The organism is Pseudomonas sp. IT-P44 (genome assembly GCF_949768225.1).
GTDB lineage: Bacteria > Pseudomonadota > Gammaproteobacteria > Pseudomonadales > Pseudomonadaceae > Aquipseudomonas > Aquipseudomonas migulae.
Genome location: NZ_CATKQM010000079.1, coordinates 112,516 through 226,334 on the forward strand (window position 1 = coordinate 112,516; position 113,819 = coordinate 226,334).

General features: G+C 59.6%; 102 protein-coding genes, 4 tRNA genes and 1 riboswitch (1 of these 107 running past the window's edge). Of the genes, 65 read left to right on the forward strand and 41 right to left on the reverse strand.

The features are described 5' to 3' along the window. The 5 genes from ACM6IO_RS27270 to argR all read left to right on the forward strand — a co-directional run. Positions 1–189 carry the end of an ABC transporter permease gene (locus ACM6IO_RS27270; RefSeq protein ID WP_007951063.1) on the forward strand. It extends 501 nt beyond the left edge of the window, so only the last 189 of its 690 coding nucleotides appear in the window; its start codon lies off the left edge, out of view; the stop codon is at positions 187–189. Continuing rightward, positions 186–884: an ABC transporter permease gene (locus ACM6IO_RS27275; protein ID WP_008034884.1), complete on the forward strand. Its 699-nt coding sequence runs from the start codon at positions 186–188 to the stop codon at positions 882–884. The genes ACM6IO_RS27270 and ACM6IO_RS27275 overlap by 4 nt, the downstream gene beginning before the upstream one ends. 1 nt (position 885) lies before the next feature. Next, entirely contained in the window at positions 886–1,998 is a 1,113-nt protein-coding gene (locus tag ACM6IO_RS27280) for a M14 family metallopeptidase (RefSeq protein WP_192227962.1), read from the forward strand. Positions 1,999–2,025: 27 nt separating this feature from the next. Then, complete coding sequence (locus tag ACM6IO_RS27285; RefSeq protein ID WP_008034888.1) at positions 2,026–2,790, forward strand: ABC transporter ATP-binding protein; 765 nt, start codon at positions 2,026–2,028, stop codon at positions 2,788–2,790. Between the two features lie 241 nt (positions 2,791–3,031). Beyond that, positions 3,032–4,012: a transcriptional regulator ArgR gene (gene argR / locus ACM6IO_RS27290; RefSeq protein ID WP_008033121.1), complete on the forward strand. Its 981-nt coding sequence runs from the start codon at positions 3,032–3,034 to the stop codon at positions 4,010–4,012. 1 nt (position 4,013) lies between these two features. Here argR and ACM6IO_RS27295 read toward each other — a convergent pair whose 3' ends face one another. After that, the gene (locus ACM6IO_RS27295) at positions 4,014–8,729 is read right to left on the reverse strand and encodes a dermonecrotic toxin domain-containing protein (RefSeq protein WP_414912585.1); all 4,716 of its coding nucleotides are present in this window, start codon (positions 8,727–8,729) and stop codon (positions 4,014–4,016) included. A gap of 287 nt (positions 8,730–9,016) precedes the next feature. On the opposite strand from ACM6IO_RS27295, the gene ACM6IO_RS27300 reads away from it, so the two are divergent. The 7 genes from ACM6IO_RS27300 (at position 9,017) to astE (ending at position 16,858) form a co-directional block, all read left to right on the forward strand. Beyond that, a complete protein-coding gene (locus ACM6IO_RS27300; RefSeq protein ID WP_008033117.1) occupies positions 9,017–10,237 on the forward strand; it encodes an aspartate aminotransferase family protein in 1,221 nt (406 codons plus the stop codon). A 195-nt stretch (positions 10,238–10,432) separates the two neighbouring features. Continuing rightward, positions 10,433–11,452, forward strand: a complete 1,020-nt coding sequence (gene aruF / locus ACM6IO_RS27305; protein WP_008033116.1) for an arginine/ornithine succinyltransferase subunit alpha — start codon at positions 10,433–10,435, stop codon at positions 11,450–11,452. Between the two features lie 71 nt (positions 11,453–11,523). Further along, positions 11,524–12,549 carry an arginine N-succinyltransferase gene (gene astA, locus ACM6IO_RS27310; protein WP_207285408.1) on the forward strand — a complete coding sequence of 342 codons (1,026 nt, stop codon included), beginning with the start codon at positions 11,524–11,526 and terminating at the stop codon, positions 12,547–12,549. Next, complete coding sequence (gene astD / locus ACM6IO_RS27315) at positions 12,546–14,015, forward strand: succinylglutamate-semialdehyde dehydrogenase (protein ID WP_192227969.1); 1,470 nt, start codon at positions 12,546–12,548, stop codon at positions 14,013–14,015. The genes astA and astD overlap by 4 nt, the downstream gene beginning before the upstream one ends. A gap of 165 nt (positions 14,016–14,180) precedes the next feature. Next, complete coding sequence (gene astB, locus ACM6IO_RS27320) at positions 14,181–15,527, forward strand: N-succinylarginine dihydrolase (RefSeq protein WP_008033110.1); 1,347 nt, start codon at positions 14,181–14,183, stop codon at positions 15,525–15,527. A 20-nt stretch (positions 15,528–15,547) separates the two neighbouring features. Next, complete coding sequence (locus ACM6IO_RS27325; RefSeq protein ID WP_008033108.1) at positions 15,548–15,835, forward strand: hypothetical protein; 288 nt, start codon at positions 15,548–15,550, stop codon at positions 15,833–15,835. 12 nt (positions 15,836–15,847) lie between these two features. Then, positions 15,848–16,858, forward strand: coding sequence for a succinylglutamate desuccinylase (gene astE, locus ACM6IO_RS27330; RefSeq protein WP_414912586.1), 1,011 nt, complete (start codon positions 15,848–15,850; stop codon positions 16,856–16,858). Between the two features lie 121 nt (positions 16,859–16,979). Here the strand turns inward: astE and ACM6IO_RS27335 are convergent, their stop codons facing one another. After that, positions 16,980–17,489, reverse strand: a complete 510-nt coding sequence (locus ACM6IO_RS27335) for a 6,7-dimethyl-8-ribityllumazine synthase (protein WP_192227960.1) — start codon at positions 17,487–17,489, stop codon at positions 16,980–16,982. Between the two features lie 102 nt (positions 17,490–17,591). Continuing rightward, positions 17,592–17,763, reverse strand: a riboswitch (FMN riboswitch). Between the two features lie 197 nt (positions 17,764–17,960). Here ACM6IO_RS27335 and ltaE point away from each other — a divergent pair. The 7 genes from ltaE (at position 17,961) to ACM6IO_RS27370 (ending at position 23,926) form a co-directional block, all read left to right on the forward strand. Beyond that, positions 17,961–18,965 (forward strand): low-specificity L-threonine aldolase, encoded by a 1,005-nt coding sequence (gene ltaE, locus ACM6IO_RS27340; RefSeq protein ID WP_008038459.1) that lies wholly within the window; start codon positions 17,961–17,963, stop codon positions 18,963–18,965. A gap of 146 nt (positions 18,966–19,111) precedes the next feature. After that, a complete protein-coding gene (gene alaS / locus ACM6IO_RS27345) occupies positions 19,112–21,730 on the forward strand; it encodes an alanine--tRNA ligase (RefSeq protein WP_008038457.1) in 2,619 nt (872 codons plus the stop codon). Positions 21,731–21,821: 91 nt separating this feature from the next. Beyond that, positions 21,822–23,063: an aspartate kinase gene (locus ACM6IO_RS27350; RefSeq protein WP_008033100.1), complete on the forward strand. Its 1,242-nt coding sequence runs from the start codon at positions 21,822–21,824 to the stop codon at positions 23,061–23,063. Between the two features lie 187 nt (positions 23,064–23,250). Continuing rightward, complete coding sequence (gene csrA / locus ACM6IO_RS27355; RefSeq protein ID WP_002554426.1) at positions 23,251–23,439, forward strand: carbon storage regulator CsrA; 189 nt, start codon at positions 23,251–23,253, stop codon at positions 23,437–23,439. Between the two features lie 62 nt (positions 23,440–23,501). Then, positions 23,502–23,592 (forward strand) — tRNA-Ser (locus tag ACM6IO_RS27360). A 108-nt stretch (positions 23,593–23,700) separates the two neighbouring features. Continuing rightward, a tRNA-Arg gene (locus ACM6IO_RS27365) sits at positions 23,701–23,777 on the forward strand. Between the two features lie 72 nt (positions 23,778–23,849). After that, a tRNA-Arg gene (locus ACM6IO_RS27370) sits at positions 23,850–23,926 on the forward strand. 19 nt (positions 23,927–23,945) lie between these two features. Here the strand turns inward: ACM6IO_RS27370 and ACM6IO_RS27375 are convergent. Then, entirely contained in the window at positions 23,946–24,464 is a 519-nt protein-coding gene (locus ACM6IO_RS27375) for a cell envelope protein SmpA (protein ID WP_414912587.1), read from the reverse strand. Positions 24,465–24,784: 320 nt separating this feature from the next. Between ACM6IO_RS27375 and mgtE the strand changes: the two genes are divergently transcribed. Further along, positions 24,785–26,227, forward strand: a complete 1,443-nt coding sequence (gene mgtE / locus ACM6IO_RS27380) for a magnesium transporter (RefSeq protein ID WP_008033095.1) — start codon at positions 24,785–24,787, stop codon at positions 26,225–26,227. 193 nt (positions 26,228–26,420) lie between these two features. Here the strand turns inward: mgtE and ACM6IO_RS27385 are convergent, their stop codons facing one another. After that, positions 26,421–26,747, reverse strand: a complete 327-nt coding sequence (locus ACM6IO_RS27385; protein ID WP_003178899.1) for an Arc family DNA-binding protein — start codon at positions 26,745–26,747, stop codon at positions 26,421–26,423. A gap of 388 nt (positions 26,748–27,135) precedes the next feature. Between ACM6IO_RS27385 and phnN the strand changes: the two genes are divergently transcribed. Beyond that, positions 27,136–27,708, forward strand: a complete 573-nt coding sequence (phnN, locus tag ACM6IO_RS27390; protein WP_223481542.1) for a phosphonate metabolism protein/1,5-bisphosphokinase (PRPP-forming) PhnN — start codon at positions 27,136–27,138, stop codon at positions 27,706–27,708. Here phnN and ACM6IO_RS27395 read toward each other — a convergent pair. After that, positions 27,683–27,862, reverse strand: coding sequence for a PA3371 family protein (locus ACM6IO_RS27395; protein ID WP_223481541.1), 180 nt, complete (start codon positions 27,860–27,862; stop codon positions 27,683–27,685). The two genes, phnN and ACM6IO_RS27395, sit on opposite strands and share 26 nt — an antisense overlap. Positions 27,863–27,883: 21 nt before the next feature. Then, positions 27,884–28,117, reverse strand: coding sequence for a hypothetical protein (locus ACM6IO_RS27400; RefSeq protein WP_008038450.1), 234 nt, complete (start codon positions 28,115–28,117; stop codon positions 27,884–27,886). A gap of 292 nt (positions 28,118–28,409) precedes the next feature. Here ACM6IO_RS27400 and ACM6IO_RS27405 point away from each other — a divergent pair. After that, positions 28,410–28,486: transfer RNA gene (locus ACM6IO_RS27405), tRNA-Arg, on the forward strand. A gap of 165 nt (positions 28,487–28,651) precedes the next feature. Then, positions 28,652–29,395, forward strand: coding sequence for a hypothetical protein (locus tag ACM6IO_RS27410; RefSeq protein ID WP_414912588.1), 744 nt, complete (start codon positions 28,652–28,654; stop codon positions 29,393–29,395). Here ACM6IO_RS27410 and ACM6IO_RS27415 read toward each other — a convergent pair. From ACM6IO_RS27415 to ACM6IO_RS27425, 3 genes are all read right to left on the reverse strand, one after another. Continuing rightward, positions 29,367–29,990, reverse strand: a complete 624-nt coding sequence (locus ACM6IO_RS27415) for a recombinase family protein (protein ID WP_414912589.1) — start codon at positions 29,988–29,990, stop codon at positions 29,367–29,369. The two genes, ACM6IO_RS27410 and ACM6IO_RS27415, sit on opposite strands and share 29 nt — an antisense overlap. Before the next feature lie 309 nt (positions 29,991–30,299). Beyond that, complete coding sequence (locus ACM6IO_RS27420; RefSeq protein WP_414912590.1) at positions 30,300–30,893, reverse strand: hypothetical protein; 594 nt, start codon at positions 30,891–30,893, stop codon at positions 30,300–30,302. Between the two features lie 420 nt (positions 30,894–31,313). Next, on the reverse strand, positions 31,314–31,559 hold the full coding sequence (locus ACM6IO_RS27425) for a hypothetical protein (protein WP_414912591.1): 246 nt from the start codon (positions 31,557–31,559) through the stop codon (positions 31,314–31,316). 399 nt (positions 31,560–31,958) lie between these two features. Here ACM6IO_RS27425 and ACM6IO_RS27430 point away from each other — a divergent pair, with 399 nt between their 5' ends. Then, the gene (locus tag ACM6IO_RS27430) at positions 31,959–32,942 is read left to right on the forward strand and encodes a GTP pyrophosphokinase (RefSeq protein ID WP_414912592.1); all 984 of its coding nucleotides are present in this window, start codon (positions 31,959–31,961) and stop codon (positions 32,940–32,942) included. Between the two features lie 61 nt (positions 32,943–33,003). On the opposite strand, the gene ACM6IO_RS27435 is transcribed toward ACM6IO_RS27430, so the two are convergent. From ACM6IO_RS27435 to ACM6IO_RS27445, 3 genes are all read right to left on the reverse strand, one after another. Then, positions 33,004–33,666: a DUF4145 domain-containing protein gene (locus ACM6IO_RS27435; protein ID WP_414912593.1), complete on the reverse strand. Its 663-nt coding sequence runs from the start codon at positions 33,664–33,666 to the stop codon at positions 33,004–33,006. Between the two features lie 84 nt (positions 33,667–33,750). Next, positions 33,751–34,020 (reverse strand): DUF6953 family protein, encoded by a 270-nt coding sequence (locus tag ACM6IO_RS27440; protein WP_414912594.1) that lies wholly within the window; start codon positions 34,018–34,020, stop codon positions 33,751–33,753. Next, positions 34,017–34,394 carry a YodC family protein gene (locus ACM6IO_RS27445; protein WP_414912595.1) on the reverse strand — a complete coding sequence of 126 codons (378 nt, stop codon included), beginning with the start codon at positions 34,392–34,394 and terminating at the stop codon, positions 34,017–34,019. Before ACM6IO_RS27445 ends, ACM6IO_RS27440 begins: the two co-directional genes overlap by 4 nt. Positions 34,395–34,715: 321 nt before the next feature. Here ACM6IO_RS27445 and ACM6IO_RS27450 point away from each other — a divergent pair, with 321 nt between their 5' ends. Next, complete coding sequence (locus ACM6IO_RS27450) at positions 34,716–35,255, forward strand: hypothetical protein (protein WP_223538607.1); 540 nt, start codon at positions 34,716–34,718, stop codon at positions 35,253–35,255. Between the two features lie 7 nt (positions 35,256–35,262). Here the strand turns inward: ACM6IO_RS27450 and ACM6IO_RS27455 are convergent, their stop codons facing one another. After that, positions 35,263–39,396 carry a CheR family methyltransferase gene (locus ACM6IO_RS27455; RefSeq protein WP_414912596.1) on the reverse strand — a complete coding sequence of 1,378 codons (4,134 nt, stop codon included), beginning with the start codon at positions 39,394–39,396 and terminating at the stop codon, positions 35,263–35,265. A gap of 243 nt (positions 39,397–39,639) precedes the next feature. Between ACM6IO_RS27455 and ACM6IO_RS27460 the strand changes: the two genes are divergently transcribed. The 4 genes from ACM6IO_RS27460 (at position 39,640) to ACM6IO_RS27475 (ending at position 44,943) form a co-directional block, all read left to right on the forward strand. Further along, positions 39,640–41,244 (forward strand): tetratricopeptide repeat-containing response regulator, encoded by a 1,605-nt coding sequence (locus ACM6IO_RS27460; protein WP_207285402.1) that lies wholly within the window; start codon positions 39,640–39,642, stop codon positions 41,242–41,244. Next, on the forward strand, positions 41,241–41,933 hold the full coding sequence (locus tag ACM6IO_RS27465; RefSeq protein ID WP_008038447.1) for a sensor histidine kinase: 693 nt from the start codon (positions 41,241–41,243) through the stop codon (positions 41,931–41,933). The genes ACM6IO_RS27460 and ACM6IO_RS27465 overlap by 4 nt, the downstream gene beginning before the upstream one ends. A 328-nt stretch (positions 41,934–42,261) precedes the next feature. Continuing rightward, complete coding sequence (locus ACM6IO_RS27470; protein WP_414912611.1) at positions 42,262–43,503, forward strand: glutamine synthetase family protein; 1,242 nt, start codon at positions 42,262–42,264, stop codon at positions 43,501–43,503. Between the two features lie 69 nt (positions 43,504–43,572). Continuing rightward, positions 43,573–44,943 carry an MFS transporter gene (locus ACM6IO_RS27475; protein ID WP_414912597.1) on the forward strand — a complete coding sequence of 457 codons (1,371 nt, stop codon included), beginning with the start codon at positions 43,573–43,575 and terminating at the stop codon, positions 44,941–44,943. Between the two features lie 64 nt (positions 44,944–45,007). On the opposite strand, the gene ACM6IO_RS27480 is transcribed toward ACM6IO_RS27475, so the two are convergent. From ACM6IO_RS27480 to flgA, 4 genes are all read right to left on the reverse strand, one after another. Beyond that, complete coding sequence (locus ACM6IO_RS27480; protein ID WP_008038444.1) at positions 45,008–45,754, reverse strand: flagellar brake protein; 747 nt, start codon at positions 45,752–45,754, stop codon at positions 45,008–45,010. 92 nt (positions 45,755–45,846) lie between these two features. Further along, a complete protein-coding gene (locus ACM6IO_RS27485) occupies positions 45,847–46,314 on the reverse strand; it encodes a flagella synthesis protein FlgN (protein ID WP_008038443.1) in 468 nt (155 codons plus the stop codon). Between the two features lie 48 nt (positions 46,315–46,362). After that, a complete protein-coding gene (flgM, locus tag ACM6IO_RS27490; protein ID WP_008033053.1) occupies positions 46,363–46,689 on the reverse strand; it encodes a flagellar biosynthesis anti-sigma factor FlgM in 327 nt (108 codons plus the stop codon). Positions 46,690–46,856: 167 nt separating this feature from the next. Beyond that, the gene (flgA, locus tag ACM6IO_RS27495; RefSeq protein WP_192227952.1) at positions 46,857–47,618 is read right to left on the reverse strand and encodes a flagellar basal body P-ring formation chaperone FlgA; all 762 of its coding nucleotides are present in this window, start codon (positions 47,616–47,618) and stop codon (positions 46,857–46,859) included. Between the two features lie 81 nt (positions 47,619–47,699). Here flgA and ACM6IO_RS27500 point away from each other — a divergent pair, with 81 nt between their 5' ends. The 6 genes from ACM6IO_RS27500 to flgE all read left to right on the forward strand — a co-directional run bounded on the left by ACM6IO_RS27500 (position 47,700) and on the right by flgE (position 53,733). Further along, positions 47,700–48,632 carry a chemotaxis protein CheV gene (locus ACM6IO_RS27500; protein WP_192227951.1) on the forward strand — a complete coding sequence of 311 codons (933 nt, stop codon included), beginning with the start codon at positions 47,700–47,702 and terminating at the stop codon, positions 48,630–48,632. 46 nt (positions 48,633–48,678) lie between these two features. Beyond that, positions 48,679–49,506 (forward strand): protein-glutamate O-methyltransferase CheR, encoded by an 828-nt coding sequence (cheR, locus tag ACM6IO_RS27505; protein ID WP_192227950.1) that lies wholly within the window; start codon positions 48,679–48,681, stop codon positions 49,504–49,506. A 1,283-nt stretch (positions 49,507–50,789) separates the two neighbouring features. Continuing rightward, positions 50,790–51,197, forward strand: a complete 408-nt coding sequence (gene flgB / locus ACM6IO_RS27510) for a flagellar basal body rod protein FlgB (RefSeq protein ID WP_008041767.1) — start codon at positions 50,790–50,792, stop codon at positions 51,195–51,197. Between the two features lie 3 nt (positions 51,198–51,200). Beyond that, entirely contained in the window at positions 51,201–51,644 is a 444-nt protein-coding gene (flgC, locus tag ACM6IO_RS27515; protein ID WP_007937507.1) for a flagellar basal body rod protein FlgC, read from the forward strand. A 15-nt stretch (positions 51,645–51,659) separates the two neighbouring features. Next, a complete protein-coding gene (gene flgD, locus ACM6IO_RS27520) occupies positions 51,660–52,382 on the forward strand; it encodes a flagellar hook assembly protein FlgD (RefSeq protein WP_223436517.1) in 723 nt (240 codons plus the stop codon). A 31-nt stretch (positions 52,383–52,413) separates the two neighbouring features. Further along, positions 52,414–53,733, forward strand: a complete 1,320-nt coding sequence (flgE, locus tag ACM6IO_RS27525) for a flagellar hook protein FlgE (RefSeq protein WP_192227949.1) — start codon at positions 52,414–52,416, stop codon at positions 53,731–53,733. A 266-nt stretch (positions 53,734–53,999) separates the two neighbouring features. Here flgE and ACM6IO_RS27530 read toward each other — a convergent pair whose 3' ends face one another. Next, positions 54,000–56,894 (reverse strand): ribonucleoside-diphosphate reductase subunit alpha, encoded by a 2,895-nt coding sequence (locus ACM6IO_RS27530; RefSeq protein WP_008029373.1) that lies wholly within the window; start codon positions 56,892–56,894, stop codon positions 54,000–54,002. 737 nt (positions 56,895–57,631) lie between these two features. Between ACM6IO_RS27530 and ACM6IO_RS27535 the strand changes: the two genes are divergently transcribed. Next, positions 57,632–58,354 carry a response regulator gene (locus ACM6IO_RS27535; protein WP_008041764.1) on the forward strand — a complete coding sequence of 241 codons (723 nt, stop codon included), beginning with the start codon at positions 57,632–57,634 and terminating at the stop codon, positions 58,352–58,354. Next, complete coding sequence (locus ACM6IO_RS27540; protein WP_008041763.1) at positions 58,351–59,961, forward strand: ATP-binding protein; 1,611 nt, start codon at positions 58,351–58,353, stop codon at positions 59,959–59,961. Before ACM6IO_RS27535 ends, ACM6IO_RS27540 begins: the two co-directional genes overlap by 4 nt. Before the next feature lie 143 nt (positions 59,962–60,104). Here ACM6IO_RS27540 and ACM6IO_RS27545 read toward each other — a convergent pair whose 3' ends face one another. Then, positions 60,105–60,830, reverse strand: a complete 726-nt coding sequence (locus tag ACM6IO_RS27545; RefSeq protein WP_223481750.1) for a 4'-phosphopantetheinyl transferase family protein — start codon at positions 60,828–60,830, stop codon at positions 60,105–60,107. A gap of 153 nt (positions 60,831–60,983) precedes the next feature. Further along, positions 60,984–61,775, reverse strand: coding sequence for a dienelactone hydrolase family protein (locus ACM6IO_RS27550; protein WP_192227948.1), 792 nt, complete (start codon positions 61,773–61,775; stop codon positions 60,984–60,986). A gap of 144 nt (positions 61,776–61,919) precedes the next feature. Here ACM6IO_RS27550 and ACM6IO_RS27555 point away from each other — a divergent pair, with 144 nt between their 5' ends. Genes ACM6IO_RS27555 through ACM6IO_RS27565 form a run of 3 tightly spaced genes read left to right on the forward strand, consistent with a single transcriptional unit; the run spans position 61,920 to position 64,294 of the window. Continuing rightward, entirely contained in the window at positions 61,920–62,225 is a 306-nt protein-coding gene (locus tag ACM6IO_RS27555) for a hypothetical protein (RefSeq protein WP_008029361.1), read from the forward strand. A 48-nt stretch (positions 62,226–62,273) separates the two neighbouring features. Further along, positions 62,274–62,951: a response regulator gene (locus tag ACM6IO_RS27560; RefSeq protein WP_008029360.1), complete on the forward strand. Its 678-nt coding sequence runs from the start codon at positions 62,274–62,276 to the stop codon at positions 62,949–62,951. After that, a complete protein-coding gene (locus ACM6IO_RS27565) occupies positions 62,948–64,294 on the forward strand; it encodes an ATP-binding protein (protein ID WP_223450351.1) in 1,347 nt (448 codons plus the stop codon). The genes ACM6IO_RS27560 and ACM6IO_RS27565 overlap by 4 nt, the downstream gene beginning before the upstream one ends. 134 nt (positions 64,295–64,428) lie before the next feature. On the opposite strand, the gene ACM6IO_RS27570 is transcribed toward ACM6IO_RS27565, so the two are convergent. Then, positions 64,429–65,427 (reverse strand): AraC family transcriptional regulator, encoded by a 999-nt coding sequence (locus ACM6IO_RS27570; RefSeq protein WP_414912598.1) that lies wholly within the window; start codon positions 65,425–65,427, stop codon positions 64,429–64,431. 338 nt (positions 65,428–65,765) lie between these two features. Between ACM6IO_RS27570 and ACM6IO_RS27575 the strand changes: the two genes are divergently transcribed. Beyond that, entirely contained in the window at positions 65,766–67,100 is a 1,335-nt protein-coding gene (locus ACM6IO_RS27575) for a dicarboxylate/amino acid:cation symporter (RefSeq protein WP_008029353.1), read from the forward strand. 145 nt (positions 67,101–67,245) lie between these two features. Continuing rightward, the gene (locus tag ACM6IO_RS27580; protein WP_414912599.1) at positions 67,246–68,427 is read left to right on the forward strand and encodes a CaiB/BaiF CoA transferase family protein; all 1,182 of its coding nucleotides are present in this window, start codon (positions 67,246–67,248) and stop codon (positions 68,425–68,427) included. A 112-nt stretch (positions 68,428–68,539) separates the two neighbouring features. Here ACM6IO_RS27580 and ACM6IO_RS27585 read toward each other — a convergent pair whose 3' ends face one another. Beyond that, a complete protein-coding gene (locus tag ACM6IO_RS27585) occupies positions 68,540–69,034 on the reverse strand; it encodes a SprT family zinc-dependent metalloprotease (RefSeq protein WP_008029350.1) in 495 nt (164 codons plus the stop codon). A 149-nt stretch (positions 69,035–69,183) separates the two neighbouring features. Then, positions 69,184–69,786: a Yip1 family protein gene (locus ACM6IO_RS27590; protein ID WP_008029348.1), complete on the reverse strand. Its 603-nt coding sequence runs from the start codon at positions 69,784–69,786 to the stop codon at positions 69,184–69,186. A 377-nt stretch (positions 69,787–70,163) separates the two neighbouring features. Between ACM6IO_RS27590 and ttcA the strand changes: the two genes are divergently transcribed. Then, positions 70,164–70,988, forward strand: a complete 825-nt coding sequence (gene ttcA, locus ACM6IO_RS27595; RefSeq protein WP_008029346.1) for a tRNA 2-thiocytidine(32) synthetase TtcA — start codon at positions 70,164–70,166, stop codon at positions 70,986–70,988. Positions 70,989–71,111: 123 nt separating this feature from the next. Next, complete coding sequence (locus ACM6IO_RS27600; RefSeq protein ID WP_008029344.1) at positions 71,112–71,786, forward strand: DNA-3-methyladenine glycosylase I; 675 nt, start codon at positions 71,112–71,114, stop codon at positions 71,784–71,786. Positions 71,787–71,875: 89 nt separating this feature from the next. On the opposite strand, the gene ACM6IO_RS27605 is transcribed toward ACM6IO_RS27600, so the two are convergent. From ACM6IO_RS27605 to arsC, 3 genes are read right to left on the reverse strand one after another with little or no spacing between them, the layout of a single operon-like run. Further along, positions 71,876–72,301, reverse strand: coding sequence for a DUF2069 domain-containing protein (locus tag ACM6IO_RS27605; protein ID WP_414912600.1), 426 nt, complete (start codon positions 72,299–72,301; stop codon positions 71,876–71,878). A 1-nt stretch (position 72,302) separates the two neighbouring features. After that, entirely contained in the window at positions 72,303–72,899 is a 597-nt protein-coding gene (wrbA, locus tag ACM6IO_RS27610; protein ID WP_008011647.1) for an NAD(P)H:quinone oxidoreductase, read from the reverse strand. After that, positions 72,896–73,249 (reverse strand): arsenate reductase (glutaredoxin), encoded by a 354-nt coding sequence (arsC, locus tag ACM6IO_RS27615; protein WP_008029340.1) that lies wholly within the window; start codon positions 73,247–73,249, stop codon positions 72,896–72,898. Before arsC ends, wrbA begins: the two co-directional genes overlap by 4 nt. Positions 73,250–73,363: 114 nt before the next feature. On the opposite strand from arsC, the gene ACM6IO_RS27620 reads away from it, so the two are divergent. Next, entirely contained in the window at positions 73,364–73,831 is a 468-nt protein-coding gene (locus ACM6IO_RS27620) for a TlpA disulfide reductase family protein (RefSeq protein ID WP_414912601.1), read from the forward strand. A gap of 175 nt (positions 73,832–74,006) precedes the next feature. Here the strand turns inward: ACM6IO_RS27620 and ACM6IO_RS27625 are convergent, their stop codons facing one another. Together ACM6IO_RS27625 and ACM6IO_RS27630 are read right to left on the reverse strand one after the other, a co-directional pair. Continuing rightward, positions 74,007–74,411, reverse strand: coding sequence for an META domain-containing protein (locus tag ACM6IO_RS27625; RefSeq protein ID WP_192227941.1), 405 nt, complete (start codon positions 74,409–74,411; stop codon positions 74,007–74,009). Then, positions 74,411–74,845 carry a hypothetical protein gene (locus tag ACM6IO_RS27630; protein ID WP_008029332.1) on the reverse strand — a complete coding sequence of 145 codons (435 nt, stop codon included), beginning with the start codon at positions 74,843–74,845 and terminating at the stop codon, positions 74,411–74,413. The genes ACM6IO_RS27625 and ACM6IO_RS27630 overlap by 1 nt, the downstream gene beginning before the upstream one ends. Before the next feature lie 134 nt (positions 74,846–74,979). On the opposite strand from ACM6IO_RS27630, the gene ACM6IO_RS27635 reads away from it, so the two are divergent. Then, positions 74,980–75,360 carry a hypothetical protein gene (locus ACM6IO_RS27635; RefSeq protein ID WP_192227940.1) on the forward strand — a complete coding sequence of 127 codons (381 nt, stop codon included), beginning with the start codon at positions 74,980–74,982 and terminating at the stop codon, positions 75,358–75,360. A 5-nt stretch (positions 75,361–75,365) separates the two neighbouring features. Here the strand turns inward: ACM6IO_RS27635 and ACM6IO_RS27640 are convergent, their stop codons facing one another. Both ACM6IO_RS27640 and ACM6IO_RS27645 read right to left on the reverse strand, forming a co-directional pair. Then, entirely contained in the window at positions 75,366–76,355 is a 990-nt protein-coding gene (locus ACM6IO_RS27640; protein WP_192227939.1) for a 2-hydroxyacid dehydrogenase, read from the reverse strand. Between the two features lie 201 nt (positions 76,356–76,556). Beyond that, positions 76,557–79,310, reverse strand: a complete 2,754-nt coding sequence (locus ACM6IO_RS27645; RefSeq protein WP_008029326.1) for a response regulator — start codon at positions 79,308–79,310, stop codon at positions 76,557–76,559. 214 nt (positions 79,311–79,524) lie between these two features. Between ACM6IO_RS27645 and ACM6IO_RS27650 the strand changes: the two genes are divergently transcribed. From ACM6IO_RS27650 to ACM6IO_RS27680, 7 genes are all read left to right on the forward strand, one after another. Beyond that, on the forward strand, positions 79,525–80,247 hold the full coding sequence (locus ACM6IO_RS27650; RefSeq protein ID WP_008041637.1) for a response regulator transcription factor: 723 nt from the start codon (positions 79,525–79,527) through the stop codon (positions 80,245–80,247). Beyond that, on the forward strand, positions 80,234–81,640 hold the full coding sequence (locus tag ACM6IO_RS27655; RefSeq protein ID WP_192227938.1) for a sensor histidine kinase: 1,407 nt from the start codon (positions 80,234–80,236) through the stop codon (positions 81,638–81,640). The genes ACM6IO_RS27650 and ACM6IO_RS27655 overlap by 14 nt, the downstream gene beginning before the upstream one ends. A gap of 398 nt (positions 81,641–82,038) precedes the next feature. After that, positions 82,039–82,941, forward strand: coding sequence for a cysteine synthase CysM (gene cysM / locus ACM6IO_RS27660; RefSeq protein ID WP_207286454.1), 903 nt, complete (start codon positions 82,039–82,041; stop codon positions 82,939–82,941). Continuing rightward, a complete protein-coding gene (gene rlmD, locus ACM6IO_RS27665; RefSeq protein WP_008029319.1) occupies positions 82,941–84,293 on the forward strand; it encodes a 23S rRNA (uracil(1939)-C(5))-methyltransferase RlmD in 1,353 nt (450 codons plus the stop codon). Before cysM ends, rlmD begins: the two co-directional genes overlap by 1 nt. 122 nt (positions 84,294–84,415) lie before the next feature. Then, positions 84,416–86,659 carry a GTP diphosphokinase gene (gene relA, locus ACM6IO_RS27670; protein WP_008029318.1) on the forward strand — a complete coding sequence of 748 codons (2,244 nt, stop codon included), beginning with the start codon at positions 84,416–84,418 and terminating at the stop codon, positions 86,657–86,659. Positions 86,660–86,783: 124 nt separating this feature from the next. Beyond that, complete coding sequence (mazG, locus tag ACM6IO_RS27675; RefSeq protein WP_032828758.1) at positions 86,784–87,617, forward strand: nucleoside triphosphate pyrophosphohydrolase; 834 nt, start codon at positions 86,784–86,786, stop codon at positions 87,615–87,617. Between the two features lie 28 nt (positions 87,618–87,645). Beyond that, positions 87,646–88,188, forward strand: a complete 543-nt coding sequence (locus ACM6IO_RS27680; RefSeq protein ID WP_008041629.1) for a DUF2058 domain-containing protein — start codon at positions 87,646–87,648, stop codon at positions 88,186–88,188. A 70-nt stretch (positions 88,189–88,258) separates the two neighbouring features. On the opposite strand, the gene ACM6IO_RS27685 is transcribed toward ACM6IO_RS27680, so the two are convergent. The 6 genes from ACM6IO_RS27685 to ACM6IO_RS27710 all read right to left on the reverse strand — a co-directional run bounded on the left by ACM6IO_RS27685 (position 88,259) and on the right by ACM6IO_RS27710 (position 95,792). After that, positions 88,259–88,447, reverse strand: a complete 189-nt coding sequence (locus ACM6IO_RS27685) for a hypothetical protein (protein ID WP_192420389.1) — start codon at positions 88,445–88,447, stop codon at positions 88,259–88,261. A 395-nt stretch (positions 88,448–88,842) separates the two neighbouring features. Beyond that, positions 88,843–90,063, reverse strand: coding sequence for a beta-ketoacyl-ACP synthase I (gene fabB / locus ACM6IO_RS27690; RefSeq protein ID WP_008029314.1), 1,221 nt, complete (start codon positions 90,061–90,063; stop codon positions 88,843–88,845). A gap of 11 nt (positions 90,064–90,074) precedes the next feature. Then, positions 90,075–90,590, reverse strand: coding sequence for a 3-hydroxyacyl-[acyl-carrier-protein] dehydratase FabA (gene fabA, locus ACM6IO_RS27695; RefSeq protein WP_003179264.1), 516 nt, complete (start codon positions 90,588–90,590; stop codon positions 90,075–90,077). Positions 90,591–90,837: 247 nt separating this feature from the next. After that, positions 90,838–92,739 (reverse strand): ATP-binding protein, encoded by a 1,902-nt coding sequence (locus ACM6IO_RS27700; RefSeq protein ID WP_192227935.1) that lies wholly within the window; start codon positions 92,737–92,739, stop codon positions 90,838–90,840. Beyond that, positions 92,736–93,668, reverse strand: a complete 933-nt coding sequence (locus ACM6IO_RS27705; protein WP_192227934.1) for an ABC transporter substrate-binding protein — start codon at positions 93,666–93,668, stop codon at positions 92,736–92,738. Before ACM6IO_RS27705 ends, ACM6IO_RS27700 begins: the two co-directional genes overlap by 4 nt. Next, entirely contained in the window at positions 93,669–95,792 is a 2,124-nt protein-coding gene (locus tag ACM6IO_RS27710; RefSeq protein ID WP_192227933.1) for a TonB-dependent receptor plug domain-containing protein, read from the reverse strand. Positions 95,793–95,988: 196 nt separating this feature from the next. Between ACM6IO_RS27710 and ACM6IO_RS27715 the strand changes: the two genes are divergently transcribed. From ACM6IO_RS27715 to ACM6IO_RS27735, 5 genes are all read left to right on the forward strand, one after another. Next, the gene (locus ACM6IO_RS27715; protein WP_192227932.1) at positions 95,989–97,014 is read left to right on the forward strand and encodes an NAD(P)H-dependent glycerol-3-phosphate dehydrogenase; all 1,026 of its coding nucleotides are present in this window, start codon (positions 95,989–95,991) and stop codon (positions 97,012–97,014) included. Between the two features lie 33 nt (positions 97,015–97,047). Continuing rightward, positions 97,048–97,395 carry a DUF4389 domain-containing protein gene (locus ACM6IO_RS27720; RefSeq protein WP_008029309.1) on the forward strand — a complete coding sequence of 116 codons (348 nt, stop codon included), beginning with the start codon at positions 97,048–97,050 and terminating at the stop codon, positions 97,393–97,395. Further along, the gene (gene sixA, locus ACM6IO_RS27725) at positions 97,392–97,844 is read left to right on the forward strand and encodes a phosphohistidine phosphatase SixA (RefSeq protein WP_414912602.1); all 453 of its coding nucleotides are present in this window, start codon (positions 97,392–97,394) and stop codon (positions 97,842–97,844) included. The genes ACM6IO_RS27720 and sixA overlap by 4 nt, the downstream gene beginning before the upstream one ends. A gap of 190 nt (positions 97,845–98,034) precedes the next feature. Then, positions 98,035–99,702 (forward strand): AMP-binding protein, encoded by a 1,668-nt coding sequence (locus ACM6IO_RS27730; protein ID WP_192227930.1) that lies wholly within the window; start codon positions 98,035–98,037, stop codon positions 99,700–99,702. Between the two features lie 32 nt (positions 99,703–99,734). Beyond that, on the forward strand, positions 99,735–100,178 hold the full coding sequence (locus tag ACM6IO_RS27735) for a hotdog fold thioesterase (RefSeq protein ID WP_414912603.1): 444 nt from the start codon (positions 99,735–99,737) through the stop codon (positions 100,176–100,178). A gap of 51 nt (positions 100,179–100,229) precedes the next feature. On the opposite strand, the gene ACM6IO_RS27740 is transcribed toward ACM6IO_RS27735, so the two are convergent. Further along, a complete protein-coding gene (locus ACM6IO_RS27740) occupies positions 100,230–103,172 on the reverse strand; it encodes an RHS repeat-associated core domain-containing protein (RefSeq protein WP_414912604.1) in 2,943 nt (980 codons plus the stop codon). Between the two features lie 206 nt (positions 103,173–103,378). On the opposite strand from ACM6IO_RS27740, the gene ACM6IO_RS27745 reads away from it, so the two are divergent. From ACM6IO_RS27745 to ACM6IO_RS27765, 5 genes are all read left to right on the forward strand, one after another. Then, positions 103,379–104,185, forward strand: coding sequence for an alpha/beta fold hydrolase (locus ACM6IO_RS27745; RefSeq protein ID WP_008029305.1), 807 nt, complete (start codon positions 103,379–103,381; stop codon positions 104,183–104,185). After that, on the forward strand, positions 104,182–105,036 hold the full coding sequence (locus ACM6IO_RS27750; protein ID WP_008029303.1) for an alpha/beta hydrolase: 855 nt from the start codon (positions 104,182–104,184) through the stop codon (positions 105,034–105,036). Before ACM6IO_RS27745 ends, ACM6IO_RS27750 begins: the two co-directional genes overlap by 4 nt. 50 nt (positions 105,037–105,086) lie before the next feature. Next, the gene (locus ACM6IO_RS27755) at positions 105,087–105,746 is read left to right on the forward strand and encodes a glutathione S-transferase family protein (RefSeq protein WP_008029301.1); all 660 of its coding nucleotides are present in this window, start codon (positions 105,087–105,089) and stop codon (positions 105,744–105,746) included. An 8-nt stretch (positions 105,747–105,754) separates the two neighbouring features. After that, positions 105,755–106,561: a DUF4892 domain-containing protein gene (locus ACM6IO_RS27760; RefSeq protein ID WP_192227927.1), complete on the forward strand. Its 807-nt coding sequence runs from the start codon at positions 105,755–105,757 to the stop codon at positions 106,559–106,561. 71 nt (positions 106,562–106,632) lie between these two features. Further along, positions 106,633–107,688 (forward strand): AI-2E family transporter, encoded by a 1,056-nt coding sequence (locus tag ACM6IO_RS27765; protein ID WP_008029297.1) that lies wholly within the window; start codon positions 106,633–106,635, stop codon positions 107,686–107,688. 126 nt (positions 107,689–107,814) lie between these two features. On the opposite strand, the gene xopAW is transcribed toward ACM6IO_RS27765, so the two are convergent. The 3 genes from xopAW to ACM6IO_RS27780 form a co-directional block, all read right to left on the reverse strand. Then, the gene (gene xopAW, locus ACM6IO_RS27770) at positions 107,815–108,663 is read right to left on the reverse strand and encodes a XopAW family type III secretion system calcium-binding effector (RefSeq protein ID WP_192227926.1); all 849 of its coding nucleotides are present in this window, start codon (positions 108,661–108,663) and stop codon (positions 107,815–107,817) included. A gap of 136 nt (positions 108,664–108,799) precedes the next feature. Continuing rightward, positions 108,800–109,849, reverse strand: a complete 1,050-nt coding sequence (locus tag ACM6IO_RS27775) for a sensor histidine kinase (protein ID WP_008041589.1) — start codon at positions 109,847–109,849, stop codon at positions 108,800–108,802. Continuing rightward, positions 109,849–110,607 carry a response regulator gene (locus tag ACM6IO_RS27780; protein ID WP_223450370.1) on the reverse strand — a complete coding sequence of 253 codons (759 nt, stop codon included), beginning with the start codon at positions 110,605–110,607 and terminating at the stop codon, positions 109,849–109,851. Before ACM6IO_RS27780 ends, ACM6IO_RS27775 begins: the two co-directional genes overlap by 1 nt. A gap of 293 nt (positions 110,608–110,900) precedes the next feature. Here ACM6IO_RS27780 and pyrF point away from each other — a divergent pair, with 293 nt between their 5' ends. Beyond that, entirely contained in the window at positions 110,901–111,599 is a 699-nt protein-coding gene (gene pyrF / locus ACM6IO_RS27785) for an orotidine-5'-phosphate decarboxylase (RefSeq protein ID WP_414912605.1), read from the forward strand. A gap of 113 nt (positions 111,600–111,712) precedes the next feature. Here the strand turns inward: pyrF and ACM6IO_RS27790 are convergent, their stop codons facing one another. After that, positions 111,713–112,717: an NADP-dependent oxidoreductase gene (locus tag ACM6IO_RS27790; RefSeq protein WP_192227925.1), complete on the reverse strand. Its 1,005-nt coding sequence runs from the start codon at positions 112,715–112,717 to the stop codon at positions 111,713–111,715. A gap of 236 nt (positions 112,718–112,953) precedes the next feature. On the opposite strand from ACM6IO_RS27790, the gene ACM6IO_RS27795 reads away from it, so the two are divergent. Beyond that, on the forward strand, positions 112,954–113,715 hold the full coding sequence (locus ACM6IO_RS27795; protein WP_008041586.1) for an SDR family oxidoreductase: 762 nt from the start codon (positions 112,954–112,956) through the stop codon (positions 113,713–113,715). Positions 113,716–113,819: the final 104 nt, after the last annotated feature.

Here is a 113,819-nt window from a genome sequence, read left to right on the forward strand (position 1 = left end):
CTGATTTCGGTGGTGGGTCTGCAAGACATGATGTTCAAGGCCAAGCAGGCGGCAGATGCCACCCGCGAGCCTTTCACCTTCTTCCTCGCAGTGGCCGCGATGTACCTGGTGATCACCAGTGTCTCGTTGCTGGCATTGCGTCACCTTGAGAAGCGCTACTCGGTAGGCGTAAGGGCGGCTGATCTATGATCTTCGACTACAACGTCATTTGGGAGGCCCTGCCGCTGTACCTCGGCGGCCTGGTGACCACCCTCAAATTGCTCGCGCTGTCGCTGTTTTTCGGTCTGCTGGCGGCCTTGCCGCTGGGGCTGATGCGGGTCTCGAAGAACGCGGCCGTCAACATGACTGCCTGGCTCTTCACCTACGTGATCCGCGGCACGCCGATGCTGGTGCAGCTGTTTTTGATCTACTACGGTCTGGCGCAATTCCAGGCGGTGCGGGAAAGCTTTCTGTGGCCGTGGCTGTCCAGCGCGACGTTCTGTGCGTGCCTGGCCTTCGCGATCAACACCAGCGCCTACACCGCGGAAATCATCGCCGGCAGCCTGCGCGCTACGCCGAACGGTGAGATCGAAGCGGCCAAGGCCATGGGCATGTCGCGCTTCAAGATGTACAAGCGGATTCTGTTGCCATCGGCCCTGCGCCGGGCGCTGCCGCAATACAGCAACGAAGTGATCATGATGCTGCAGACCACCAGTCTGGCGTCCATCGTGACCCTGATCGACATCACCGGTGCCGCGCGCACGGTCAACGCTCAGTTCTACTTGCCGTTCGAAGCGTACATCACCGCGGGTGTGTTCTACCTGTGCCTGACCTTCATTCTGGTGAAGCTGTTCAAACTGGCCGAGCGCCGCTGGCTGGGCTACCTGGCCCCGCGGAAGCACTGATATGGAACGCATCGATCATCCATTGCCGTGGAGCCACCTGGGCAGCGAACGCCAGATTTCGGTGTTCCGCTTCGGTAGCGGCGAGCGCAAGGCCTACATCCAGGCCAGCCTCCACGCCGATGAATTGCCGGGCATGCGCACGGCCTGGGAGCTGAAAAAGCGCCTGACCGAACTCGAAGCCCAAGGCTTGCTCAACGGTGTGGTCGAACTGGTGCCGGTAGCCAACCCGCTGGGCCTCGGTCAGCTGTTGCAAGGCAGTCATCAAGGGCGTTTCGAAGCGGGCAGCGGCAAGAACTTCAACCGCGATTTCGTCGAGCTGAGCGCGCCAGTGGCCGCCCAACTCGAAGGCCATCTGGGTGACGATCCGCACGCCAACATCCGCTTGATCCGTCAGGCCATGAGCGATCACCTGGCGGCATTGCCGGAGGCGAGCAGCCAGTTGCAAGGCATGCAGCGCGTGTTGCTCAGCCATGCCTGCACTGCCGATGTGGTGCTCGATTTGCACTGCGATGCCGAAGCCGCGCTGCACATGTACGCGTTGCCGCAACACTGGCCGCAGTGGCGTTCGCTCGCCGCGCACCTGAATGTGAAAGTGGGCCTGCTGGCGGAAGATTCCGGCGGCAGTTCCTTCGACGAAGCCTGCTCGCTGCCATGGTTGCGTTTGTCCCGTCAGTTCCCGGATGCGCAGATTCCACTGGCGTGCCTGGCGACTACTATTGAATTAGGGGGGCAGGCCGATACCGCTCGCGCTGACGCCGAGGCTTACGCTGAAGGCATTCTCGCGTTCCTCGCCGAGCAAGGCTTGATCAGCGGCGAATGGCCGAAACCTGCGCAGGACGCGTGTGAAGGCATGCCGTTCGAAGGCACCGAATTGCTGTTCGCGCCGCATCCGGGCGTGATCAGTTTTCTGCGTAAACCCGGTGAGTGGATCGAAGCCGGCGACGAGATTTTTGAAGTGATCGATCCGTTATCGGATCGGGTCAGCACGGTGTGTGCTGGTACGTCCGGGGTGCTGTTTGCCATTGAACGGCTGCGTTATGCCCAACCCGGTTTCTGGCTGGCCAAGGTGGCGGGGCGCGAAGCGCTGCGTCACGGGCGCTTGCTCAACGACTGACTGACTGTTTTTGTGAGAACCGACCGCATGTACAAACTTGAAGTCCAAGACCTGCATAAACGCTATGGCAGTCACGAAGTGCTCAAGGGCGTGTCCCTGAAAGCGGCGGCTGGCGATGTGATCAGCATCATCGGCTCCAGTGGCTCCGGCAAAAGTACCTTCCTGCGCTGCATCAACCTGCTGGAGCAGCCGCACGCGGGCAAGATCCTGCTCAACAACGAAGAGCTGAAACTGGTTGCCAACAAGGACGGCGCGCTGAAAGCCGCTGACCCGAAACAGCTGCAACGCATGCGTTCGCGTCTGTCGATGGTGTTCCAGCACTTCAACCTGTGGTCGCACATGACCGCGATGGAAAACATCATGGAAGCGCCGGTCCACGTGCTCGGCATGTCCAAGGCCGAAGCCCGCGAGAAAGCCGAGCACTACCTGAACAAGGTCGGCGTGGCGCATCGTAAAGACGCTTACCCTGGCCACATGTCCGGTGGCGAGCAGCAGCGCGTGGCGATTGCCCGTGCGCTGGCGATGGAACCTGAGGTGATGCTGTTCGACGAACCGACCTCGGCCCTCGACCCGGAACTGGTTGGCGACGTGCTGAAGGTGATGCAGGCCCTGGCCCAGGAAGGCCGGACCATGGTGGTGGTGACCCACGAAATGGGCTTCGCCCGTGAAGTGTCGAACCAGCTGGTGTTCCTGCACAAAGGTGTCGTCGAAGAAAGCGGCAACCCGCGTGAAGTGCTGGTCAATCCACAGTCCGAACGTCTGCAACAATTCCTCTCGGGCAGCCTGAAATAATCAAGACTGCCGTTGTGCACCGGGATAGTGCATGCTTCGCAATTTAGAGGCCGGCCCCGATTTGTAGGAGCCGGCTTGCTGGCGATCGCGGTGGGTCAGTTTAAGTATCTGGCACAGACATACCGCCATCGCCAGCAAGCCGGCTCCTACAGGGGATGGTTACCGGTTTTGAGATTTGCGTTCATTTACGGGCTAGCATTGGCCCATGCCTTCATCACTGTTTCGTTTCGGATTGCCCGCCATGACTGCCCATCGAATTGGTTTCCTGATTTGGCCCAGCACTAAAGCACTGACGCTTGCGCTGGCTGAGGAGGCCTTGCGTGTTGCCCAGCGTGTGCATCCGGACGTGGTCTACGAACTGTCGTTCCTGCAGGCCGAACCGTCGACCGAAGGCGCCTGGCAATTGCCGGGTGAACCCTGGGCCGGCAAGCTCGAAAACCTGCAGAAATTGTTCCTGCTCGCCGATGAGCCGCCGACCACCCTCGCGCCGGCGCTCAGCAGTGCGCTGAAACAACTGGTGCGTGCCGGTTGCGTGATCGGTGGTTTGTCCGCCGGTGTTTATCCGTTGGCTCAACTCGGTTTGCTCGACGGTTATCGTGCTGCCGTGCACTGGCGCTGGCAGGACGATTTCGCTGAGCGTTTCCCGAAAGTCATCGCCACCAGCCATCTGTTCGACTGGGATCGCGATCGCCTGACGGCGTGTGGTGGCCTGTCGGTACTCGACTTGTTGCTGGCAGTGCTGGCCCGTGATCACGGCGCCGAACTCGCTGGCGCCGTATCCGAAGAACTGGTGGTCGAGCGCATCCGCGAAGGCGGCGAGCGCCAACGCATTCCGTTGCAGAACCGCCTCGGTTCCAGCCATCCGAAGCTCACCCAGGCGGTGTTGCTGATGGAAGCCAACATCGAAGAGCCGCTGACCACCGACGAAATCGCCCAGCACGTGTGCGTGTCACGTCGGCAGTTGGAGCGGATCTTCAAGCAATACCTCAACCGCGTGCCGAGCCAGTACTACCTGGAACTGCGCCTGAACAAGGCCCGGCAGATGTTGATGCAAACCAGCAAGTCGATCATCCAGATCGGCCTGTCGTGCGGCTTCTCCTCGGGGCCACATTTCTCCAGCGCCTACCGCAACTTCTTCGGCGCCACGCCGCGGGAAGATCGCAACCAGCGGCGTAGCAGCAGTCCGTTCGAGTTGTCGTCAGTGCCGTCCGAGCGCGGCTGATCTATTCGTCGATCTCGGAACCCTCAGAGGTGGATACGTTCATTTCACCTCGATTGATCACTTCTTCCACGCCAAAGTCGGCACGTGTGCGTTCGAAGTAACTGATCAGCCGCAACAGGCTTTCCTCCGTAAACGGATTGCCCCTCAGCGTAATGTTCTCCGCCACTTCCACGGGCAACTCCAACAGGTCGCTGGGTACGTTGGTGATTGCGTTGCCGCTCAAGTCTGCCCAGTCCAGTTCCGCCAGTTGTAGCAGGCCATCGGGTATCTCAGTGATGCCGGTGTCGTTGAGCAGAATGGTCGCCAGGTCCGGCATCTGACTCAGGTCGGGTGTCAGCCCCAAGGGGTTGAGGCCCAGATCGAGGTATTCGAGCTGTTCCATTCCCGCCAATGCGCCGACCGACTGCACGGACAGGCCGACGCGGCAGCTGGGAATCGACAGTGACCTGAGTCGCCCCATCTTGAACACCGCATCGGGAATGTCACCGAGGTTGCAGTCGCGCAGCCTCAGGCTTCTCAGGTTCGGGAAGGATTCCAGAAAACGCCCGATGCGCGTCACGCCATCGACACTGTGCAGCTCCAGCGCCGAGACATGGCTGAAGTCAGCGCTGAGGGTCGGCAGTTCCCCGGTGATGACCGGGCGGATGGAGAGTTCATACGACGGCTCAAGCGACTCATTGAAATCATCCAGCTCGGCGTCATGCCGCCAGCAGCGTTCCAGTGCCTCTTTGAATTCATCGCGATTGGCGTGTTCGACAAACTGTTGCATGTCACTGAAGGGGTCTCCCGTCAGTGGGTGGCGCGGCGGTAGATCGGCTGTCCATGTCGTCAGATCGTTGCTCAATTGGGCCAGCTCTGCTTCCAGGTGGGTCAGCTCTGTTCGGCCCTCTTCCAGTGTGCCGGGCAGTTCGTAGACGAAATCGCTGGCCTGCTCGACTTCCATGTTCGGGTAGAGCGCCCTGGCTCGTTCGATATCCGCCTCGGGGGCATAGACGCCCAGATCGTATGAGGTTTCGAGGTAGTGCAGCTTGACGAGTTGCCGAGCGCTGTCGACGAGCGGGTTGTCCGACAGGTGCACGCCGCGCTTGTCGTAGACCACGCTGTCGAACAACCCGGAAGGCAGCTCGGTGATCCGGTTATTGATCAGCATGAGCGTATCGAGTCTGGGGTGCGTGATAGCGCTGACGGGGATTTCAGTCAGACCGGTTGCGCTCAGGTCCAGGTGCACGAGTTCGGTAAATGCGCCGACATCGGGAGCCACGTCAATCGGATTACGGAACAGGTCCAGCATCACCAGTTTGTTCAATGAGGACAGTTTCGACCACGCGTCGGCATCAATCCTGATCGCGCATTCGTTCAGCACCAATGTGTCGAGGTTGGTCATCCGTGGGATGGCGTCGGGCAGGGTGGTCAGGGAGAAGCGCCGCAAGTCGAGGCGACGAAGGTCGCTGAAATTTTGCAGGAAACCGTGAACACCTTGCTCCGCGTGACTGCCTTCGAGTGCGACCAGCGATACGTGACTGAAGTCCGCCGTCAGTACCGGCAACGCACCCAGAATCGGCTCGGCGAATCGCAGCACATAGCGGTCATTGTGCTCTGTCGATTCGAGATCCCGTTGTGTTTGCCGACGCCAGCTCTGCTGGATTTCCTGAGCCAGCAACCGGCGGTTGTGCTGCTGGGCCTGTTGTTCCAGCTCGCTCAATGGCTGTCTGGTTTCGGGGTGGACGGTGGGGGATTCCTTTATCCAGGTATCCAGGTCTTCATGCAGCCGTTCGAGTTCATTGCTCAGGCGCGAAAGCTCCACGCGAGCGCCATCGGGGTGGCGTTGCAGGCGGGCGACGACGGCGCGTAGTTCATCCTGGGGCAGGCCTGGATACACCTCGCGAACCCTGTCATTCAGTGTGGGGGTGGGGCGACCTATTCGGTTGTAACCCTCCGATCCGCCGGGCAGGCGCATGGTCGCCGGGTCATAGAAGGGTTTTCGGTTGGGATGCTTCACCAGTAGCGTGCGCAACGCGGGTTTGTTCTGCGCATGCTCGGCAATGCGTTGTTTGAGTAGCTGACCGTCTTCGGCAGAAAGACCCAATGCCGTGCGCTCAGCGTCGGGCAGTGCCTTCAGGAGGGCCTGATAAAAGTCGCCCGGCAGAGACGTGTTTTCATGGGCCCGATACGTGTGGTCCTCGGCGTATATCAGTGTCTTGAGGATGGGGGCGTCGGGCTGACCGATGCTGTCGCGCAACGCCCCCTCGTGGGAAAACTCCCTGACTTCGATGCGCAGGCGAGCAGGCCAGCCGGGCAGTGATTCAAGGCTATGCAGGGCCAGGCGATGGGTGTCCGCCGTTTCCATGCCCTGCAGATAAAACCCCTCATAGGCTCTGGCGACACGCACCGCGTCCATGGCTTTCAGCGCTACATCCTTGAGGCGCTGGGGCAAGTGGCCGTTGTGCATTTGCTTCAGTTCGGTACCGCTTGCGTTGCTCACCAATTCTTGCGCGATGTCCGTGGGCAGTCCCGGTACTTCGCCTTGCAGTAGCAGAACGTGGCGATCAGCAGTTTTTTCGAGTTCGCGGTAGCGAGACTGGAACAGCGATCTGCGCTGGTTCAGCGCCTGATAGCGGTCGGGGTGGTCACTGCCGGTCTGCTCGACCAGTGCCTGAATGTCACGGTCGATCCTGAAGCGCTTGATCGTGTCGGTCAGCAGCGAAGGTGGGCGCTGATTCTCGACATGGATCTCGCGCAACACGTTGTCGTGAAAACCGCTGATCTGCAGGAGTTGCTCACGCTCGGCAGTATTGAACGACTCGACGCTCTGGCCGAGGCGGCGCAGCACGGTTTCCCTGTCCCACGTCAGCGGTCGCTCCAGTGTGGTCTGCCAGGCACCATGGCTGTTGTGTCGCAGAGCCGGCTGATAGGCGTCGGCCCGGCGCGGGTGTTGAATCTGAAAGCGGCCAGTCTTGCTGTCCGGTTTTACCGAGTAGAGTTTGCCTTCAACGCGCGCCAGTGTTTTGCCCTCATGCTGATACAAACCGAGAGGGTCGGGGCTGGCAGCGTCCGGCAGATCAACGGACTGTTCGTAAGGCGCGAGATCCGGTTTCCAGTATCGGGGTTTGCCTGTGGCTGTCTTGATGGGTTTGAGCGGGGAAATCAGCGTCACCGCCTCGCGAGACATGAGGCCGTTGAACGCCCCGGCCGCCATGACACCGCCCACCGCGAACGTTCCGAGTTCAACTACCGTTTCGGCGATCGTCATCAAGTGTCCGAACGCTTCGGTTTTCAGGCCTTCGGCCCAGTCGATGATGCCTTCGAACGTGTCGTCGAGCACTTGGTAGGCCATGTAGGCGAGCATCAATTCGCCCAGAAACGGAACAAAGGGCAGGGCCACGAACGACGCCACTTCAAGGATCTTTTTGGCGACATTGCTGAAGGCGTCCCACGCCGCCCATCGCGCTGCTCGGTCGGCGCTGGCGGTAGAAACCGCAAGGGTGCGTGCGTCATTGAGCAGCTTGTTCAATTGCTGCTGGTAGAGGTGAGTCCACAGATCGTTTCTGATCGGGTTCACCGAGAATTGCAGGTTGGGCTTGTCGATGGGGGTGTCGCGCCAGCTCGGCAGCGGATCGCCGCGCTGGTGTTCATGCCAGGTCACGGCGTGGAGGCGACTGTTGAGGTCGGCGAAAAAGTGGCCTCGTTCCTGATGATCGATGAACCGGCTGAAGAACGCCTGGTAAGCAGGCGAGCGCAGTTTGCGGGTCAGCTCGGTCATGAACGCCAGGGTGTCGGGGTACTGTTTGAGCGGGTGTTCCGGGTCGTCGGGGATGTAGGCGATGATTCGCGAGCGTTGGGAGGTGAGTTCAAGTCTCGGCGCGAAAATGACGATGCCGGTCAGCAATGAAGACATCAGGCTCAGGTCGTGACAGTGCAGTCGCCAGTTGTCCAGCCCCACGTTTTCGCGGCCCTCGATCATGTCGAGAATCGATTGCCAGGCATCCAGCGGCAGATCGCCACGGACCTGGGCCAGGTGCAGGGCTGATAGCAGGGCGGCCTTGTGCGTCTTGATCACGCTCGACTTCAACACGGCAGCGGCTACCGGGTTGGTAAACCCCAGGTTTTCCTTGAGGTGGGCCTCGTATCGACCGCCGATATCCAGCTCCCTGCACAACCGGGTGAAGTGCTGAATGGAGAGTTGGCGCTTGATCGCCGGCAATGTATCGAATTGTCCGGTGGACGAGGGTTCGGTGATGAACGTCGAGGCAGATTCGTAAGCCTGCGCTTCGGTTTCCGAATCCTGAAAGTTGTGCAGGGCGGCGTCGAGCAGCGAGACCGTCCAGGTGCGCGCGGCACCGGTCTTGATCGGGAACCACGGAACGGTCTGCGGAATGTGCAGGCGCAGGAAGGTCGTCTTGACGTCCAGTTCCAGGCCGTACCGGGTTTTCAATGCGTCACGCAGAAGCGGTTCGGCAAAGTCCCGGGCGTTCTGCAGTTTATCCAGCATGGATTCCAGGTGGTTACGCTGGGCCAGATAGTGCGTGCTGGCCGCTTTCAATGATTGGTGCTGCTGGCGGGTTGCCTGGGCGTGCCATTCAGGGAGGTCCAGCCGCGCGCTTTTCAGCGCAGTGCGCGTAGCGGGCGATGCTGTTAATAGCCAGTCGGGCAGATTGTGGAACGCATGCTGGAAATGCGCGTCTGGCTGAGCCGTAAGCTCGGGGTCATGCTGAATCATGGCGCTAGTCCGTTAGCGTTTGGATGGAACCCAAGGAAAACAAACGATGAAGCACGGTGTGCGGTACATATTTACCGCACCGTTCGACAAGCCTGCCTATAACCTGTGCCGCCGGTTTAAACTGCGCCTTTGCGACGCTATATGTCGCATTGCCGTAAACCCGGCTGAAACCGGGGTTTGCGCTATAAGAAGTTGTCGCTTGGCGGCAAGGCCGGGCTGAAAACTGTCCTTACAATCCCCCCATCGCTCGCCAGTTTCCGGCGAGTGTTCCTCTTCAGGAGACTCCGATGTCCGTTGAGCACGCTGCGGTAGAACGCGCCGATTTCGACCAGGTAATGGTTCCCAACTATGCGCCTGCCGCCTTCATTCCTGTGCGTGGCGCCGGTTCCCGCGTATGGGACCAGTCTGGCCGCGAGCTGATCGACTTCGCCGGCGGGATTGCCGTTAACGTATTGGGCCATGCGCACCCGGCGCTGGTCGGTGCCTTGACCGAGCAGGCGAACAAGCTGTGGCACGTGTCCAACGTGTTCACCAACGAGCCTGCCCTGCGTCTGGCGCACAAGCTGATCGACGCAACCTTTGCCGAGCGTGCGTTCTTCTGCAACTCCGGCGCCGAAGCCAACGAGGCCGCTTTCAAGCTGGCCCGTCGTGTCGGCCATGATCGGTTTGGCAGCGAGAAGTACGAAATCATCGCCGCTCTCAACAGCTTCCACGGCCGTACCCTGTTCACCGTGAACGTCGGTGGCCAGTCGAAGTATTCCGACGGTTTCGGTCCGAAAATCACCGGCATCACCCATGTGCCGTACAACGATCTGGCCGCGCTGAAAGCCGCCATTTCCGACAAGACCTGCGCTGTGGTCCTGGAGCCGATCCAGGGCGAGAGCGGTGTTATCCCGGCCGAACTCGAATACCTGCAAGGCGCCCGTGACCTGTGCACCGCGCACAACGCGCTGCTGATTTTCGACGAAGTGCAGACCGGCATGGGCCGTACTGGCCATCTGTTTGCCTACCAGCATTACGGCGTGATCCCGGACATCCTGACCAGCGCGAAGAGCCTGGGCGGCGGTTTCCCGATCGCAGCCATGCTGACCACCGAAGACCTGGCCAAACACCTGGTCGTCGGCACCCACGGCACTACCTACGGCGGTAACCCGCTGGCGTGCGCCGTCGCCGAAGCGGTGATCGACGTGATCAACACCCCTGAAGTGCTGGCCGGCGTCAACGCCAAGCACGACAAGTTCAAGGCTCGCCTGGAGCAGATCGGCGAGAAATACGGCCTGTTCACCAAGGTTCGTGGCATGGGCCTGTTGATCGGTTGCGTGCTGAGCGAGGCCTGGAAAGGCAAGGCGAAGGACATTTTCAACGCCGCCGAGCGCGAAGGCCTGATGGTCCTGCAAGCCGGCCCGGACGTGGTGCGTTTTGCGCCAAGCCTGGTGGTTGAAGACGCCGATATCGATGCCGGCCTGGATCGTTTCGAGCGCGCTGCAGCAAAACTGACGCAAGCCTGATAGACCCTTCGACGCCTGATGATTTCAGGCGTCGAACCCAATTTTGATGCCGGCCCCGCTTTTCTGTAGGAGCGAAGCTTGCTCGCGAAGGTGTGTCAGTCGACATCACTGTGACTGACACACCTTCGCGAGCAAGCTTCGCTCCTACAAGGGCCGGCTTATTTTCCTCAAAGAGTATGAGAAAGGAGTGACACCATGCTGGTGATGCGCCCCGCGCAAATGGCTGATCTGGGCGAGGTACAGCGTCTGGCTGCGGACAGCCCGATTGGTGTCACTTCCTTGCCGGATGACGTTGAACGCCTGAGCGACAAGATCGCCGCGAGCGAAGCCTCGTTCGCTGCCGAAGTCAGCTTCAACGGTGAAGAGAGCTATTTCTTCGTCCTCGAAGACACGGCCACCGGCAAACTGGCCGGTTGCTCGGCCATCGTTGCCTCGGCCGGTTATTCCGAGCCGTTCTACAGCTTCCGCAATGAAACCTTCGTGCACGCTTCCCGCGAGCTGAAGATTCATAACAAGATTCACGTGCTCTCCCAGTGCCACGACCTGACCGGCAACAGCTTGCTGACCAGTTTCTACGTGCAGCGCGAGTTGGTGGGTTCGCCGTGGGCCGAGCTCAACTCCCGTGGCCGTTTGCTGTTCGTGGCCAGCCATCCGGAGCGCTTTGCCGATTCCGTGGTGACCGAGATCGTCGGTTACAGCGATGAAAATGGCGACTCGCCGTTCTGGGACGCAATCGGTCGCAACTTCTTCGACCTCAACTACGCCGAAGCCGAGCGTCTGTGCGGTCTGAAGAGCCGCACGTTCCTCGCCGAGCTGATGCCGCATTACCCGATCTACGTGCCGTTGCTGCCGGACTCCGCGCAAGAAGCGATGGGCCAGGTGCACCCACGGGCGCAGATCACTTTCGACATCCTGATGCGCGAAGGCTTCGAGACCGATCACTACATCGACATTTTCGACGGCGGCCCGACGTTGCATGCGCGTGTTTCGGGGATCCGTTCGATCGCCCAGAGCCGTGTCGTGCCGGTGAAAATCGGCGAGCCGGTCAAAGGCGCCGGTCGTCAGTACCTGGTGGCCAATGCGCAGTTGCAGGATTACCGCGCCGTGTTGCTCGAGCTCGATTACGCGCCGGGCAAGCCCGTGACCCTGGATCTGGAAGCGGCCGAAGCCCTGGGCGTCGGTGAAGGTGCAAGCGTGCGCCTGGTGGCGGTTTAACGCCTGCTTTTCAACCTAGAAAGCAGCAAGTGTTTCGCGGGTGGCGCAAGCGGCCCGTTTGAGGAGATAGCATGATCGTTCGTCCCGTACGCAGCAGCGATTTACCCGCTCTGATCGACCTGGCCCGTAGCACCGGCACCGGCCTGACCACCTTGCCGGCCAACGAAGAGCGTCTGGCCCATCGGGTCGGCTGGGCCGAGAAGACCTTTCGCGGCGAGGCCGGGCGCGGCGATGCGGACTATCTGTTCGTCCTCGAAGACGACAACGGTCGTGTGGTGGGCATTTCCGCCATTGCCGGCGCCGTCGGCCTGCGTGAGCCCTGGTACAACTTCCGGGTCGGCCTGACGGTCAGCGCTTCGCAAGAGCTGAACATCTACCGCGAAATCCCGACGTTGTTTCTGGCCAACGACCTGACCGGCAACTCGGAATTGTGCTCGTTGTTCCTGCACGCCGATTTCCGCACCGGCCTCAACGGCCGCATGCTGTCCAAGGCGCGAATGCTGTTCATCGCCGAGTTCCCGCAACTGTTCGGCAACAAGATCATTGCCGAAATGCGCGGTGTCTCCGACGAAGCAGGGCGTTCGCCGTTCTGGGAAAGCCTGGGTCGACACTTCTTCAAGATGGAATTCAGCCAGGCCGATTACCTGACCGGCGTGGGCAACAAGGCGTTCATCGCCGAACTGATGCCGAAGTTCCCGCTGTACACCTGCTTCCTGTCGCCGGATGCGCGTAACGTGATCGGTCAGGTTCACCCGGACACCGAGCCGGCGCTGGCCATGCTTAAGAGCGAAGGTTTCAGCTACCAGGGCTACGTCGACATTTTCGACGCCGGCCCGGCCATCGAATGCGAAACCGGCAAGATCCGCGCCGTGCGAGACAGTCAGGCGCTGGTGTTGGCCGTTGGCACGCCGGGTGACGACGCCACGCCATTCATCATTCACAACCGCAAGCGCGAAGACTGCCGGATCACTGCCGCTCCCGCACGTCTTGCCGCCGGTACGCTGGTAGTCGATCCGCTGACCGCCAAACGTCTTCAACTCAACGCCGGCGATCAAGTGCGCGCCGTTCCGTTGTCTGCTGCTCGGGAGTCGAAATAATGAATTCGCTATACATCGCAGGTGAATGGCTGGCCGGTCAGGGTGAAGCCTTCCAGTCGCTGAACCCGGTGACCCAGCAAGTGCTGTGGGCCGGCGAGGGCGCTACCGCCGCTCAGGTTGAGTCCGCCGTGCAAGCCGCGCGTCAGGCGTTTCCGGGTTGGGCTCGCCGTACTTTGGAAGAACGTATCTCGGTGCTGGAAGCCTTTGCTGGCGCGCTGAAAAACAACGCTGACGAACTGGCGCGTTGCATCGGTGAAGAAACCGGTAAACCGCTGTGGGAAGCGGCGACTGAAGTGACCAGCATGGTCAACAAGATTGCGATTTCGGTGCAGAGCTACCGCGAACGCACCGGCGAGAAGAGCGGCCCGCTGGGCGACGCCACCGCCGTGTTGCGCCACAAGCCACACGGCGTGGTCGCGGTGTTCGGTCCTTACAACTTCCCGGGTCACTTGCCCAACGGTCACATCGTGCCGGCGCTGCTGGCCGGTAACAGCGTGCTGTTCAAGCCGAGTGAGCTGACCCCGAAAGTCGCCGAACTGACGGTCAAGTGCTGGATCGAAGCCGGCCTGCCAGCCGGCGTGTTGAACCTGCTGCAAGGCGCTCGCGAAACCGGTATCGCCCTGGCGGCGAACCCGGGCATCGACGGTCTGTTCTTCACCGGTTCGAGCCGTACCGGCAATCACCTGCACCAGCAGTTTGCCGGTCGTCCGGACAAGATCCTCGCGCTGGAGATGGGGGGTAATAACCCGTTGGTGGTCGATGAGGTCGCTGATCTGGATGCAGCGGTGTACACCATCATTCAGTCCGCTTTCATTTCTGCCGGTCAACGTTGCACCTGTGCCCGCCGCTTGCTGGTGCCGCAGGGCGCCTGGGGCGACACGTTGCTGGCGCGTCTGGTGGCGGTCAGCTCGACGATTGAAGTCGGTGCGTTCGATCAGCAGCCCGCGCCGTTCATGGGCTCGGTGATTTCCCTTGGCGCTGCGAAAGCGCTGATGGATGCGCAGGAACATCTGCTGGCCAATGGCGCCGTGGCGTTGCTGGAAATGACTCAGCCTGAGGCACAAGCCGCGTTGCTGACCCCAGGTATTCTGGACGTGACCGCCGTTGCCGATCGTCCTGACGAAGAGCTGTTCGGCCCGTTGCTGCAAGTGATCCGCTACGCTGATTTTGAAGCGGCGATCGCTGAAGCCAACGACACCGACTATGGCCTGGCGGCCGGTTTGCTGTCGGATTCCGAAGCGCGTTATCAGCAGTTCTGGCTGGAAAGCCGTGCCGGTATCGTCAACTGGAACAAACAGCTGACCGGTGCTGCGAGCAGCGCACCGTTCGGCGGCGTCGGCGCCTCGGGCAACCACCGCGCCAGCGCCTACTACGCGGCAGATTACTGCGCGTACCCGGTGGCCTCGCTGGAAACGCCGAGCCTGACGTTGCCAGCGGCCCTCACGCCTGGCGTGAAGATGGCGTAACGGCCATTCGCGGGCAAGCCTCGCTCCTACAGGATTTGTGTCGTACATAAAATGTATGAACACCACCGAACCTGTAGGAGCGAGGCTTGCCCGCGAAGGCCGCGCCTCGGTCTCAAAGAATAGTTACTGAAGCCTATAAAAACAGATTCTCGTGGAGCCTCGCTGATGAAATCCTATGAAGTCAATTTTGACGGTCTAGTGGGGCCGACCCATAACTACGGCGGCCTGTCCTACGGCAACGTCGCGTCCCAGAGCAACAGCCAGCAGTCTTCGAACCCGAAGGAAGCCGCGCTGCAAGGCCTGGCGAAAATGAAAGCGCTGATGGAAATGGGCTTTCAACAAGGCGTTCTGGCCCCGCAAGAGCGTCCTGATGTCGCCGCCCTGCGTCGCCTGGGCTTCAGCGGCACCGACGCGCAAGTGATCGAGCAGGCGGCAAAAGACGCGATGCCGTTGCTGGTCGCCAGTTGTTCGGCGTCGAGCATGTGGGTGGCCAACGCCGCCACGGTCAGCCCGAGTGCCGACACCGCCGACGGTCGCGTGCATTTCACCGCCGCCAACCTCAACTGCAAATACCACCGCAGCATCGAGCACCCGACCACCAGCCGTGTACTGGGTGCAATGTTCGCTGATCAGAAGCACTTCGCTCACCACGCGGCGTTGCCGGCCGTGGCGCAATTCGGTGACGAAGGCGCAGCGAACCACACGCGTTTCTGCCGTGAATACGGTGAGGCCGGCGTCGAGTTCTTTGTGTTCGGTCGCAGCGCGTTCGATAACCGCTACCCGGCACCGCAGAAGTACCCGGCGCGCCAGACCCTCGAAGCCTCGCAAGCTGTCGCTCGTCTGCACGGCTTGAGCGATGACGGCGTGGTCTACGCCCAGCAGAATCCTGCGGTGATCGATCAGGGCGTGTTCCACAACGACGTGATCGCGGTGGGTAACGGCGAAGTGCTGTTCTATCACGAGGACGCGTTCCTCGACACCGAGCAGATGCTGGCCGAGCTGCAAAGCAAACTGGCCAAGGTCGGCGGCAAATTCCAGTCGGTGTGCGTACCCCGTTCGGCGGTTACCGTGGAAGACGCGGTGCGTTCCTACCTGTTCAACAGCCAGTTGCTGTCGCGTCCTGACGGCTCGATGCTGTTGATCGTGCCGGAAGAGTGCCGTGGCAACGAGCGCGTCTGGCAGTACCTGCAAAGCCTGACCAGTTCTGGCGGCCTGATCCGCGAAGTCAAAGTCTTCGATCTGAAGCAAAGCATGCAGAACGGCGGTGGCCCGGCGTGCCTGCGTTTACGCGTGGCACTGAATGAAACCGAACTGGCGGCCGTCAACCCAGGGGTTATCATGACGGCACCGTTGTACGGCACGCTGACCGAATGGGTCGAAAAGCACTACCGCGACCGCATGGCCGAAACCGACCTTGCGGACCCGCAATTGCTGCTTGAGTGCCGGACGGCACTGGATGAACTGACGCAAATCCTTAAACTGGGCGCGGTTTATCCATTCCAGATCAATTGAACGTCGAGAGCGTAAAACACATGAGCGATACCCTGCAGCTGATCCTTGAAGACACCGACGGCACGCAACTGGAAACTTCCTGCACCCGCGTCGCTGTCATTTGGCAAGGCAAAGAGCTGTGGATTCAGCACGATGGCCGCGGCCAATTGCTGATCGGCGTGGACGTCGAAGAAGGTGACGCTGAATACGCCAACCTGCTGCTGCGCCCATTGGCGACTAATCTGGTAAGTCTGCAACTGGAAATGGAACCGGCTGAAGTCGGCGACGAAGACCACGTGCACGGCCCGGATTGCGCCCACGACCACTAAGGAAACCGCTCTATGCTCGCCCTCGGCAAACTGCTTGAACTGACCCTCGCCGGCCGCGAACCGGCGGAGAAGACTCAACTGACTGTCGAAGGCGTGCGCATGCGCTGGTTGAGCGAAGGTGCGCTGGAAGTCCGGCCACCTGAGGCTCGCGACAATGGCCTGGACCTGCTGCTGTCAGCCGGGATCCATGGCAACGAAACAGCGCCGATCGAGTTGCTCGATCGTCTGTTGCATGACATCGCTCGCGGCGACTTGAAGCCGCGCGCACGTATTCTGTTCCTGTTCGGCAACCCGGAAGCGATTCGCAAGGGCGAGCGCTTTATTGAGCAGGACGTCAATCGGCTGTTCAACGGCCGTCACGAACAAACCAGCGGCTCCGAAGCCCTGCGCGCCTGTGAACTGGAGCGGCTGGCGGCCAGTTTCTTCAGCCTGCCGGATCGCGATCGTCTGCATTACGACCTGCACACCGCGATTCGTGGCTCGAAAATCGAGCAGTTTGCGTTGTATCCGTGGAAAGAAGATCGCCAGCATTCCCGTCAGGAACTGGCTCGCCTGCGCGCCGCCGGCATGGAAGCGGTGTTGCTGCAAAACAAGCCGTCCATCGTTTTCAGTTCCTACACCTACGACAAGCTGGGAGCCGAGTCTTTCACCCTGGAATTGGGCAAGGCGCGGCCGTTCGGGCAAAACGACGGGGTCAACGTCTCCCTGCTGGAAACCCGCCTTAAACAGATCATCGAAGGCACCGAGCCGGAAGTGACCGAAGAGGCGCTGAATGGGTTGCAGTTGTTCAGCGTGGCACGGGAAATCATCAAGCACAGCGATAGCTTCCGCTTGAACCTGCCGGCGGACATCGAGAATTTTTCGGAACTGGAAGTGGGTTATCTGCTGGCCGAAGACATCGCCCAGACGCGCTGGATCATCGAAGAAGAGGGCGCCCGGATCATCTTCCCGAACCCCAAGGTCAAGAACGGCCTGCGCGCCGGCATCCTGATCGTGCCGACCACCGACGAAAACCTTGCCTGACTGACGACGCTGACTCTGTAGGAGCGAGGCTTGCCCGCGAAAGCGATTCCAGATTCAGCGATGATGTTGAATGTTAAATCGCTTTCGCGGGCAAGCCTCGCTCCTACAGGGGGAGCGGTGTTTAGACGGCTACTGCACGTGGCTCGCTGCGACGCAACGCCCGAATCTTGCTCAGCGTATCCGCACACGTCTTCGCCGCTTCCTGGCCTTTGTGCACGAAATGCTCGAAGAAGAACTTCTGATGCTCTTCACCGGCATGGAAGTGGTGCGGGGTCAGGGACACCGAGAACACCGGCACTTCGGTTTCCAATTGAACCTGCATCAGGCCGCTGACCACAGACTGGGCGACGAATTCGTGACGGTAGATCCCGCCGTCCACCACCAGGGCTGCCGCGACAATACCGGCATAACGGCCGGTCTTGGCCAGCAACTTGGCGTGCAGGGGCATTTCAAAGGCGCCGCCGACTTCGAAGAAGTCGATGTCGGATTCGTGATAACCCTGAGCAATCATTTCTGCGACGAAGCCCTTACGGCTCTGATCGACGATTTCCTTGTGCCAGCAGGCCTGGATGAACGCTACGCGCTCGCCCTGATGGTGTTTGCTTTTGCTGTCGATTGCGGTGGGTTGCATGTTCTGACTCCTGTTTATGTATAAAACAGGGCATATGAATCGAATGGGATTTAAGGGTACGCACGCTCGCACGAATGCCTGCGGACGGCCCTTTGGCGCCAATCCCGTTCTCTCTTCATCCGGACTATGACCGTCGGCCCCGGGATCACACCGGGTCTGCTGACCTTGCCGTCAAACACCGCCGAAGCCGTGCCTGTCGCCAAGCGCTCGCGGGCTATGCGCATTGCGCGCAATTACCGCCGGTGGGGAGTTGCACCCCGCCCTGAGAACGTTTTGCCGACAGATTGTCTGGCGGCGCAGCGTTTTTAACACATATTTCTCAGCCGTGCATTGCTGCTATCTGATGATTGCTATCGACTTTTTCGCTCACTTGCTGCGTCTTTTCCTCGCCCAAGGGTTGATTATTCGTCGACATGACCGCAGTAACTCCATTCCGAAAGGGATTTTCCCCTGCTTACCGAGGCCAGATTCATGAGCGTTATCGATCTTCGCAGCGACACCGTCACTCAGCCGACTCCAGGGATGCTCGACGCGATGGCCAACGCGGCCACCGGTGACGACGTCTACGGTGAAGATCCGACGGTCAATCGTCTGGAAGCCGAGTTGGCGAAACGCCTGGGCTTTGCCGCGGCGCTGTTCGTGCCGACCGGCACCATGAGCAACCTGCTGGGCCTGATGGCGCACTGCGAGCGCGGTGATGAATACATCGTTGGCCAACAGGCGCACACGTATAAGTACGAAGGTGGCGGCGCGGCGGTGCTCGGGTCGATCCAGCCGCAACCGCTGGAAGTGCAGGCCGACGGCTCGCTGGACCTGGCTCAGGTGGCAGCGGCGATAAAACCGGACGATTTCCATTTCGCCCGCACCCGCTTGCTGGCGCTGGAAAACACCATGCAGGGCAAGGTGCTGCCGCTGGAGTATCTGGCCCGGGCGCGCAGTTTCACTCGCGAACACGGGTTGCAACTGCACCTCGACGGCGCTCGCCTGTACAACGCGGCAGTCAAACTGGGTGTCGATGCCCGGGAAATCACCCAGCACTTCGATTCGGTGTCAGTCTGCCTGTCCAAGGGGCTGGGCGCGCCGATTGGTTCGGTGTTGTGCGGCTCGGTCGAGTTGATCGGCAAGGCGCGCCGTCTGCGCAAGATGGTTGGCGGCGGCATGCGTCAGGCCGGGATTCTGGCGGCGGCGGGGTTGTACGCACTGGATAACAATGTCCAGCGTCTGGCGGACGATCATGCCAACGCGCAATTCCTCGCGGACGGACTGCGAAAAGCCGGTTACGAAGTCGAACCGGTGCAAACCAACATGGTTTATGTGCAGATGGGCGACAAGGCTGAGGCGATCAAGGCGTTTGCCGCTGAGCGCGGGATCAAACTCAGCGCCGCCGGTCGTCTTAGAATGGTCACGCACATGGACGTGAGCCGTGCGCAAATCGAGCAAGTCATCGCGACATTCGTCGAGTTTTCGCGCAACTGACAGCGTTAGCCGTCCAATTGACCGTTTCTATCGTATAAACACGCTGTACCCCGCGCGCTGGGCCGATATAATGCGGCCCTTTGCCGTCGCTTCGTCTGTTGACGTTTCGCACAGGCCTTTGGCCGCAGCCTCCGTGGAAGAACCTAATGAAAAGCGCAGAAATCCGTGAAGCCTTCCTTCGCTTCTTCGAAGAGCAAGGCCACACTCGTGTAGCCTCCAGCTCTTTGATTCCGGGCAACGACCCAACCCTGCTGTTCACTAACGCGGGGATGAACCAGTTCAAGGACTGTTTCCTGGGCCAGGAAAAACGTGCGTACACCCGTGCGACCAGCAGCCAGAAATGCGTGCGTGCCGGTGGCAAGAACAGTGACCTGGAAAACGTCGGTTATACCGCTCGTCACCACACCTTCTTCGAAATGCTGGGTAACTTCAGCTTCGGTGACTATTTCAAGCACGACGCAATCACCTACGCCTGGACCTTCCTGACCGGCGTCCTGAAGCTGCCCAAGGAAAAACTCTGGGTAACGGTCTACGCCTCGGATGACGAAGCCTATGACATCTGGACCCAGCAGATCGGTGTGCCGGTCGAGCGCATGATCCGCATCGGCGACAACAAAGGCGCGCCTTACGCCTCCGACAACTTCTGGACCATGGGCGATACCGGCCCGTGCGGTCCTTGCACCGAGATTTTCTACGATCACGGCGCCGACATCTGGGGCGGCCCACCGGGCTCGCCGGAAGAAGACGGCGACCGTTACATCGAGATCTGGAACAACGTGTTCATGCAGTTCAACCGCACCGCCGATGGCGTGTTGCATCCGCTGCCAGCACCGTCGGTCGACACCGGCATGGGCCTGGAGCGGATCAGTGCGGTGATGCAGCACGTTCATTCCAACTATGAAATCGACCTGTTCAAGAACCTGCTGAGCGCATCGGCCAAGGCCATTGGCTGCACCAATGACGATCAGTCTTCGCTGAAGGTTGTGTCCGACCATATCCGTTCGTGCGGTTTCCTGATTGCCGACGGCGTGCTGCCGTCCAACGAAGGTCGTGGCTACGTGCTGCGCCGGATCATTCGACGTGCGTGCCGTCACGGTAACAAGCTGGGCGCGACCGGCAGCTTCTTCTACAAGATCGTCGCGGCGCTGGTTGCCGAGATGGGTGAAGCCTTCCCGGAACTGCAGAAGCAACAGGCCAACATCGAGCGCGTGCTCAAGGCCGAAGAAGAGCAGTTCTCCAAGACCCTGGAGCACGGCCTGAAAATTCTCGAGCAGGATCTGCTGGAACTCAAAGGCACCGTGGTGCCGGGCGACGTAGTGTTCAAACTCTACGACACCTACGGTTTCCCGATGGACCTGACCGCGGACATCGCTCGCGAGCGCAACCTGACCGTCGACGAAGCCGGCTTCGAACGCGAAATGGAAGCCCAGCGCGTCCGTGCCCGTTCCGCCAGTTCGTTCGGTCTGGACTACAACACGCTGGTCAAGGTTGACGTCGCCACCGAATTCACCGGCTACAAGGCCACCAGTGGTTCGGCGAAAATTGTCGCTATCTATAAAGAAGGCAAGTCCGTCGACGTCTTGAGTGAAGGCGAAGAGGGCGTGATCGTTCTCGATCAGACCCCGTTCTACGCTGAATCCGGCGGTCAGGTTGGCGACTGCGGTTACCTGCAATCGAACATCGGCCGTTTCGACGTGCGCGACACCACCAAGACCGGTGGCGCGTTCCTGCACCACGGTGTGCAGGCATTGGGCAGCCTGACTATCGGTTCGCCGGTCGAGACCCACGTCGAAGCCGACGTGCGCCACGCGACATCGCTGAACCACTCGGCCACTCACTTGCTGCACGCGGCATTGCGTCAGGTGCTGGGCGATCACGTTCAGCAGAAAGGTTCGTTGGTCGACAGTCAGCGCCTGCGCTTTGACTTCAGCCACTTCGAAGCCATCAAGCCTGAGCAACTGAAGGCGCTGGAAGACATCGTCAACGCCGAGATTCGCAAGAACACGGCTGTTGAAACCGAAGAAACCGATATCGAAACCGCCAAGCAAAAAGGCGCCATGGCGCTGTTTGGCGAGAAATATGGCGACAACGTGCGCGTACTGAGCATGGGCGGCGATTTCTCCGTCGAGCTGTGCGGCGGGATCCACGCCAACCGTACCGGCGACATCGGCCTGCTGAAAATCATCAGCGAAGGCGGTGTGGCTTCCGGTGTGCGTCGTATCGAAGCGGTCACCGGCGCTGCAGCGCTGGCATACTTGAACGCTGCCGAAGAACAACTCAAGGAAGCGGCCAACCTGGTCAAGGGCAGCCGCGACAACCTGATCGACAAGCTGTCGGCTGTGCTGGAGCGCAACCGTCTGCTGGAGAAGCAACTCGAGCAGTTGCAGGCCAAGGCTGCCAGCGCGGCGGGCGACGATCTGTCGGCTTCCGCCCTGGACGTCAAAGGCGTGAAAGTACTGGCCGTGCGTCTGGACGGTCAGGACGGCAAGGCGCTGCTGGCGCTGGTCGATCAACTGAAAAACAAACTCGGCCGCGCAGTGATCCTGCTCGGCAGTGTCCATGAGGAAAAGGTCGTTCTGGTTGCAGGCGTAACCAAAGACCTGACTGGCCAACTCAAAGCCGGTGATTTGATGAAGCAAGCCGCTGCGGCAGTGGGCGGGAAGGGCGGTGGTCGTCCAGACATGGCGCAGGGCGGTGGTACTGACGCTGGCGCACTGGATGCGGCATTGGCCCTGACTGTTCCATTTGTAGAGCAGGGTTTATAAGGCAGTGTGTCCGGCCCACAGTCTAGTGGTGGGCCGGAACGCTGTTTGAGTGATTATTTGGGCGCCCTTCATGGGCAGAGGCGGCTTTGAAATGGCTTTGATCGTACAGAAATTTGGAGGCACCTCGGTCGGCACTGTCGAGAGAATCGAGCAGGTCGCCGACAAGGTTAAGAAATTCCGCGATGCCGGCGATGACCTGGTGGTTGTGCTGTCTGCAATGAGCGGCGAAACCAACCGTCTGATCGATCTGGCCAAGCAAATCAGTGGCGACGGCCAGCCGGTTCCGCGTGAGCTGGATGTGATCGTCTCCACCGGTGAGCAGGTGACGATTGCCCTGTTGGCCATGGCGCTGATCAAGCGCGGCGTGCCAGCGGTGTCCTACACCGGCAACCAGGTACGGATTCTGACGGATAGCGCGCACAATAAAGCGCGTATCTTGCAGATTGATGACCAGAAGATTCGCGGTGATCTGAAAGCAGGTCGTGTGGTGGTTGTCGCCGGTTTCCAGGGCGTCGACGAGCACGGCAACATCACCACCCTAGGTCGTGGCGGTTCCGACACCACCGGCGTGGCGCTGGCGGCAGCCTTGAAGGCTGACGAATGCCAGATCTACACCGACGTCGACGGCGTCTACACCACCGACCCGCGTGTGGTGTCCGTGGCCCAGCGCCTGGACAAGATTACCTTCGAAGAGATGCTGGAAATGGCCAGCCTCGGTTCCAAGGTGTTGCAGATCCGTGCGGTGGAATTCGCCGGCAAGTACAACGTTCCGCTGCGCGTACTGCACAGCTTCAAGGAGGGTCCGGGCACCCTCATTACTATTGATGAAGAGGAAACCATGGAACAGCCGATCATTTCCGGCATCGCTTTCAACCGCGATGAAGCCAAGCTGACCATCCGTGGCGTGCCAGACACCCCGGGCGTTGCATTCAAGATTCTCGGCCCGATCAGCGCCGCGAACATCGAAGTCGACATGATCGTGCAGAACGTTGCGCACGATAACACCACCGACTTCACCTTCACCGTACACCGCAACGACTTCCAGGCCGCGCAAACCGTGCTGGAAAACACCGCTCGCGAGATCGGTGCCCGTGAAGTCGTTGGCGACATCAAGATCGCCAAGGTCTCGATCGTCGGTGTCGGCATGCGCTCCCACGCAGGTGTGGCCAGCCGCATGTTCGAATCCCTGGCGAAAGAAAGCATCAACATCCAGATGATCTCGACTTCGGAAATCAAGGTTTCCGTGGTGATCGAAGAGAAGTACCTGGAACTGGCCGTGCGCGCCCTGCACACGGCTTTCGAACTGGACGCGCCGGCCCGAACGGGCGAGTGATGCGTTTGCCGAAGGGCGCGGTCTGACCGCGCCCTTTTGTTTTTTTGAATGGTGCGGCCCGAAGCTGTTCTTTTGCCCGCGCTGGTCAATACTCAGGCATGTAGGGCTGCGATCTTTCAGGTTGTAGGTCGAGTGCCTTTTTTTTGCAGACTGTTGTCCCTGAAATGAAATGCGTGAGGAGAAAGGTATGCTGATTCTGACTCGTCGGTGCGCAGAAAGCCTGATTATTGGTGATGGAGAAATCACCGTGACCGTGCTCGGCGTTAAAGGAAATCAAGTGCGTATCGGTGTCAACGCCCCGAAAGAGGTTGCGGTCCACCGTGAGGAAATTTACCTGCGTATAAAGAAAGAGAAGGACGAAGAACCAAGCCATTAATTTTTATCGTTTTTTATGTTTGCAAACGGGGAAGAAGCTGGTTAATATACGCCCCGTGTTGCGGAGAGCTGGCCGAGTGGCCGAAGGCGCTCCCCTGCTAAGGGAGTACACCTCAAAAGGGTGTCGGGGGTTCGAATCCCCCGTTCTCCGCCATTATTTGCGTAGTACGTTGTAATCTGGCTTCTTCGGTAAGTTGTTGAAATTACTAGAAAAAAGCGCTTTACAAAAAGATTCGACGGCCTATAATGCGCGGCAACAAATGCACTCGTAGCTCAGCTGGATAGAGTACTCGGCTACGAACCGAGCGGTCACAGGTTCGAATCCTGTCGAGTGCACCATTTAAGAGTTGTTTGCAGTGATGTGAGCTACTCTGTTTCAACCAGTTGTGATCTGGTCTAAAAACACAAATTGCACTCGTAGCTCAGCTGGATAGAGTACTCGGCTACGAACCGAGCGGTCACAGGTTCGAATCCTGTCGAGTGCACCAAACAACAAAAAGCCCGCGTTTAACGCGGGCTTTTTGCCGTCTGGGATTTGGCTTTTCCTCTGGTACAACCTCTCTCATCGAATTCGACGTGTGCGCTACGACCTCGCTTGGTGTCGTATCGGTAGCTCGTGGCCGAATTCCGAATACTGATCTTGTCTGGCTTGCCGAGGGCGCTTTCGACGTCTTGCCGGGTCATGCCGGCGACAATCCGTTGATTGATGATTGCTTCCCTGCGTTCCCTGGCATCGATCTGGTTTCCACAGTTGTCTTCTGTCTGGCCGACGACCGTTGGCTCCCTCCTTTTGATATTCATACGTGATGTTTCACGAAAGTCCGCTTCCGGCATCAGCGACACCGTGCTGCCGGGGGTAAACGTGCGCACTTCCTGGAGCGAAAGGCTTTCCCCGGTCGTACAACTCAGCGTGGTGAAGGTGATGCGGCCGTTTGCTGCCTCGCAGCGGTGAACGGTTGAGGCAAGTGCCACGGGCGGCAGGCAGAGCAGGGCGATCAGCAGAAAATAACAGGCATTCAATGGCATCAAACGTCCTCCATGACGGTCTGACTCAAGGGTAGCCGCTACATTTTTCAGCGCTGGTGTGTTTTCTTTTCAGAATGAGTCGTCGCATTTTCACGGATCAGGACGGCGCTCAGGTTTGTCTCGCAAGCGCTTGTTTCAGCCGCGATTTTTTAACATTTAAAACCGTTGGGCGGTGTATCATTGCGCCCGTCAGCCCCGCCGGGGCTTGTGGAATACCTCCATGGACTTACCCAGTAGTAATTCAGTAAACCGCTTTTCCAATCATGAATTGACTGATTGATCCTTCCGGCGTGCCCCGCTGCTGGGAGTGGAGTTCGCCTATGTCCGAAGTTGAAGTAAAGAAAACGCAAGAAAGCCTGCAGGACCGCCTCGCTCAAGTGATTGAGCTGTTGCAGCGTCAGCGGGTGGTCGAAGACCTGACTCATCGCCAGGAAGGTCCGCATCACGACCGGGTTGAAAACCTGGTTCACCGGCAAAACCTCGTCGAGCTGCAACGCAAGCTCGATGACCTGCACTCCGCCGACGTTGCCTACATCCTTGAAGCCTTGCCGCTGGACGATCGTCTGACGCTCTGGCAATTGGTCAAGGCTGACCGCGACGGCGACATCCTGCTCGAAGTGTCCGACTCGGTACGTGAAACCCTGATCGCCGACATGGACGATCATGAGCTCCTGGCGGCGGCCAAGGACATGGATGCCGACGAACTGGCTGACCTGGCCTCCGAGCTGCCGCGAGACGTCGTCCACGAGCTGATGGAAACCCTCGACGGTCAACAGCGTGAGCGCGTCCGCTCCGCATTGTCCTATGACGAGGAGCAGGTCGGTGCGTTGATGGACTTCGAGATGGTGACGATCCGTGAGGACGTCAGTCTCGAGGTGGTTTTGCGCTACCTGCGTCGGCTCAAGGAGCTACCGGGTCACACCGACAAACTGTTCGTGGTCGATTACGACGGCGTGCTCAAGGGCGTGCTGCCGATCAAGCGTTTGCTGGTCAACGACCCGGAAAAACAGGTTTCGGAAGTGATGGCTAGCGACCCGGTGAGTTTTCACCCGGACGAAGACGCCTACGATGCCGCACAAGCGTTCGAACGTTACGACTTGATCTCGGCCCCGGTGGTCGACAAGAACGGCAAGCTGATCGGCCGTCTGACCATCGATGAAATGGTCGACCTGATTCGTGAAGAGAGCGAAAACGAAGTTCTCAACATGGCGGGTCTGCGTGAAGAGGAAGATATTTTCGCGTCAGTCTGGAAATCCCTGCGCAACCGCTGGGCCTGGCTGGCAATCAACCTGATTACCGCCTTTATTGCCTCTCGCGTGATCGGATTGTTCGAAGGTTCGATCGAGAAACTGGTGGCGCTCGCGGCCTTGATGCCGATCGTGGCGGGCATCGGTGGCAACTCGGGTAACCAGACCATCACCATGATCGTTCGCGCCATGGCGCTGGACCAGGTGAGTACCGGCAATACCTCGCGTCTGATGCGCAAGGAGCTGGCCGTCGGTTTGATCAACGGTTTGGTGTGGGGTGGGGTGATTGGTGCGGTGGCCTACCTGCTTTACGGCAGTTGGTCCCTTGGTGTGGTGATGACCGCTGCCATGACGCTCAACCTGTTGCTCGCGGCGTTGATGGGGGTGTTGATCCCCATGACCCTGGCGAAGATGGGGCGCGATCCGGCGATGGGCGCCAGCGTGATGATTACGGCCATGACCGACAGTGGTGGTTTCTTCATCTTCCTCGGGCTGGCCACTATTTTCCTGCTTTGATTACCCTCTGCCTGCAGCCCGCAAATCGACTCGTAGGAGCCAGGCTTGCCGGCGAAGGCGATCTCAGGGCCGCCTTCGCCGGCAAGCCTGGCTCCTACAAAAGCAATTAGCCCGCCAATCGGCGGGTTTTTTTGTGCCTGAATTTCAGGCAAAAAAAAGCCAGCGATTAAGCTGGCTTGAGTGTTCGGATGAATCAGGAGGCGTCTGCGGCCATTTCGGCGTCGTGGGCAATCAGCGAAACGAGTGCGTTCTGCTGACGGTGGGAGAGTTGGCGGAAGCGCTGCAGCAGTTCGCGTTCGTGCAGTGACAGCTCCGGGCTGTCCAGTCGCATGCTCAACTCTTCACCCAGTGCGCCTTCCTGAATGAGACTCTGCTCAAGGCGCGCAATGATTTCGGAGTTCATGCTGCGATGATGATTGCGAGCCACCTCGGCAATGCGTTCACGCATTCCGTCTGGCAGACGTACGACGAACTTGTCAGCCGTACGGCTGGAATAAATTGCCTGTTTCAATGGGCGCATATATTTAACCGGTTAGTTCAGGGGAGCGGTTCTCGGGATTGGCCGCGCGATGTCTGATAGGACAAGGACTCTGGCCAAATGTTCAACCTGAATTGATAGAGGCTCGCATCATGCCTCAAAGAAGCCAGATCATTGGCGTCAATTCTGTGACAAATATTGAACTGGATAAAGGCGTTATGCCAGCACCAATTATCAGAAATGCGGACTGGTTTGAAAAGACTACCCACATCCGTATCGCTGGCCGCGTCCTATTGCACGACAGCAGATGTCCTGGGACGCCTGAAGGTGCATGCTGTGCGGATTTCGATCACGATTCCTTACTTCGTACAGAATAGTGGCAATTGGCCGATTTACTAGTGGCAACCACGACATGGGGGGCTAATTCAGGATGGATGGCAGACTGATTTACCTGATGGGGCCTTCCGGATCCGGCAAGGACAGTCTCATCGAGGCTGCTCGCGAGCCTTTGCAGGCAATCAACTGCGAAGTGGTGCGTCGGGTCATTACGCGTTCAGCTGAATCCGTGGGCGAGGATGCCATCGGTGTTTCCCGTGAAGAGTTCGCGCGCCGCAAAGAAAAGGGCGACTTTGCGCTGTGCTGGCATGCCAATGGCCTGGATTACGGTATTCCCGTCGTGATCGATCAATGGCTCAAGGAGGGCAGGGATGTCCTGATCAACGGCTCCCGCGGGCACTTGGCCCAGGCGCTGCGCCGCTATCCGGCGCTGGTGCCGATTCTGTTGACGGTCAAGGAGGATGTGCTGCGAGAGCGCTTGCTGCGGCGGGGGCGTGAAAGTCTGGCGGAGATTGAGGCGAGATTGCGCAGAAATGAACTGTTCACGGCTGACGCCTCAGTCGGTGAGACGCTAATCCACCGACTCGACAATTCAGGCGAACTATCGGACACAGTGGCCGGCCTGTTGAAGCTGCTACAAGTCAGCGCAACACCGGATCAAACTTGATCTTGCGGCCAGCGACCAGCGCCAGTACGAACAACGCACTGAAAATGCCGCAGGCAATCAACGGCAGGGTGATGATTGCGTCCTCTACCAGTGATAAATGAAGAATGCCGCTGAGCAGGGCGAGGACGAAAAATCCTGCGGCTGATTTGGACATGCTGTGCTCCTGATGGGTTGTTCAAAATACCAGGCGTTCTGAAGACTGCGCTGGCAGCAGGACATTTTCCTGACTCACTTCTTGACCGACAAAACCCTGCTGATTACCCAACACCGCCAATTGAGGTGCCTTCTGTACCTGGAGGTAATGAGGCATTCGTTGGGCAACCGGCTCGGCACCGCTCTGCGGGGCAAAATGAAAACCCAAAAAAATCGCCAGAGCGATCGCGTTCGAGAGTAAAAGGGCGCGGTTCATGAGGGCTGACCTCCGTTGTTCTTTGAGAACAGCTGAAGCAGCCGACGTGCCAAGAGTCTAACGGCTATTAAATCCTTTAAAAACAAAGAATTAAGATAATCGTGCAAGGTGGTCTCATTGCAATTTGCAATGATGGCTTTTTGCGGTGATGCAATTTGCACGGTCAACAAATCCCGTGCTGTAGAGGGGCATCTGCCTACACTTAAAAAGCCTACGGACGACATGACAAAATCAGACCCGCCCGTTAACATGCACGCCGTCCATCGCATCGCATTTCTCGCGGGCGACTTGTGTCTCAGTAGCTCAATTGGATAGAGCATCCCCCTCCTAAGGGGAAGGTTGGCAGTTCGAACCTGCCCTGGGACACCATATAATTCAATGCCTGCGGCCGAAACGTGCTTTTGCTGAAAACTTCCGTGACAGCAGGGTGGCAGCAGCAGGCAAAAAAGAGAGCCCCGCACAGCACTACCTGGCGGGGCTTTTTTGTGTTCCATCTCATAGCCTAGGGACTAAGTGCCCGATAAGGACCTGTTTATGGAGTTAAGGGATTACGCGGTCATCGCAGCTGCAGTAGCAGGCGTAGCAGGTCTGGCGCTTTCATTGATAACCCTACTGATGAAGGGCGAAGAAAATCGCCGCACCATTAGGTCGCAACTAACAGACGTGCTCGCGCGCCTGAATGTGGTAAATGCCGAATCTAGGAAATATAGAATCGAGACCGCTGAAACCGGCTTAAACCCTGAAAAAAGGGCTATGTTTAGCTTTTACAATGACCAAAGGGCGTTTTTGGTCGGCCAGGCTAGGTATCTTATGGATCAGCTTCCTGATCACGTTTCGGATTCCGAGTTCGGGCTTGTAGCAAAGGCATTGGGAAATATCGGCGATCACGAGCTAGCTTGCCATTACTGGGAGATGTGTCTTGAGCGTTCGCCTAGTGACCACGTCAGAGGGATGCACAGTCGTGGATTTGGGGGGTATTTGTTCGGCGAAGGTTACCCCGAATTGGGGCGATTTCGCTTTCAGAACGGTGTTGCTTTGATTGCTGGTACCAGCGATCAAAGACGCTTTCATCGTGTGGAAACCTATCTTCGCTGGGCGGCAGCAGAACGATTTGCAGGTTTTTTCTCTGAGGCAAAAGAAGTATTAGATAAGGCAATGGCTGAAGCCTCTGTTATCCGATCGCAAAGCGTGCAGAACCGTTGTGCTCAAACAATTCGAGAATACGGAGAAGAACCACCGCAACTGGAGGTTAGGGCGTCAAATCAAGCAATGTCTTAATTCGAAGTACCGTAGTGGTCGAACAGTCGGCGTGTCTAGCTGTAGCACGAATACCCAGTCCTGCGACCAGGAGCTCCCGTACCCGCTTATGCAGATCCGCGTCAGCTGGGCGGCCTTGGTACTTGCCAGCAGCTTTAGCTTTCTCGATGCCCTGGGCCTGGCGTTCGCGGCGCTGCTCGTAATCCTTGCGCGCAATCGCGGCCATCATTTCCACCAGCATTGAGTTGATTGCCCCCAGCATCCGGCCGGTGAACTCGTCGCCCTTGGTGTCCTGCATTCCTTGGTGACTGGTCGGCAGATCGAGCGCGACGATGCGCAAGCCCTTGGAGTCGATAGCGGCCTTGAGCTTCTGCCAGTCCTCCACCGGCAAGCGGGAGAGCCGGTCTATCGACTCCACCAGCAACACGTCATCCTTGCGCGCATCTTTGAGCAGGCGCAGCAGCTCGGGTCGGTCCGCCGTGGCGCCGCTGGCATTCTCCAGGTACACGCTCGCAATCACCTTGTTGTGGTCAGTGGCGAATTGCTCGAGCGATGCTCGGGCGCGGCCGGCGTCCTGCTCTTCGGTTGATGCTCTGAAGTATGCGCGGATTAACATGATGTGCGTCCCGTATCAGCTAAGATGTATCACTAATACTGTTACACTTTGAGTGTTACTTATCAAGCGGAAAGGGCAAATAACCGCAGATTTGCGTGTATCAGCTCAGGCATATCCAAGGTGCTACACGTAACCGGATTAAACGGGACTGAAAAAATTGATTTACGGGGGATCGAGGAGGGTTTGTTTGTTGCAGTAATTAGAATGAACTTAAAGTGATACAAAAAGCCCTCACTTTGTGAGGGCTCTGTTTATGGTCTATTACGAGGTTGAGGCGCTGGAGGTGGTGGAGGCGTCCGGCGCGGTTTTTCATCGCGAACGAAGCGCATCGGCGGTGGCGGAGGTGGTGGCGGCTTTTGGGTCATCGATCAATTGCTCCTGGTGATGAATATAGAACGGAAAGAACGACAGCACTGCTAAAACAAGCGCTAAAGTCACGTAGTTTGCAAGCGATCTCAAATATTCCCCTCGTTTGTCATTGTTCTCCGTGTTTACGGTTGCGCCCTCGATATAGTAATTCAGGACGAGACTTTTGAAGTGCTTGTCGGCCTCTTCCTTGCTGTCCCAATATTTCTCGAAATCATCACTAAAGCTTCGCCTGTGCGTCTCAAGGTCTACAAGGGTAGGCAGGCCTCTGTCCGAATCACGAAGCGTCCAGGTCGCCCGGAAATACATCACTCCAATTACCAAGGTCCCACACGCGCAAAGGTAAAAAAACCAGAAAAACACGCTGGCACTGCCGTCGGCCGTGGTGGGTGCCTTGTTAAGCATGTAGGACAGGAAGGTCACAATGGCGACAAGCATCGCGAGAGGCATGGTCAGCCTGGCATACAGCTTTTCTTTACGGTCGAGCTCTTGAAAGTAGATTTTTTCATAAAGCGTGAACCTTTCTTTCTCATCCATGGCATAGGCTCATTCTTGGGTTAATTCGGGACTCAGGCAGAGGGTGGCAACTAGATTTCAATACTGCAAGTCTTCCGCACGAATAGTCATTTCAGCAACATCTTGGGCCTGGCCTCCCATTCTGGTAGGGCAGGTGTTGCGACACGTTTTGCGAATTTTGAAAACGTGTCGCGTACTGAGGGCTGGTTTCTGATCTTGCGGGGGCAGGTTTACACCGTCGGTGGAGACCTTGCCTAAAATGCATGATCCCCCACTGGGGAAATACCTCGCATTCGAGGGCTTTCGAACCACAGAGAAATCACCGGCAGTTCGCACTCAGAGCAAAGTGAGAAAATCCCACATCGGTATGAACGGCTCAAATGTGACCAGGGATCACAATTAAGTAAGCACACCTGCTCCTACCTGCTGTCAAGCACCTGGTTAAGCTTCAGAAAAACCTTTAGCGGTAAGTTTGAACGATTCCCCATTAGGCAGGACCTCTACCCATCCTTGCTGAGCAGCAAATATCATTCCAGGCTTGAAGTCGGCAGCCTCAAGGCCGCGCGAATGCCATACTGCGGTGAAATTGTTGACCCGCAAGACGTGGTCTGGACGATGATTAAAATGATGAACGAATATCGTGAGAATCTCGCGAGCCGTTTCTTCGGGGGTGGGCATAGTGGCCATTCATAACTCCTTGATTGCGCTGGTGGCGTCCTCGGCGAGGGCGTGCTAATTGGCGCTATCGATAATGCCATTCTTAAACCAATCTCAAAAGGCCAGCAGAGCCTTCCTCATTCGATTTCTTCAGGCTTTGCAGAGAGAACATACTCAAGGGATAGAAATGCTTACTCACTGGATTTTCGTAATGTTCATCGGCGGCCAACCGGTCTTAACGGAGCAGAAGGCTTCCGAGGCTGATTGAAATCGGACGCTGGTGCGCGCTGTAAAGCTGGCCCGGGCCCAGGGTAAGTACGCTATCGGCACATGTTATTTTCGCGTAACGGCAGATACCTGATGTATGCAAGAAAGTTTAATTTAATGGCGGTCTCTCGCCTTGGATAAAATCATTAAATGGAATGGCTTATGACAGATGTTATTCAGGATTATCGAAACCTTAAGCCGAGCTTGGAGCGGCTTAGAAGTGATATTCAGGGTGCGCTGGAGGGTTTTTTAAGAGGTGGTGATATTTCAGTTTTTTCAGTTGAGTCGAGGTTGAAAGAGGAAGGCTCTATTTCCAATAAGCTCGAAAGAAAACAAAGTATTGCGTCTCTTGCTGATATGGATGATCTGTGTGGTGTGAGGGTGATTTGTTACTATCAGGATGATGTGCAGGCGATTTGTAAGATCATTGAGAAGGAGTTTGCTGTAGTCGAGAGAGAGGATAAGAGGGATTCTTTGGAAGATAATGAGTTTGGTTATACATCTGTTCATTATATTGTTCAATTGAAAACCGAGTGGCTTTCGCACCCCAAGTCTCGAGGCCTAGGGGACCTCAAGGCGGAAATTCAGGTTAGAACCATGCTCATGCATACATGGGCAGCGATTAGTCACAAATTACTTTACAAGCGTGAGGCTGACGTGCCATCTCAGTTTAAGCGCCAGCTCAACAGGCTTAGTGCGCTGATTGAGTTGGCAGATGAACAATTTGATGCAATGAAAAATAGTAAGCAGGATTTTGTGAAAAGCTTATCGTTTTCAAGCGAGAGACTTAAGTTTTCTGCTGAGCTTAGTTCTGATAGTCTTTTGGCGGTTCGTCAACGCTACTTTAGTGATCGAAAGATAGAGGATGGTGAAATGCCTCTATTGCTAGATGATGTTCGAATAGCTGGTTTTGATCTTAATCAGTTGGTCGGTAGTATAGAAAGATGTCTGCCGATATTGGGTGACTTAGAGGCGGAAGAAGCTGAGTTTTTTGAATATTCTCTCCCTATGTGGTCTTTTGCTGGGGTTATAAGAACTGTTCTTGATCTTACTAGTGATGATTACTTTGATACCAGGGGCGGGGCTTACGAGGAAGACGACTCAATAACCCATAGATATCGTCAGCTTTTGCAGTCGAGAGATTGAGTGTAGTAAGAAGTTTAATCCAATACCCTCAAGTTTAGGGTATTGGCCCGCCACGTGGTGATCATTGAAGGATCGTAGCGAGGAAACGCTCAACGTCATCGATCATCCCTTTTACGTCTCCAGGGTTGAATTTTTCTACTTCGCCATGGGCTGCGGCATTGCGGATGCCTGCCATCGCTGTGATGCGTTTTTGCTGGATTGAGTTGTAAGCCCCCGCTTTCGCCAAGTCGGCATTCATCTTGTCGAGCTTCCCATGGTCGATACCACGATCGGTGCAGAGGTTGCGAATAGTGGTTTCCAGCACCACCCCGGCAATCACCGCGGCTGCCGATGTATATCCCGCGGAAAGCAGCTCGCCGGCCTGTTCGAGTTCGCTCCCGAACACTTCTGCCTGAACCAGGTTACGAACAGTGTTGAGATAACCACCCTCGAAGTCCTCCTTTACTGCAAGAAATACCGCCCTGAGCTGTTTCAGAATTTCGTAGTTGGTTGCGAAGCCGGGTGCTCTCTCAGCTGCGATGAAACTGACCAGTTGCTGCGACGATTCCCCGCACGTATTGATAAGCAGCGTTTTTGCTTTGACTTTCCAGTTGAGCAGCGCATTTTGGTCGACGTATATCGAGGCTGCCCCTGTCATTGGGCTGGCTGCAGTTGTCTTGGACGCCGCGATTGCCTCCAATTGCTCCGCAAGTTCAGAGAATCGCTTTTCGAACAACTTCGTCATTTCGAATTCCTTTTTCTAGTCGTTTGTCTCGACGCGCTGTCAGTGGAAACAGACCGCCGATAGCTGGCGGCCTGTCGTGTCACATCAACCTCTAGCGTCACGCCCAGGCTCATCCTCTGCGACCCGAAACCGCCAGTAACGATCAGGCTTAACCCACACCACGTTGTCTGGCGTCAGCTTGCGGAATGCAGCGAGGACACTCTTTCCTAGAACCTGGTTTCCGTCTGCGTTCTCGGTCAAGAGCTCTTCATGTCCAGATTTGACGAGCCGGTCTACTACATCGTCTTGGTAGATGCATTCGTCACGCTCGATTTCCGAGAGCATCCATTGTGCGACTGCCTCGGCGTCCATCATTTGGCCTCAGGAACTATGCGTTCCAATGACTCAGGGGGAAACCGACCACTTTCGAGCTTCTTCCCCGCAAACCATTGGCACCTGTAGATGGTGGGTCGGATTTCCTTAAGCTGAACGGTCATATTTGGACCGCCTGACTTCAGTTTGACGATTTCACCAACCTCAAACTCGATTTCTTCCGCCATAGCTCTCAACCCTCGTAAGCAGGGGACATCCCTGTGCTTCCAATATTGGGGCTGGCCATTTGCTTTCAAGTGACATTGGAAATATGGAACCGCAACCAGATAATTAGCCAGACCAGTGTCATGCACCCGGTAGGCTTTAGCCTCCGTGGGTAGGCCGTTGATGAGCTTTTGAGTGATCTTCGCTTTCAAGCAATCCAGCTCCGTGACAGCACCGTGGCAGCAAAAATAGCTATACGGGGCCGTTTTCACTGACGCAACCGGACGATAAGCCTTGTAATTGCTGGCCTGTCTCAAGCCTGGCTGTCTCTAAATCGACCCTCCTAAGGGGAAGGTTGGCAGTTCGAACCTGCCCTGGGACACCATCAATTTCCAGCCCTGTGGCTGTCAAAAAAGCCCCGCCAGGATCTCGTATCCGGCGGGGCTTTTTCGTGTGCGATCACCTGACGACCAACATTTGATAGACGCTCATTGCTGTGCCTTACTCCAAGGACCACACAGGGAGCGAAATCGATGCGACGCAGGGGCGCCCAATTCTGGTTGTGGACCAACACGCGATTGCCTCTGCACACCCACGAAGAAGTGCTGGGCAGCGGCGTGCAAATCGAGGTGCATGCGCGGATCAGTGTTGAAGGGGTTACCCAGATTTTTGTAGGTGTCTACGGCGCTGATGGCTGGCCGATTCGCGAGGAGCATCATGACCTCAAGGCGGGTGAGCATTACTGCGCCGCATTGAAGTGGGGTACCCAGCGGGCGAGGGAGATTGTGGCGGACACTCAGGAGTTCGTCGCGCCGCACCGGGTGCAATTGACGTTGAGTCCGGTGATTACCGATGAGTCGGTCGTCGCGTTGCGCCGGATGGAGATGACCGAGCGTGAACGCTTGAAGCTCAGGTCTGCCGATGCCTGGTCAGAGTACCTGGACGCCAAGGAGGCCATGCTCGTCTTGATGCGCTCCACCAAGGTTGACCCTATGGTCTGGGCCGATCACAAGGAGCGGCTCAGGCAGGCGATCGATCGGCGCGCCTGCGTGCAGCGCGACTATCTGAACTGAGCGCGCTTCAGCGCTGGTTGCGCAGCGTCTCGATGGTCTGGATCAGGTCATCGTAGGACACCGGTTTGCCAACATGCTGGTCAAAGCCCGACTGTCGTGATTTCTGAATGTCGCTGTGCGCCCCGTAGCCGGTCAGGGCGATGGCCGGTACATCCTTCGCGAGCGGCAATTCACGCAGTGCGCTCATCAACTCGTGACCGTTCATGACTGGCATGCCGAGGTCGGAAATGATCAGGTCGAATCGAGTGCTTTTTGCCGCGTCCAGCGCCGCCACCGGGCGGTCAAAGGCAATCACTTGCGCATCTTCCATCTCCAGCAGCATTTTCAGGGTTTCCAGCACGTCCGCGGAATCGTCCACCAACAGAATCGTCAGTCCGCTCAGTCTGCCGCAGCTCTCTTCGGTCTGGGCAGCGGCTTGCGCTTCGCCGGCGGTTTTGGCCAATGGCAGATAGACGGTGAACGTGCAGCCTGTGCCTACACCGGCAGAACTCACCTCGACTGCACCGCGTTGCGCCTCGGTCAACTGACGGACCAGCGACAAACCAATCCCGAGCCCTTCACGGTTATGGGTGGCATGTTGTTTTTCAGCCTGGCCGAACAGGTCGAACACGTGATCGAGGTTTTCCGGGGCAATGCCGACGCCATTGTCTTTGATGTCGAGCCGCGCCATGTCCCCGGCCTGGCTAGCGATCAATTGCACACGCCCCTTGGCCGGGGTGAATTTCAGTGCGTTGTTCACCAGGTTCCAGATGATTTGCTCCAGCCGTGTCGGATCGGCCTGGACCATCAATGCATCGGACGGCACCAGCAGTTCGACGGTGACGTCATGCTGGTCATTGAGCACGACAGTGTGGACATCGCGCAGCACACTGGCGAGGTCGACGGCGACCGTTTGCAGCTTGAGCTTGCCGGTGCGGACCCGGGCCACATCCAGCAGATCGTCGATGATCCGTGCCTGGCTGGTGACCGCGTCGCAGATGGTGTTCACCGCCCTGGCCGCCGGCGCCAGTGACTTGGTCACCGGCAAGCGCCGCAGCAATTCTGCGTTGAGCTGGATCAGGTTCAGCGGGTGCTTGAGCTCGTGGGACATGACTGCAAAGAACTCGTCCTTGAGGTTATTGGTGTTACGAGTCTCGGCCAGCTCCTGACTCTGTTCTTCGTGCTGGCGTTTATGGCCGGTCAGGTCGCGGGCAATTTTCACGTAGCCCTGCAGGTTATCGCCGCTGAGCAGAGTCACTTCGCCGCTGCAAAAGAAGCGGCTGCCATCCTTGCGCAAATGCCAGCGTTCATCGTCGCTGCGGCCGTGGTTGCGCACCGTCAGCAGCTCGTTTTCCGGCACGCCCGCCGCGCGGTCCTCCGCAGAGAAAATGAAATCATAGTAGGCGCCCTCGGCCTCGGCCTTGCTGTAGCCGAAGATCAACTCCGCGCCTTTGTTCCAAGTGGTGATCACCCCTTGTTCATCGAGCGTGATGATCGCGTAGTCGCGGGTGCTTTCAGCGACCAGGCGCATGCGCTCCTCGCCCAGGCGCAACTCTTCTTCGGCCGCCCGACGCTTGGTGATGTCGATGAAGGTCAGCACGGTGCCGTCGATGTGGTCTTCGCTGGAGCGGTAGGGCAGCAGGCGGGCGATGTACCAGCGGTTGTCGGTGCTGCTGACTTCACGCTCGATCATGTTCAGCGATTCGAACACCAGCGCCGCATCACCGGCCAGGTTGTCGTAATGCAGGCGATGGGTGATGTCGAGCAGGGAGCGCCCGGTGTCCACCGGCAGCATGCTGAAAATGTCGGTGGCACGCGGGGTGAACCACTTGATGCGCATGCTGCGGTCGACAAATACCGTGGCGATGTCGGTGGAGGCGATCAGGTTGGTCAGGTAGTCGTTGATCTTGTCGGTTTCTTCGACCTTGGTTTTCAGCTCGAAATTGACCGTCAGCAACTCTTCGTTGATGGATTGCAGCTCTTCTTTACTGGTCTCCAGCTCTTCGGTGGCCGAGCGCAGTTCTTCGTTGATCGCCTGCATTTCTTCGTTGGAGGCCTTGAGCTCTTCGCTGGAGACTTCCGATTGTTCGATGGTGTCCTGCAAATGCAGCTTGGTGCGTTGCAGTTCGCGTTCGAGGTTGGACAGCACTTGGTTTTCGTTCTGCAGCACGGTGGTCGCCGCCAGTTCTGAAGGATCGACTTCGACCTCCTCGAAAATCACCAGCACGTACTCGCTGTCCGAGCCTTCATCCTTGTAGGGATGAGCGACCAGGTCGATCAGATAACGCCGCTCATCACGCTTGATCGACACCTCGCGGGATTTGACCGACAGACTGCTCTGCTGAACCTGGAACAACGTGGTGCGCAGTTCCAGGCGCAGCTCTGGAAGGATCAACGTCAGTAAATTGCGCGACATCTCACCACCGACGTGCCGCAGGAAACGCCCGGCACTTTCACTCATGTGCAGAATGTCGGCGTTGGCGTCGACGATCACGCTCGGTGGCGCCGACTGTTCGAGGGCGCGTTGATGGATGTCGGCGAAAGAGGTTTTGCGCTGCACACCGCTGTGCGTCGGCTGCTGGGAAATGTTGGTCCGCACGTAGCCTCCACGCGGCATGGTCGGCGTGCGACGGCTGTTGGCCGTACCGGTCTTGGCGCGGAAGATCCGGTTGCGTTTGTCCACCGGGGCGAACAGTTCGTGGCACGCGTCCGCGCTCTCGGAGGAGCCGAGAAACAGGAACCCGCCGGGGCGCAGGGCAAAGTGGAACATTTGCAGGATTTCACGCTGCACTTCGCGATCGAGATAGATCAGCAGGTTGCGGCACACGATCAGGTCGATCTGCGAGAACGGCGGATCGGACAGCAGGCTGTGTTTGGCGAACAGGACTTTTTCGCGGATTTCCTTGCGAATCCGGTAATGGTCATCTTCCTTGAGGAAGTAATGCCGCAGTCGCGTGGGCGGCACGTCGGTGACGATGGCTTGCGGGTACAGCCCGGCCCGGCCGACGCTGATGGCGCGCTCGTCAATGTCAGTGGCAAACAGTTGCAGCGATGCCGCACTGGCGTCCAGTTGCAACTGATCGCTGAGCAACATCGCCAGGCTGTAGGCTTCTTCGCCGGTGGAACAACCCGCGGACCAGACGCGAATTTCTTCTTTCTCGGGTTGCGCTGACACGGCGGCACTGACCAGTTGCGGCACGACATCGCGCTCCAGCGCTTCGAAGGCCTCGCGATCGCGGAAGAAGTTGGTCACACCGATCAGCATGTCGCCGAGCAGGGCCTTGGTTTCTTCGGGATTGTTTTGCAGGTAATGGAAATAGGACGCCAGATCTGGTTGAGACGTGACCTGCATCCGCCGTTCGATCCGGCGCAACACGGTGGCGCGTTTGTAGTGTTTGAAATCATGGCCGGTGCCGGTACGCAACTGGATCAGAATGTCGTGCAGCATTTGCTCCGCCACCAGCGCTTCGCGTTCGGAGATGGCGACAATGGTCTGCGGTTCGGGGTCGTTGGCAATGGGCAAGCTGATTTCCTGAGAGTTACGCCACAGCTCCAGCAGTTTTTGCGGCATTTCAACGACCGGCAGAACCAGGTCAACCATGCGGGTATCGATGGCGGCGCGGGGCATGCCGTCGAACTCGGCGTCTTCCGGTGCCTGCGCCAGCGTGACGCCGCCCTGTTCCTTGATGCGCGAAAGACCGACGGCACCGTCGGAGCCGGTGCCCGACAGCACCAGGCAGAACGCTCGTTCCCGATGGACATCGGCCAGGTCGCGGAAGAACAGATCGATCGAAGCGTGCCGGGATTCCCGGGTATCGCTGGTACTGACCTCAAGAACACCATCGTTCATCGACAGGCGTTGCGCCGGTGAAATGACGTACACATGGTTTTTTTCGATGGACACCGTTTCGGTGACCTGCAGAACCGGCATCGCGGTCGATTCCTGGACGATCCTGTCGGCAATGCTTTGGTGATCGGGGGAGAGGTGAAGAATGATCACGAACGCCATGCCGTTGTCCTGCGGCATGTTTTCGAAGAACAGCTTGATGGCTTGCAGCCCACCTGCCGACGCGCCAATTCCCACCACCGGAAAATCCAGGGTACTGGGGATCAGGGTCTTTCGCTCATTGGAATTCGCTGAGCGATTGGGAGTGGTGGTCATAACTTTTGCCTGTGCCGACGACGGGAGCGTCTGGGTCTGAAAGAGGGGTAGCAGACGCGTTGCAATAAATCAGGATAATCCCGTTTTTCAATAACGCCTTCAAATATTTAGCCCGCATTCGCGGCCCTTTTAAATTTGGACTCCAGCGGCGCAAATGCATTCCAATTCTTCAAGTGAATGGCCCTGCTGGCCGATAACCCGGACAGTCATGATCTTCTTCTTAAAATTGCCTGGAAATCTTCGATGCTGTCGTATCACCAAAAGCGTTTTTTGATCGTCGATGATTTCTCGGATTTCCGCAGTTCCGTCAGGTCCATGCTGCGTGAGCTGGGCGTCAAGGACGTGGACACCGCCGACACCGGCGAGCAGGCGCTGCGCATGTGTTCGCAGAAGTCCTACGATTTCATCCTCCAGGATTTCCACCTCGGCGATGGCAAGAAGAACGGTCAGCAGGTTCTCGAAGACCTGATGGTCGAGAAGCTGATCAGCCACGAATCCGTGTTTGTCATGGTCACCGCCGAGACCAGCCAGGCGATGGTGCTCAGCGCCCTGGAACACGAGCCCGATGCTTACCTGACCAAACCGTTCAACCGTTCCGGCCTGGCTCAGCGCCTGGAGCGTCTGGAGCAGCGCAAGACCTTGCTCAAGCCGATCCTGCAGGCGCTCGATCGCGGTAAACCGGTTGAAGTGCTCAATGCCTGCATCGCCTTGTGCAAGCAGGACATCCGCTACTCGCCGCTGTGTTTGCGCTACCGCGCCGATGCCTTGCGCGACTTGAATCAGAACGAAGCGCTGGAGCGACTCTACGACAGCATCATTGCCGACCGGCCTTTGCCGTGGGCGTTTGCCGGGCTGGGCCAGTTGCTGTTCAAGCGGGGTCAGGTCAGCCAGGCCAAGGGCGTCTACGAAAAAGCGTTGAAAGTGTTCCCGATGATGCCTGCGCTCTATGACGGCATGGCCGATGTGCTGGTCGCCGAGGGCGACACCAAGGCTGCGCAACAGGTGTTGGAGGAGGCGATTCGTTTGTCGCCACTGGCCGTACGCCGGCAAGCGCTGCTGGGTAAGCTGGCGATGACCAACGAAGATTTCGATACCGCGTCCAAAGCTTACCGTCAGGCCGTCAGCCAAGGTGCCCAGTCACGTTTCAAGGACGCCGAAAGCAACCTCGGCCTAGCCCATGCGTTGATCAGCAAGGGCAGCGAAAAAGGCCTGGACACCCGGACCCGGCTGGAAATCAACACCACGCTGAGTGCCGTGGCCAAGGAAAACCCTTCCGACCCGGGCCTGCAGATTCGTGCGCGGCTGATGAAGGCCACCAGCCTGTTGCTCAACGACGCCGAAACCGCGGAAAAGCTCACCGAGCAAGCGATGTTGCGCCTCGATGGCATGGAGCAATTCATGAGTGCCGAAGCCGCGCTGCTGGTGGCCAAGCAGCTGCAAATGCTTGGGCAGGCTGACGCCGGCAAGTCGATGCTGAAAAACTGCGCAGAAATCTACGGTGACGATCCGACGGTGATGCAGGGTATCGCCAAGCTGACCGACGACCCGAGCATCCTCAACTCCGGCAACGATGCGGCGGAACTCAACCGTCAAGGCGTGCGGGTGTACAAGACCGGCAACCTGGTGGAGGCGCGGGCGGTGTTCCGCAAAGCCCTGGCGTTGCAACCGAAGAACATCAGTATTGCGTTGAACATGGCGCAATCGCTGCTGCATGGCACCGACACCAGCGCGCCATCGGCGGAGCTTGAAGAATGTCGCGCCTGCCTGAAAACGGTCGGCCTGATGCCCGACACCGATGCGCGATATGCGCGTTATCAGAAACTGAAAATCAAGGCGTTCAGCGGATGAACCAAGACAACCCGGCACTGGATTTCTCCACGGTGATTGCTTCCACCGTGCACGACATGAAGAACTCTCTGGCGATGCTGATGCAGGCCCACAGCCAATGGCTGGCGCGCTTGCCCGATCCGGAGCGGCACACCCCGGAGCAGGGCGTGATCGAGTTCGAGTTCGCCCACCTCAACGGCATGCTGGTGCAGTTGTTGGGGCTGTACAAACTCGGGGTCAACCAGATGCCGTTGCAGCCGGCTTACCACGAACTGGATGACTTCATCGAAGCGCAACTGGCCTGTCATCAGGACGTGTTCGCCAGTCGCGGCATCATGGCGACCTATGAAGTGGACCCGCTGAGCCCGCTGGGTTTCTTCGACCGTGAGCTGATTGCGTCGGTGCTGGCCAACAGCATCAACAACGCCATCCGTTACGCTCGTCACGCATTGTTGATCACGGTGAGCGACGAGGCCGGGCAACTGGTGTTGACCATCAACGACGATGGCGAGGGTTATCCGGCCGAGATGATCGAGCGTCAGGCCGATTACGTGCAGGGCATCAACCACAGCAGCGGCAGCACCGGCCTGGGCCTGTATTTCGCCGGACGGATTGCCGCGTTGCATCAGCGCAACGGCATCGGTGGGCGCACAGAAATCAGCAACGGCGGCCCGTTGGGCGGTGGAGTGTTCAGCCTCTATCTCCCCTGAAAACACCGCATCCCCCTGTAGGAGCGAGGCTTGCCCGCGAAGGCGATGTGTCAGTTAATTCAAGTATTGGCTGGTACAACGCCTTCGCGGGCAAGCCTCGCTCCTACAGGGAGCGAGCGTGATCCGTGAGGGTGTATTTGCAAGTCGCTGCTTGATATTCCGAACACGCGGAGCCTATTTTGTACGGTCGCCGTTCGCGGCTTGCACAACTACAAAGGATTGCGTCATGACAACCGGTGGCCAGCGCTCACTCGCGCAGCGATTGACGGGCATTGATGAGATTGAATGTGTTACGCCGGATTTGAACGGCGTGCCCCGTGGCAAGGTCATGACGGCCGAAGGCTTTCACGAGGGGCGGCGTTTGCAGATGGCGCGGGGTGTGCTGCTGCAATGCATCATGGGCGGATATCCGCCAGCGCGTTTTTACGGCAGCGATGACGGCGACCTGGCGCTGGTGCCCGACCCTGCGCAGACCCATCGCTTGCCCTGGAGCAAACAGCCGCGTGCCTTGGCCATTTGCGATGCGGACGAACTGACCGGCGAAAGCTCCCCTCTGTCGACTCGTGGTCAGCTCAAAGCAGTTATCGCCCGTTACGCGGCCCTTGGGCTGGCGCCGGTGGTGGCCACCGAGCTTGAGTTTTTCGTCTTCGCGCCCAACACCGACCCGACGCAACCGTTCCAGCCGCCGGTGGGCCTGGACGGGCGGCGCGAGGACGGTCATTCGGCGTTCAGTGTCAGTTCCAATAACGGCTTGCGGCCGTTTTTCAGTGAAGTCTATGAGTGCATGGCGGCCCTCGGTTTGCCGCGCGATACGTTCATGCACGAGATGGGCGTCAGTCAGTTCGAGATCAACCTGCTGCACGGTGATCCCTTGTTGCTGGCCGACCAGACATTGCTGTTCAAGCATCTGCTTAAAGAAGTCGCGCTCAAGCATGGGCTGACGGTGGTCTGCATGGCCAAGCCACTGGCGCATACGCCGGGCAGCTCGATGCATATTCACCAGAGCATCGTCGAGATCGCCACCGGGCGTAACGTCTTCAGTGACGAGGCCGGCGAGCCGACGGCGACCTTCCGTCACTTCATCGGTGGCCAGCAGGCCGGCATGGCGGATTTCACGGCATTATTTGCACCGAACGTTAACTCCTATCAGCGCTTGTGCCATCCGTTCGCATCACCGAATAATGCCTGCTGGTCCCACGACAATCGGGCGGCCGGTTTGCGCATCCCGGCCAGCTCGCCGGTGGCGCGTCGGGTGGAAAATCGCCTGCCGGGGGCTGATGCCAACCCGTATCTGGCGATTGCAGCGAGCCTGGCGGCAGGGTTGTATGGCATTGAAAACAGGTTGGAGCCGAGTGAAGCGATCCAGGGCGAATTCGAGGTGCCGGATAATCTTTCGTTGCCGTGTACCTTGCATGCCGCGCTCGAGCGTCTGAAACGTAGCCAATTGGCGAAGGAACTGTTCGGCAAGGAGTTCATCGAAGGCTACGTCGCTTCGAAGACCATGGAGTTGACCAGCTTCTTTGATGAAATTACGCCCTGGGAGCGCCGTGTTTTAGCCGCCCAGGCCTGACGAACCTTCGTCTTCGGGCTATCTTTCGGATAGCCCGTTTCTTACCGCAAGGAGCCGCTCGGAACGCCGATGCGCCAAATCTGGAAACCCTTTCGAGCGCTGTATTTCGCCTCGCTGATGATGTTGATCGGCTCTGGCTTGCTGAGTACTTACCTGGGCTTGCGCCTGGCGGCCGACCATGTCGACAGCCTGTGGGTCGGTGCGTTGATGGCGGCCAACTATTTCGGCCTCGTGCTGGGGGGCAAGATCGGTCACCGGTTGATTGCCCGGGTCGGGCATATCCGGGCTTATTCGGCCTGCGCCGGGATTGTCGGCGCGGCGGTGCTGGGCCATGGTCTGGTGGACTGGCTGCCGGCATGGATATTCCTGCGGGTCATCGTCGGTCTCGGCATGATGTGCCAGTACATGGTCATCGAAAGCTGGCTCAATGAGCAGGCCGAAGCCTCGCAGCGCGGCACGGTGTTCAGCGGTTACATGATCGCTTCTTATCTTGGCCTGGTGCTGGGGCAGCTGATTCTGGTCATGCACCCGGGCCTCGGTCTGGAGCTTCTGATGCTGGTCGCCCTGTGCTTTGCCCTGTGCCTGGTGCCGGTGGCCCTGACGCGGCGGATTCACCCGGCGCCGCTGCATCCGGCGCCGATGGAGCCGCGCTTCTTTATCAAGCGCGTGCCGCAGTCGTTGAGTACGGTGCTGGGGGCGGGGCTGATCATCGGCTCGTTCTACGGTCTGGCGCCGTTGTATGCCTCGCAGCAAGGGTTGTCCACGGAGCAGGTCGGTCTGTTCATGGGTAGCTGCATTTTTGCCGGCCTGTTGGTGCAGTGGCCGTTGGGCTGGTTGTCCGACCGTTATGACCGGGCGCTGTTGATCCGCTGTTTTGCGCTGGTACTGGCCCTCGCCGCGTTGCCGCTGGCGATCATGAAGCAGGTGCCGCTGGAGGTGTTGTTCATCACCGGTTTTATCTGCTCGCTGGTGAAATTTTGCCTGTACCCGCTGGCGGTCGCGTTTTCCAATGACCACGTCGAGGCTGATCGGCGGGTGTCACTGACGGCGATGTTGCTGGTGACCTACGGTGTCGGCGCGAGTATCGGGCCGTTGGTCGCCGGGGTACTGATGAAGATGTTTGGCAGCCAGATGCTCTACGCCTTTTTCAGTTTCTTTGCGTTGGTGCTGGTGTGGCGGATCCGCCCGAAAGCGGTGACCAACCTGCATCAGGTGGACGACGCGCCGCTGCATCACGTCGCCATGCCGGACAGCATGTCGAGTTCGCCGCTGGTGGCTTGCCTTGATCCACGGGTCGATGAGCAAGTGGTGCAGGACCAGATGCAGAGCCCGGCCAATCCTGATCCGGCTCCTGAGTCGGAGGTCGAGACACCCACCACTCCACCTCCGGAGGACCCTGACACAGGTCGTGAGCAAAGCTTCACCGAGGCCAGGCCTTAAACCCGGGCATAAAAAAAACGGGCAGTCACCGCAAGGGACTGCCCGTTTTTTATGGGTGCTTGAATTACAGGTCGTCTTTGTCGAAACGTCGTGCTTCGCGCTGAAGCTGGTAGACGAAACGCTCGACCTGACGCTGCACCAGGCCGCTCATGTTGTGAAAGCGGATGCCGGCGAAGGTGGTGGAGATTCTTTCTTCGAAGTGCAGGTAACGCAGTTCGACCGGTGCCGTCATTTTGCCAAAGGGCAGGGCGGCGGCGAAGCGGTCGTAGACCTGACCCAATTGCAGGCTGCCGGTGATGTCGCCTTCAAAGCGCAACTTGCAGCCGGTGGCGGAGATGTCCAACAGCTTGCCGCTGATCGGCGCCTTGAGCTTTTCACCGTCCAGATCGACGTTGACCAGTTGGGCCAGTTTCAAGGCCGCGCGGAAGGCATTGCGACGCTGGTGATAAACCACTTCATCCGGCAGCGGGCCACGATAGCAGCGGCTGTCACCGGACTCGTCGATGGTCAGTTGACCGTTGCTTTCCCAGGCAATGCGCACGCCTTCGTGAAAGCCTTCGACCTTGAACGGTTCGCCGGCCAGCATGAAGCGCTCACCGTCACGCGGGATCATTTCGTCGAGCGCGATGGTCCCGCGCTCGCGGTCCACGTCCACCAGATAGCTCTGGAAGCGCTGGGTGCGCTCATGGAACGTGATGATCAGCGGGTCATGGCTTTCTTGCAGTTGGCGCAGGTTGCCGGAGATTTCCAACGGTGTGGTAAGCACCTTGGGTGGCTGCGGGGCATCTTCCGCGGTTAAGGCATTGGACACGGTTCATCAATCTCCAGACAAAATATGACTACGGCTGGCCAGTATATTGCCAGCATGTTGCGAGTCTTGATAGGGCGCGGTCATTTGCGGGCTCAAGCCTGACTGAGCGGGCGCGGCTTCGCAAGCTTGGCGGTTGATCCGCGGGCGTCATAAAGCGCTGGCGGTTCACCGCCGGTCAGGATTTTCAGCTGATTGGCCGTGGCGGCCTGCTGGACCAGGATGGACTGGCCATTATTGGCGTTCGCCGCCTGGCATTGAGCCAGTAGATCGGTCAGCACATCGCTCTGGGCCAGCAACTGCTCGCCAATGCTCGAATGGCTGGCGAGTTGCTCCAGGCCGTTGCGATTGGTCGGCAGGTTGAGGCTGGCGAGGATTTCGCTGCGCTTGCGGCCATGCTGTTCAAGCAGAATGATCAATGCCTGTTTCTGCGCCAGAATCTCTTCGAGCAGTGGCATGTCCCGACCGTGCAAGGCGAGGGACTCGGTTTGCAGTAACTCAAGCAAGTGTTGCGCTGGAGCAAAGTCGTCGGTGATCAGTTGCAGTAAATTAGTGTCTTGCATGGCTGGCCTTGGGTTTTAAGCGTCCAAAAGCCTGGCGCGGGCCGTAGCCTAGCGCTGGGCTTCGAAGTTGAGCAGTTTGCTGGCTACACGGCTGCTGTCGACTTTATAGCTGCCATCGGCAATCGCTGCTTTCAACTCGGCCACACGGGCGTTGTCGACGGCAGGCTGATCGCGCAGCTTGTCAGTGACCTGTTGCAACTGTTGAGCCTCATTGCTGAGGTGTACCGATTCCCCGCTTTTGATGGCAGTGGCCTGTTCGGCCGGGGTATTCAGCGGCGCGGATTTGCCGGCATCGGCAGTTTCCTTGGCAACGCTGGTACGTGTACTGCCCGTAAGTGGCGAGGAGCTGTTCAAACGGCTGAAATCGATGACCATGGTAAAAAACCTCTGAGTATTTGGACGCTTGCCATGTTTTCGGCTCTCCCTGTGAAAACTTTAGACCCATTTATCAAATGGGCCCGCATGCGCCAGCACTTCTCCTGCATGCGGCACAGTTTAGGGAACAGCCTCGGGCAACGCCACATCTTCACGAACAGAGAATCCTACATGGACACTTCCACCTGACCTGGCGCGGTAACCTGCGCCTTGATGACCCGTTTGGAATTGAGGTTTTTCACCCGTATCTGCTCGGCCATGCCACCGTTGGACAGGGCCTCGCCGGGCATTCGCACGCTGAGCGTACCACTGCGGGCGGTAATCACCACCTGATCGCCTTTGGTAATGACTTCCGCCTGTTCGAGATGAACCAGGGTAATCACCTGGTCGGTGACCATTGGTCGGGTAAGTCGCTGGCCGATCGCCTGGTCTACGGATGTGAAGTAGCCCTGGCCGATCAGGCTGATGTCACGCTCGCGCAGCGTCACGTCATCGGGCTCGACAATCCCTGCGCGACGCAGGGGTCGGGTGACGGTCACAACGTCGCGAAACAGGCGGACTTGAGCGGGTACGAAGACTGTCCAGGGTGATGCCCCCTCGCAGCGAACCTTGACCGTGACCCGGCCCAGCGGCTTGGCCGGACTCTCGAGGCTGGCTGTCAATTCCTTGTCGCACATGGGCATGCGCAGTCGCTGGTCGAGCTGGTTGACCTGGATTTCGTAGCGACCTTCCGTTTGACTGGTAGCCAGATAGTCTTCTACGGTGAATTCAAGAAAGCCCTGGGTGACGCCGATAAGCATGTCAGGCAAGGTAACTGCGTCAGCAAAGGCAGGGCTGCCAGCGTTGAACAGGCAAACGGCCGACACTGCACAGAGCAATCTGCGGATAGGTGATGTCAGGCGTCGGAAAAATGTCGGTTCTGTGTTCATAAAAGTTAAAAAGCAAGCGCCGTGCCGTTTAGTGATGAATGTGCGTCGCAACACACTTAGCGTTGGTGTAGGAGTCTGGGCATGGCTGGTGTAATGGATTCGGTAAACCAGCGCACGCAACTGGTAGGGCAGAATCGCCTGGAGCTGTTGTTGTTCCGTCTCGACGGCCAGCAGCTGTACGGGATCAACGTGTTCAAGGTTCGCGAGGTGCTGCAATGCCCCAAGCTGACCCTGATGCCCAAGTCCAGTCCTGTCGTGTGCGGTGTGGCAAATATCCGGGGGGCGACCATTCCGATCCTTGATCTGGCAATGGCGACCGGTTCCGGGGCGCTTAAAGATCAAAGCAATCCTTTCGTGATCATCACGGAGTACAACACCAAGACCCAGGGTTTCCTGGTGCGCTCGGTGGAACGCATCGTCAACATGAACTGGGAGGAGATTCATCCGCCTCCCAAGGGCACCGGACGCGATCATTACCTGACGGCTGTGACTCGGGTCGACAATCAGTTAGTCGAAATCATCGACGTCGAGAAGATCCTGGCGGAAGTGGCGCCGACACCGGAAGCGATTTCCGTCGGCGTGGTCGATGTCGAGACCCAGCACAAGGCGCTGTCGCTGCGGGTGCTGACGGTCGATGACTCGTCGGTGGCGCGCAAGCAGGTCACGCGTTGCCTGCAAACGGTCGGTGTCGAAGTGGTGGCGTTGAACGACGGACGGCAAGCGCTGGAATACCTGCGCAAACTGGCCGATGAGGGTAAGAAGCCGGAAGAAGAGTTCCTGATGATGATCTCCGACATCGAGATGCCGGAGATGGACGGGTACACCCTGACGGCCGAGATCCGCAACGACCCTCGCATGCAAAAGCTTCATATCATCCTGCATACTTCGTTGTCGGGTGTGTTCAATCAGGCGATGGTCAAGAAAGTCGGTGCCGATGACTTCCTGGCCAAATTCCGTCCTGATGACCTGGCATCCCGGGTAGTTGACCGGATCAAAGCAGCAGACATCAGCTAGGGGCCTTTTGCCCCTGGTGATTAACACGATTTAAGAGGCGGCATCTTTGTCTACGGGTAATTTGGATTTCGAACAGTTCCGGGTCTTCCTGGAAAAAGCCTGTGGCATTTTGCTCGGTGAAAACAAGCAGTACCTGGTCTCGAGCCGTCTCAACAAACTGATGGAACAGCAAGGCATCAAGTCCCTGGGTGAGCTGGTTCAGCGCATCCAGACCCAGCCGCGCAGCGGTTTGCGCGAGTTGGTGGTCGATGCCATGACGACCAACGAAACCCTGTGGTTTCGTGACACCTATCCGTTTGAAGTCTTGAAGAACAAGGTACTGCCCGAAGCGATCAAGGCGGCTCCGGGGCAACGCTTGCGAATCTGGTCGGCGGCCTGCTCGTCGGGTCAGGAACCGTATTCGCTGTCGATGTCGATCGACGAGTTCGAGCGGGTCAATATGGGCCAGTTGAAGATGGGTGTGCAGATCGTTGCCACTGACCTGTCCGGCACCATGCTGACCAACTGCAAGACTGGCGAGTACGACAGCCTGGCCATCGGCCGCGGGTTGTCGCCCGAGCGTCTTCAGCGTTATTTCGACCCGAAAGGGCCGGGACGCTGGGCCATCAAGGCGCCGATCAAGAGTCGGGTGGAGTTTCGCTCGTTCAACCTGCTGGACAGCTACGCGAGCCTTGGCAAGTTCGACATCGTGTTCTGCCGCAACGTGCTGATCTACTTCTCCGCCGAGGTGAAGAAAGACATCCTGTTGCGCATCCACAGCACGTTGAAGCCTGGCGGTTATCTGTTCCTTGGCGCGTCCGAAGCGCTGAACGGTTTGCCGGATCATTACCAGATGGTCCAGTGCAGCCCGGGGATCATTTACCAGGCTAAGTGATGGGTTGGTGGTAGTTTGAAAAACGGGAGTCCTTGGGGGCTCCCGTTTTTTTTGTCTGCTGTGTTTGTGTGTATATCCGTTTTGGGGGTGACGGCGGCTATTGGTTTCGCCCTTACGGCGAGTCACTTGGAAGAGCCCCAAGTAACCAAGGGCTCTTGCCCCTTTCGTTCGGTGCCTCGCTAATGCTCGGCATGCCCTCGCTCCGGTCCTGCTCCGTGGGCCCGCCGCCATCGGCCATCCATGGCCGGGGGCGGCTAACCCGGCATCCATGCCGGGTTGCCCACTGCGCAGAACCTGCGCTCGGCCTCTCGAGGGGGCGCTCAGATCAAAAGCGGAAGGCGAGCTAACGCTCGGCCTGATGAGTGGTGAGAATCAAAAGCACACGCGATTCCCTGTAGGAGCCGGCTTGCCGGCGAAAAACGCCCAGACACCGCGTTGATTCAGACAGCCCGCGTCATCGTTGACGCCCATCGCCGGCAAGCCAGCTCCTACAATTTTGAATCGTGTGAACCCAATCCCTTGTAGGAGCCGGCTTGCTGGCGAAAAGCGTCTGGACAACGCGTTCATTCAGACAGCCCGCGTTATCGTTGGCGCCCATCGCCAGCAAGCTGGCTCCTACAAATTTGAATCGTGTGAACCCAATCCCCTGTAGGAGCCGGCTTGCTGGCGATAGCGGTGGATCAGTCGACGCATGTATTGGCTGGACGGACGCCATCGCCAGCAAGCCGGCTCCTACAGGGGATTGGTGTACATGTTCGGAATGAGTGAATGCAGTAGAGAAGAACAACGCGGACAACTGCAGAGCCAGGTCGGCTTTCAGGCCGCCTCGGCGGCTGTGGCGGTAGTCGCCCCCTCGAGAGGCCGAGTGGAGGTTCTGCGTAGTGGGCAACCCGGCATGGATGCCGGGTTAGCCGCCCCCGGCCATGGATGGCCGATGGCGGCGGGCCCACGGAGCAGGACCGGAGCGAGGGGACCCTGAGCCTTGGCGAAGGGCCGAACGAAAGGGGCAAGAGCCCTTTGGTTACTTTGGGGCTTTTCCAAAGTGACTCGCCGTAAGGGCGAAACCAATAGCCGCCGTTACCGCAAAAACGGATACACACACAACCCGGGCCAAAACCGAAAGCGGCAGAAAAGCGGCAGACGGCGGAAACCCGTTGCCGCTTTTCTGGCATTGCCGCTTCGCCCCCTGCCCGCAAAGCCCCGGTTTACGGGCTTTTTTGAATTGGCACGCCGATTGCTATATCCATCGTACGAAAAATCAGGTCACCCGAAGGTTTCCCGACATGAGCATCAGCTTCGATAAAGCGCTCGGTATCCACGAACAAGCCCTGGGCTTCCGCGCCCAGCGTGCCGAAGTCCTGGCCAACAACATCGCCAACGCCGACACCCCGAACTACAAGGCTCGGGATCTGGACTTCTCGAAAGTGCTCGCCGAGCAGAACGAGAAAACCAAGAGCGGCACATTCGCCTTGAACATGACCAACAACCGTCATATCGAAGCCGAAGGCATGGGCAATGGCGACGAGTCGCTGCTGTATCGCACGCCGATGCAACCGTCGATTGACCAGAACACCGTGGACGCCCAGCTGGAACAGTCGAACTACGCGGAAAACGCGATCAACTTCCAGGCCAGCTTCACCTTGCTCAACAGCAAATTCAAAGGGCTGATGTCAGCCATTCGCGGAGAGTAAGTCATGTCTCTATCCAGTGTTTTCAACATTGCCGGTAGCGGCATGAGCGCGCAAACCACGCGCTTGAACACCGTGGCCTCGAACATCGCCAACGCCGAGACCGTCTCGTCGAGCATCGACCAGACCTATCGCGCACGTCATCCAGTGTTCGCCACCATGTTCCAGGGCGGGCAGAGCGGCGGCAGCGATTCGTTGTTCCAGAACCAGGACGCGGCCGGTCAGGGCGTGCAAGTGCTGGGCGTGGTCGAAGACCAGAGCAATCTGGAAGCGCGCTATGAGCCGAACCACCCGGCGGCCGACGCCAAGGGCTACGTCTACTACCCGAACGTCAACGTGGTTGAAGAAATGGCCGACATGATTTCCGCGAGCCGTTCGTTCCAGACCAACGCCGAAATGATGAACACCGCCAAAACCATGATGCAGAAGGTCCTGACCCTCGGTCAGTGATAAGGGGCGACTCAGATGAGTGTTACCGATACCACTAGCGGCATTAGCCTCAAAGACATCCTGGCCAACTCTTCGATCAAGACCAACACCAGCGCCGACGGCCTGGCGTCCGCCACAAACAGCGCCACCGGCAAAAAGGCCCTGGGCAAGGACGCGTTCCTGCAGTTGCTGGTGACACAGCTGAAGAACCAGAACCCGCTGGAGCCGCAGGACAACGGCGAGTTCGTTGCCCAGTTGGCGCAGTTCAGCAGCCTGGAAGGCATCACCACGCTCAACACCACCGTGAGTGGCCTGGCCAGCAATTACAACTCGTCCCAGGCCCTGCAGGCTTCGTCGCTGGTCGGGCGTTCGGTCATCGCGCCGAGCGAGAAGGCCGTGGTCGATACCTCCAAGAGCTTCAACGGGACCATCGCGGTTCCGGCCTCGGTGGACCCGGTGAAAGTGAAGATTACCGACGCCGATGGCAAGGTCATCCGCACCATCGACCTGGGCAGCCAAAAAGCCGGCAGCGCCAGTTTCATCTGGGACGGCAAGAACGATGCAGGCGAAGTGGCCAAGGCGGGTACGTACACCTTCGGCGCCACCGCAACTTACGACGGCAAGGCGACTTCGCTGGTGACGTACCTGCCGGCGACTGTCAGCAGCGTGACCATCAGCCAGACCGGTGGTGAGTTGATGCTCAATCTCGCCGGTGGGGGCAGCATCGCCCTGTCCAAAGTACAAACAATTGGTATGTAGAGCCGACTAACACGGCACAAAGGAGTGGAATATGTCTTTCAATATCGGCCTTAGCGGTCTCTATGCAGCCAACAAACAACTGGACGTGACCGGCAACAACATCGCCAACGTCGCGACCACCGGTTTCAAATCGTCCCGTGCGGAATTCTCGGACGTTTACTCGGCCACCAAGCTGGGTTCCGGTAGCAAAACCATTGGTAACGGCGTGCGCCTGGCCAACGTTTCCCAGCAGTTCACCCAGGGCGACGTCAACAACACCGGCAACGTGCTGGACATGGGCATCAACGGTTCCGGCTTCTTCGTGCTGAACGACAACGGCTCGCTGTCCTACACCCGTGCCGGTACGTTCAAGGTCGACAAGGACGGTTACGTCACCAACACCGACGGCACTTCGCGTCTGCAAGGTTACGGCGTGGACGCCAACGGCAAGATCATCAACGGCGTGTTGACCGACCTGCGTATCGATACTTCGAACCTGGCGCCAAAAAACACCTCCACGGTGTCGTCGACGATCAACCTGAACTCCACCGCACCGGTTATCGATCAGGTTGCCACCCCGTTTGATTCGACCAAAGAAGCCACCTTCACCAAACAGTTCAGTACCCCGATTTATGACACTCAGGGTAACAAGCACGTCATGGACCAATACATGGTCAAGACCGGGGCGAACACCTGGAAAACCTACACCCTGATTGATGGTCGCAACCCGAATGGCACCGACCCTAGTCCTACCGCGGTTCCGTTGAACCTGCCGGTCGCTTCGACCATGGTGTTCGATACCTCGGGCAATCTGGTTTCGGTTACCACTCCGGCCGTTCCGGCGCCGATCGTGAGCCCTGACCTGAGGGTCACCGGCTGGATTCCCGGTGACGTGAAAAATGGCGTGTGGACAGCGAACGGCGCTACTTCCGGCGTCGTTACGGTCTCCATGGCCAAAACCTCGCAATACAATGCTGACACCGCACGTTCGATTCCTACGCAGAACGGCTACGCCACCGGCCAGATCACCAACCTGACCATCGATGGTAGCGGTATCATGCTGGCCAACTTTAGCAACAGCCAGACCAAGGCCATCGGCCAGATCTCGCTCGCCAGCTTCACCAACGAGCAAGGTCTACAGCCAGTAGGCGGCACCAGCTGGAAAGAAACCTACGCGTCGGGTATCCCGGGCTACGATGCGCCGAACACCGGCACCTTGGGCGAGATCCACTCCAACTCCCTGGAAGAGTCCAACGTCAACCTGACCAGCGAACTGGTCGACCTGATCAAGGCGCAGAGCAACTACCAGGCGAACGCCAAGACCATCTCGACTCAAAGCACCATCATGCAGACCATCATTCAGATGACCTGATGCTGGATAGCGCTGCATAAAAAGCCCCTCGTAAGAGGGGTTTTTTTATGGCTGGGATTTTGTGTTGTCAGGGAGGGCCTCTTCGCGGGCAAGCCTCGCTCCTACAAAGCTCTTTGTCGTTCACAAAACCTTGTAGGAGCGAGGCTTGCCCGCGAAGGCGTCACACCAGTCACCACATTTCCATGGGCAAAAGAAAACCCCCGACCAATCCAGAGGACTGATCGGGGGTTGTCGGGTAAGCGCCTTTCAGCGCCTACCGGCTCAGCTTATTGGCAAGCTTCGCAATCCGGCTCGTCGATGGCGCAAGCCTTCGGCACTGGAGCAGGACCGGCAGGAGCTGCCAGGACCGAATCTTCACCATGGTTGCCGCCGCTGGAAACAGCGTTCAGCTTGCCGGTGTTGATGGTCGACTTCTCGGTGCTGGTCGCGGCCAGGGCACGGAGGTAGTAAGTGGTTTTCAGACCACGGTACCAGGCCATGCGGTAGGTCACGTCCAGCTTCTTGCCCGAGGCGCCAGCGATGTACAGGTTCAGCGACTGAGCCTGGTCGATCCACTTCTGACGACGGCTTGCCGCGTCGACGATCCACTTGGTGTCCACTTCGAAGGCAGTCGCGTAGAGCTCTTTGAGTTCTTGCGGGATGCGCTCGATCTGCTGCACCGAACCGTCGTAGTACTTCAGGTCGTTGATCATGACCGAGTCCCACAGACCGCGAGCCTTCAGGTCGCGAACCAGGTACGGGTTGATCACGGTGAATTCGCCCGACAGGTTCGATTTCACGTAGAGGTTCTGGTAGGTCGGTTCGATCGACTGCGAGACGCCAGTGATGTTGGCGATGGTCGCGGTCGGTGCGATGGCCATGATGTTGGAGTTACGAATGCCTTTCTGTACACGGGCGCGAACCGGTGCCCAGTCCAGGGATTCGTTCAGGTCAACGTCGATGTACTTCTGGCCGCGCTGCTCGATCAGGATCTGTTGCGAATCCAGCGGCAGGATGCCTTTGGACCACAGCGAACCCTGGAACGTCTCGTACGCGCCGCGCTCGTCGGCCAGGTCGCAGGACGCCTGGATCGCGTAGTAGCTGACCGCTTCCATCGACTTGTCGGCGAACTCGACGGCAGCGTCGGAACCGTAAGGAATGTGCTGCAGGTACAAAGCGTCCTGGAAGCCCATGATGCCCAGGCCGACCGGACGGTGCTTGAAGTTGGAGTTCTTCGCTTGTGGCACCGAGTAGTAGTTGATGTCGATAACGTTATCGAGCATGCGAACAGCGGTGTTCACGGTGCGTTCCAGCTTGGCGGTGTCCAGCTTGCCGTTGACGATGTGGTTCGGCAGGTTGATCGAGCCCAGGTTGCAAACGGCGATCTCGTCCTTGTTGGTGTTCAAGGTGATCTCGGTGCACAGGTTCGAGCTGTGGACCACGCCAACGTGCTGCTGCGGGCTGCGCAGGTTGCACGGGTCTTTGAAGGTCAGCCATGGGTGGCCGGTTTCAAACAGCATGGACAGCATTTTGCGCCACAGGTCTTTGGCCTGGATGGTCTTGAACAGCTTGACCTTGCCCGGGTACTCGGTCAGGGCTTCGTAGTACTCGTAACGCTCTTCGAAAGCCTTGCCGGTCAGGTCGTGCAGGTCCGGTACTTCGGACGGCGAGAACAGGGTCCACTTGCCGTCATCGAAGACGCGCTTCATGAACAGGTCAGGGATCCAGTTGGCGGTGTTCATGTCGTGGGTACGACGACGATCATCACCGGTGTTCTTGCGGAGTTCGATGAACTCCTCGATGTCCATGTGCCAGGTTTCCAGGTAGGCACAGACAGCGCCTTTGCGCTTGCCACCCTGGTTAACGGCAACGGCGGTGTCGTTGACGACTTTCAGGAACGGAACCACGCCCTGGGATTTGCCGTTGGTGCCCTTGATGTACGAACCGAGTGCACGAACCGGGGTCCAGTCGTTGCCCAGGCCGCCGGCGAATTTCGACAACATGGCGTTGTCGTGGATCGCGTGGTAGATGCCCGACAGGTCATCCGGCACGGTGGTCAGGTAGCAGCTGGACAGCTGTGGACGCAGGGTACCGGCGTTGAACAGGGTCGGAGTCGACGACATGTAGTCGAAGGACGACAACAGGTTGTAGAACTCGATCGCACGATCTTCTTTCTGCTTCTCTTCGATCGCCAGGCCCATGGCCACGCGCATGAAGAAGATTTGCGGCAGTTCGAAGCGGATACCGTCCTTGTGGATGAAGTAACGGTCGTACAGGGTTTGCAGGCCCAGGTAGGTGAACTGCTGATCGCGCTCGTGGTTGATCGCCTTGCCGAGTTTTTCCAGGTCGAAGGTGGCCAGGACCGGGTTCAGCAATTCGAATTCGATACCCTTGGCGATGTACGCAGGCAATGCCTTGGCGTACAGGTCGACCATCTCGTGGTGGGTCGCGCTTTCGGCAACGTTCAGGAAGCTCAGGCCTTCGGCACGCAGGGTGTCCATCAGCAGGCGGGCGGTCACGAACGAGTAGTTCGGCTCACGCTCGACCAGGGTACGAGCGGTCATCACCAGAGCGGTGTTGACGTCGGTCAGGGCCACGCCGTCGTACAGGTTTTTCAGGGTTTCGCGCTGGATCAGGTCGCCGTCGACTTCTTCCAGGCCTTCGCACGCTTCGGTGACGATGGTGTTCAGGCGACCCATGTCCAGCGGTGCAAAAGTGCCGTCGGCGCGGGTGATGCGGATCGACGGGTGAGCGTTGACCGCTTCTTCTGCCGGAGCGTGGGCAGCGCGTTGTTTCGAACGACCGTCGCGGTAGATCACGTAGTCGCGAGCCACTTTCTGCTCACCGGCACGCATCAGGGCCAGTTCGACCTGGTCCTGGATTTCTTCGATGTGGATGGTGCCGCCCGATGGCATGCGACGCTTGAAGGTCGCGGTGACCTGTTCGGTCAGGCGGGCCACGGTGTCATGGATTCGCGACGAAGCGGCAGCGGTGCCGCCTTCAACTGCGAGAAACGCTTTGGTGATCGCGACGGTGATCTTGTCGTCGGTGTAAGGAACGACAGTGCCGTTACGCTTGATCACGCGCAGTTGGCCAGGCGCGGTGGCGGACAGATCCGAAGTCGAATCAGCGGCCTGCGGCAAAGTGCCCTGCGGGTTCTCGCGAGTTGTGTCGGTTTGCATGGGGGGTTGTCTCCACATTCTCTATGTTTGTTTGGGCACCATCACGGTGCCCACCGTTCCGTCCTGAAGCACTACAACCGGCTGGGCCGGGCATACCAACTTCGGGACAGATCAGGAAGGGGGCTGTTGGGGCGCCGCTTCCATGCCGAAGTCTTTGGTCCCAGGCCTTGAGCCTGACACCAGGATCCTTTTGGGTGACAGTAATCGACTGCAACACCCGTACCGTTAACGCCGTTTCCGGCTCAAAAACAGTAGCCATCCGCACGCGCGGTTTGGTCTTTCGAAAATACGTTTGGTTCAACCGGAAAGAGGCAATAAAAGCGCTTGAAATCGGTGTCCGGTTTGTGTTTGGTTTTTGGCGTAAAACCCTACATGTAGGGTTTTTTTTGCGCCGGGGTACAAGATAATGCGTTTCGGAGGGTGTTGCAACGTACTACCTGTGGATAAACCTGTGCGTAAATTGTGTGTGAAAGGTGGAACGAGCGTGTAGGCCGCGACCTAGCTGGAGCGGACTGTTTTTCACTGATTTTCAGCGATTGAAAACAGTCATTCGGATTTTTAAGGGCGCGAACCCTATCACAAAAAACCGGGTTGTCCGAACGCATTTGCCGGCTTGTGTTCTCGGCGGGCGACGTTTATACAATCGGCCGATGGTTACGCATTCTTATCCTCCCCAATCATTACAAAAAGACGGGCGGATCCTTCCTTATTAGTGTTGTTGGCAAGCAGAGGTCACCGTGGAGCAAGAAGCCTGGCAGGTATTGATAGTGGAAGACGACCAGCGTCTGGCCGAACTGACCCGCGAATACCTGGAGGCCAATGGCCTGCGTGTGTCGATCGAAGGCAACGGCGCCCTGGCGGCCGCGCGCATCATCAAGGAAAAACCGGACCTGGTGATCCTCGACCTGATGCTGCCGGGCGAAGACGGCCTGAGTATTTGCCGCAAGGTCCGCGACAAGTACGACGGGCCGATCCTGATGCTCACCGCGCGTACCGACGACACCGATCAGATCCTCGGCCTCGACCTGGGCGCCGACGACTACGTCTGCAAACCGGTTCGCCCACGCCTGCTGCTGGCCCGCATCCAGGCCTTGTTGCGGCGCAGTGAAGCGCCTGAACCCGTTCCGGAAAAACAACGGCGCCTGCAATTCGGCCCGCTGGTGGTGGACAACGCCTTGCGTGAAGCCTGGCTGCATGACAACGGCATCGAGCTGACCAGCGCCGAGTTCGACCTGCTGTGGCTGTTGGTGGCCAATGCCGGGCGCATCCTCTCTCGTGAAGAGATTTTCACCGCACTGCGTGGCATCGGCTATGACGGCCAGGACCGCTCGATCGACGTGCGCATTTCGCGCATCCGGCCGAAGATCGGCGATGACCCGGATCATCCGCGCCTGATCAAGACCATCCGCAGCAAAGGCTACCTGTTCGTGCCGGAAGCCTGCGTAGACCCGTCGCTGTGAACTCGATCTTCCTGCGCATCTACGGCGGCATGTGCGCGGCGCTGATTCTGGTGGCGGTGCTCGGCGTGCTGGCCCTGCACATGCTCAACCAGGTGCGCAGCGAGCAATACCGCGAGCGCCTGGCCCATGGCACGTTCTCGCTGATGGCCGACAACCTGCAACCGATGAACGAAACCCAGCGTCACCGCGCCTTGCTGGTGTGGGAACGCCTGCTCGGGATTCCGTTGGCGCTGAAGACCTTCGCCCAGACCGACCTCGACCTGACTCAGCGCACCCGCGTGCTGCGCGGTCAGGCGCTGGTGGAGCAGACCGGTCCGCATGCAGCGAAGGTCTATCGACTGATCAGCGACAAGGAGCAGTTGGTGCTCACGGGGGAGGTGCAGCAGATCAGCGAGCAACTGGCCCGCGCAACTATTTACCTGCTCGCCGATGAGCTGGTGCGCGTGCCGGTGGCCGAGCAGCCCAAGCGCCTGGCGCAGTTGAAAGAAGACAAGGGGTTTGGTTTCGACTTGCGGCTGGTCACGGTCGGTGAAGCGGATATGGACGAAGACCAGAGCCGTCGGGTGGCCGAAGGCGATACGGTAATGGCGCTGGGCAAGGGCGGCGATTCGATCCGGGTGTTTGCCGGCATGGTCGGCACGCCGTGGGTGCTGGAAATCGGTCCGCTGTATCAGATGAATCCTTACCCGCCGGAGTGGCTGGTGCTGATCGCGGCGCTGGGCTTGAGCCTGATCGGGTTGATCGTCTACCTCTTGGTGCGGCAACTGGAGCGTCGTTTGCGCGGGCTCGAAGCGGCCGCCACGCGCATCGCCAAAGGCAGCCTGGAAACCCGCGTGCCGGCGCGCGGCGCCGACTCGGTGGGACGCCTGGCCTCGGCGTTCAACGGCATGGCCGAGCACTTGCAGCAGTTGCTGGCGATCCAGCGTGAACTGGTACGCGCCGTGTCCCACGAATTGCGCACGCCCGTGGCGCGGCTGCGTTTCGGCCTGGAGATGATCGGCTCGGCCACCACGCCGCAGGCGCTGGAAAAGTACCGCGAGGGCATGGATCACGACATTGAAGACCTTGATCGGTTGGTGGACGAGATGCTCACTTACGCGCGACTGGAACAGGGTTCGCCCGCGCTGAACTTCCAGCGGATCGACCTGGATGCGTTGGTCAATCAAGTGATCGAAGAATTGGCGCCCTTGCGCGCCGACGTCACGGTGCAGCGCGGTTTGTGCCTCTCGGCCGCCGATTGCGACGATGCCTGGGTCGAGGCCGAACCCCGTTACCTGCACCGGGCGATCCAGAACCTGGTGAGCAACGCCATGCGCCATGCCTCATCGCGGGTGACCGTCAGCTATCAGGTCGGGCAGCAGCGTTGTCGGGTGGACATCGAGGACGACGGGCCGGGTGTGCCGGAATCCGCGTGGGAGAAAATTTTTACGCCGTTCCTGCGTCTCGATGACAGCCGAACCCGTGCTTCGGGCGGGCATGGATTAGGGCTGTCGATCGTGCGGCGGATCATCCACTGGCATGACGGGCGAGCGTTGATCAGCAAGAGCAAGAGCTTGGGCGGGGCGTGTTTCAGCTTGAGCTGGCCGCGCAATCAGGAGAAGCGTTGAGATTTTTGTTGTCCCGGAAATCGCCTTCGCGGGCAAGTCGGGATGCCGCACCACTCGCTCCTACAGGGAATGCGATCCTGTAGGAGCGAGCGGGCGGCGTTCCGACTTGCCCGCGAAGAGGCCCTGTCCGACACCAAAGATCTTCAGGCCTTGATACTGACCAGACTCAACAACTGCCCATCCTTCACCCCGAACTGCGCATCCAGCTCGGTGCCATGGCGCCATTCACTGGACAGGTCCGTCAACAATCGCAACCGCACCTCACCCGCCTCGGACCACTCCAACACCTCGGCATGCTCGAAGTAGAAGCGCTGCTGAACAATCGGATACAGCGCCTTGAACAGACTCTCCTTCACCGAAAACGTCAGCGTCACCAGCAGCGCCAGTTGATCGCGATGGCCTGCCGCCATGCGTTGTAACTCCGGCGGGGTGAGAATTTCCCCGGCCAGGCGCTCGGCCCGTTCAGGGTTGAGCAGGTTTTCCAGGTCCATTCCCAAGCCGCGCCAGTGGGTTTTCTGCGCGACAATCGCCGCAGCGCGGCCGGTGCTGTGGGTGATCGAACCGCAGATGTGCGCGGGCCAGACCGGTGCCCGGTCTTCGCCAATGGCCGGGGTAAAATTCAGCCCTTCCAAGCGCTGCAACGCGGCGCGAGCGCAAACCCGGCCGGCGAGAAACTCGGCCTGACGTTTGGCCACCGAACGCCGGATGGTCGCGGGCGGCTCGATGGCGCTGCGCTGAAAGTCATCGGCGGCCAGTTGCGAGGTGTTGAAGTGCGTGCTCAGCAGCACCGTATCGGGCAACACGAACGGCAGCGGCCAATGGGCATCGAGTGGGGTGCAGCAGGCGGGCAGGGCGGGGACGGGATTCATGTCGGGCATTTTGCCGGGTTGCCTTGAAGCTGGGTAGCCCTGACGTCAGACCGCGTTATCGTTCTTCGCGGGCAAGCCTCGCTCCTACAGGGAACAACGCTAACCTGTAGGAGCGAGGCTTGCCCGCGAATGGCCGCACCGCGGTTTACCTGCCTAGCTAAAAATCTTTTTGAAAAACGCCTGCATATCCGCCCAGGATTTCTCATCCGCCGCCTTGTTGTAACCAATATCCGGCCCGCCATGATCGCCATGGCTCAAGCGATCCGCATCCGGATTGCTGAACCCATGCTTGGCGCCCTCAAGGTTGACGAATTGATAATCGGCCCCGGCCTTGTCCATCTCCGCCTTGAACGCCGCAACGTTTTCCGACGTCACCATGCTGTCCAGCGCGCCATGCTCCACGAGGATTTTCGCTTTCACGCTGCCTGGTGTTGCAGGCGCTTTGGTCGCCAGCGCCCCGTGGAAACTCACCACGCCCGCCAGCGGCAAGCCCTGACGTGCCGCGTTCAGCACCACGCTGCCGCCAAAGCAGTAACCAATCGCGGCGATTTTATCCGGATTGGTTTGCGGCTGTTTCTTCAACAGATCCAGCCCGGCCTGAAACCGCGCACTGGCAGCGGCGCTGTCCTTGATCGCCGCTTGCATGAACGCCATGGCGTCCTTGGGGTGTTCGGTGTTTTTGCCGTCGCCATACATGTCGATGGCCAGGGCGCTGTAGCCCAGACCGGCGAGGTCACGGGCGCGGCGCTTGGCGTAGTCATTGAGCCCCCACCACTCGTGAACCACCACAACGCCAGGGCGGGGGCCTTTAACCGCGTCGTCGTAAGCGTAATACCCGATCAGCTTGGTGCCGTCGGGGCTTTGATAGGGGATTTCCTGGGTCTTGATGGCCGCCTGGCTGAGCCCGCTCACGGCCAGCAAGAACAGGGCAAGGAATATACGCATGGTCGGATCTCCTGGAAAAAAGTCGTCAACACAGCCTAGTCGATCTGGTTCAGCTCGGGTTCAGAGTGCGTTCAGGGGGAGTTCAGGGGCCGGTGCGTAATGTAGCGCCGTACCCAAAGCATCTGCGCATGAGGACATTTTCCTATGACTGGCTTTAAAAACCTGCTGCTGGCATTCACCGTTTTGAGCGCGAGCACCGCGGCGTTCGCTTCCGACGATAATGTCGCCAGCCTTGCTCTTGGGAAGACCGGCGAGCGACCCAAAAAGTCCCTCACCCTGCACAGCATCGGCACGAACGGCGTGGTCAGTCATGACAGTGCCTGGGGCGCGCAGTTGGGCCGCCCGAACCCACAGGCCGATTACTGCGCTGCTTACGCGAACGTGTCGGTCTTTCACAATGGCATTAAACTCCGTCAGGAGAACCTCATGGGCCGCTATGATCTGTCTTGAAATACGCCGTTGCACCTCTGGAGAGGTTGAATTGCCCGGGAGAGCGTTATGAAATTGCTGGTCGTCGAAGATGAAGCGCTGTTGCGCCATCACCTGCAAACCCGCCTGACGGACAGTGGCCACGTGGTCGAGTCCGTGGCCAACGCCGAGGAGGCGCTGTACCAGACCGAGCAATTCAACCATGACCTGGCGGTGATCGACCTCGGCCTGCCCGGCATGGGCGGGCTCGACCTGATCCGTCAGCTGCGTTCGCGGGGCAAGACCTTCCCGATCCTGATCCTCACCGCGCGCGGCAACTGGCAGGACAAAGTCGAAGGCCTCGCTGCCGGCGCCGACGATTACGTGGTCAAGCCGTTCCAGTTCGAAGAGCTGGATGCGCGCCTGAATGCCTTGCTGCGTCGCTCCAGCGGTTTCACCCAGTCGACCATCGTCGCCGGGCCGCTGCTGCTCGACCTCAATCGCAAGCAGGCGTCCCTCGATGAACAACCGCTGGCGCTGACTGCCTACGAGTACCGGATCCTCGAATACCTGATGCGCCATCACCAGCAAGTGGTGGCCAAGGACCGCTTGATGGAGCAGCTCTACCCGGATGACGACGAGCGCGATCCGAACGTGATCGAAGTGCTGGTCGGCCGCTTGCGCCGCAAACTCGAAGGCCCGGCCGGCTTCAAGCCGATCGACACCGTGCGGGGCCTCGGCTACCTGTTCAATGAGCGCTGCACTTGATTCGTTCGCTTCGTGTCCGTTTGATGCTCGCCGCCACGATCCTGGCGGTGTTGTTCATGCTGGCGTTGCTGCCGGCGATGCAGGGCGCGTTCAGCCTGGCGCTGCAGGATTCCATCGAGCAGCGCCTGGCGTCGGACGTCACCACGCTGATCTCCGCCGCCCGGGTCGAGGGCAATCACTTGCAGATGCCGGCGCAGTTGCCCGACGAGCGTTTCAACCTCACCGACAGCCGTTTGCTCGGCTACATCTATGACCGTGAAGGTCACCTGGTCTGGCGCTCGAAGGGCACTCAGGAAGAGGACATCAACTACAAACCGCGTTACGACGGGCGCGGTAACGAGTTCGCGAGGATCAGCGAAGCCAATGGCCAGGAATTCTTCGTCTATGACGTCGAAGTCAAACTGCTTGGCGGCAAAAGCGCGGCGTTCAGCATCGTCGCGCTGCAACCGGTGCGCGAGTACGAAGACACCCTCGAAGGCCTGCGGGAAAATCTCTATCTGGGTTTCGGCGCCGCTTTGTTGGTGCTGCTGGCGTTGCTGTGGATCGGCCTGACCTGGGGCTTGCAGGCGTTGCGCCGACTCAGTCAGGAGCTCGACGAAATCGAAAGCGGCACCCGCGAAAGCCTCAGCGAACAACACCCGCGTGAATTGCTGCGCCTGACCGGCTCGCTCAACCGCTTGCTGCACAGCGAGCGCGAACAGCGCAGCCGCTATCGCGATTCTCTCGGCGACCTGGCCCACAGCCTGAAAACCCCGTTGACCGTGCTGCAAGGCGTCAGCGAAGACATGGCGCAACGCCCGGCGGATCGTGATCAGGCCTGGGTGCTGCAAACCCAGATCGAGCGCATGAGCCAGCAGATCAGCTATCAGTTGCAGCGCGCCAGCCTGCGCAAAAGCGGCCTGGTGCGTCATCAGGTGCGGTTGCGTCCGGTGCTGAAAAGCCTCTGCGACACGCTGGACAAGGTCTACCGCGACAAACGCGTGCGGGTGGCCTTCGATCTGCCGGAGCAATGCTACGTGCCGATCGAGCAGGGCGCCTTGCTGGAAATGATGGGCAACCTGCTGGAAAACGCCTATCGCCTGTGCCTGGGCGAAGTGCGTATCAGCGTGCGCGAAACCTTGAGCGGGGTCGAATTGTGCGTCGAGGACGACGGGCCGGGTGTACCACCGGATCAGCGCGCGCGGATTCTGCAGCGCGGCGAACGGCTGGACCGTCAGCACCCGGGGCAGGGGATCGGGTTGGCGGTGGTCAAGGACATCATCGAGAGTTACAACGCCAAACTGACGCTGGGCGATTCACCGATGGGCGGCGCGGCGTTCCGGATTCATTTTCCGGTGGTTTGACCTGAGTTCTTCAGCGTTTTTACGGGCCCCTTCGCGGGCAAGCCTCGCTCCTACAGGAATGCGCTTTCCTGTAGGAGCGAGTGGTGCGGCATCCCGACTTGCCCGCGAAGGGGCCGGTGAAGTCACCGCAACAATCAATTCTCCTGCGCGCGGTAGGCTCCGGGTGTAAGCCCGGTCCATTTCTTGAACGCCCGATGAAACGCCGAAGGCTCGGAAAACCCCAGCTGCTCGGCAATCTGTTGCAACGACAGGTCCGCGCGCCCTAAGTGATAAATCGCAATGTCCCGGCGCAACTGATCCTTCAACTCCTGAAAACTCGAACCCTCTTCGCGCAAATGCCGGCGTAGCGTCTGCGGGCTGATGTGCAGGTGCGCGGCCACCGCTTCCAGGTCCGGCCAGCGCGCACTGTCGCGGCTGAGCAAGCGGCGCAACTGGCTGCTCAGGCTGTCGCCGTCATCCGGGCGCGACAACAGGTCGGCGGGGGAGTGTTCGAGGAAATGCTTGAGGGTCCGCTCGTCCTGCAGCAACGGCATGTTCAGGTAGCGACTGTGGAACAGCAGGCTGCTCTGCGCCGCGGAAAATTCCATCGGGCAGGGGAACAGCAACTCGTATTCGGCGCCGTGCTCGGGCCTCGGGTAGCTGAACGTCGCTTGTTCCAGGCGGATGCGCTGGCCGATCAGCCAACTGCCGAGGCGATGCCAGACCATCAACTGGCTCTCGGTGAGGAAATGGTCCGGGTCCTGAAACTGCGAATCGTCCAGGCTCAGGCGGATCATTTCGTTTTCGCGGGTCAGGGTCAGGCGCGGGCCGCCGGGGAACAGGCTATAAAACAACAAGCCGCGATGCAGTGCCTTATCGAGATTGCGACAGTGAATCAGCGCGTGGCACATCATCGCGAAACTGCCGGTTTTACTCGGGACCGGCCCGAAGCCCAGGTACTCGTCGTCGAGTGCCAGCCACAATCCCTGGATCAAACGGGTGAACTGCTCAGGCGCAATCCGCGCACGCGGTTCTTCCAGCAGCTCGGGGCTGATGCCGAGTTGTTGCAACAGGTTTGAACAGTCATGACCCAGCCGACGCGCGCCACCGAGGGCGGCACGGGCGAAATGGCTGGCGATGGTACGTTCGCGCATAGAAGGCAGGTCCGTCTATTGAACGACGGATGGTAGTCGTCGGGTCAGGCAATGGACAAGGCGGATATCCGCCAAATTGCAGGACGAGGTTTGGCGGATGGGCGGAAATCCGCCACTGTTTTATAGCGCACCCACGGCACGTTGAACCTGTAACCCCTGATGTCAAAAGGCTCGCAGCGGGTTTTGCAAAAGTGGCACGCCGCTTGCGATACAACGAGCAGATGCCTGCCGTCGTGCAGCTCGAAAAAACAAATCCCTCCAGTGCAGGAGGGTTCGCAATTCAGGTGTCGTGGGCAACAGATGGATGTTGTTAGCGCGCACTCTTGAGGAACTTTGCAATGACGACTCGTCAGCCACTGTACAAATCCCTGTATTTCCAGGTGATCGTTGCCATCGCCATCGGCATCCTGCTTGGTCACTTCTACCCGCAGACCGGTGTGGCCCTCAAGCCGCTGGGTGACGGGTTCATCAAACTGATCAAAATGGTCATCGCGCCAATCATCTTCTGTACGGTCGTCAGCGGTATCGCCGGCATGCAGAACATGAAATCGGTCGGCAAGACCGGCGGTTATGCGCTGCTGTACTTCGAAATCGTTTCCACTATTGCCTTGCTGATCGGTCTGGTCGTGGTCAACGTCGTGCAACCGGGCGCCGGCATGCACATCGACGTAACGACTCTGGACACCAGCAAAATTGCTGGCTTCATCTCGGCCGGTAAAGACCAGAGCATCGTCGCCTTTATCCTCAATGTGATCCCGAACACCATCGTCGGCGCTTTCGCCAACGGCGATATCCTGCAAGTTCTGATGTTCTCGGTGATCTTCGGTTTCGCCCTGCATCGCCTGGGTGCGTACGGCAAGCCGGTCCTGGACTTTATCGATCGCTTCGCTCACGTGATGTTCAACATCATCAACATGATCATGAAGCTCGCCCCAGTCGGTGCCTTCGGTGCCATGGCCTTCACCATTGGTGCTTACGGTGTTGGCTCGCTGGTACAGCTCGGTCAGCTGATGATCTGCTTCTACATCACCTGCATCCTGTTTGTGGTTCTGGTATTGGGCGCCATCTGCCGCGCGCATGGTTTCAGCGTACTCAAGCTGATCCGCTACATCCGTGAAGAACTGCTGATCGTACTGGGCACTTCCTCGTCGGAATCGGCTCTGCCACGCATGCTGATCAAAATGGAACGCCTGGGTGCGGATAAATCGGTAGTGGGTCTGGTGATCCCGACTGGTTACTCCTTCAACCTCGACGGTACTTCGATCTACCTGACCATGGCGGCTGTGTTTATCGCTCAGGCGACTGATACGCCGATGGACCTCACTCACCAGATCACCTTGCTGCTGGTGCTGCTGTTGTCCTCCAAAGGTGCGGCAGGTGTGACCGGTAGTGGTTTCATCGTGCTGGCAGCCACCCTGTCGGCCGTGGGTACTCTGCCAGTAGCCGGCCTGGCGCTGATCCTCGGTATCGACCGCTTCATGTCCGAAGCCCGTGCGCTGACCAACCTCGTTGGTAATGCCGTTGCGACCCTGGTCGTGGCCAAGTGGGTGAAAGAGCTGGACGAAGACAAGCTGCAAGTCGAGCTGGCTTCCGGCGGTCGCGGTATCTCCGATGAACGTGAAGTAGACGACCTGGGTGTGGCCGAAGGCCCAACCCCAAGCAACGTCAAGTAACACGCGTTGTCATGAAAAAACCCGCTTCGGCGGGTTTTTTCATGCCTGGAATTTGAGCGTAACGGTCACAGTTGCTGACACATCAGGTGATTGCTGCAACGCGATTGGCTGCCTAGGCTGGAGGCATCGAATACGGAGATCGCTCATGCCTGGCCCATTGGCATCACTCAAGGTTCTGGATTTCTCGACACTGTTGCCGGGGCCGTTCGCCTCGCTGTTATTGGCTGACATGGGCGCCGAGGTCTTGCGCATCGAATCGCCGACCCGCATGGACCTGTTGCGCGTGCTGCCGCCCCATGACCAAGGCGTGTCGGCCAGCCACGCGTACCTCAATCGCAACAAGCGCAGCCTGGCGCTGGACCTCAAGCAGCCCGAGGCGCTGGCGGTGATCAAGCAGCTGTTGCATGACTACGACATCGTCCTGGAGCAATTCCGCCCCGGTGTCATGGAACGATTGGGCCTGGGGTATGAAGCGTTGAAAGCCATCAACCCAAAGCTGATCTATGTGTCGATCACTGGATACGGGCAAACCGGCCCCTACAAGGATCGCGCCGGCCACGACATCAATTACCTGGCGTTGGCGGGGCTGGCGAGCTACACCGGCCGCACCGACAACGGCCCGCTGCCCTTGGGCGTGCAAGTGGCGGATGTCGCCGGCGGTTCGCTGCACGGCGTCATCGGCCTGCTGGCGGCGGTGATCGCCCGGCAACAAAGCGGGTTGGGCCAGCATCTGGATGTGAGCATGACCGACTGCGCGTTCAGCCTGAACGCCATGGCCGGGGCAGGGTACCTGGCCTGTGGCGAGGAGCCGGGCCGGGAAGACCAGATGCTTAACGGCGGCAGCTTTTACGACTATTACCGTTCGCGGGATGGCCGCTGGTTATCGGTGGGCAGCCTGGAGCCGCCGTTCATGAAGCAACTGTGCACGGCACTGGGGCTGGAGGAATTGGCGGCGTTGGGCCTGTCACCTCAGCCAGCCCAGCAAAAGAAGCTAAAGGACGCGCTGCAGACTGAATTCGAGAAACACGATTTTGCCGAATTGTGCGCACTGTTTGCCGAGCTCGATGCGTGTGTCGAGCCGGTGCTGACCTTGGGTGAGGCGATTCGGCATCCGCAGTTGCAGGCGCGGGAATTGGTGACCGATGTGCCGCGAGGGGATGGCACGAGCCAGGCGCAGATGGCGTGTCCGTTGAAGTTCTCGGATGGGTTGCCCGAGCCTCGGCATATCGGTGCGGCGCTGGGTGAGCATACGGATCAGGTATTGGGGGAGTTGGGGTTTGGTGTTGAGCGGATTGCCGAATTGCGGCGTGCCAAGGTGATTATGTAGGGTTTTCGATGGCCTCTTCGCGGGCAAGCCTCGCTCCTACAGGTGATTTCGATGCTTCTGTAGGAGCGAGGCTTGCCCGCGAAGGGGCCCACCAAAACACGACAAATCCGACTTACTCGACCCGCATCTCCCCACTGAACACCAACGTGCTCCGGCACCGCCGACACAAATACCGCCGCCCCTGCCGCACTAGGCTGTGGCGCTGCGCCGAAAACGGGAAATCACTGTCGGCGCACGGGCATTTGTAGATATAGCGCGTCACGCTGCGGCGCTTGACGTCGTAGGTGTGGCAGCGATTGGGCGGCAGTTCGTACACGCCACGCATGATCAGTTGCCACTCTTCGCCGTGGGGCTGGATGCGATCGCCAAACAGCTGATGAGCGATCAGATGGGCGACTTCATGGGCCACGGTCTGCTTGAGGAAGTCTTCAGTGTTTTCGCGGTACAGCTGCGGATTGAAGCGCAGCAGGTTCTCGTGCAGATGCGCGACACCGGCTTTTTGCCCGCGCAGCTTGAGGCTCACCACGGGGCGTTTGAAGGTTCGTTTGAAAAAGGATTCGGCTTGTTGGTAACAGTCTTCGACGCGGGTATTGAGTTGCTCGGGCATGCTTGATGGATCTCCAGAGACGTCGAGTATGCCGCAACGCTCGGGCCTTGCGAATCGCCAGGGCGCCGAATGGTCGTTACCCTCCACATTGAAAGGCCGCCTTGCGGCGGCCTGTATTGGCAGATCTTGATTTTGGGTGGAGAGCGTAACTAGTTCGTGTAGACCGGCCCCACGCCGAGTCCCCAGACAATGACAGTGAACGCCATGATCGCCACCAGTACCACTAAACCGACGGCGAGCACCGAACTTGAAAATAGAAATCCCTCGTCAGATGGAATGTTCATGAAAGTTGGAAGCCCCACATACAGCAGGTACACCGTGTAGCAGATGGCCGCCGTCCCGACGATCATCCCCAGCCACATGTGTGGGTACAGTGCCGCGAGGCCGCCTATGAACAGCGGGGTCGCGGTGTAGGTCGCAAACGCAACGCAACGTGCCAGACTCGGGTTGGCGTCATAGGTGCGGGCCATCCAGTGGATGAACGCGCCCATTACGGCAACGCCGCCGAGCATCGCCACGTACGACATGATCGTCATCCATAGCGCGCTTTCCTGCGTCAGCATCACCGGTGCCCGGCTGCCAATTACCCAGCCGACCTGCGTGGTGCCGATAAACGCCGACACGGCGGGGATCGCCGCCAGAATCAGCGTGTGGGTCAGGTACATGTGGCTGATGCTTTCCTCTTGGTCGCCACGGATTTCTTTCCATTCCTGGTCGGGGTGGGTGAAGAGCCCCACTACGTGATGGATCATGCCAGTCACTCCTCTTGTTTTTACCGTCGCCCCCCAGTGGAGCGCCTACAGGCCAAAGTGGCCAAGTAAGTAAAGGTCTGGATATGTGTGCGACCTTATGACGCAGTATAGAAAGGTCTTAACCCCGCAGGTTGTAGGGCGTTAGAGCAAATCGCGCTGTAAATCCCTCTGTTAATCGCCACTGGCACTGTCAACGTTATCCCTGTGGGAGCGAGACCGGCTTGCCGGCGATGGCGGTGTATCAGGCATGACTGTTTGGACTGACACACCGCCATCGCGAGCAGGCTCGCTCCTACAGGGGGATTACGGGTACTTCGCCGGAGGCGGGTTTTTGCGTAAAATGCCGGCCTTTCGTCACACCTCACGGATCTCGCGTCATGGGCACTCTCACGGTCAACCAGAACAAACTGCAAAAGCGCCTTCGCCGTCAGGCCGGTGAGGCTGTCGCCGATTTCAACATGATTGAAGACGGCGACAAGGTCATGGTCTGCCTGTCCGGCGGCAAGGACAGCTACACCATGCTCGACGTGCTGATGCATTTGCAGAAGGTCGCGCCGATCAAATTCGAGATCGTGGCCGTGAACATGGACCAGAAACAGCCGGGTTTCCCTGAGGACGTGCTGCCGGCGTACCTCAAAACCCTGGGCATCGAATACCACATCGTCGAGAAAGACACGTACTCGGTGGTCAAGGAGCTGATTCCGGAAGGCAAGACCACCTGCTCGCTGTGCTCGCGCCTGCGTCGTGGCACGCTCTACACCTTTGCCGACGAAATCGGCGCGACCAAAATGGCCCTCGGTCACCACCGCGACGACATCGTCGAAACGTTCTTCCTCAATATGTTCTTCAACGGCTCGCTCAAGGCCATGCCGCCGAAGCTGCGCGCCGACGACGGCCGCAACGTGGTGATCCGCCCGTTGGCCTACTGCAACGAAAAAGACATTCAGGCCTACTCGGACCTCAAGCAATTCCCGATCATCCCGTGCAACCTCTGCGGTTCCCAGGAAAACCTGCAACGTCAGGTGGTCAAGGAAATGCTGCAGGAATGGGAGCGCAAGACGCCGGGCCGCACCGAAAGCATTTTCCGCAGCTTGCAGAACGTGATCCCGTCGCAATTGGCGGACCGCAACCTGTTCGACTTCACCAACCTGCGGATCGACGAAACCGCCATGTCGCGGTTCGTTAACGTAGTAAACCTCTAAACACCATCACTGTGGGAGCCAGCCTGCTGGCGATAGCGGTAAGTCAGACGTTGACTGACCCACCGCTATCGCCAGCAGGCTGGCTCCCACATTGGTCTACTCACTGACTCCTCAGGAGAGGGCATGCGCGATTACAAGTGGCTGCACGAATACTGTCTGAACCGCTTCGGTTCCGCAGCCGAACTGGAAGCCCATCTGCCCGTTCCGAAGACTGCCGCGCAATTGCGCGATATCAGCGACGATCGCTACCTCTCGACCATGGCGCTGCGTGTGTTCCGCGCCGGGCTCAAGCACAGCCTGGTGGACGCCAAGTGGCCTGCCTTCGAAGAAGTGTTCTTCAAGTTCGACCCGGAAAAAGTCGTGCTGATGAGCGCCGAACACCTTGAACGACTGATGCAGGACGCGCGGATCATCCGCCACTTGGGCAAACTCAAGAGCGTGCCACGCAATGCGCAGTTCGTGCTGGACGTGGCCCATGAGAAAGGCAGCTTTGGCGAGTTGATCGCCGATTGGCCGGTGACCGATATCGTCGGCTTGTGGACCTACCTGAAAAAGCACGGTCATCAATTGGGTGGCTTGTCGGCACCGAGATTTTTGCGCATGGTCGGCAAGGACACCTTCGTGCCGAGTTATGACGTGGTGGCGGCGCTGAATGCGCAGAAAATCGTCGATAAAGTGCCAACCAGCCTGCGGGACCTGGCCACGGTGCAGGGCGTGTTCAACCAGTGGCATGAAGAAAGCGGCGGTCGGCCGATGAGCCAGATCTCGATGATGCTGGCGTACACCGCCAATCATTGATATCGAGTGATGCCCTTCGCGGGCAAGCCTCGCTCCTACAGGTTTCTCAGATTCCTGTAGGAGCGAGGCTTGCCCGCGAAGGGGCCCGATCAGGCGACGGAAATCTCGCCCTCGCCAGCCAACTTGCGATTCAACTGAAACCGCCACCGCACATACAACAGCGCCGAGCAGAACACCGCCAGGCTCGCGCCCATTTCCAGCAAACCGAACAGCTGCCGATTCGGGTCATACGCCGCCAGTGCGCCCTTGATGAAATACAGGTTCACCACAAAACACATCCACGAATGCCCGCGCGCGCTGCCGACGATCATCCCCGGCGCCAGCAACAGCAACGGCACCAGTTCGATCAGCAGAATCACCCACGGCCGCGCGCCATGCAGGTCGGCGACCATCAGGTAATAAGCGCAGAGCAATCCCACCAGGCCGAAGTAGCACAGCAGACTGATGACGCGCATCGCCCGAACCCGTGGTTCGAGCCATTCAATGGAAGGCAGGATCTTCGGCTTTTTCGCCATCTCAGCTCACCAACTTTTGTGCGGTCTTCGCCAGGCGCAGACCCAAGGCCCGGCACAGCGCCACTTCATGTTCATTCAAGCCGCTTTTGCCATCGGCGCCGGCGTGATGACTGGCGCCATAAGGCGTGCCGCCGCCACGGGTTTCCAGCAACGCGGACTCGCTGTACGGCAGGCCGGTGATCAGCATGCCGTGGTGCAGCAGCGGCAACATCATCGACAGCAGCGTGGTTTCCTGACCGCCGTGCAGGCTCGCGGTGGAGGTGAACACCCCGGCCGGTTTGCCGACAAGGGCGCCGGTCAGCCACAAGTTGCTGGTGCCGTCGAGGAAGTATTTGAGCGGTGCGGCCATGTTGCCGAAACGCGTCGGGCTGCCGAGGGCCAGGCCTGCGCAGTTCTTCAGGTCGTCGAGGCTGGCGTACAGCGCGCCTTCGTCCGGAATGTCCGGCGACACCGCTTCGCACTCGGTGGAAATCGCCGGCACGGTGCGCAGGCGCGCTTCCATCCCGGACTGCTCGACACCGCGGGCGATCTGCCGCGCCATTTCATTGGTCGAGCCGCTACGGCTGTAATACAGAACCAGAATGTACGGCGCGCTCACGGCAGCAACTCCAGCACGTTCTCCGGCGGACGGCCGATGACGGCTTTGTCGCCGACTTCGAGAATCGGTCGCTCCATCAGTTTCGGGTGCGCAGCGATGGCGGCAATTAATTGCGCCTCGCTCAGGCTCGCGTCGGCGAGGTTGAGGGTCTTGTACTCGTCCTCACCGGTGCGCAGCAATTGCCGGGCGCCGAGGCCGAGCTTTTTCAGCAGGCTCTGCAATTGCGCGGCGTCCAGCGGGGTCTCGAGGTAGCGCACCACGGTCGGCGTCAGGCCACGGGCTTCGAGCAGTTCGAGCGCACCGCGGGATTTCGAGCAGCGCGGGTTGTGATAAAGCGTCAGATCGGTCATGTGCGGGTCGCATCTTGCGTAAGGTGACGGCTATTCTAACTGTGCAGCGCGTAATCCAGAACCTTGGGAGGCGATGGGTCGCAGGCGCATTCAATTTTGAACAAGGATCACGACATGACAAGGCGATTGGCAGCGGCATTGGCGATCATCGGTGCGCTGATGTTGGGGGGCTGCGGCAATGACTATGGCATCGATCAGAACGGCCAAAAAGTCGCCGCCGAACGTCTGGACAAACAATGGCTGGTGCTTAATTACTGGGCCGAATGGTGCGGCCCGTGCCGAACCGAGATCCCGGAATTGAACGGGCTGGCCGAGCAGTTGAAGGACAAGAAGATCGGTGTGTTCGGGGTCAACTTCGACAATGTGCAGGGCGAAGAGCTGAAAAGCGCCAGCGAGAAACTGGGGATCAGGTTCACCGTATTGGCTTTTGATCCGGCGGAGCTGTTTGAACTGCCGCGCAGCGAGGCGTTGCCGGTGACGTACATCATCGATAACAAGGGCAAGGTGCGGGAACAGCTGATGGGCGAGCAGACAGCGGCGGGGCTGATGGCGAAGCTTGAGGCGTTAAAAGCAACGAACTGATTCACACGGACCTGTAGGAGCCGGCTTGCTGCGGGCGGCGTTCCGACGATGACGGTGAATCAGTCAGCATTTATGTCGCCTGACACACCGCTATCGCCAGCAAGCCGGCTCCTACAGGGGAAATCGTATCAGGCGACATCAATGGTGATTGGCCCGCCGTTGTCGCCGGCAAGGCTTAGCCTTCTTCAAGCCACCAACGCAGCGGCTTGCCTTCGGCCGGCCAGAAGCGCATCTGGTCGATCGGCGAAACATCCCAGCGCTGCACGTTTTCCAGGGCCTGGAGGAAGCGCTTTTCCTGTTCCATCAACGCCGGCGCGCACAGTTTGCGCGTGCTGCCGACCTTGCCGAAACTCAGCTTGTCGTCTTCGAGCGTATACGGTGCGAACCAGTGGTTGCAGCCGCCGTTGCCATAGGCCCGGCCATCTTCGCCGAGGGTGACGGTCAGGTGGCTGTAATCCATCAGCGGGCGTTCGCCGATCCATTCCAGAATGTAGCTGCGGTTCTGCTGCAATTTTACCGGCTCGGCGGCACAGCCCAGCAGGCTGGCGCCGACCATTGCGGTCAGAGCAAGGCGTTTCATCACGCAGGCTCCTGGCATTTCGGGCACAGGTGCTTCTCACCGACGGCGGTCCAGCCCAACTCGGCGATCCGCGCGGTGGCGGCAGGCTTTTCAGCCTTGTTACCCAGTTTGGCGTCGACCGCGAACTCGAAGCTCAGCTCTTTGGCGCAGCTGTCGCAGTTGACTTTCCAGGTGTGGATCGCCAGTTCACCGAACACCGGACCACTGGCCACCGCGACCCATTGACCGGGCGGGTTGATCAAATGGCGAACCGTTTCGACGGTCAGGCGCATGGACAAGTCCTTGGCGCCTTTGAGGGTCACGACCAGCACGTCATTGTTGCGAATCGAGCCGCCGTTGCCGGTGACTTGATAACGCCCCGGCACGAGGGCGCGGCATTCGGTGAGGGTGTGTTGCGGGTTCATCAGGTTATAGCGGAAATCGTGTTCGACCATGGGTCCTCCAAATATGCGCGGTATGCTAGCACGGGCCTGCACGCAGCATTGCGCAAGCAGATGACCTTCGATCAGGTTCAAATGACCTGCCGACTCATGGCAAACTGCCGCTTTTGCATTTCTAAGGAACGGACATGGCGTTAATCGAATGTTTTGAGTGCAAGCAACGCATCAGTTCAACGGCGCCTGCTTGTGTTCATTGCGGTGCGCCGACACGAGAGGCGCAAGCGGCAACGTCGAAGGCGCCACTGTCTTTCGGACGTTTACCGCAAGACGAGAGCGTGGCCAAGGTTTCGCCGGCCGCGTTCGGGCGTAAACGCAAAGCCGGCGTCGAGGCTGCGGTTCCTGCTCCGACGCTCAACGGTTCGCGTCCGGTGGAGCTGTGGCTGAAACTGATGATTTTCTTTCTGCCACCGTTTTTTGTCTGGTTCCTGCTGCGTCCCGGGCATTCAACAGGCCAACGCTTGCTCGGTTTTGGCTGGCTGGCCTTGATGATCCTGTTGTCCAAGATCTGATCCGCTCAGCCCTCGACCTGATTTTGCGGCGTGCCTGCCGCCCAGGCTGCAATGTTCTGCAACGTCGTCGCGGCAATTGCACCCAGGGCTTCACGGGTCAGGAAGGCCTGATGCGCGGTGACGATCACGTTCGGGAAGGTCAGCAGGCGCGCCAGCACATCGTCCTGCAGCGGCAGGTCGGAACGGTCCTCGAAGAACAGCTGCGCCTCTTCTTCATACACATCCAGCCCCAGATAACCGAGTTGGCCGTCTTTCAGCGCGTCGATCAGCGCCGGTGTGTCCACCAGACCGCCGCGACCGGTATTGATCAACATGGCGCCTGCTTGCATGTGCGCCAGTGACTCGCGGTTGATCAGGTGTTTGCTCTGCTCGTTGAGCGGGCAGTGCAGGCTGATGATCTGCGACTCGGCCAACAGCTCGGGCAAATTCAAATAACGTGCGCCGAGGGCTTCGACCTGTGGATTGGGGTAAGGATCATAGGCCAGTAGCCGGCAGCCGAAACCGTTCATGATTTTCGCGAAGGTCGCGCCGATTTGCCCGGTGCCGACCACGCCGACCGTTTTGCCCACCAGGTCGAACCCCGTCAGCCCGTGGAGGCTGAAATCCCCTTCGCGGGTGCGGTTGTAGGCACGGTGCAAACGACGGTTGAGCGCCAGGATCAGCGCCACCGCGTGTTCGGCCACCGCGTGGGGCGAGTAGGCCGGAACCCGCACAATCGACAACCCCAGGCGCTTCGCCACCGCCAGGTCGACATGGTTGTAGCCGGCCGAACGCAGGGCAATCAGGCGTGTGCCGCCCGCCGCAAGGCGTTCGAGCACTGGGGCGCTGAGGTCGTCATTGATAAAGGCGCAGACCACTTCGTGATGTTCCGCCAGCGCTGCCGTGTCGAGGCTGAGTCGCGCCGATTGAAAGTGCAGCTCGATGCCGGCAGGGAGGTCGGCGCCGAGAAAACTGTCGCGGTCGTAGGTCTGGCTGCTGAAAAGAATCGTACGCATGGCGTCCTCCTGGAAAAAACACGCTGTATGCCTGTTGCCGAAAACTTCAGGCCTGCCGGATACCCTGTAGGAGCATGGCTTGCCAGCGAAGGCGCCCTCCAGAATGAAGAAGGGTTTGAGGGCCCCTTCGCTGGCAAGCCATGCTCCTACAAGGGATTGCGGTGAGCTTACGCCCGTGGCAATCAAACGGATTGCGTTGCATCAAGCATTGATACGGGCATGCGCCGCGAGGCGATTGATGGCCCGGTCGAGGTCTTCCAATGCGCCCGGAGCCTTCGGGTCCTGTTGCTTGAGCAGGGTTTCGCTGCGCTGGCAGGCAGCGCGCAGCTGCGGCACGCCGCAATAACGGGTGGCGCCGTGCAGGCGGTGCACGCGTTCGATCAACGCGTTGTGATCGTTGGTTTCCCGGGCGAAGCGGATGGCTTCGCGGTCGGCTTCCAGCGATGCCAGCAACATCGCCAGCATGTCCGCCGCCAGATCCGCCTTGCCCGCCGCCAGCCGCAACCCTTCTTCGTGATCCAGCACTTGCAGCTCGTGGCTGCCGCCGTGACTGTCACTGGAACGCTCGGGCCCCTGATTGCGCAATGCCAGGCCGGTCCACTTCAACACCACCTGAGCCAATTGCCGCTCGCTGATCGGTTTGGTCAGGTAATCATCCATGCCACTTTGCAGCAGCGCGCGTTTTTCGTTGGCCATCGCGTGAGCGGTGAGGGCCACGATCGGCAGCGGCGTGCAATGCCGTTCGCTTTCCCACTGGCGAATGGTTTCGGTGCTCTGACGCCCGTCCATGCCGGGCATCTGCACGTCCATCAACACCAGGTCGAAGGTCTCGGTCTGCACCGCTTTGACGGCGGCATAGCCGCTTTCCACTGCAAGCACCTTGGCGCCAAGGTCTTCGAGCAGGGTTTGCACCAGCAACAGATTGGCCGGGTTGTCGTCGACGCAGAGCACCTTCGGCGCGCGGCTGGACACCGGCTCACCGGGATCGCTACGTTGCTGGCGCGGATTGACCAGATCGGACAAGGCCCGGCGCAACTTGCGCGTGCAGGCCGGTTTGGCCTGGAGCTGGCTGTGCGGGTTCGGCACCGAGAGGTGGAACAGCGTCTGTTCGGTGGTCGGGCACAGCACCAGCACTTTGCAGCCGAGGTGCTCGAGGTCCCAGATATGCTGGTTGAGGCGCTCCGGCGGCATGTCATTGCTGGTGATGCCAAGCACGGCGAGGTCGATCGCCAGATCGGTCTGGTGTGCGCCGGTCACGCCATTGGTCAGGCTTTCCAGGGTATTGAACGGGGTGACTTCCAGGCCACAGTCTTCCAGTTGATGCTGCAACGCCTGACGGGCCAGTTCGTGGTTCTCCAGCACGGCGACGCGGCGTCCGAGCAACGGCGGAGCGGGCAGGTCTTCGGCGTCGTCGCGGGTTTTCGGCAGGCTCAGGCTGATCCAGAATTCCGAGCCTTCGCCCGGCGTGCTGTCGACGCCGATCTCGCCGCCCATCTGTTCGATCAGGCGCTTGGAAATCACCAGCCCCAGGCCGGTGCCGCCGGGTTGCCGGGACAGCGAGTTGTCGGCCTGGCTGAAGGCCTGGAACAGGGCGCGTACGTCCTCGTTCGACAGGCCGATGCCGGTGTCCTGAATGCTGATGCGCAGTTGCACGCTGTCTTCATGCTCGTCTTCGAGCATGGCGCGGGCAACGATGGTGCCTTCGCGGGTGAACTTGATCGCGTTGCTTACGAGGTTGGTGAGGATCTGCTTCAGGCGCAGCGGATCGCCGACCAGCGACAGCGGCGTGTCGCGATAGACCAGGCTCACCAGTTCCAGTTGTTTGGCGTGGGCGGCCGGGGCGAGGATGGTCAGGGTGTCCTGGAGCAAATCGCGCAGGTTGAACGGAATGTGGTCAAGCACCAGTTTGCCGGCCTCGATTTTCGAGAAGTCGAGGATCTCGTTGATGATCCCCAGCAGGCTGTCGGCGGATTTTTCGATGGTGCCCAGGTAGTCGAGCTGACGTGGGGTCAGTTCGCTTTTTTGCAGTAAGTGGGTGAAACCGAGAATGCCATTGAGCGGCGTGCGGATTTCATGGCTCATGTTGGCGAGGAATTCGGATTTGATCCGGCTCGCTTCCAGGGCCTCCTTGCGCGCCAGGTCCAGCTCGATGTTCTGGATTTCGATGGTTTCCAGGTTCTGGCGCACGTCTTCGGTGGCCTGATCGATGCTGTGCTGCAATTCTTCCTGGGCGTTCTGCAGGGTGCCGGCCATGCGGTTGATGCCGGACGCCAGTTCATCGAGCTCCTGACTGCCGAGCGGCGGCAGGCGGGTTTCCAGGTGACCGTCCTTGAGCTGCGCCACCGCTTGCTTGATCTGGCTCAGCGGCCGATTGATCGTACGGCCCATGCGCAATGCCAGCAGCGCCGCACCGGCGAGGCCCGCGCCGATCAACAGCAGGCTGGCGAACAGGCTGCGATAACCGCGCAGCAACATGCCGTTGTGGGACAGTTCGAGTTCGACCCAACCCAGCAAGCGGTCAGATTCCTCGGGTATCAGGTCACCGGCCAGGTTGCGGTGCTTGCCGAACACCGGCAGCAGGTAACGCGTCGCATCGTTGCCGCTGCGGCGCAGCATTTGCGAGCCATTGCCCAGCGGCGCCGGATTGAGCATGGTCGGGCCAGCATGCGCCAGCGACGAGCGGTCCGGGGCGAGGAGCGTCACCGCGCGCACATCGGGCGTTTCCAGCGCTTGGGTGGCGATGCGTTCCAGCAGTTCGGTGTCCTTGTGGCTCATGGCCGGCGCGACAAGGGGCGCGAGCTGTTCGGCGATCATTTCGCCACGCTGCATGAGTTGGGTTTGCAGGTCGGATTGCTGCATCCAGGTGAAATAGCCGCCCAGCACCAAGGCCATCAGGCTGGTTGGCAGCAAGGTCAGCAACAGCACGCGGCCTTTTATTCCCAGTTTCTTGAGCACGCCTCTCTCCTGCATCCAGCCATTTAAGAACCTGCGCGTACATCCGGTACACGCCACTTGCGCAGTGTAGCGATTTGCTTGCGGGCAATCCTCGTAAAATTGATGACGTCATTCGTCGGGCAGTCCAGCGCTTTTGCGTGGCTGGTAAACCTTGGGTTGCCCCCGGCGAGGCAATCTTGAATAATCATCAACTGAGAATTATTTGCAGATACTCATGACTCCCATCTCTGTTGGCCATCCCCGAATCCTCTCCATCGAAGACGACCTGGTGCTCGGTGCTTATGTGCACGAGCAACTGGGTCGTAGCGGTTTCCAGGTGACCTGGTGCCAAAACGGCCAGGAAGGCCTGGCGATTGCCCGTGAGCAAGCCTTCGATGTGGTGCTGATGGACATTCTGCTGCCGGGCATGAACGGATTGAACGTGCTGACCCAATTGCGCCAGAGCCATTCCACACCGGTGGTGCTGATGTCGGCACTGGGCGCCGAAGCCGATCGCATCAGCGGTTTCCGCCTCGGCGCCGATGATTATTTGCCCAAGCCCTTCAGCATGGCCGAGTTGCGCGTGCGCATCGAAGCGATCCTGCGGCGCGTCGCACTGGATCGTCGCCCGGCCGTGGCGCCGGTTGCCTTGGTGGCGGACAGCCTGCGTTTCGACGATGAATGCTTCGAGGTGTTCTATGGCGAACACGCCGCCGGCCTGACCCGCAGCGAGTACCGGTTGCTGGACACCCTCCATCGCAACGGCGATGAGGTGCTGAGCAAAGCCTTCCTTTATCAGCACGTGTTGCAACGGGGTTACGCGGCTCACGACCGCAGCCTCGACATGCACATCAGCCAGATCCGTCGCAAGCTCAAGGCCATCGGCTACACCGAGCGGGAAGTGCGCACGGTGTGGGGCAAGGGCTATGTCCTGAGTGCTGACCATGAAGTGGTCTGACCTGCCGGGCAGGCATTCGCTGTTCTGGAAACTCGCCTGTCTGCTGGTGGCGTTCTGTCTGCTGATGATCTGGCTGAGCTGGTCCTGGGGCCGCTACATGGAACAGCGCAACCAGTTCCTGTCGGACGAAGCCCGAGGCACTCTGACGCGCTTTGCTGCCGAAGCCGAACAGGCATGGGAGCAGGGGCAGAGCGCAGGTGTCGATGCCTGGCTGCAGGATATGCGACAGCGTGAAAAGGGCTGGGTGGGTGTGATTGGCGGCGATTTGCAGTCGTTGAGCAGCCAATCGCTGACGGACCAGGAAATCCAGCGCCTGACTTTTCTGCGTGGCCTGGACTGGCCCATTCACAAAAAACGCCTGCCGTGGCTGCGCGTACCGTTTCCCGGCGACTCATCCGTCGGCAGCCTGGTGATCGAACTGCCCCAGCGGTTCAAGCCGGGGCGCTACCGGGTGTTCTGGCGCGTCATCACCAATGGCGTGATTCCCGGACTGTTCACCTTGCTGTTGTGCGTCGGGCTGTATCGATTGCTGGTCGTGCCCCTCAATCAACTGCGCGAGCAGGCCAATGCGTGGCGCGCCGACCAGTTGGGCGTGCGCCTGTCGAGCCGCACGACCAATCGCTGCGATGAACTGGGTGAGCTGGGCCGCGCGTTCGATCACATGTCCGAGCGCCTGCAAAGCACGGTGGCCCTGCAACAACAACTGCTGCGCGACCTGTCCCACGAATTGCGCACACCCTTGAGCCGTTTGCGCGTGGCGAGCGAGGGTGAGCAAAGTCTGGTGCAACTGCGCGAACGCATTGGCCGCGAAGTCGATGGCATGCAACGGTTGGTCGAAGACACGCTGCAACTGGCCTGGCTCGACACCGAGCGCACGCCCTTGCCCGACGAGGCGATCCAGATTCAGGCACTGTGGGAAATGCTCACGGACAACGCCTGCTATGAAAGTTGCTGCCCCGCCGACCAATTGCAGTGCGCGGTGGATTCATCCTGCTGGGTGCGCGGCAATCTCAACACCTTGGCCCAGGCCCTGGAAAACATCTTGCGCAATGCCATTCGCCATTCACCGAAGGGCGGCATCGTGCGTCTGGATGGACGGCGTGAAGGCGGTTACTGGCATCTGTGGCTGGAGGATGAAGGGGGCGGGGTGGCTGAAGAGGATCTTGAGCGGATCTTCTCGCCGTTCACTCGACTCGATGGTTCGCGGCCGGGGAATGGCGGGTTCGGGTTGGGGCTGAGCATTGCAAGGAATGCGGTACAGCGCCAGGGCGGACGGCTTTGGGCTGAGAACACTGGGGCAGGGTTGCGGCTGAACATGCGGTTGGTGGCTGATGACGCCATCGCGAGCAGGCTCGCTCCCACAGTGGATGTGTGCCGACCGCAAATGGTGTGATCCCCCCCTGATTCCCTGTGGGAGCGAGGCTTGCCCGCGAAGAGGCCCTTCGGGTCAGCCCCACGAAAAAGTCTCACCGCTGGTGAGACAATTTTCCTGGACCCACAGCCTGATCATTTTCTCCCCAGTGTAAAATCTCGTTCAAAGCTGCGCTGTTCGGTCGCAGCGAAATCCAGCCGGCAAAAGTGTGAGCGCTGCTGACACAAACCCTGTCACTCGGCACGGGAGTTGTTCAGTTAGAGTTTTGAGGCGCTGCCCAGGTCTATGTTGCGCAGGCAGCAGAGTCCTGAATCAGTCGCTTATTCCCATAAGCCATAAGCACCGCACTTTGCGTGATATGGCCTTCCAACGTTTGCCGGTATGATAGGCGCCCCCGCAGTCTGGATTGCGAATACGCCATGACCTTGCAGTACCCAACCATCGCCGATTGCGTCGGCAACACTCCGCTGGTTCGTTTGCAGCGCCTGCCCGGCGCCACCAGCAATACCCTTTTGCTCAAGCTCGAAGGGAACAACCCGGCGGGTTCGGTCAAGGACCGGCCGGCGCTGTCGATGATTACCCGCGCCGAGTTGCGCGGGCAGATCCACGTCGGCGATACGCTGATCGAAGCGACCTCGGGCAACACCGGGATCGCCCTGGCCATGGCCGCCGCGATCAAGGGTTACAAGATGATCCTGATCATGCCGGACAACTCCAGCGCCGAGCGCAAGGCCGCGATGACGGCGTATGGCGCCGAGCTGATCCTGGTCACCCAGGAAGAAGGCATGGAGGGCGCACGCGACCTCGCTCAGCGAATGGAAGCCGAAGGCCGTGGCAAGGTGCTGGACCAGTTCGCCAACGGTGATAACCCGCAAGCGCACTACACCACCACCGGCCCGGAAATCTGGCGTCAGACCGAGGGCACCATCACTCATTTCGTCAGTTCGATGGGCACCACGGGCACCATCATGGGCGTGTCGCGCTACTTGAAAGAGCAGAACGACAACGTGCAGATCATCGGCCTGCAACCGATGGAAGGCTCGGCGATCCCGGGCATCCGTCGCTGGCCGCAGGAATACCTGCCGAAGATCTACCAGGCCGATCGCGTGGACCGCATCGTCGACATGGCGCAAAGCGAAGCCGAGGACGTGACCCGTCGTCTGGCTCGCGAAGAAGGCATCTTCTGCGGCGTGTCCTCGGGCGGTGCCGTGGCAGCGATGCTGCGCCTGTCCAAAGAAGTTGAAAACGCGGTGATCGTCGCGATCATCTGCGACCGTGGCGACCGTTACTTGTCGACCGGCATTTTCGACGCGCCCAACTGATGGCCAAGCACGAGAGAGGCCTGCGCTTCCAGCCCACCGGCGGCAGCAAGGCCCCGCAAATTCCGACCGGCAAAAAGCAGCGCCTGACTATAGAGCGCCTGGCGAATGACGGTCGCGGTATCGCGTTTTTCGAAGGTCGCACCTGGTTCGTCATCGGCGCATTGGCCGGTGAAGAGGTCGAGGCGCGCGTGTTGGGCGCCCACGGCAAAGTAGTCGAGGCGCGCACCGAGCGTGTGTTCCAGGCCAGCGAACTGCGTCGCCCGGCACCGTGTCCGCATGCCGGTCGCTGTGGCGGTTGCAGCGTGCAACATCTGCCGCACACCGAACAACTTGCCCTGAAACAGCGCATGCTCGCCGAGCAATTGTCGAAGGTCGCCGGTGTCGAGCCCGAAGAATGGGCCGCGCCGTTAAGCGGTCCGGAATTCGCTTACCGCCGTCGCGCCCGTGTAGCGGTGCGCTGGGACATGAAAGCGAAAAAGCTTGAAGTCGGTTTCCGCGCCGCTGGCAGTCAGGACATCGTTGCGATCAACGAATGCCCGGTGCTGGTACAGCCCTTGCAGCCGATCATGACCCGCTTGCCGGAAATGCTCCGCCGCTTGAGCAAGCCTCAGGCGCTGGGGCATGTGGAATTGTTCAGTGGTTCGTCGTTGGCGGTTTTGCTGCGGCACATGGCGCCGTTGTCCGAATCCGATCTGACGATCCTCAAGGATTTCTGCTCGTTTCATGAAGCTCAATTGTGGCTGCATGGAGAGGGCGAGCCACAACCGGTTCAAGCCGATCAGTCTTTGGGCTATCGCCTTGAACAGTGGGATTTGGACCTGGCGTACCGGCCGGGAGACTTCATTCAGGTCAACGCGGCGGTCAACGAAGCGATGGTTGCCCAGGCGCTGGACTGGTTGAAGCCGACAGCGGATGAGCGCGTTCTCGATCTATTCTGTGGGTTGGGTAACTTTGCCTTGCCGCTGGCCAAGGCGGTTCGCGAAGTGGTGGCAGTCGAAGGTGTGCAGGCGATGGTCGAGCGGGCAGCCGCGAACGCCGCTAGCAACAATCTTCATAATGCGAAGTTTTTTCAGGCCGATTTATCCCAGCCTTTGACCGATGCCGAATGGGCGCGCGAAGGCTTTTGTGCGGTACTCTTGGACCCACCCCGTGACGGTGCTTTCGAGGTGGTGCGCAAGCTCAAGTCGATGGGTGCCGAGCGGTTGGTGTATGTGTCATGCAATCCGGCAACGCTGGCGCGCGACACAGTGGAATTGATCAAGCAGGGCTACCGGTTAAAACGTGCCGGGATTCTCGATATGTTTCCTCAGACGGCGCATGTCGAAGCCATGGCGTTATTTGAAGCGAGTTAGGAAGGCTCGTCTGGTCCGACTGGCCCGCCCGTGCAGCCGCGTACCAGCCCGACGTGGGCTCATGGGCAGCGAAGGTCAGCGATTTGACGCATTGAATCTGCGTCGTAGGGAAGGTAAGCAAGATGGTACAGGTGAGAGCACACCAGCCGATCAACACCGACGGCAGTATCAATCTCGAGGCTTGGCTCGATCATGCGGTCAGTGTCGATCTGGCACTGGATCGCGAAGCCTTGAAAGAAGCCTGCGAGTACGCTCGCGAGGCAGAACAACAAGCCAATGCGGCGAAGAATTTGTGGTCCGAGGGAAACTCCAGTTTCCGCACCGGCCTTGAAATTGCCGAGATCCTCGCCGATCTCAAGCTCGATCAGGATTCGCTGGTCGCCGCGGTCCTGTACCGAGGCGTGCGCGAAGGCCAGATCCAGTTGCCGGCGGTCAGCCAGCGCTTTGGTCCCGTGGTGGCCAAACTCATCGACGGCGTGCAACGCATGGCGGCGATCAGCGACAGCCTGAGCCCGCGTAAATCCATGGTGATGGGCACTCAGGGTCAGGTGGAAAACCTGCGCAAGATGCTCGTGGCCATGGTCGACGACGTGCGTGTCGCGCTGATCAAACTGGCCGAACGCACCTGCGCGATCCGAGCGGTGAAAACCGCCGACGACGAGAAGCGCAACCGCGTCGCCCGGGAAGTCTTCGACATCTACGCGCCGCTCGCCCACCGTCTCGGCATCGGTCACATCAAGTGGGAACTGGAGGACTTGTCCTTCCGCTACCTCGAGCCCGATCAGTACAAGCAGATCGCCAAGTTGCTGCACGAGCGGCGCCTGGATCGCGAGCGTTTCATCGCCGATGTGATGAACCAGCTGAAAGTCGAATTGCAGGCCACCGGCGTCGATGCCGACATCAGCGGCCGGGCCAAACACATCTATTCGATCTGGCGCAAAATGCAACGCAAGGGTCTGGAGTTCAGCCAGATCTACGACGTTCGCGCCGTTCGCGTGCTGGTGCCGGAAATGCGCGATTGCTACACCGCGCTCGGCATCGTCCACACCTTGTGGCGGCACATCCCGAAAGAATTCGACGACTACATCGCCAACCCGAAAGAGAACGGCTACCGCTCGTTGCACACGGCGGTGATCGGGCCTGAGGGCAAGGTGCTGGAAGTGCAGATCCGCACCCATTCCATGCACGAAGAGGCCGAGCTGGGCGTTTGCGCGCACTGGCGCTACAAGGGCACCGACGTCAAGTCCGGCTCCAACCACTACGAAGAGAAAATCTCCTGGCTGCGTCAGGTGCTCGAGTGGCACGAAGAGTTGGGCGACATCGGCGGCCTGGCGGAACAGCTGCGGGTCGATATCGAGCCGGACCGGGTGTACATCTTCACCCCCGACGGTCACGCCATCGACTTGCCGAAAGGCGCGACGCCGCTGGACTTCGCTTACCGCGTGCACACCGAAATCGGTCACAACTGCCGTGGCGCGAAGATCAACGGGCGCATCGTACCGCTCAACTACAGCCTGCAAACCGGTGAGCAAGTCGAGATCATCACCAGCAAGCACGGCACCCCGAGCCGCGACTGGCTGAACCCGAACCTGGGTTACATCACCACCTCGCGGGCGCGGGCGAAGATCGTTCACTGGTTCAAATTGCAGGCGCGCGATCAGAACGTCGCGGCCGGTAAAACCCTGCTCGAACGCGAACTCAGTCGCCTTGGCTTGCCGGCGGTGGATTTCGACAAGCTGGCCGACAAGGCCAACATGAAGACTGCCGAGGACATGTTCGCCGCGTTGGGCGCAGGCGATTTGCGCCTGGCGCAACTGGTGAACCTCGCACAGCAACTGGTCGAGCCGGAACGCGGCAACGAGCAGCTGGAACTGATTCCGCGCAAGGCCACCGGCTACAAACCGGGCAAGCGCGGCGACATTCAGATCCAGGGCGTCGGCAACCTGATGACGCAAATGGCGGGCTGCTGCCAGCCGTTGCCGGGCGATGCCATCGTCGGTTACATCACCCAGGGCCGTGGCGTGAGCATTCACCGTCAGGACTGCGCCTCGGTGCTGCAACTGGCCGGGCGCGAGCCTGAGCGGATCATCCAGGTCAGCTGGGGGCCGGTGCCGGTGCTCACCTATCCGGTGGACATCATCATCCGTGCCTACGACCGTTCCGGTTTGCTGCGTGATGTCTCGCAAGTGTTGCTCAACGAGCGGATCAACGTGCTGGCGGTCAACACCCGCTCGAACAAAGAGGACAACACCGCGTTGATGTCCCTGACCATCGAGATTCCGGGGCTGGATGCGCTTGGGCGGTTGCTGGGGCGGATATCCCAGTTGCCGAACATCATCGAAACCCGGCGTAACCGTACGCCGTGAGAAACCTTCACGGAAATTGATGGTGATATCTGTAGGAGCGAGGCTTGCCCGCGAAAACGGTGTGTCAGACATGCAGCTTTCGCGGGCAAGCCTCGCTCCTACAGAGCGTAGAGATTAATAAAAGATGTATTCACTTGAAGATTTGCTGCACCTGATGAGCCGTCTGCGCGACCCGCAGTTCGGCTGCCCGTGGGACATCAAGCAAACCTACGCGACCATCGTCCCGCACACCCTTGAGGAAGCCTACGAAGTCGCCGATGCCATCGAGCGCGGTGACTTCGATCACTTGCAAGGCGAGCTGGGCGATTTGCTGTTCCAGGTGGTTTATTACAGCCAACTGGCCCGGGAAGAAGGGCGCTTCGAATTCGCCGGCGTCATCGACAGCATCACCCGCAAGTTGATCCGTCGTCATCCCCACGTGTTCCCCACCGGCGATCTGTACGCGCCGCTGGATGTTCCGCGTCTGAGTGAAGAGCAGGTCAAGCAGCGCTGGGAAGAAATCAAGGCTGAAGAGCGCGCCGAGAAATCTGCGGCGCCGCAACAACTGTCCTTGCTCGACGACGTGCCCGCCGCGTTGCCGGCGTTATCCCGTTCGGCCAAGTTGCAAAAGCGCGCAGGGCAGGTCGGTTTCGACTGGCCGGATGCGTTGCCGGTGCTGGATAAAGTCCGCGAAGAGCTCGATGAAGTGCTCGAAGCCATGGCCGACAACGACTCGGCAGCGATTGCCGATGAAGTCGGTGACCTGCTGTTTTCCGTGGTCAATCTGGCGCGTCATTTAAAGGTCGATCCGGAAACCGCCTTGCGCGGTGCCAACAGCAAATTCGAAAGACGCTTCCGTTTTATCGAACAGGCATTGCGCGACACCCACCGTCCCATAGAAGATTGCACCCTCGAAGAGTTGGACGCCTTGTGGGGCGAAGCCAAACGTCAGGAAAAGAATTTGCCCAGCTGCGGTTGAGCAGTGGCCTAAGTGAGAAATAAGCACCATGAGCATTTCCCTTCGCGACCAGTTGCTAAAGGCAGGGCTGGTCAACCAAAAGCAGGCCAAACAGGTCGGCAAAGAGAAGCAGAAGCAGCAGCGTCTGGTCCATAAAGGTCAGATCGAACAGGACGACACCCAGCAGCGTCTGGCGCAGGAAGCACTGGCCGAGAAGGTCAAGCGTGACCAGGAGCTGAACCGTCAGCAGCAAGAGAAAGCCGAGGCCAAGGCCCGTGCCGCGCAGGTCAAGCAATTGATCGAAGTCTCGCGCCTGCCGAAGCTGACCACCGAGGACTACTACAACTTCGTTGACGACAAGAAGGTCAAGCGCCTGTCGGTCAACGCGCTGATGCGCAACAAGCTCAGCAACGGCTCGCTGGCGATCGTGCACCATGCCGGCGGCTACGAAGTGATCCCGCGTGAGGCGGCCCTGAAGATCCAGGAACGCGATCCGCAGCGCATCGTGCAGCTGAACGTGCAGACCGAAGAAGCGGCGGCTGAAGACGATCCGTACGCGGCCTATCAGATTCCTGATGATCTGATGTGGTAAGCGGTTAACGACTGCTACAACGACAAACCCCGCTCATGGCGGGGTTTGTCGTTTTCAATGCTGTCGTTGCTTATGCGGATCGGAGCTCTCGTTGTTGCTCCAGTGTTTCCAGTTCGGCCTTGTAGCTGTGGGCGTCGGTTTCGGAGTGGAACATCCCAACCAACATGCCTTGTTGGTGCACGTCCCAGATCCGGATGCCGGCGGCTACGCCCTCGTGGGATTTATGTGAATCGTCGCGTTCAGTTACTTTTACAGTCATCTGCTAGCTCCAATCTCTGTGATATCTGCAGCAAGGCGTGTGCAGGACTCAGTTATATGTTTGGTTAGCTTGCTAAGTAAATGATTGTGTTTGGTAACGCACTCTTGCCAATTCTGTAAAAGTGCTGCAGCCCGCGTAATACGCGACATTCGGTCGCAGGGCTTTGAGTTTCATGACAAAAGCTTCATGTTCGTCGTGAATATATCGCTGGTAGAACACGGCACCTGTAGGAGCCAGGCTTGCCGGCGAAGGCGTCCTTGAGTGCGCCTTCGCCGGCAAGTCGGACCGCCGCATCGCTGGCTCCTACAAAAAGCATTGCTGTGCACATTCTTTAGGCATAAAAAAACGCCCCGAACCAGTCGGGGCGTTTTTGTGTGCAGCGTAGCGGCGGGGAATTACTTACCCTGCCAGCGCTTCAGTACCAAAGTAGCGTTGGTACCACCGAAGCCGAAGCTGTTGCTCATCACGGTGTTGAAGGCGACGTCTTCGCGAGTCTTGGTCAGGATCGGCATGTCTGCCACCGCTGGGTCCAGCTCGTCGATGTTGGCGGAACCCGCCATGAAGTTGCCTTCCATCATCAGCAGGCAGTAGATCGCTTCGTGAACGCCAGCGGCGCCCAGGGAGTGACCGGACAGGCTCTTGGTAGAGCTGATGGCCGGAGCCTTGTCGCCGAATACCGCACGCACGCCTTCCATTTCCTTGGTGTCGCCGACCGGAGTCGAGGTACCGTGGGTGTTCAGGTAGTCGATAGGTGCGTCAACGGTGGACATGGCCATCTGCATGCAACGGATGGCGCCTTCACCGCTTGGGGCAACCATGTCGTAGCCGTCGGAGGTTGCGCCGTAGCCAACGATTTCCGCGTAGATTTTCGCGCCGCGAGCCAGAGCGTGTTCCAGCTCCTCGACCACCACCATGCCGCCACCGCCGGCGATGACGAAACCGTCACGCTTGGCGTCGTAGGCGCGGGAGGCCTTCTCCGGGGTTTCGTTGTACTGGGTGGACAGGGCGCCCATGGCGTCGAACAGGAACGACTGGCTCCAATGTTCTTCTTCACCGCCACCGGCAAATACGATGTCCTGCTTGCCCAACTGGATCTGCTCGACCGCAGTACCAATGCAGTGAGCACTGGTGGCGCAGGCGGAGGAGATCGAGTAGTTCACACCCTTGATCTGGAACGGTGTGGCCAGGCAGGCGGAAACGGTGCTGCCCATGGTCCGCGTCACACGGTATGGACCAACGCGCTTCACGCCTTTCTCGCGCAGGATGTCCAGCGCTTCCATCTGGTTCAGCGTGGAGGCGCCACCGGAACCGGCGATCAGGCCGGTACGCGGGTTGGAGACTTGCTCATCGGTCAGACCGGAGTCAGCGATGGCGTCTTTCATGGCCAGATAGGCGTAAGCCGCCGCGTGGCCGACGAAGCGATAGATCTTGCGATCGATCAGTTCTTCGAGGGGAAGGTCGATGGAGCCGGAAACCTGGCTACGCAGACCCATTTCGGCATATTCCGGGTTGAACCGGATGCCAGGGCGGCTTGCACGCAGGTTAGCGGAGACGGTCTCTTTGTCATTGCCCAGGCACGAAACGATGCCCAGACCAGTGATAACGACGCGGCGCATGCGGATAACCCTTAGAAGTTGTCAGTGGAGGTGAAAACGCCGACCCGAAGGCCTTCGGCGGTGTAGATCTCGCGACCGTCGACAGTCACCGAACCATCGGCGATGGCCAGGTTCAGTTTGCCTTTGAGGACGCGCTTGATATGAATGTTATAGGTCACTTTCTTCGCGGTCGGCAGAACCTGACCAAAGAACTTCACTTCGCCCGAACCCAGGGCGCGGCCACGGCCCGGCAGGCCTTGCCAGCCGAGGAAGAAACCGACCAGTTGCCACATGGCGTCGAGGCCCAGGCAGCCTGGCATCACCGGGTCACCTTCGAAGTGACAGGCGAAAAACCACAGATCCGGAGTGATATCCAGCTCGGCGACCAATTCACCTTTGCCGTACTTGCCGCCTTCTTCGCTGATCAGGGTGATGCGATCCACCATCAGCATGTTCGGGGCGGGCAGTTGCGCGTTACCTGGGCCGAACAGCTCACCGCGACTGCAGCGCAGCAGGTCTTCCCGAGTAAAGGCGTTTTGTTTGGTCATGCGAGCTCCTCAATAGTCCCATGCGGCAGGTGGGGCAAATCTTCCCGACCGATCGAAGCGTTCATGCCTCGAATCGGCAGCCTACTCATAGACTATTGCGTTGTGGTGAAAGTCACAGCACCAAGGACATGAATGTACACTTGTGCACTGAAATTATTATTCAAGCCCCTTTTCGGGCCTGTTCGGGTGCCTAAGACTGCCGCACTTTCGCCTTTCACGCCAGTCGCAGATGGTCGAAAGGCCTGCACTACTGCACCCATCGTTGCAGAATCTGCTGCAGATCAGTGCGTTTGAAGGGCTTGGCCAGGTAATCGTTCATTCCCGCCGATAAACAGGCTTCGCGGTCGCCCTGCAAGGCGTTGGCGGTCAGCGCGATGATCGGCAGGTCAGTGCAGCCGGGTAATTGGCGGATCTGGCGGGTGGCCTCGTAGCCGTCAATGATCGGCAGTCGGCAGTCCATCAGAATCGCTTCGAAAATCAGACTTTCGGCACTTCGCACCGCTTGAGCGCCATCGGTGGCGACGCTGACAGTAAAGCCCAGACTGCGCAACATTGCTTCGATAACGGTCTGGTTGACCGGGTTGTCCTCGACCAACAGCACATTGCGTCCTTCACCGTCACCGCTGCCGGTCGGTGTACGCGGTGTCAATACCGGCAGCTTCTGTTTATACAGCGCCAGCGGGATTTCCAGGGTGAACACCGAGCCGCGACCTTCCTCGCTCTGGGCGCGCAAGGTTCCGCCCATGCGTTCTGCCAGGGTGCGAGCAATCGGCAGCCCCAGCCCGGTGCCGCCGTAACGCCTTGAAATAGAACTGTCGGCCTGCTGGAACGCGTTGAACATCAATTCCAGGCTTTCGGCCGAGATACCAATCCCGCTGTCGCGCACGGTGCAGGTGAACCACAACAACTCGTGATCCAGCGACTGCCACTGCGGCTCGATGCTGACGCGTCCCTTTTCGGTGAACTTCAGCGCGTTGCCCACCAGGTTCACCAGGATTTGCCGAATCCGCGTCGGGTCGCCCTGCACCTGCAAGTCACGCATGTCCTCGGGAATCAGCAACGCCAGGTCGAGCCCGCGCTGCATCGCGCTGTGCGAGAACGACTGGGCGCAACTGCCGATCAGGTCCGCGAGGTTGAACGGGATGTGCTCCAGTTCCAGCTCCGAACGTTCAATGCGCGAGAAGTCGAGAATGTCGTTGATGACTTTGAGCAAGTGTTCGGTGGACTCCGAGGCCAGCGCCGCGTACTCGACCTGCTCCGCGGTCATGTCGGTGGTTTCCAGCAGTTGCAGCATGCCGAGCACGCCATTCATCGGTGTGCGCAATTCATGGCTCATCATCGCCAGGAAGTCCGATTTGGCGTTGTTGGCTTTTTCCGCCTCTTCGCGCGTCTGGATCAACTGCGCCATGGCCTGATGCTGTTCGCGGCTGGCCTGTTCCAGACCGCTGGCGAGGTTGTTGATGTGCTGCGACAGCGCGCCAAGTTCGGTGTCGTCGACAATCGGCAATGGCGTTTTGTAGTCGCCGCTCTGGATCGCCTTGACCGCGTTGCCGATGTCGCGGATCGGCTGCGACAGGCTGCCGGCCAGGCGCCGGGCAATCAGGAAAGTGAACAGCAGGGCGAACAGCGCGAGGACACCGGCCTTGAAGAGGATTTCCTGTTGGCGCTTGCTGAAGGCGTCATTCGACAGACCGACGATCACCCGCCCCAGATAATCCTCGGCGGGGGCGGCGCCAGTGACTTTGCCGCCCTGGAAGAAATCATTGTGCAGTGCGATGCGTTGCAAGCGCACCGGCGCCTGGAACACTTCGACCTGTTGCGAGCGGGTGTAGGTTTCCGAGGGGTGCTCGACGTATACCAGAATCCGGTTGGCGCTGTCCTGGACTTCCAGAAAGCGCACATTGGGCGTGGCCAGGGTGGCCTTGAGCAAACTTTCAAGCACCTCGTTGTTGCCGGAAATCACCCCGTACTCGGCGGCCGGCGCCAGTTGGTTGGCGATCAGTTGGCCGGTGTGATTGAGCTCCTGACGCAGGTCCTGGATCCGCACGAAGGTGAAGAAACTGATCAGCAGCAAGGTCAGCAGCAGGGCAGGGCCGAGGCTGATGATCTGGGTTCGCGTGTTGATGTCCCAACGACGACGGAAAGTCATGGGCGGCGTTCTCCTTCGGCCAGCTGTGTTGCGACCAACGCTTCATTAATCTGTTCAATGCCTAACGAACGAGCCACTTGTGGGTTACTCAATACTTTGAAGCGATTGGCGTAGTGCGTGCGCGGCCACGTGGCCGGTGGCCGGTCGAGCAGATCGTCGAGAATCGCCAGCCAGTCGCTCTGGTCGCTGTAGGTGCTGGTCAGGCTTCCGGCCTTGACGAACCCGGCGTTGGGGCCGATCAGTGCGGTTTGCCGTGTGTAGCTGCTGAGCAGCAGGTTTTTCGCGGTTTTGGGGTTGTACAAGTCGGGATCGTCGAGGCCCAGCAGCACGTCACTGTTTTTCAGCAGCGTCTGCAACGGTCGGCTGTCATGGGTATTGTCCCAGCGCTCGGTGACGATTTCGAAACCCAGGGGCTTGGCGATCTCGCGCAGTTCGCCCAGGAGAAATTCGCTGTGGCTGTCGTAAAGCACCCCGACCCGTTTGACCTGAGGCAACAGGATTCGGGTCAGGCGTAATTGCCGATCCAGCGGTGGATCGCTCCACAACAGGCTCAAATGCGCCGGCACAGTTGCCCCCAGGCGTTGGCGGGCTTGCAGGCGGCTGATGCGCAGCACCAGCGTCGCCGGGCCTCGGGCGTCTTGCAGGCGCCAGTCGAGGCTCGGCAGATCCAGCAGGATCAACCGGGTGCCGGCGGGCAATTTGTCCGGTGTCGGCAGATTGGCCAGTGGCTGAAAGCGAACGTTGTCAGCCGGGCGCAGGTCGCTCAGGGCCTTGGCGAAAGACTGCATGCCCGCGCTGTCGTCGGCGCCGGCCAGCAGAATCTCGGCAGCGTTGACCGAAAGGCTACCCAGCCACCCGGCAAACACCAGGCACAACCCGGCCAGCAGGCGGCCAGGGTTTGGCATCATCCGTGATAGAGAGCGCAACATTTAGAACGCCAGCTCCGCGCTGAAGTAGAGCACTCGCCGCTCGTCATAGCGGTTGTCGATGAACGTCGTGGGTTGATTGTCCAGGCGCTGTTGGAGGACGCCGGCCAGTTCCAGGCTGGCCTTGCCTAGGCCAACGCGCTTGGCGATGCGCGTGTCGACCCGTTCAAAGCGATAGCCGTTGAGCGCGTCGTCACCATAGTAGAAGAGCGCGCTGTTCCAGCCGTGGCCCCAATCGCGCAGCCAACCGGCGGAGCCGCTGTTGCGCGCGGTCTGTTGCGCATCCAGCGGGTTGCTCGCCTCGGCATCGACGTAGGCGTAGGTCAGGCGCAAGCGATCGGCACTGCTCAGGCGCCAGTCGAGCTGGGTTTCCGTACCGGTGAAGCGCGAGCTGTTGGCGTTGCTGGCGATGTACTGATTGTTGCGTAGCGGCTCGCTGATCATGCCAGTGATTTCGTCGTGAAACACCTTCACGTCCACCGCCAGCCTCCACTCGGCGAAGTAACCGTTGTAGCCCAGTTCCCGCGAGCGCATGTGTTCCTGGTCGAGATTGCCGGGACCGCGGGTCTTGACGAAATAGCGGGCGCTGTTCTGGCCGTAGGCAGCGGGTTGCAGGTTGGTCACCCGGTAACTCCAGTTGACGTTGTTCTCGAACATGTCCGGCGAGCGGATGGCTTCCGAATACACCGCACGCAAGCCGTGGCGCGGATTGATCAGATAGTTGACCGCCACGCGCGGCGTCAGCGAGCTGCCGATCAATTGCGTGTCTTCGAACATTGCACCGCCCTGTAACAGCCAGTGTTCGCTGGCGCGCCACTCGAGCTGGCCGAACGCGCGCCATGTCGTGTCGTCGAGCGTGCCATTGAAGTAGGTCTCGGAATCTGCCCGGTCGTAACGATAGTTCAGGCCGCTGACCAGTCGCAGACTGTCGGACAGGCTGAGGGTGTCTTGCAGTTCGAGGTCGTAGCGCGTCTCGCGGGTGCTCTGGTCGATGTCGCCGCACAAGGTTTGGCGGGCGCCGTTGCGCCACTGGTCCAGCACTTTACTGGCCAAGGCTTTTTCTGTCGGCGTGCCGGACGGTGCGCCGAGGCCGACGTAACGCTCGATATTGCGCGCCAGGCGCTCGGTGTAATTCGGATTGAGCTGCCAGAGCTCGGTCAGTTCAGGGCTGAACGAAACCTCGGCGTCGCAGGCGCGCCAGGTCTGCTGGCGATCCCAGTGCTGGGCCGAGCCCTGGATATAAAGGCTGTGATCAGGATTAACATCGAGGTTCCAGCGCAGGGAACCGGCATAGTCCTTGGCCACAACGTCGGAATTGTTCCCGGCGGCGGTAATCCCCGAAAACACCGGGCGGTAGGTATAAGGCCGCTGGTTGCTGCCGTCCTTGGCATTCAATTGCCAATCGAGGCTTTGCTGTTCGTTGAGCGCCTGGCTGACGGCGAGGTTGAAGCGGTTCAAGCGGCGGCTGTCGCGGTAATCGGCGCCGCGGCGGTCCGAGTCAAAGCCGTCGTCCTGCTGGCCGGACAGCGACAGGCGCATGTCACCACCGTCCCAACCCACGCCCTGACTGGCGTAAAAGTCATCGATGCCGCGCTGGCCACGGGTGACTTTGACCCGCGTACCATGGCTGTCGGCCGGGTTGCGGGTGATGATGTTGACCACTGCCATCAACGCATTGGCGCCATAGCTGACCGTGTTCGGGCCGCGGAAAACCTCGATGCGCTCGATGTCTTCCATGGCCACCGGAATGTCGCTCCAGTCGACCGTGGCCAGGCCGGCGCGGTATACCGAGCGCCCGTCGATCAGCACCTGCATGCGCCGCGCTTCGCTGGCGTTGGTGCCGTGATAGTTCACCGCCGCCTGATTGCCGCTGATGTTGCCGACCATCATCCCCGGCACCAGCCGCAGCAATTCACTGATGTCACGGGCGCCACTGGCGTTGATCAGTTCGCTGTCGATCACCGTCATGCTTCCCGGAACCGCCGCCGGCGACTGTTTAAGACGCGTAGCCGTCAGCACTTGCGGCACCGGCTCGTTGTCGAGAAACAGGTCGTCGGCCAGCAATGGCGGGCTGAATATCAGCGCCAGGACCAGCGGAGAGCGAGGTGCAGCGGGGCCAAACGACACAACACATCCTTGATAGCGATTAATGGGCGCGCATGTTAACCGAGCGGGTCGACTTTTTCAGTCACGATGCCGGCATTTTCCTCGGATTTATCCGTCTTCTTTCTACAAGTGCCGGTAATTGACGCGGGGGCTGGCCGCCACTGGGCCGCTCCGTATAATGCCGACATCGCCATTGGTATGGATTAACGGATTGCATATGACTGAACAGCGCCCAATTGCGGTCCTGGGAGGCGGAAGTTTTGGTACCGCCGTGGCTAATCTGCTGGCCGAGAACGGGCATCAGGTCCGGCAGTGGATGCGTGACCCCGAGCAGGCCGAGGCCATTCGGGTCAATCGCGAGAATCCGCGTTACCTCAAGGGCATCAAGATTCTGCCGGGAGTGGAAGCGGTCACCGACCTGCAAGCCACGCTGGACGCCTGCGATCTGTGTTTTGTCGCGCTGCCTTCCAGCGCGCTGCGCGCGGTGCTGGTTCCGCACGCCGAACGCTTGAGCGGCAAGTTGCTGGTGAGCCTGACCAAAGGCATCGAAGCCCACACCTTTAAACTGATGAGCGAGATCCTCGAAGAAATCGCCCCGCAAGCGCGCATCGGCGTGCTGTCCGGCCCGAACCTGGCCCGTGAAATCGCCGAGCACGCGCTGACCGCCACGGTAGTCGCCAGCGAAGACGAAGAACTCTGCCAACGGGTCCAGGAAGCGCTGCACGGGCGCACCTTTCGTGTGTACGCCAGCGCCGACCGTTTCGGCGTGGAGTTGGGCGGGGCGCTGAAAAACGTCTACGCGATCATCGCCGGCATGGCGGTGGCGCTGGGCATGGGCGAAAACACCAAGAGCATGCTGATCACCCGGGCGCTGGCGGAAATGACCCGCTTTGCGGTGAATCAGGGCGCCAACCCCATGACGTTCCTGGGACTGGCCGGGGTAGGCGACTTGATCGTCACCTGTTCGTCGCCGAAAAGCCGTAACTACCAGGTTGGCTTCGCCCTCGGCCAGGGCTTGAGCCTGGAAGACGCGGTGACACGCCTGGGCGAAGTCGCCGAAGGCGTGAACACCCTGAAAGTGCTCAAGGCCAAGGCTCAGGAAGTCGGCGTCTACATGCCGCTGGTCGCCGGGCTGCACGCGATCCTGTTCGAAGGGCGCACGCTGAATCAGGTCATTGAACTGCTGATGCGTGGCGAACCGAAAACCGACGTCGACTTTATTTCCACCAGTGGTTTTAACTGATCACGCTCCTCATAAGGAGCAGGAGAGCGAGACATGAACGATCCGAAAACAGAAGCCCAATACGAATCCATCCTGCTGCGGGTGTTGTGGATGATCGTCTTCCTGCTGGTCTGGCAGGTGGCGCAGTTCATCCTCGGCGCCGTGGTGCTGGTGCAACTGGTCTATCGTTTGATCTATGGCGCCCCGAGCGCCAGCCTGATGAATTTCGGCGACAGCCTGAGCCAATTCCTGGCGCAGATCGGTCGTTTCGGCACGTTTCACAGCGACCAGAAACCCTGGCCGTTCGCTGACTGGCCGACGCCGCGTACACCGGAAGGTGAAGCGCCACACGTCGTGGCGCCTGCGCCGCATCCGGCCCGAGATGAGGAACCCAAGCTATGAAACTCTGGGTATTGCGTCATGGGGAAGCCGAGCCTTACGGCTCGCGTCCGGACTCCGAACGGACATTGACTGCCCACGGTCGTGAAGAAGTGCTGCGCAGCGCTGCACGGTTGATGGGGCAGCCCGTCACCGCGATCTATGCCAGCCCTTACCTGCGAGCTCAGGAAACTGCGCAACTGGTCCGTGAGGCTCTGGGCTTCGAGCCGGAAATTCGTACAGTCGACTGGCTGACCCCGGAAACCGACCCGGATAAAGTGGCCGAGCAGTTGGTGTTGGTGAGTGACGTCCTTTTGGTCAGTCACAACCCGCTGGTGGGCAACTTGTTGAGCTACCTGCAACATGGCGCCGGCTATCCACCGGAAAAAGTCAGCACCGCCGGCCTGGCCGAACTTGAGCACAATGAGTTGTTGATCGGTTCGATGAAGCTCAACAGCCTCAAGCACCCGTAACGATTGTTTTGCTTTTGTAGGAGCGAGGCTTGCCCGCGAAGCTTTTAACTCCTTCAAGGGCCCCTTCGCGGGCAAGCCTCGCTCCTACAGTGTTCGGCTGCGTTACTGATTTTTTGTAATGAAATAGTCAACCAAGCAACCGCTTGGTTGACTACGCTTGCTCCAGACCAAAAATAAAGGAGCGAGTCGCATGTCTGCTGCTTTTCGTTTGCCGCTGGACGTCTTCTACGAGCGCGAATCCCGTCATCCCCGTCAGCGCTTTCTGGTCCAGCCTACGGGTGGTGGCCAGGTCGAGACCCTGACCTGGGAAGACGTCGGCCATCAGGCTCGCTGCGCCGCGCACTGGCTGCGCGCCCGTGAACTGCCGCAAGGCAGCCACATCGCCCTGATCTCGAAAAACTGCGCGCACTGGATCATCGCCGACCTGGCGATCTGGATGGCCGGGCATGTGTCGGTGCCGTTGTACCCGAACCTCACTGCCGAATCCGTCGCACAAGTACTCGAACACTCCGAAGCGGCGCTGGCGTTCATCGGCAAACTCGATGACTGGCCCGGCATGTCCCGCGGGGTCAATCCCGACTTGCCGACCATCAGCCTGCCGTTGCACCCGCCGGGTACCTTCGATTTCAGTTGGGCCGACCTGCAAGCCTGCTCACCGATCCAGGACGACCCCAAGCCTGCCGCTGACCAACTGGCGACCATCATTTACACCTCCGGCACCACCGGCATGCCCAAAGGCGTCATGCACAGCTTCGGCAATCTGGGGTTCGCCACCACCCGTGGCACGCAGTTGTTCGGCCTCAATGAGTCGGATCGATTGCTGTCTTACCTGCCGTTGTGCCACGTCGCCGAACGCATGTTCGTCGAACTGGCGTCCATCTACACCGGGCAAACCGTGTTCTTTGCCGAGAGCCTCGACACCTTCCTGACTGATTTGCAGCGTGCGCGGCCGACTGCGCTGTTCGGCGTGCCGCGCATCTGGACCAAATTCCAGATGGGCGTGTACGGCAAGATCCCGGCAAAACGCCTCGACTTCCTGCTCGGGCTGCCCTTCATCGGCAAACGGGTAGGGCACAAAGTGCTCGCCGGGCTGGGGCTGGACGCCTTGCGCGTCGCGTTGTCCGGCGCCGCGCCGGTGCCGCAGACGTTGTTGCTGTGGTACCGCAAACTCGGGCTGGACGTGCTGGAGGTCTACGGCATGACCGAAAGCTGCGGTTATTCCCACATCGGCCGGCCCGGCGACAACAAACCGGGCTGGATCGGCAAGCCTTGCCCCGACGTTGAAGTGCGGATCGCCGAATCGGGCGAGGTCTTGGTGCGCAGTGGCGCAACCATGCTCGGGTATTTCAAGGAACCGGAAAAAACCGCCGACACCATCACCGAGGACGGCTTCCTGCGCACCGGTGACAAGGGCGAACAGGACGCCGAAGGCAACCTGCGCCTGACCGGCCGCCTGAAGGAAATCTTCAAGACCAGCAAAGGCAAGTACGTGGCACCGGCGCCGATCGAAAACCGTTTGGCGGTGCATTCACGCATCGAGCAAGTGTGCGTGGTCGGCGATGGGTTGAGTGCGCCGCTGGGGTTGTGCGTGCTCTCGGCAGTCGGGCAGCAGGACGCCGGCGGAACCGCGCGTGCAGGCCTGCATTCAAGCCTGGAAAAACTTCTCGAAGAGGTCAACGGCGCCCTCGACAAACATGAGCGCCTGCGCCGGCTCGTTGTCGTCAAAGACAGCTGGGCCGTGGAAAACGGCTTCCTGACGCCAACCCTGAAGATCAAGCGCAACGTGATCGAAGCGGCTTACGGCCCCCGGTTCGAAGAATGGAGCGAGCATAGCGAAGCGGTGCTGTGGCAGGATTGAGCCACGAATAAAACCAACAAAGGATGTGTGCAATGAGTTTGTGGCGTACCACTCCCAACATCGAGCAGTTGAACGCGATTCAGAAAAACACCATCGGCGAAGTGCTGGATATACGCTTCGAAGCCTTCGACGAAGAGTCGCTGACGGCGAGCATGGTCATCGATCATCGCACTCACCAGCCTTATGGTTTGCTGCACGGCGGTGCTTCGGTGGTGTTGGCCGAAACTGTCGGCTCCATGGCCAGTTATCTGTGCATCGATGCCAGCAGGTTTTACTGCGTGGGCCTTGAGATCAACGCCAACCATTTGCGGGGGCTGCGCAGCGGACGGGTGACGGCGGTGGCCAAGCCGATTCACATCGGGCGCACGACCCATGTCTGGGACATTCGGTTGACCAGCGATGAGGGCAAGGCCAGTTGTGTGTCGCGGTTGACCATGGCGGTGGTGCCGTTGGGGGACGCACCGCCAAGGCAGTGAAGACATGGACGGCGGACTGATGACACAGGGCGCGCGCCGGTCCGCTTCATATCAAGCTTCACGAAACAACCGATCCAGATGCAAGCTCCCTTCCCAATATCCGCGACCCGAAGGTGCTGTGGCGCAGTTTTGTCTTGGGAGCTGATTCTCAAGGTCGGGATCCGGGGATAGAGAGTCCTTGATGAATCCTTTCTTCATCTGATTCGTGGCCAGAGCGCGGAACTCAGTGAAAAATCCTATTGCGTTACCGAGCGCTCCCCGTGCCACGGAAGACATATCAGAGGATATGAGCCCGCCCAACATACGGTTGATGGATCCCCCTATCGAACGTGTTACTGCACCTTGAAAGGTGCTCTTCCAACTGCTTGGCAGGGCTGCTTTGGTATTTTCGGAGTAATCGGTTGTTTCTGAAGGGTAGGGCTTCATGTAGGTCTCCAGAAACCCGTCCGCGTATTCTCCCACCGGGTTCAGAATTCCGCTGATCGGCGCGGGCAAAAAGGAGTTGAGTGCGCCGATGCCAGCTCGAATGCCCGCATATCCAATCGATGCCTTTGCAGCTGTTTTGAATTTGTCAGAGAAGCTGGCGCAGGCGTTGAATGTGATCTCGGGGCCCGCCGTGAACGCGTCCATTGTCAATTGGTAAGTCAATCCACCGATAACGGATGCGATGCGCCCGATCGCGTCACGATGGAGTTCCGGATCCGTACCTGGAGGTGGAAGCCCTTGTTCACTCCTCCATACAGGAATTGTGAAACCTATAGCTGCTGTCACGGCAACCATTGAGGCGACACCGTCATGTGCACCAGCGCTTTTTGTCAGTCCGTAGCCCGTGTAGCCGGCCGCGGCTCCTTCCAGAAATGAAGCGAGCATATGTAAGGTCAGGTTGTAGTCGTGGTTCGGTTCAATCAGTTCGAGCGCATAGCGCACTGCCAATTGCACCGTAAAACTGGCAGCCGCAGCTGCAAATCTGTGCATGCCGGCCGCCGACGCTGCGCTTAGACGGTTGGGGTCTACTTCTACCAAACCTTGCATATCGACGTGACGTATCGGATTACCACTGACCATGGCATACAGGTTCAACCCGGCTGACACTCCCGCTGGATCCGCACTCAGCCACCGCTGACACCAAGGCATGTAGTAGCGAAACCCGTAGTAATACAAACCCGTGGCATCCCGTTCCTGCCCTGAATAACGAATGGTTTTGTAACTGGCTTCCAGCTTGCTGCGTCCCGCCCACCAGCAGGTTCCGCCGTACGGGTAGTAGCTTTCCCACGTGATCAATCGCGCAGCTTCATCCAGCTCGACGGTGCTGGACTTCAGATGATCGGTGAAGCTGTAGCGATGCTGGTCCTGGGGAATGCCTGACGCTGGTTTTTTCTCCCAATGAAGTACCTGCACTTTGCCGCGTCCGGCTTCCACCGTGATGACATGAAGGATTTCGTCAGCGGACGAGCGAATTTCCACACCCGGCAGGTAGCGGGTTTCGTGGGTGCGGGTCAACGTGCCGGTGTAGGTCTGACGGATCTTTCGCAGGCGTTGGCCGCTGCCGTCATAGAGGTAAATCTCGGTGTCATCGGGCTCGTCCTCGCGCACCACTCGATCGACCTGGCGCAATTGATTGCGCAGGTTCCACAGCAAGTCTTGTCCCGGTTGGAGGGTCATGCGGTTGCCGTTCAGGTCGTAACCGGCGGCAATGTCGTTGTCGTCGGGTAACTCGCCATTGGTCTTTTGAGGCAGGCTGCGATTGCTGGAAGCGGCGATGGCTGTACGTTCGGTGCGGCTGGCACTGTCGGCCTGATGCTGCATGACCTCCAGGTTGCCGGCGGCATCGTAGGTGTAAATACGCGTGTAATTTTCCAGTTGCCCGGGGTCGGGCGCAGATTGGAACGCCGGTAACTGCGGCCCGCCGCCGGCATTGCGAAGCTGTCGGCCGGTGGCGGCTATCAGTCGGTAAAGACTGTCAAAACGGTAGCGATGGGTGTGTTCGATCCGCTGATTACGGTGATAGCGAGTCGGGTCGGCAGTGTCGGTCAGGCCAGTGATATTGCCTGTGGCGTCGTACTCGTAAGTCAGGTCCTGGATCGCAGGTTGATCTGGCACGTAAGCCTTCAGATGTTCCAGGCGCCCGTCTTCAGGGCGAAAAGTCGCACACGAAACAACGCCATTCCCTGCGCGTTGCCGCTCGACCTGACCGAAAGCGTTGTACTGGATGTCACTGACCAGGGTTTTTTCCTCGGTCTGTCCGGCCAGTGTCAGACGAACTTCTTTCAGCTCGGCTGCACGGGTCTGAATGAACGCTTGAGCATTACCTTTTGCGTCGGTCTGCCTGATGGGGTCGCCCACGGCGTTGCAGTGAAGGCGGGTGATCGCTGGATCATCCTCCAGAAAACCATCGCGTTCGCTTTCCGTCGCGGGCCAATCCACGGACCAATGCGGATCTTCTACAAAAGTGCGGCTGTGTTGCAGCGGTGTGCCGCCAATGCCGAACGAGAGGTAGCGCAAAGTGCCTGCGGTGTCGTCCTGGCGAATCAGTTGGCCACACCGGTTAAGGCTTTCATCGGCGCTGGCAGCCGCGTAGGCAAACCTTGCGATGCAGCGTTGCGCTTCACCGTGGGCGTTCTCAAATGAAGCGATCGGCCGGCGCTGCCCGTCGTAGTGCAGGCGGCTATGGGTAAGCTTCTGATCCCATCCTTCGACGCCTTGTCCGTCCTCGCCGAGCAAGCCCAGGCGCCAGCCGGCATCACTGTTTTCGGACAACAACAGGGCGCCCGACAGGCTGAACGCGTTGATTTGATTGGCGGCGCTCTGGCCTGCCTGATGTAAAAGAAACAACCGTGGATCGCGGCTCAGCACGGCACGCCCGGCAACATCGTGGACCTGCTGGGTGATGCAGCTTTCGACTGCAGAATTGTCGCGGCGGTGATACGCCACGGCACGCACGCCCAGACCGCGGGAGTCGATCACTGCAATAGTGGGCGTGTTGGCGTGGGTCATGACAGGCATTGCCTGAGGCTTGGCGACAGTGCTCTTATCCGCGTCATGAGGATTGACTGTCAACTGTCATAAATAACAGGTCCGACCTAACGTGCCGCTCATAGCCACGGCACGACTGTCATCATTCCTGGCAGTTACGGTCATTGCGGTTCCCGGTGGGCTTGCGGACAATCGGGTTCTGTTTTTCGTTTGATGGAACGACCGGTATGTCGCAGCAGATATTTTTCGCCCACGCCAATGGGTTCCCTTCCGGGACCTACGGCAAGTTGTTCGCGGCGCTGGCGCCCGAGTATCAGGTGACGCATCTGGAGCAGCACGCCCATGACCCGCGTTTCCCGGCGGATGACAATTGGCACAACCTGGTCGACGAGCTGATTCATCACCTCAAGCAACAGGCGGAACCGGTGTGGGGCGTCGGCCATTCCTTCGGCGGCGTGCTGCACCTGCATGCGGCATTGCGTTGTCCCGAGCTGTATCGCGGCGTGGTGATGCTCGATTCACCGGTGCTGACCCGCGCCGATCAATGGGTGATCCTCGCGGCCAAGCGTTTCGGTTTTATCGACCGCCTGACCCCGGCCGGCCGCACATTGGGGCGTCGCGAAGAGTTCGCCGATATCGAGAGTGCCCGCCGTTATTTCGCCGGTAAAACGCTGTTTCGCGGTTTCGACCCTGAATGTTTCGATGCTTACCTGCAACACGGCCTGCATCAGGTCGGCGACAAACTGCGTCTGCGTTTCGACCCCGCCACGGAAATCAGCATCTACCGGGGCGTGCCCCACACCAGTCCCGGTCGCGCACGGCAACTGAAAGTGCCGCTGGCGGTGGTGCGAGGGCACAAAAGCCGCGTGGTGATGCGCCATCACGCCAATTCTGTCGGGCGCATGCCGTTGGGCGAATCCCTGACCATGCCCGGCGGCCACATGTTTCCCCTCGAACGTCCCCAGGACACCGCCACGCTGCTGAAAAACCTGTTCAGCCGCTGGGACGCTCGTCATCAGCAGGATTGCGCATGAACCATGCCGTCGAAGAAGTCCGCCTGAGCCTGCCGCACATTGAGCTGGCGGCGCACCTGTTCGGCCCCGAAGACGGTTTGCCGGTGATTGCCTTGCACGGCTGGCTGGACAACGCCAACAGCTTTGCCCGGTTGGCGCCGAAGCTCAAAGGGCTGCGCATCATTGCGCTGGACATGGCCGGTCACGGTCATTCCGGGCATCGCCCGACGGGTGCCGGCTACGCGATGTGGGATTACGCCCATGACGTGCTGCAAGTGGCCGAACAGCTGGGCTTGAAGCGTTTTGCGCTGATGGGGCACTCCATGGGGGCGATCGCTTCGCTGATCATCGCCGGGTCGCTGCCGGAGCGGGTTACGCACCTGGCCTTGATCGACGGCATCATTCCTCCTACAGACAAAGGCGAAAATGCTGCCGAGCGCATGGGCATGGCCCTGCAAGCGCAACTGGACCTGCGAGAGAAAAGCAAACCGGTCTACAACACCCTGGATCGCGCCATCGAAGCGCGTATGAAAGGCCTGGTGGCGGTCAGTCGCGAGGCCGCCGAATTGCTGGCGCAACGCGGCTTGATGCCAGTGCCGGGCGGTTACACCTGGCGCACCGATAGCCGTCTGACGCTGCCATCGCCGCTGCGCCTGACCACCGAACAAGCCATGGCCTTCGTCCAGCGCGTCAGTTGTCCTGCGCTGCTGGTCGTTGCGGCCGACGGCATGCTCGCCAAACATCCCGAGTTGCTGGAGCGTCTACCCTTTAGCCGTGAACAGCTGCCTGGCGGTCATCATTTGCACCTGAATGACGAATCCGGTGCCGACCTTGTCGCAGACTGTTTCAATCGGTTCTTCGCCGTTCCTTGACTTGCGCCGGGCAACTGTCGAGGCTGGGCGGGTTGAAATGGGAGACAACCATGATAGATCTCTACACCGCTGCGACCCCGAATGGCCACAAGGTCTCTATCGTGCTCGAGGAACTCGGCCTGCCCTACACGGTGCATGCCCTGAGTTTCGACAAAAAGGAACAGAAGTCCGCGGACTTCCTCAAGATCAACCCCAATGGCCGGATCCCGGCGATTGTCGACCGTGCCAACGGCGATTTTGCCGTGTTCGAATCCGGCGCCATCCTGATTTATCTGGCAGAACTGAGCGGCAAGCTGTTGCCCAAGGACCCGAAGGGGCGCTCGGTGGTGTTGCAGTGGCTGATGTTCCAGATGGGTGGAATCGGTCCGATGCAGGGCCAGGCCAACGTGTTTTTCCGTTACTTTCCGGAAAAGCTCCAGGGCGCCATCGACCGTTATCAGCATGAAACCCGACGCCTGTATGAAGTGCTCGACACGCGCCTGCAAGACGTAGAGTTTCTGGCGGACGAATACAGCATTGCCGACATCGCGACCTATCCGTGGGTCCGTGGTCACGAGTGGTCCGGTGTGGCAGTGGACGGCTTGTCGGCCTTGCAACGCTGGATGGCGACGATGGCGGCGCGTCCGGCGGTGCAGCGCGGTTTGCTGGTGCCCGAGCGCATCGACGACGCCAGTGTCGTCAAGGGTGCCCAGGCCATGCTGATCCGATGAGCCTGTCCATGCGATCACTCAGTCTGCTAATGCTGTGTTGTTTCAGTCCTTCGCTGTTTGCCGCCGATGTGCCGGGCAGTCAGGACCTGCCGATCGTGCCGCGCCTGGCCGACTCGCAGATCGTCGACTTTCGCCCGACCGCTGAACTCGAACGGATCTACCCGCTGGGTTCGATCCGTAAGATCAGCGGGCAGTTGCGCTTCGACGGTCAGGTCAGCGCCCGCGGCCAAACCACGTCGGTGACCTACGAGCTGCCTGCGGAGCATTCCTCCACCGAAGCTTTCACTGCCGCTCGCGAAGCCTTGCAGAAGCAGGACGCCCAGTTGCTGTTCTGGTGCCAGGCCCGTGATTGCGGCGAGAGCAGCCTGTGGGCCAATGAGGTCTTCGGCAATGCCAAGCTCTATGGGGCCGACGATCAGCAGGCCTACCTGTTGTTGCGTCTGGCGGCGCCGCGGGACAACACCCTGGTGGCGCTTTACAGCATCACTCGCGGCAATCGCAAAGCCTATTTGCACGTCGAGCAGTTCGACGCCGCAGCACCGCTGGGTGATTTGCTGCCGACTTCCGCCACCTTGCTTCGAGAGCTCAAGAGCACCGGCGAGCTCGATTTCCCCAAGCTGACCGGCGACCCTGACGATACCTGGCTCCGTCTGATCTCCCGTGGACTGAACCTGGACACCACGTTGCGGGTCAGTGTGTCCGGGCCGAAGGCCGAAGCCTGGCGCCAGGCCCTGATCGGCCAGGGGGTGCGTACGGCCAGGATGGAAACCGGCAGCGTCGAAGGCTCTGGCCTGCACATCGAACTGTTGCGATAAGCTGTGGCAGGCGGACGTGCTTGCCGCGTTCGCCTACTCTTATTGGCTGACTGACTTTTTTCGAGACGTGGATGATCAATAACGATCGACTGTTGGTGCAGATCCTGCTGCTGGTGCTGTTTGGTGCGAGCTTCTGGGTGATGGCGCCGTTCTGGTCGGCCATGTTCTGGGGCGCAGTGCTTGCGTTCGCCAGTTGGCCGCTGATGCGCTTGCTGACCCGTTGGCTCAATGGGCGAGAATCCCTGGCGGCGGCATTGCTGACCCTCGGCTGGATGTTGCTGGTGGCGGTGCCGCTGGTGTGGCTGGGTTTCAACCTCGCGGACCATGTACGTGATGCCACGGCGTTCATCAAGGACGTGCAGATGGATGGCCTGCCCGAGGCGCCGACATGGCTGGGCAGTATTCCTTTGGTGGGTGCGCGTCTGGTGGTGATCTGGAACAGCATCGATCAGCAGGGCGCGGCGATGATGGTGTCGCTCAAACCTTACCTGGGGCAGGTCGGCAACTGGTTGCTGGCGCGCAGCGCACAGATTGGCGGCGGCATTCTCGAGCTGACACTCAGCATTGTGTTCGTGTTCTTTTTCTACCGGGACGGGCCGCGTTTGGCGGCGTTTGTCCATGGGCTGCTGCAACGGTTGATCGGTGACCGCGCCGGTTATTACATCGAACTGGTGGCGGGTACGGTGCAACGGGTGGTGAACGGCGTGATCGGGACTGCGGCGGCGCAAGCGGTGCTGGCGCTGATCGGCTTCCTGATTGCCGGGGTGCCGGGGGCGCTGGTGCTGGGCATCGTCACCTTCTTGCTGAGCCTGATTCCCATGGGGCCACCGCTGGTGTGGATTCCGGCCACGGCGTGGCTTGCCTGGAAGGGCGAATACGGTATGGCGGTGTTCCTTGGAATGTGGGGGACGTTCATCATCAGTGGCGTCGACAACGTGCTCAAGCCTTACCTGATCAGTCGTGGCGGCAATTTGCCGTTGGTGATCGTGCTGTTGGGCGTGTTTGGCGGGTTGATTGCGTTCGGGTTCATCGGCCTGTTTATCGGACCGACGTTGCTGGCCGTGGCGTACAGCCTGTTGACCGACTGGAGCAAGAGTCAGGCGCGGGTGGAAGATCGCCGACCGTGAGTTTTTGTGTTGAGGCGAATGACCCCTTCGCGGGCAAGCCTCGCTCCTACAAGTATTGTGTCGTTCGGGGCATTTGTGAGCGACACAATACCTGTAGGAGCGAGGCTTGCCCGCGAAGCCTTTGCCTTAGCTTGTAACGTTCAGGTACTTGCCTACCGTCGCCACCTTGTCGAGCGAGTACTGCTTGCTCAGGTTGGCGATCATTTTGTTCAGCGCTTCAGTCACGTTCGCCTGATCGGTGGCGCTGTTGCTGTTTTTCTCGCGACCGGCCTGCAGCGCGGCTTCCAATTCGTCGCTGCTGACGCCGCCACTGCTGTCGCTGTCCAGCACCTTGAGCAACGCGGCGCTGGTGTCGCTGCTGGTGGTTGACGTGCTGCTGGCCTGCAACGCACTGCTCAATTCGCCGGCGCTGACACTGCCGTCGCTGTCCGCGTCGAGTTGGCTGAACAATTCGTCACTGGACACCTGTTGCGGAGGTGGCGGCGGCGGGGCGAGGCTGGCGGCGAGTTCGTCCTTGCTGACGACGCCGTCTTCGTTTTTATCCAGCGCCGAAAAAATCTCTGTGCTGTCGGCACTGCTGCCGGCGTTGGTCAGGCCGCTGCTCAGCTCATCGCTGCTGATGGCGCCGTCACTGTCGGTGTCCAGTGCGCTGATCAGCGCGTCGGCCAGTTCGGTGTTGGGTGCCTGATCACGCGGTGGTGGTGGCGGTGGTGCCATCGCAGCCATTTCTTCGCTGCTCAGGCTGCCACTGTCGTCACTGTCCAGATCGGCGAAGTTCTTGCTCAGGCTGACCAGCAGGCCGTCCTCGGTTTTCTGTGACAGAGCGCTGGTGAGCTCGTCCTGATCCACCGAACCGTCGCTGTTGGTGTCGAGCCTGGCGAGCAGTTCTTTCTGGAATTGCTGGCTGCGAGCATTGCTGGTTGTGGTGCTGCTGGTGCTGGTATAGCTCGTGTAGTTGCTGACGCTACCGATCATTGGGCTCACTCCCTGGAATGGAAAACCGGTGGGTGCACCGGCTTATGCAGCCTCAAGGAGCAAGTTGTCGTAGGTATATGGGGTTTGTACCGATTGGTACACACAGGTCTTGGGTCAGGCTCAGAACCTGTGGGGCTCAGGTGCGGGGCAACCAGATAACGGCGGTCAAACCGCCACCGGGAGTTTCTTCCAGATTCAATTGCCCACCCAATCGTTCAGCCGCTTCACGCGCAATGGTCATGCCCAGACCGACACCGCCGGAGTTGCGATTGCGCGAACCTTCCAGGCGGAAGAACGGTTCAAACACCGCTTCACGTTTATCTGCCGCAATCCCCGGCCCATGGTCGATGACCCGGATCACCAGGTGCTCGCGATTGTCCTCAAGCACGACCTGCGCCTGCCCGGCATAACGCAGCGCGTTATCCAGCAGATTGTTGATGCATGAACGCAGGGCCATCGGTTGAACCTGCAGTGGTGCGCAATGGCCGCTGGCCTGGACATCGGAGCCCTGGTCCTGGGCGTTTTCACTCAAGGATTCGACCAGCGCCTGCACGTCCATCCACTGCGGTGCCTCACTGGTGCGCTGCTCGTGCAGATAGGTGAGGGTGGCGTCGAGCATGCTGATCATGTCGTCCAGATCCTGGCGCATCTGGCCTTGCAGCTTGTCGTCGTCGATCTGTTCCAGCCGCAGCTTGAGGCGTGACAGCGGCGTGCGCAGGTCGTGGGACACCGCGCCGAGCATCCGCGAACGCTGCTGCATCTGTTCGATGATGCGTTTTTGCATCAGGTTGAAGGTGTAGGCCGCTTGCCGGGCCTCCCGTGGGCCGGACTCATCCAGCGGCGGGCTGTCGAGGTTCTCGCTCAGGCGCTCGGCGGCGTCGCTCAGGCGCTGGATCGGCCGACTCAACAGTTTGGCGCCGTACCAGGCGGCAATGATCAGCGAAATCAGCTGGAAGGTAAGTGGCACCAGCGGCCCGCCGAACCATGGCCGTGGTGGCCGGTTTTCGAAACGCGGGTCCGGTGGCGGGCGTGGTCCGTCGAAGCCTTGGGCGAACTCGGGCGGGGGCGGCGGCGGAGGTGGGCCGTAATGATGAAACCAGGCAAACGCCAGCAGATGCGCCAGGATGATCGCCACCAGCAGCACGCCAAACAGGCGACCGAACAGCGTATCGAAGCGCGCACGCATCAGCCGATGTCTCGTGCATCGAACAGGTAACCCTCGCCGCGAACGGTTTTGATCAACTGTGGGGCTTTCGGGTCGTCCCCGAGTTTCTGGCGCAGACGCGAAACCAGCAGGTCGATGCTGCGATCAAAGGCTTCTATCGAACGACCGCGCGCCGCATCCAGCAATTGTTCACGGCTGAGCACCCGGCGCGGACGTTCGATGAACACCCAGAGCAAGCGGAACTCGGCGTTGGACAGCGGCACCACCAGGCCATCCGCCGCGATCAACTGGCGCAGCACGCTGTTCAGGCGCCAGCTATCGAAGCGAATATTCGCACGCTGTTCGGTGCGATCGTCGCGCACCCGACGCAGAATGGTCTGAATCCGTGCGACCAGCTCCCGTGGTTCGAACGGTTTGGCCATGTAATCGTCGGCGCCCAGTTCCAGGCCGATGATCCGGTCGGTGGGTTCGCAACGCGCGGTGAGCATCAGGATCGGAATGTCCGATTCGGCGCGCAACCAGCGGCACAGCGACAGACCGTCTTCGCCGGGCAGCATCAGGTCGAGCACCACCACGTCGAAATGCTCCGCTTGCAGCGCCAGGCGCATGGCCGCGCCATCGGTGACGCCGCTGGCGTGAATGTTGAACCGGGCCAGGTAGTCGATCATCAGTTCGCGGATCGGGACGTCATCGTCGACGATCAGGGCGCGAATGCTCCAGCGTTTGTCGTCGCCGGGCGCTTTTTGATCGTCGTTCACAGGTGCGTGGGTGTTGTGCATGTGTGCGTTCATCTGCCAGGTAGGCTGCCAACCACAAAGATGGGCTGCGAGGTTGTGGCTTCAGCATAGGCGTCCGGCCCGGAGGCGGGAAGTGCTGTAAGGACGTGTTGCGGCTGCCGAGGGTAGCGGGGAAGGGTGTTGTGGGCGTGTCGTGAGTGTATCGGTCTCGACACAATCGGCGAAAGGGCTAGGCTTGGCTGAGCGCCGACGACGATTTACCGATCATCGGGTCCCGCAGCCGCGCTGGTTCCGCTACAATGCGCGCCGATTTCGTCCTGCCTGAGAGCCCGCACATGTCCGTCTGCCAGACTCCTATCATCGTCGCCCTGGATTTCCCCACCCGTGACGCAGCACTGAAGCTGGCCGACCAGTTGGACCCGAAACTGTGCCGGGTCAAAGTCGGCAAGGAACTGTTCACCAGCTGCGCGTCGGAAATCGTCGGCACCTTGCGCGACAAGGGTTTCGAAGTGTTCCTGGACCTCAAGTTCCACGACATCCCGAACACCACCGCCATGGCGGTAAAAGCCGCGGCGGAAATGGGCGTGTGGATGGTTAACGTGCACTGCTCCGGTGGTCTGCGCATGATGGCGGCTTGCCGTGAAGTGCTCGATCAGCGCACCGGCCCGAAACCGCTGCTGATTGGCGTGACCGTGCTGACCAGCATGGAGCGTGAAGATCTGGCCGGCATCGGTCTGGATATCGAACCGCAGGAACAAGTGTTGCGCCTGGCTGCGCTGGCGGAAAAAGCCGGGATGGACGGTCTGGTGTGCTCGGCGCTGGAAGCCCAGGCCTTGAAATCGGCTCACCCGTCGTTGCAACTGGTGACTCCGGGGATTCGTCCGGCGGGCAGCGCCCATGACGATCAGCGCCGCATTCTGACGCCGCGTCAGGCACTGGATGCCGGTTCCGATTACCTGGTGATCGGCCGTCCGATCAGCCAGGCGGCGGATCCGGCCAAGGCGTTGGCTGACGTCGTAGCCGAAATCGCTTAAGCGGCGCCTGCTAAAACCATTCGCGGGCAAGCCTCGCTCCTACAGGTCAGTGTCGTGCACGTACTTCGCGAACGACACTGACCTGTAGGAGCGAGGCTTGCCCGCGAAGCTTTTTAAACCTTCAACACCAACTTGCCGAAATTCTCGCCGCTGAATAACTTCATCAGCGTCTCCGGGAACGTCTCCAGCCCTTCGACAATGTCTTCCTTGCTCTTGAGCTGCCCCTTGGCCATCCACCCGGCCATTTCCTGCCCGGCCGCTGCGAACTGCGCGGCGTAGTCCATCACCACAAAGCCTTCCATGCGTGCGCGGTTAACCAGCAGCGACAAATAGTTGGCCGGCCCTTTGACTGCTTCCTTGTTGTTGTACTGGCTGATGGCGCCGCAAATCACCACCCGTGCCTTCAGGTTGAGACGGCTCAGCACGGCGTCGAGAATATCGCCGCCGACGTTATCGAAATACACGTCCACACCTTTCGGGCATTCGCGCTTGAGGCCGGCGACGACGTCTTCGCTCTTGTAATCGATGGCACCGTCAAAACCCAGTTCGTCGATCAGGAACTTGCACTTGTCCGCGCCGCCCGCGATGCCGATCACGCGGCAGCCTTTGATCTTGGCGATCTGCCCGGCGATGCTGCCTACCGCACCGGCCGCGCCGGAAAGCACCACGGTGTCACCTTCCTTCGGTGCGCCGACATCGAGCAGGGCGAAGTAGGCCGTCATCCCGGTCATGCCCAGCGCGGACAAGTAACGTGGCAGCGGTGCCAGTTTCGGATCGACTTTATAGAAGCCGCGCGGCTCGCCGAGGAAGTAATCCTGCACACCCAGGGCGCCGTTGACGTAGTCCCCGACCGCAAACCCCGGATGGCTGGATGCCACGACTTTGCCTACGCCCAGTGCGCGCATGACTTCGCCGATACCGACCGGCGGGATGTAGGACTTGCCCTCGTTCATCCAGCCACGCATGGCCGGGTCCAGGGACAGGTATTCGTTTTTGACCAGGATCTGACCCGTGGCCGGTTCGCCGACCGGGACTTGCTGATAGGTAAATGTCTCGCGGGTCGCCGCGCCCACCGGACGTTTGGCGAGCAGGAACTGGCGATTGGTCTGGGTAGTCATGACAGGCACTCAAGATGAATGAAGACTTGTTGATAGACCTTCATGGACGACCCCGCAAGTTTGGCTGATGCGGCGAATGCACATCGATCCAGTGCAGTGATAGTCGGTCTGGTGGTTTTATCACTGCAACTCATGGTCACTTAACCGGGCTTCTGATAGTGCTGCCGCGCGGGTCGTGCCTGTGGCTAGACTGGTCGCACGCTAACCTGCACATTCTTCACTTCGAGGGCATCACAATGAGCATGACGTTTTCCGGCCAGGTCGCTGTAGTCACGGGCGCCGCCAATGGTATCGGCCGCGCGACCGCCCAAGCGTTCGCTGCCGAAGGGTTGAAAGTGGTGGTGGCCGACATGGACACCGCAGGCGGTGAAGGCACCGTGGCGCTGATTCGTACGGCGGGCGGCGAAGCGACCTTCGTGCGTTGCAACGTCACCCTGGAAAGCGATGTAAAAAATCTGATGGACGAAGTGGTGAATACCTACGGCCGTCTCGACTACGCCTTCAATAACGCGGGCATTGAAATCGAGAAAGGCAAACTGGCCGAAGGCACGGTCGACGAATTCGACGCGATCATGGGCGTCAACGTCAAAGGCGTCTGGCTGTGCATGAAGTATCAGCTGCCGTTGTTGCTGGCTCAGGGCGGTGGTGCGATCGTCAACACGGCTTCGGTGGCAGGCCTCGGTGCCGCGCCGAAGATGAGCATCTATGCGGCGTCGAAGCACGCGGTGATCGGCCTGACCAAATCGGCGGCAATCGAATACGCCAAGAAAAAGATTCGCGTGAACGCGGTGTGCCCGGCGGTGATCGACACCGACATGTTCCGCCGCGCCTATGAAGCGGATCCGAAGAAGGGCGAGTTCGCCAGCGCCATGCACCCGGTGGGTCGCATCGGCAAGGTCGAAGAAATCGCCAGTGCCGTGCTGTACCTGTGCAGCGACGGTGCCGCGTTCACCACCGGTCATTCGCTGGCGGTGGACGGTGGCGTCACGGCGTTCTGAAGCCGGGCCATGCACCGCAAGAAAACCCGCCACGTGTGCGGGTTTTTTTTTGCCTGGGGAATGGCTCGGGCAATGTGTTTCAAATGGTTAGATCCGTGAGTTTT

Coding starts and splice junctions, on each gene's coding strand:
- ACM6IO_RS27450 (WP_223538607.1), top strand. CDS start 34,716: ATGCGACGCAGGGGCGCCCAATTCTGGTTGTGGACCAACACGCGATTG.
- ACM6IO_RS27790 (WP_192227925.1), bottom strand. CDS start 112,717: ATGACTACCCAGACCAATCGCCAGTTCCTGCTCGCCAAACGTCCGGTG.
- ACM6IO_RS27335 (WP_192227960.1), bottom strand. CDS start 17,489: ATGCAACCCACCGCAATCGACAGCAAAAGCAAACACCATCAGGGCGAG.
- ACM6IO_RS27760 (WP_192227927.1), top strand. CDS start 105,755: ATGCGATCACTCAGTCTGCTAATGCTGTGTTGTTTCAGTCCTTCGCTG.
- relA (WP_008029318.1), top strand. CDS start 84,416: ATGGTACAGGTGAGAGCACACCAGCCGATCAACACCGACGGCAGTATC.
- ACM6IO_RS27625 (WP_192227941.1), bottom strand. CDS start 74,411: ATGAAACGCCTTGCTCTGACCGCAATGGTCGGCGCCAGCCTGCTGGGC.
- ACM6IO_RS27435 (WP_414912593.1), bottom strand. CDS start 33,666: ATGACGAAGTTGTTCGAAAAGCGATTCTCTGAACTTGCGGAGCAATTG.
- ACM6IO_RS27295 (WP_414912585.1), bottom strand. CDS start 8,729: ATGATTCAGCATGACCCCGAGCTTACGGCTCAGCCAGACGCGCATTTC.
- ACM6IO_RS27275 (WP_008034884.1), top strand. CDS start 186: ATGATCTTCGACTACAACGTCATTTGGGAGGCCCTGCCGCTGTACCTC.
- ACM6IO_RS27460 (WP_207285402.1), top strand. CDS start 39,640: ATGCTGTCGTATCACCAAAAGCGTTTTTTGATCGTCGATGATTTCTCG.
- ACM6IO_RS27705 (WP_192227934.1), bottom strand. CDS start 93,668: ATGTTGCGCTCTCTATCACGGATGATGCCAAACCCTGGCCGCCTGCTG.
- ACM6IO_RS27735 (WP_414912603.1), top strand. CDS start 99,735: ATGAGTTTGTGGCGTACCACTCCCAACATCGAGCAGTTGAACGCGATT.
- ACM6IO_RS27350 (WP_008033100.1), top strand. CDS start 21,822: ATGGCTTTGATCGTACAGAAATTTGGAGGCACCTCGGTCGGCACTGTC.
- ACM6IO_RS27765 (WP_008029297.1), top strand. CDS start 106,633: ATGATCAATAACGATCGACTGTTGGTGCAGATCCTGCTGCTGGTGCTG.
- ACM6IO_RS27775 (WP_008041589.1), bottom strand. CDS start 109,849: ATGCGTGCGCGCTTCGATACGCTGTTCGGTCGCCTGTTTGGCGTGCTG.
- flgA (WP_192227952.1), bottom strand. CDS start 47,618: ATGAACACAGAACCGACATTTTTCCGACGCCTGACATCACCTATCCGC.
- ACM6IO_RS27465 (WP_008038447.1), top strand. CDS start 41,241: ATGAACCAAGACAACCCGGCACTGGATTTCTCCACGGTGATTGCTTCC.
- ACM6IO_RS27680 (WP_008041629.1), top strand. CDS start 87,646: ATGAGCATTTCCCTTCGCGACCAGTTGCTAAAGGCAGGGCTGGTCAAC.
- ACM6IO_RS27485 (WP_008038443.1), bottom strand. CDS start 46,314: ATGCAAGACACTAATTTACTGCAACTGATCACCGACGACTTTGCTCCA.
- arsC (WP_008029340.1), bottom strand. CDS start 73,249: ATGACCGATCTGACGCTTTATCACAACCCGCGCTGCTCGAAATCCCGC.
- ACM6IO_RS27640 (WP_192227939.1), bottom strand. CDS start 76,355: ATGCGTACGATTCTTTTCAGCAGCCAGACCTACGACCGCGACAGTTTT.
- ACM6IO_RS27300 (WP_008033117.1), top strand. CDS start 9,017: ATGTCCGTTGAGCACGCTGCGGTAGAACGCGCCGATTTCGACCAGGTA.
- ttcA (WP_008029346.1), top strand. CDS start 70,164: ATGGGCACTCTCACGGTCAACCAGAACAAACTGCAAAAGCGCCTTCGC.
- astB (WP_008033110.1), top strand. CDS start 14,181: ATGAAATCCTATGAAGTCAATTTTGACGGTCTAGTGGGGCCGACCCAT.
- astE (WP_414912586.1), top strand. CDS start 15,848: ATGCTCGCCCTCGGCAAACTGCTTGAACTGACCCTCGCCGGCCGCGAA.
- ACM6IO_RS27750 (WP_008029303.1), top strand. CDS start 104,182: ATGAACCATGCCGTCGAAGAAGTCCGCCTGAGCCTGCCGCACATTGAG.
- argR (WP_008033121.1), top strand. CDS start 3,032: ATGACTGCCCATCGAATTGGTTTCCTGATTTGGCCCAGCACTAAAGCA.
- ACM6IO_RS27375 (WP_414912587.1), bottom strand. CDS start 24,464: ATGCCATTGAATGCCTGTTATTTTCTGCTGATCGCCCTGCTCTGCCTG.
- ACM6IO_RS27545 (WP_223481750.1), bottom strand. CDS start 60,830: ATGAATCCCGTCCCCGCCCTGCCCGCCTGCTGCACCCCACTCGATGCC.
- ACM6IO_RS27530 (WP_008029373.1), bottom strand. CDS start 56,894: ATGCAAACCGACACAACTCGCGAGAACCCGCAGGGCACTTTGCCGCAG.
- ACM6IO_RS27410 (WP_414912588.1), top strand. CDS start 28,652: ATGGAGTTAAGGGATTACGCGGTCATCGCAGCTGCAGTAGCAGGCGTA.
- ACM6IO_RS27605 (WP_414912600.1), bottom strand. CDS start 72,301: ATGGCGAAAAAGCCGAAGATCCTGCCTTCCATTGAATGGCTCGAACCA.
- ltaE (WP_008038459.1), top strand. CDS start 17,961: ATGAGCGTTATCGATCTTCGCAGCGACACCGTCACTCAGCCGACTCCA.
- ACM6IO_RS27425 (WP_414912591.1), bottom strand. CDS start 31,559: ATGGCCACTATGCCCACCCCCGAAGAAACGGCTCGCGAGATTCTCACG.
- ACM6IO_RS27755 (WP_008029301.1), top strand. CDS start 105,087: ATGATAGATCTCTACACCGCTGCGACCCCGAATGGCCACAAGGTCTCT.
- ACM6IO_RS27600 (WP_008029344.1), top strand. CDS start 71,112: ATGCGCGATTACAAGTGGCTGCACGAATACTGTCTGAACCGCTTCGGT.
- aruF (WP_008033116.1), top strand. CDS start 10,433: ATGCTGGTGATGCGCCCCGCGCAAATGGCTGATCTGGGCGAGGTACAG.
- ACM6IO_RS27325 (WP_008033108.1), top strand. CDS start 15,548: ATGAGCGATACCCTGCAGCTGATCCTTGAAGACACCGACGGCACGCAA.
- ACM6IO_RS27415 (WP_414912589.1), bottom strand. CDS start 29,990: ATGTTAATCCGCGCATACTTCAGAGCATCAACCGAAGAGCAGGACGCC.
- astA (WP_207285408.1), top strand. CDS start 11,524: ATGATCGTTCGTCCCGTACGCAGCAGCGATTTACCCGCTCTGATCGAC.
- ACM6IO_RS27720 (WP_008029309.1), top strand. CDS start 97,048: ATGAACGATCCGAAAACAGAAGCCCAATACGAATCCATCCTGCTGCGG.
- flgC (WP_007937507.1), top strand. CDS start 51,201: ATGTCTCTATCCAGTGTTTTCAACATTGCCGGTAGCGGCATGAGCGCG.
- ACM6IO_RS27740 (WP_414912604.1), bottom strand. CDS start 103,172: ATGACCCACGCCAACACGCCCACTATTGCAGTGATCGACTCCCGCGGT.
- ACM6IO_RS27395 (WP_223481541.1), bottom strand. CDS start 27,862: ATGTCCAAATCAGCCGCAGGATTTTTCGTCCTCGCCCTGCTCAGCGGC.
- ACM6IO_RS27575 (WP_008029353.1), top strand. CDS start 65,766: ATGACGACTCGTCAGCCACTGTACAAATCCCTGTATTTCCAGGTGATC.
- ACM6IO_RS27630 (WP_008029332.1), bottom strand. CDS start 74,845: ATGGTCGAACACGATTTCCGCTATAACCTGATGAACCCGCAACACACC.
- ACM6IO_RS27470 (WP_414912611.1), top strand. CDS start 42,262: ATGACGGCCGAAGGCTTTCACGAGGGGCGGCGTTTGCAGATGGCGCGG.
- ACM6IO_RS27560 (WP_008029360.1), top strand. CDS start 62,274: ATGAAATTGCTGGTCGTCGAAGATGAAGCGCTGTTGCGCCATCACCTG.
- flgD (WP_223436517.1), top strand. CDS start 51,660: ATGAGTGTTACCGATACCACTAGCGGCATTAGCCTCAAAGACATCCTG.
- ACM6IO_RS27555 (WP_008029361.1), top strand. CDS start 61,920: ATGACTGGCTTTAAAAACCTGCTGCTGGCATTCACCGTTTTGAGCGCG.
- ACM6IO_RS27280 (WP_192227962.1), top strand. CDS start 886: ATGGAACGCATCGATCATCCATTGCCGTGGAGCCACCTGGGCAGCGAA.
- ACM6IO_RS27745 (WP_008029305.1), top strand. CDS start 103,379: ATGTCGCAGCAGATATTTTTCGCCCACGCCAATGGGTTCCCTTCCGGG.
- ACM6IO_RS27730 (WP_192227930.1), top strand. CDS start 98,035: ATGTCTGCTGCTTTTCGTTTGCCGCTGGACGTCTTCTACGAGCGCGAA.
- ACM6IO_RS27685 (WP_192420389.1), bottom strand. CDS start 88,447: ATGACTGTAAAAGTAACTGAACGCGACGATTCACATAAATCCCACGAG.
- ACM6IO_RS27500 (WP_192227951.1), top strand. CDS start 47,700: ATGGCTGGTGTAATGGATTCGGTAAACCAGCGCACGCAACTGGTAGGG.
- ACM6IO_RS27580 (WP_414912599.1), top strand. CDS start 67,246: ATGCCTGGCCCATTGGCATCACTCAAGGTTCTGGATTTCTCGACACTG.
- ACM6IO_RS27285 (WP_008034888.1), top strand. CDS start 2,026: ATGTACAAACTTGAAGTCCAAGACCTGCATAAACGCTATGGCAGTCAC.
- ACM6IO_RS27455 (WP_414912596.1), bottom strand. CDS start 39,396: ATGACCACCACTCCCAATCGCTCAGCGAATTCCAATGAGCGAAAGACC.
- ACM6IO_RS27635 (WP_192227940.1), top strand. CDS start 74,980: ATGGCGTTAATCGAATGTTTTGAGTGCAAGCAACGCATCAGTTCAACG.
- pyrF (WP_414912605.1), top strand. CDS start 110,901: ATGTCCGTCTGCCAGACTCCTATCATCGTCGCCCTGGATTTCCCCACC.
- flgM (WP_008033053.1), bottom strand. CDS start 46,689: ATGGTCATCGATTTCAGCCGTTTGAACAGCTCCTCGCCACTTACGGGC.
- ACM6IO_RS27620 (WP_414912601.1), top strand. CDS start 73,364: ATGACAAGGCGATTGGCAGCGGCATTGGCGATCATCGGTGCGCTGATG.
- ACM6IO_RS27475 (WP_414912597.1), top strand. CDS start 43,573: ATGCGCCAAATCTGGAAACCCTTTCGAGCGCTGTATTTCGCCTCGCTG.
- ACM6IO_RS27655 (WP_192227938.1), top strand. CDS start 80,234: ATGAAGTGGTCTGACCTGCCGGGCAGGCATTCGCTGTTCTGGAAACTC.
- alaS (WP_008038457.1), top strand. CDS start 19,112: ATGAAAAGCGCAGAAATCCGTGAAGCCTTCCTTCGCTTCTTCGAAGAG.
- ACM6IO_RS27700 (WP_192227935.1), bottom strand. CDS start 92,739: ATGACTTTCCGTCGTCGTTGGGACATCAACACGCGAACCCAGATCATC.
- ACM6IO_RS27590 (WP_008029348.1), bottom strand. CDS start 69,786: ATGATCCATCACGTAGTGGGGCTCTTCACCCACCCCGACCAGGAATGG.
- xopAW (WP_192227926.1), bottom strand. CDS start 108,663: ATGATCGGTAGCGTCAGCAACTACACGAGCTATACCAGCACCAGCAGC.
- fabB (WP_008029314.1), bottom strand. CDS start 90,063: ATGCGCCGCGTCGTTATCACTGGTCTGGGCATCGTTTCGTGCCTGGGC.
- fabA (WP_003179264.1), bottom strand. CDS start 90,590: ATGACCAAACAAAACGCCTTTACTCGGGAAGACCTGCTGCGCTGCAGT.
- rlmD (WP_008029319.1), top strand. CDS start 82,941: ATGGCCAAGCACGAGAGAGGCCTGCGCTTCCAGCCCACCGGCGGCAGC.
- cysM (WP_207286454.1), top strand. CDS start 82,039: ATGACCTTGCAGTACCCAACCATCGCCGATTGCGTCGGCAACACTCCG.
- sixA (WP_414912602.1), top strand. CDS start 97,392: ATGAAACTCTGGGTATTGCGTCATGGGGAAGCCGAGCCTTACGGCTCG.
- mgtE (WP_008033095.1), top strand. CDS start 24,785: ATGTCCGAAGTTGAAGTAAAGAAAACGCAAGAAAGCCTGCAGGACCGC.
- ACM6IO_RS27715 (WP_192227932.1), top strand. CDS start 95,989: ATGACTGAACAGCGCCCAATTGCGGTCCTGGGAGGCGGAAGTTTTGGT.
- phnN (WP_223481542.1), top strand. CDS start 27,136: ATGGATGGCAGACTGATTTACCTGATGGGGCCTTCCGGATCCGGCAAG.
- ACM6IO_RS27570 (WP_414912598.1), bottom strand. CDS start 65,427: ATGCGCGAACGTACCATCGCCAGCCATTTCGCCCGTGCCGCCCTCGGT.
- mazG (WP_032828758.1), top strand. CDS start 86,784: ATGTATTCACTTGAAGATTTGCTGCACCTGATGAGCCGTCTGCGCGAC.
- csrA (WP_002554426.1), top strand. CDS start 23,251: ATGCTGATTCTGACTCGTCGGTGCGCAGAAAGCCTGATTATTGGTGAT.
- ACM6IO_RS27440 (WP_414912594.1), bottom strand. CDS start 34,020: ATGATGGACGCCGAGGCAGTCGCACAATGGATGCTCTCGGAAATCGAG.
- ACM6IO_RS27585 (WP_008029350.1), bottom strand. CDS start 69,034: ATGCCCGAGCAACTCAATACCCGCGTCGAAGACTGTTACCAACAAGCC.
- ACM6IO_RS27795 (WP_008041586.1), top strand. CDS start 112,954: ATGAGCATGACGTTTTCCGGCCAGGTCGCTGTAGTCACGGGCGCCGCC.
- ACM6IO_RS27650 (WP_008041637.1), top strand. CDS start 79,525: ATGACTCCCATCTCTGTTGGCCATCCCCGAATCCTCTCCATCGAAGAC.
- ACM6IO_RS27780 (WP_223450370.1), bottom strand. CDS start 110,607: ATGCACAACACCCACGCACCTGTGAACGACGATCAAAAAGCGCCCGGC.
- ACM6IO_RS27420 (WP_414912590.1), bottom strand. CDS start 30,893: ATGGATGAGAAAGAAAGGTTCACGCTTTATGAAAAAATCTACTTTCAA.
- flgB (WP_008041767.1), top strand. CDS start 50,790: ATGAGCATCAGCTTCGATAAAGCGCTCGGTATCCACGAACAAGCCCTG.
- ACM6IO_RS27430 (WP_414912592.1), top strand. CDS start 31,959: ATGACAGATGTTATTCAGGATTATCGAAACCTTAAGCCGAGCTTGGAG.
- ACM6IO_RS27550 (WP_192227948.1), bottom strand. CDS start 61,775: ATGCGTATATTCCTTGCCCTGTTCTTGCTGGCCGTGAGCGGGCTCAGC.
- ACM6IO_RS27400 (WP_008038450.1), bottom strand. CDS start 28,117: ATGAACCGCGCCCTTTTACTCTCGAACGCGATCGCTCTGGCGATTTTT.
- flgE (WP_192227949.1), top strand. CDS start 52,414: ATGTCTTTCAATATCGGCCTTAGCGGTCTCTATGCAGCCAACAAACAA.
- ACM6IO_RS27385 (WP_003178899.1), bottom strand. CDS start 26,747: ATGCGCCCATTGAAACAGGCAATTTATTCCAGCCGTACGGCTGACAAG.